Origin of the sequence: Streptosporangium sp. NPDC006007 (assembly GCF_040614315.1) — a bacterium.
In the GTDB taxonomy this organism is placed as follows: Bacteria; Actinomycetota; Actinomycetes; order Streptosporangiales; family Streptosporangiaceae; genus Streptosporangium.
In genome coordinates this window covers 1-111084 of sequence record NZ_JBEXUG010000005.1, presented here as the reverse complement: position 1 = coordinate 111084, position 111084 = coordinate 1, and the positions used below count along the sequence as shown (strand labels likewise).

Genomic DNA, 111084 nt, shown 5'->3' with positions numbered 1-111084 from the left:
GGCGTCGGTATCGGCGGACTCGGTCGCGGGCGTCACTCGGCACCGCCGGTCAGGTCGGCCGCCCGGATGAGCGCCTCGGCGTGCTCCCCGGGCGGCATGCCGATGTCGCCGTAGTGCTCGTGCAGGTTGCGCTGCCCGTCGGCCCACGCCCGGTACGCCTGCCGCGCTTCCTGCTCGCCCTGGCCGACGGCTTCGGCGATCTGGTACCAGCTCACCCCGTCCTGCAGCGCATGGTGGACGTCGGCGGGGTGGCGTACCGTGCGGGCGATGCACTCGCCCAGCGCGAGCAACTCGACCCACTCGGCAGGGGTGAGCGGCTCTCGGCAGGGGTTGCCGTGCACGGTGGGGTCGCAGGCGCCGCGGGCCATGGTGACCCGCATGTGCAGCTCCAGGTGACGCTCCAGGATCGTGCTGATCGGCACGGTGGCGGGGATGTCGTACCAGTTCGTGATGCGCTCGGGAAGGGCGGTCATCGCGCACCGCCGTGGGTGTGGGTGTGGGTGATCGGGGCCGACGACTGCGCGCCGCAGCCGGGGCAGGTGTAGATCGGCTTGGTGGGCGTGGTGTTGGCTCCCGCCGGCCACTGCTCACGGCTCATCGGTGCACCCCGCACTGGCCGGTGCCCTCGCAGACACCGCAGATCTGGGTGGAGGTCATCCACCCGCCACCGCCGCAGCAGTGACAGCCGTCCCGGCGCACCTTGGCCGGGATCAACAGGTAGGTCATGATGGCGGTACTCCTTCCGGAGTCTCATGGGGCGGCCCTGTGTCTTGGTCGATGGAGGGCCGCCCCGGTGTGAGGTTCAGCGCGCAGGCTCGTTGACCTGCGCAGACCGCCTTTTTCAGTGGGAGGCGGTGGCCCGAATTAAGTTGAAAAATGGCGAATGCTCAGCCCGTCGGCGCGCGACGAAGTCGCCTTCCCGGTTCTTCCGGCTGTGCAGGGGGAGTTCTTGGTTCTTCCAGCTCAAGTAACTGTGCTGGTACGAGCCAACATAGCTGGCACTGTGCTGGCACGCAACAGGCTGTGCCATAGAAGTTCTGTCTGATACGGGTACGCTGATCAGATGGCGATCAGTGACAACGACCCCCGCCCGCCGTACCTACAGCTTGCTGACCAGCTACGGCGAAAGATTCGGGTGGAGAAGCAGTACAAGCCGGGGCAGCGGCTGCCGTCGATTCGCGAACTGGCCGCAGAAGCCGGGATCTCTCCGCAGACGGTCCAGAACGCCCTGCGGGAGCTTCGCATTGAAGGACTCATAGTGGCCCAGCAAGGGCGTGCCCTCTTCGTACGAAGTGATGACGAGCCCATGGGGAGCGAGGGCGGCAGCGTCGTAGGTCGCCTCGCTGAGATGGAGAGACGTCTTCGCGAACTGACTGAACGTGTTGCCGCGCTGGAAGGCGGAAGCGAGTCCCGAGGCGACGGCCGCGGTTAGACGTCCACCTGTCCAGGTCGGCTCACCCGGACCGAAGCGGACCGTTGCCCGCGGGATGGCACTCCATCTCATGTCCTGCCTCGTCTCTCGCGTCGTTCTTTTCTGCTAAGACGAGAGTTCCACGCGGTCAGGGCCTTGAAGTGGGACAGTTTGGCCTACCGGTGCAGCGGATATGACTCGCTGTCATACGGCGGCCTGGACTATGACACGAGGGCGTGCCGGTGCTCCCAGGCCAGCTCTAGTACGGCCGCACCAGCTGCCTGCATCGGCTCGTCATGGACATACCGGGTCACCTGATCGGCCCGAAAGGAGATGCCGGCCACCCCGATGACCCGACCCTCCTCGTTGTCCTCGACGGCTTCCTTGAAGAGTGCGTCGAATGTCTCTGCCTCGATGACGGTCACTGCCAGGATGTCGGCCGCGAACGTCAGCGGGTCGATCCCCAGGCCGAGTACGAAGGATCGAAGCCGGTTGTCAGCGCGGGCCTGCTCCATCTGCCGATAGAAGGGCCAGGAATTGTAGGTGAACGCCTCGTCATACATCTCTGAGCGCCCAAGGAACTCCTCGCTGTACTCCCGTACGATGCCCTTCCAGAGATCGAAATCTCGGATCTCATCTGCCGGAGCATCACCTATCGGCTGGAAGACTCCCACCGGCATGACCTGGTAGAGACCACCTCCATGTGCGACCCGTGCGGGGTCGCGCCAATGCAGGACAAACGTCATCTCCCCGGTATGGCTATCGCGTCGCAGGGTCAGCATCGACACGGCGGGAAGGACGACACGCCCGCTCAGGTTGGTGGGGTCCCCTATGAGAGACCGGAACGGAAGCCTGTCCTCACGCCGCAGATGGGCCGTCGCCAGCTCGTGAGCCGCCGCCTCTCCGACGTTGACGCTGTCGAAGTAGGAGCCGCGGGTGAAGTTCAGCGTCGGCCACGCCACGTCGAGCAGCCGGTAGCACGGACGATTCTCGAACAGGCCCGGTTTACCGTGTTTTGCCATGGCTTCGGCATAGGTGGCGCTGCCCTCAGTGAGAGCCGATCGGACTTCCGGTTCCCCGCCGGTCACGACCGGTGCGGGGGCGCGATCGCTCCACTTCAGTGCGACCTGATCGAACGCAAGTGGCTCGCTCAGCCGCCAGTTATCACGGGTCAGCAGGCGCGTCGACCCTACCCGTTCGTATTCGGGATAGAGCCGGTCTGCGATGCGGGCGAGTTCGTGACGGTGACCGTTTAGGTAGTAGCGGGCCTGCTGCCACGTCGCGTGGAGGCCCTTCGGCTGCTCGTTCGCACTCATGACGCCCCCAGGGCAAGAGACAGCATTGCCTAGGACACTCTATGGCGACAGCAGAAGCCCTCGATATCTCCAGGCGAGGGCGAGACAGCCGGCACCCGGCGAGGCCATCGGCTCGGAGGTGAGCAGGCGGTTGACGTTGGGCTCGGTGAACGGGATGCCGTGCTGGCCTGCTTCTCCGAAGACCGTGATGCCTTCCGCATTGGCTGTGACCATGTCGGCCAGCAGGTCGTCAAATACATCATCGTCAATGACCAGGACGGTCATGATAGTCGCAGCCAGCGTCAGCGCGTCCAGGGCGACGCCGAGGCAGTAGATCGAGACTCGCCTCTCCTGAAGAGCACGGCCCAAGTCCCGGTAGAGCGGCCAACCGTCGTACTCGATTGGGGCGCTTCGGCTGCCGTCGTGCTCCGGCGTTCCGAGCACTTCCTCACTCAGTTCCCTCACGACGTTGCGCCACAGGTCGAAGTCGTTCGACAGGTCCCAGGGCGCCATGCTGGACGGCTGGAACTCCCCGGCGGGGATCACGTCGTACAGACCGGAGGCCGTGGCCACCTTGGCGGGATCGCGCCAGTGGAGCATGAACGTGGCCGTTCCATGTGTGCGTCGGCGGCGCAACGTCAGCGTTGTGATCGCTGGAATGACGGCCCGGCGACGGAATCCGAATGGATCGCTGAGTAACGTCCGGAAGGGCAGATCCGCCCAGGTGACATGCTGGTTCTTCATTCTCGCGGCGGCGAGTTCATGTCCTACGGCCTCGGAGATGTCCAGCTTGTCAAAGTAGTTGGCCAGACCGAACGACATCTGACCATTGCCGTTATGCCAGTTCAGATCCGTCAGTCGGTAGCTCGGCCGGTTCTCGAAGAGGGTTGGCGGGTCGAGGTAGCGAATCGCCGAGGTGTAGCGGTCGTACGCCCGTCCGGGAACACGAAGAGGCCGGGCCGCGAATGCCTCGGGTTCGGTGCCGTCTACGGCGACTCGCTGAGGGCCGTCGATCCAGGTGAGTTCGATCTCTTCCAGACGTACGGGTTCCTGAGGTAGCCATCCCTCACCCGCGATCAGCGGCACATCCCTCACTCGTACCTGCCGGGGGTAGAGTGCCACGGCCTCGGCGGCGAGGCTTGCGCGGTGCTGGTTGAGATAGCGGCGTTCTTCACGCCACCGCCGTTGGCTGGCCGTCGCGGGACTGTCCGGTGAGTCCGTCTCGGTGCTCTGGCTGTTCGCAAGACCAAGTTGGCCAGGCGAGATGTCCAGCAGCTGGGTGACGCGCAAGAGAAAGTCCACGTTCTTGATGACCCGCGCTCCACGCTCGATCTTCGAAACATACGTCTGATCGATGAGAAGGCGTTCGGCTAGCTCGGCCTGTGTCAGGCTGTTCGCGGTGCGGTAGGACTTCAACATCTCCCCGAGCAGGGGAAGCAACACCTGATCTTGCCCTGGTACTTCGCGGTTTAGCCAGCTTGGACGCCCATCAGCCATGCATGCATCATCGCTCAAGGTGATCTACTACATACGCTGATCTGAGAACCTCTCCTCGTTAAGTCGGTCTTCGTGGTCGCCACGAGGCGTTGTGGCAGCTCCGGCGGAATGCGGCCGTGCCGAATACGTGCCGAAGTGACTGTCGAGCGCGTATCGCTGGAAGTGTTATCCCAGCTAGGGGGCGTGATCCTCAGGACTTGTATCGGTGTCTCATAATCCCTGGGTCGCGGGTTCGAGTCCCGCCCGCCCTACCCCTCGTGATCACACGAAAAGCACCCCTGACCTGGACGTTCACGGTTAGGGGTGCTCTTTTTCCGGCTGGTTGTCATCGGAATGCGATCCCTGCCGGGTGAACGGGCGGCCCGTGATGTCGTGCGGATCGCCTGTGGCCGATCCTGGGGCGGGGGAGTCTGGCCGGTCGTTCTGTTCAAGATCCACGATTGGGGGGTGGCGTGGGGAGGGAAGGCTAGGTTGTGAGATGACGACTGAGCCCGAATTAAGGAGAGGTTTCCCCCTGTGGCAGATGGTTCGTTCCCTCCCGGTCAGGCCACGCCCCACATCGACACCTCTGTGCCGCACTCGGCGCGCATCTGGAATCACTGGCTGGGCGGCAAGGACAACTACCCCGTGGACCGGCAGGCCGGTGACGCCTACGCCGCGGTCTTCCCCGGCATCGTCGACATCGCCCGTCACTCCCGGGCGTTTCTGGCCCGCACCATCCGCCACCTGGCGGGGGAGGCCCGGGTCCGGCAGTTCCTCGACGTCGGCACCGGCCTGCCGACCGTCGACAACACCCACGAGATCGCGCAGCGCGTCGCCCCCGAGTCCCATGTCGTCTACGTCGACAACGACCCGCTGGTGCTCGTGCACGCCCGCGCCCTGCTCACCAGCAGTCCCGAAGGCGCCACCAGCTACGTCGACGCCGACCTGCACGACCCCGGGGCGATCCTGCGCCATGCCGCCGCCGCGCTCGACCTCACCCGGCCGGTCGCGCTCATCCTGAGCGGTGTCACCGGCCACATCGCCGACTACGCCGAGGCGCGCTCCATCGTGGCCCGGCTGCTGGCCGGCCTGCCGCCCGGCAGTTACCTGTCGCTCAACGACGGCATCAGCGTCCCTGTCGAAGTCGCCCCCGGGGGCGACGACGGCGCCTACGACGAGGCTCAGCAGACCTACAACGAGTCCGGTGCCATCCCCTATGTCCTGCGCGCCCATGACGAGGTCGCCGGTTTCTTCGACGGCCTGGAGCTGCTCGACCCCGGCGTCGTCTCGGTCCCGCTGTGGCGGCCGGACGCGGGCGCCTTCGGCGAGGTTCCGGTCATCGGCCAGGCCGGTGGCGTCGGCCGTAAGAACTGATCGCCCCGGCGCCTGAGGTGGGACGGGGAGGATGTGGCGTCGGTCGTGAGAGCCGACCGCGGGTGTCCGCCCGGTGCCGCATCCGCTCGTCCCGGTCCGTCCGGTGCGGGTCGTCCGCGGGGGGCGCCGTCCACCGGTCCGGGGGTGTCTGCGCGGCCGCCCGCTCCTCCCGGCGGCGGCGGGCCTGCTCACCGCGTAGCCGCTCGGCCATCCGGCGGGAGGCGACCTGGATGAGCCGGCCCCGAGGATTGTCGGGCAGGCCCTGTTCGGGCCACTGGGCCGTGGCGTCCAGCAGCGCCTCCTGAACCGCGTCCTCGGCGGCGTCGAAGTCTCCGAAACGCCGGGTGAGCACGCCGACGACCTGCGGAGCCAGTACGCGCAGCAGGTCGTCGGCGGCCGGGGTGTTCAGCGGTCACAGCTCCTCGGGTGGGCCCGACATCACCTGGCGCACCTCGATCGGCATGTTCAGCGGCCTGCCGCCGGGGCCGGGCGCGGCCGAGACGTACGCGGCGAGGTCGATCGCCCGCTCCGGGCTCTCGCAGTCGACGATCCAGTAGCCGACCAGGAACTCCTTGGTCTCGGGGTAGGGGCCGTCGGTGATGACGGGGGCGCCGCCGTCACCGGCCCGCACGATCCTGGCCTGTCCCGGATCGGCCAGCCCCTGCGCGTCCACGAACTCCCCCGCCTCGACGAGCCTGCCGTTCGCCTCGTGCATGAACGCGATGTGGGCCTTGAGGTCCTGCGGGGGCCAGGTGTCGATCGGCGGGAGGCCGCTCTGCGGACCGAACTGCATCAGCAGCATGTACTTCATGTTCGCACTCCTCAACCTTCATGCGCTCTTGTCAGCGCTTTCAGGTATAGGTCGAAGCAGACCCTTGTATTCTCGACATCCTCGCGAGGATACGAGAAAAAAGTCATTCGAACTCCGGTTGCCGTAGAATTCCGCCCCATGGCGACTGGTCCGTGTCTCTGTTCGGACAACCGGTCCTCGGTGGCCGGCGTCTACTCTCCGCCCCTTCCTCGTAGCCAGGAGCTATCTTGCGGAGAATCACTCCACTTGCCTTATTTACTGCCCTTATGGCGGGATGTTCCGGTTCGCAGGAGCCCTTGCCCATCACTCCCGGCACCGGTGTCAGCCCGCGCAACAGAGCGGCCTGTGTACAGTACGAGCGGGCGCTGTACGACCTCGACGAGACCATCGCCAGTGACCTCATCCCGATAGTCCTGCAGATTCATACCTACGACGGGGAGAAGGCCGTACGTGAGGCGGCCGAGTCGGCGGACGAGGAGGTCCGCCAGGCCATGGAGCACACCGCCTCGGCGCTCGCGGTGCTCGGCACGGCCGTCACCGAGACCTATGCCTCCTCCGGAGGGCTGGACATCGACCATGAGCTGGTCGCCCTGAGGGCGTCCGTCGACGCCGTGCGCCTGCTGTGCGCCGGGACCGGTTCGCCGGTGACCGTGGCGATCCCGTAATCCGGACGCGAGAGTCTCCGGCCCTTCTCCGCCGGTACTCCGGGGCCGTTCGAGATCACGGCTGGGATCCGCGCCGACAGTGACGTCGCCGGGCCCGGCCACGGGGGTGGCGACGCCGCCGTGGCCGGTACGGGATGCCCTCCGCGGAACGGGCTGGGGCGGACGTCTCACCAGCGTTCGTGATGAACCGCGGTGCGCAGCGCGACGCGGCGGCGCCACCCGTGGCGCTCCAGGTCGGGCACCGCCTCGACATGGAAGACCGGCCCCAGGCACAGCCAGGCCACCGGGCGGATCTCGGCGGGGATGCCGAGCAGCCGGCGTACGAACGGTTCGCGGTAGAACGACACCCAGCCGACCCCCATGTTCTCGGCGGTGGCGGCCAGCCACAGGTTCTGGATGGCCAGGCAGACCGAGTACAGGCCGGCGTCGGCGATGGCGTGCCGGCCAAGGACCGCGGTGCCGCCCCGCCCGGCGTCGTAGGTGACGACCACCGACAGGCTCGACTCCAGCACCCCGTCGATCTTTATCCGGGCGAACCGCTCCGTCTCGCTCCCGGTGAGGGAGGCCGCGAAGACGGCCCGCTCCCGCTGGACGTGATCGTGAAAGGCCTGACGGGTATCCCGGTCCCTTACCAGGACGAAGTCCCACGGCTGGGACAGTCCCACACTGGGGGCCGCGTGTGCGGCGCCCAGCACGCGCTCAAGGACGTCGTCGGGGACGGGCTCGCCGCTGAACTGGGCCCGTACGTCACGGCGGCGGTGGATGACGTGATAGATGTCGGTGTTCACAGGGCAGGCTCCCGCTGCGTCATGCCACCTCGGCGGGTGGCGGATGAGAGCGAGGCCGGTCTTCGGACTCTCGGATCTACGCCTTCACCGTCCGCCTTCCCAGCCCGAAGGCCAGTGGCCGCACGCGTGTGCATGGACGGCAGCTCCCCGATCACCGCGGCGGGCCCGTGCCGGAATCACACCGGCTTCCCGATTCTCCTCCCCAGGGAGGCACCTCGCGTCAGTTCGTGCCACCCGCGACTGTAGCGCAGCTCGCGGGCCGGGGACCGGGCCCGGTCCGGGCGTCGCCGGGCCGTACTCCATCCGGGGCCGGGCCGGCCGGGGGGCGTGGGGACACCCCGCCGGATCCGGCGGCCTTTCCCGGGCGACCCGCGGGGCCCGGTCGCCGCCGGCCGTCCACATCGAGGCGGCGAGGCGGTACTCGGTCGCGCTGTCGCGCACGATGACCTTCGCGTGCGGTGCCGCGTCCGCGGCGATCGCCTCGACGCGGCGCGCGTTCGCCATTGACGGCTCCGTGGTGCGGTCGGCGGGGACGCTCGATAAATCGTACGTATGCGTACGACGAGCCGGACTAATCGGACTTTCAGCCAGCTCCCGGCAGAGCCCAGCCGTATCCCTCACCGTCCCCAGGGCCGCGGCACCCGATCAGATCTGATCCGGGTGCCGCGGAACCCGGATCAGAACAGGGGCTCCGGTGAATTCGGCGCGGTACGCCGGCGGCCGGGCGCTGTGGTGGATCCGGCTGGAGAAAGGCGGGCAATCTGGAAGATGCGCGGGGCGGGGCACGGATGCGACGGTCGGAGCGTGAGCATCGCGGGACGTCGCCGGACGGAGGCCGACGGGGGTGGGCCCAGGCGGCGGTATGGCCTGGTGATCGCGTGGTGACAGCCGGTTGACCGGCGACGTCGCCGGCCCGGTGGTCTTTCCCTGAGGAGGCGGACATGCCCGACCGTTCCGATGTCGTCGTGGTGGGCGGCGGGGTGATGGGTGTCTCGCTCGCCCTTCACCTGCTTGAGGCCGGGGTCGAGAACGTGCGTCTCCTTGAGCGGGACGGTCTGTTCGAGGGCACCAGCGGCGCGGGCGGAGGCTTCCTGGCCCCGTGGACCACGATCTCCCCGCTGCACGGGGCCGAGTCGAAGGCGCTGCCCATCGAGCGCTACGGCATGGACTTCTACGCGGGCCTGCACGCGGCGGGCTACGACATCGACTACCGCCGCAACGGCGTGCTCTGGGTGGCGGCCAGCGAAGCCGCGTGGAACCAGGTCCAGCAGCTCACCTGGTACGCGGCCGACCCCGGCAGCTTCGAGGTGGAGCCCGGCCGGATGGCGGAGCTCACCGGCGGCGCGGTCTCCGGCGACGGGGTGTACGGCGGCCGGTACCTTCCCTGCGGGGCGCAGGTCACCACGGCCAAGGTCGCCGTCGCGATGGCCGACCGGATCACCGAACGGGGCGGCGTCATCGACACCCGGCGTCCGGTGAGCGAGATCCGCGTCCGGAACGGCCGGGTCACGGGGGTCGAGACGCCCGGCGGCGCGGTGGACTGCGAGACCGTGGTGGTGGCCGCCGGTGCCTGGAGCAACCGGCTGCTGGAGCCGCTGGGCGCCTTCCTGCCCGCCGTACCCCAGGTCACCTCGCGCATCATCACCGAACCTCTCGGCATCCCGGAGACCATGCCCGTGCTCATGCTCCAGGGCCTGATGCCCGGCGAACCCGGCGGGGGCACCGTGCTCTGGGTGCGAGGGCACCACGGCGGCCTGCTCTGGGGCGGCATGTACACGACCTACCCGAGGAACATCCTGGTGGACGCGCCGGTGCCGGACCGGCTGGACGAGTTGCCGACCGACGGCGTCCTGGAGAACCAGCGGGTTGCCAGGGCCGCGACCTTCATACCGGCCCTGTCCCGCCCGGCGAGCATCAGGGTCAAACACGGCGCGCCCTGTTACACCCCGGACGACATGGCGCTGGTTGGCCCGGTGCCGGGTGTCGAGGGCCTCTACGCCATGGGCGGGGACAACGAACTCGGCGTCACCCACGGTCCCGGCTTCGGAAAGGCGCTGGCCGACCGTGTAGCGCACGGAACGAGTGACCTGGCCGACCTGACGCCCTGGAGGATCGACCGCTTCGGCAATCGGTTCACCAACCAGGCCGAGACGTTCCAGGCGGTCGTGGAGTCGGTCGGGCAGCTGCTCGTGGGGGAGGACTTCGCCGCCGCCGGTGAACCCCGCTGACGGGCGGGGACTCACCGCCCATACGGCCCGCCGCCCACCGGCGGGGCACGGTCCCGACGGCCCGCGAGAGGGTCAGCCGCGTACCGCGACGAAGAGGCCCCGGGCGGTGAAGTGGGTGTCGTGCTCGACGTGTTCGGCGGCGCAGCCGGCGTTTTCGAGCGCGGCGAGGTACTGCGCCCGGGTGAACAGCGTCAGCGGCTGGGTGTGCGTGAAGTGCCGGATGCCGGTCGCGTCCGCCACGAGATAATGCGCCTCGTGCCGGACGGAGTCACCGTCGCGCCGGGAGTGCGACAGCCGTGCCACCGTCCGGGGGCCGGCGCGCACCACGTCGTGCGCGATGTGACCGTCCAGGAAGGCGCCGGGCGACCACCAGGGGTCGATGACGAGCACGCCGCCGGGGGCGAGGTGGCGCGCCATGGCGGCGACGGCGGCGTCGAGCTCGCCCACATCGGACATGTAGCCGAGCGAGCTCGTCAGGCAGCAGACCGCGTCGAAGGCGCGGCCCAGATCGAATCCGCGCATGTCGCCCTGGTGCACGGGCGTCCCGGGCCGCTTGCCCCGGGCCAGCGCGCGCATGGCGGGAGACATCTCCAGCCCGGCGACCTCGTCGAAGTGGGTGGCCAGCCACCGCAGGTGCTCACCCGTCCCGCAGGCCACGTCCAGCAGCGAGTTCGCGTCCGGCCTCCTGCTCCGTACGGCCTCGGCCACCACCGCGGCCTCCGCCGCGAAGTCCTGGCCACGTCCCCGGTAGAAGAGGTCGTACACCTCGCTGACGTCCTGCCCGTAGACCGCGGTGGCCGGGAGCGGCCTGCCGTTCCCTGCCACCGGCGTGTCCGTCATCCGGCGCTCCCCGCGGCGCTCGCCGAGCCCGGCGCCGCCGAGCGCCGGGTGACCACCTCGCGCAGCGCGGCGACCGTCGTGTCGACGTCGTCGTCGCTGAGCGCCTGGTGGAGGGGCAGGCAGAGGGTCCGGGCCACCGCGGCCTCCGCGCCGGGCAGCCGGGCGTCCGATCCGTACGCCTTGACGCGGTGCAGCGCCGCGTAACGGAAGGTGGTGTAGATGCCGCGCTCGTAGAGGTCGCGGGCGACGTCGTCGCGGATGCCCTCGTCCATCTGCACCCAGTACAGGTAGTGGGAGGAGGTGTGTCCCCTCGGCAGCGGAGGCGGCGTCACCACACCGGTCAGGTCGGCCAGCGCCCTGTCGTAACGGGAGACGATCTCGCCGCGGCGTTCGACGAACCCCTTGAGCCTGCCCATCTGCACCACACCGATGGCCGACTGGATGTCGTTCATGATCGAGCGCCGGGAGAACGACGAGATCTGAAAGTCCCACCAGCGGGTGTTGTTCTCCTTGGCCTGGGAGAAACCGCTGAACTGCTCCAGGCCGAAGTAGGCCAGTTTGGCCGCCTGCGCCACCAGCTCCGGGTCCCGGGCCGACAGCATCCCGCCGTCGCCGGTTGCCACGATCTTGGTGCTGCCGAAGCTCCACACCCCGAGGTCGCCGATCACGCCGCACGCCTGGCCGTCCACCCGGGACGCCACGGAGCAGGCGGCGTCCTCGATCAGGAGGATCCCCCGGTCGCGGCAGAGCGCCGCGATCTCCACCACCTCGCCCGGGTAGCCGCCGTAGTGCAGCAGGATGACGGCTTTCGTCTTCGGGGTCAGCGCCGCGGCCACGTCGTCGACGGTTGGGTTCAGCGTCCGGGGGTCCACGTCGCAGAAGACGGGCCGGGCGCCGTGCGCGGCCACCGCGTTGCCCGCGCCCACGAAGCTGACCGTCGGGAGCACCACCTCGCCGCCGGGGCCGGCGCCCGCCAGGCGGGTCGCGATGAAGAGCGCCTCCGTGCACGAGTTGACCGAGGTGACCCGGTTGTGGCCGACACCGAGGTGATCGGCGAAGGCCGCCTCGAAGTCCGCGGTCCGCCGCCCTCTGCCGATCCAGTTGCTTTTGAACACCTCCGCCACGGCGGCCAGTTCCTCGTCGGCGAGCGTCGGCTGAAAGACGTTGATCATCTCACCCTTCCTGGAGCTCTCAGGCGATGCGTGATGCGCGGCCCAATGTAACGTTTGTCGATTGCACTCGGTAGAAAGACCGAAACTCTGAGCAATCCAGGAGAAATATCGATTGTGGCGACATCCTGACGAGCCGAGTTGCCGACTAAGGCGATTTTATCGGGCAATTCATGAGAAGCCTAGATTTAGGGCGCCAGGATAAGATTGATGATGATGAGAAAGGATGCCGGGCGAATCCCGTTACTGGATTTTCCCGCACGTCCGAGAGGCTGCCGCGGAACGCCCCACCCTGAGAAGAGGTCGTCATGAGGGCTTTGGCGCTGGGCCCTGAGACCGTCAGGCACCGTCGAGGCGATGGAGAAGGAGGCGGAGATGAGTGATCGGAAGGCGCTGCTGCTGGACGAGGTCCGCAAATATCACCAGGACATCCAGGCCGACGCGGGGTTCGTGCCCGGGGTCACCGAGATCTGGCCGTCCGGCGCCGTGCTCGACGCCGACGACCGGGTGGCGCTGGTCGAGGCCGCACTGGACATGCGCATCGCCGCCGGGCGCAGCGCGCAGAGGTTCGAGTCCGCCTTCGCCCGTCGGCTGAGGCATCGCAAGGCGCATCTGACCAACTCGGGGTCCTCGGCGAACCTGCTGGCGGTCTCCGCCCTGACCTCGCCCCTGCTGGAGGAGCGGCGGCTGCGGCCGGGCGACGAGGTGATCACGGTCGCGGCGGGCTTCCCGACCACGGTCAACCCGATCCTGCAGAACGGCCTGATCCCGGTCTTCGTCGACGTGGAACTGGGCACGTACAACACCACGGCGGACCGGGTCGCGCAGGCGATCGGGCCGAGAACCCGCGCGATCAACCTCGCGCACACGCTCGGCAACCCCTACGAGGCCACGGAGATCGCCCAGCTCGCGACCGAGCACGACCTCTTCCTCATCGAGGACAACTGCGACGCCGTGGGATCCCGCTACGACGGCCGGCTCACCGGCACCTTCGGTGATCTCGCCACGGTGAGCTTCTACCCCGCCCACCACCTCGCCATGGGAGAGGGCGGGTGCGTCCTGACCTCGAACCTCGTCCTGGCCAGGATCGTGGAGTCGCTGCGCGACTGGGGCCGCGACTGCTGGTGCGCTCCGGGCGAGAGCAACACCTGCCTCAAGCGCTTCAAATATCGGCTGGGCACGCTGCCCGAGGGCTACGACCACAAGTACATCTACTCCCACGTCGGCTACAACCTGAAGGCGACCGACCTGCAGGCGGCCCTGGGCCTGACCCAGCTCGCCAAACTCGACGACTTCTGTACGGCCCGGCGGCGCAACTGGCGGCGGCTGCGCGACGGGCTGGACGGCGTGCCGTACCTGCTGCCGCCCGAGCCGACGCCGCGCAGTGACCCGAGCTGGTTCGGATTCGTGATCACCGTCGATCCGGGGGCGCCGTTCGGCCGGCGGGAGCTGGTGGAGTTCCTGGAGGACCGGAGGATCGGCACCCGCCAGATGTTCGCCGGCAACCTGACCCGGCACCCCGCCTATGCCGGCCAGCCGTTCAGGGTGATCGGGGAGCTGACCAACAGTGACATCGTCACCGACCAGACCTTCTGGGTCGGGGTCTACCCCGGGCTGACCGGCGAGATGCTCGACTACGTCATCTCCTCGATCAAGGAGTTCGTCGGGAGGCGCGGCGGTGCCGGGGGGTCGGGCCGTACCCTCGGCCGCCCGGAGAGCCCGGAGAAGCTGTGAGCCGTGCGGAGGGTTCGGACGGTCCGCAGGAGGAGAAACGGCGGCCGGACGTCCGGAGAAGTGGCCAGGGGAGAGAAGGCGCATGTTCGAGCAGCGGCTGGCCGGTGTGTGGGACCTGATCTACCGGGAGGGGCGGGGGAAGGACTACCGGGCCGAGGCCGATCTGGTGGCCAAGATCATCCGGGACCGCAGGCCGGACGCCGCCTCGCTGCTCGACGTGGGCTGCGGCACCGGCGAGCACCTGACCGCGCTGAGCGGGCTTTTCGACCACGTCGAGGGCGTGGACCTGTCCGAATCCATGATCTCGGTGGCCAGGGCCAAACTGCCGGGGGTGCCCCTCCACGTCGGGGACATGCGCGACTTCGACCTGCGCCGCACCTACGACGCGGTGGTCTCCCTGTACACGGTGGTCGGCTATCTCCCGTCGCTGGAGGCGCTGGGCGCGGCGGTCGGGCGGATGGTGGGGCATCTGGCGCCCGGCGGCGTGCTGATCGTCGAGCCGTGGTGGTTCGCCGAGAGGTTCATCGACGGCTACATCGCCGGTGACGTGGTGCGCGGGGAAGGGTGCACGGTGTCGCGCGTCTCGCGCACCCGGCGACGGGAGGACCGCGCTTACATGGACATCCACTACGTGGTCGCGGACCGGTACGGCGTCGAGCACTTCACCGAGACCCACGTCTTCGGCCTGTGGACGCGCGAGGAGTACGTCCGGGCGTTCGAGGAGGCGGGCTGCGCCGTGGAGTACGTCGAGGACACGCTTTACTGCGGCATGTTCGTCGGGCGGCACCGGTGAGAGGGGCTCATCCGGCGGTGGCGCTCGACGAGGTACGCGGGGCGGTGCGGGGGCCGGGTGTCCGGCGGGTGGCGTCGGCGGAGCGCCGCCGGTGAGAACCGGCCGGCACCGGACCGGCGGGCGCGCCGATCCGGTGCCGGTGATGGGCGGTCCCGCTCGGAGGCCCCGGAACTCCTCGCGGGCCGCTCCTACCCCTCCTGCCTGCCGAGAGGCGTCAGGTCGAGGTAGTTCAGGGTGAACAGGAGGATGTCGAGGCCCCGCAGGTAGGTGGAGTAGGTGTGGAAGACCCTGCCGCCCTCACCGCGCAGGAAGACGCTCACCCCCGGGATCTCACGACTCCCGGAGTCCCAGGGGCCGACGGCCTCCTCGTGCTCGGCCCTGGTCCTGAAGTTGATCAGAAGCGGCGCCTCCGCCTCGTCCAGGGTGATGTGGAAGTCGTAGTTGAAGTCACCGCCGAACGAGGAGTAGTACGGGACGGTCCAGCCCATCCGCCGCCGGTAGGCCTCGATCTTGTCCTGCGGCGCCCGGGAGACCAGGACCAGCGTGGTGTCCTTCTCGTGCAGGTGCGGCAGGTGGCCCAGGTCGCGGATGGCGTGCCGGCAGCTCGGGCAGCCCTCGTCCCAGGCGGGATCGAACATGACGTGCTGCACGATCAGCTGTCGGCGCCCGTCGAACAGGTCCGGCAGCGTGGCCTTGCCGTCCGGGCCCTCGAACACGTACTCCTTCTGGACCTCGACCATTGGCAGGGCGCGGCGCTCGGCGTTCAGCGCGTCGCGCGCCCGGGTGAACTCCTTCTCCCTGGCGAGGAACGCCCTGCGGGCGGTGAGCCACTCGTCCGGTGAAACGATCTTCGGGAGAGTTGTCCTCTCGCTGGTCATCGTGGTGTCCCCTAACTGATGATCATTGTTGCCGACGGTACTGCCCGGCCGCCGCTCAGTCCGCGGCCGGTACGGGCCGCACCTCCTCGGAGTCGTGGCCGGCCCGGTGGGGAGCCGCGGGGTCGCCGTCGCCCTGGGCGGGCTGCATCCGGCCGAAGGGGGGGACATGCCGGACCATGACCGCGATGAGGACGGCGAGGACGAGGAAGACGACGACGCTGATGCCGGAGACGACGTTCAGGCCGGTGGTGTACGCCTCACGGGCCGCGGCCACCACGTCGGGGAACCGCTCGGCGGCGGTCACCGCGCCGTTGACGCTGTCACGGGCGGCCTCCGCGATCTGGGCGGGGACGTCGGCGGGGATGGCGTCGCTCATCTGGTCCCGGTAGACGGCGGTGCCGATGCTTCCCACGGTGGCGATGCCCAGCGCGAGGCCGAACTCGGTGCTGGTCTGCTGGATCGCCGACGCCGATCCGGCCTTCTCCGGCGGGACGGACCCGATGACCAGGCCGATGCCGAGCCCGGCCGGCAGACCGTTGCCGCCCAGGGCGATGGCCCAGCCGGTCACCAGGATGGCCAGTCCGCCGACGCCGTCGACCTGGGTGAGCACCAGATAGCCCAGGGCCGCGATCGCCATGCCGGCCGCCATGACGTAGGCCGGGCGGACCTGCCGCGCGACGCCCGGGGCCAGCATGGCGCAGGTGGTCATCACGATGATCGACGGCACCAGCCAGAGACCCGCCTGCAACGGCGAGAGCCCCAGGACCAGCTGCAGGAATTGGGTGACCAGCAGGGTGGTCCCCCCAAGGAAGATCCCGCCGAACAGCATCATCGCCAGAACGGAGCTGAAGGAGCGGTTGCCGAACAGGCGCAGGTCAAGCAGCGGGTCGGCCAGGCCGCGCTGCCGTATGACGAACACCACGCCCACCAGCAGACCGGCCACCAGGGCGGTGATGTAGATCGGCTGCCAGCCGTACCTGGCGATCTCCTTGAGGCCGTAGATGGTCGCCAGGATCGCGACCAGGGACAGCGCGACGCTGGTCAGGTCGAGCCTGCCCGCCTGGGGGGCGCGGAACTCGGGCAGCAGCATCGGCCCGGCCACCAGCAGCAGCAGCATGATCGGCACGCCCAGCAGGAACACCGAGCCCCACCAGAAGTTCTCCAGCAGCACCCCGCCGACCACCGGGCCGACGGCGTTGCCGCCGACGAAGCAGCTCATCCACGCGGCCATGGCCGTCGCCCGCTGCCGGGGATCCTGGAACATGGTGCTGATCAACGCCAGGGTGGAGGGCGCCAGCGTCGCCCCGGCGATCCCCATCAGCGTCCGCGCCGCGATCAGCATCTGCGGGCTGGTGGACAGGGCGGCCAGCACCGAGGCGGCGCCGAACACGGCCGCCCCGATCATCAGCAGCCTGCGGCGGCCGATCCGGTCCCCCAGGGTGCCCATCGTGACCAGGAAACCCGCGACCATGAAGCCGTAGACGTCAGTGATCCACAGCTGCTGGACGCCACTGGCCCCCAGATCCGCGCTCAGGCTCGGCAGCGCCAGGTACAGCACGCTCAGATCCAGGGCCATCAGCAGGGTGGGCAGGGCCAGTACGGTCAGCCCGATCCACTCCCGCCGTCCCGCCTTGGGTGCATCGACAGTCACGATCTCGCTCTCCTCGTCGTCCGGAGCTGTGCCCTTATCGAAGTGCTCACCCACCTAAGACGGGGACCCGGCTCGAAACTCATCGCGCCCCGCTTGCTGGAGCCCCAGGTCATCCGGCGGCGGTCAGCTCGGCCCGGACCGGCGCGACGGCCCCGCGGCGGCGGGGAGCGGTCCCGGAACAGTCCTGAAACGCGGCGGAGCGGGGTGGGGAGCGGCGGAGCGCGGCGCGGCAACCTGGAAGATGCGCGGCCCCGGCCACGGGTGCGACGGTCGGGTGGTGGACGTCGGCGGACGGCCACCGCCGACAGGCTGCTACGGGAGAGAGGGCTCGGTGATCGTATGCTGATACTCGGCGTGAATGGGAACTTCTCCGCTGAGGACGTCGATCTGATCCCCGGCATGCCGGACTACTACTTCCACGACGCGTCGGCCTGCCTCATCAAGGACGGTGTGCTGGTCGCGGCCGTCGAGGAGGAGCGGCTCAACCGCATCAAGAAGACCACCAAGTTCCCGATCAACGCGATCAGGGCGTGCCTTGACAAGGCACGGGTCTCGCCCTCCGACATCGACGGCGTCGGCTACTACTTCCGCGAGGATTTCGCCGACCACGCGCTGAACCAGTGGTACATCGAGAACCCCCGGGTGGAAATCCGCTACTCCCGCCAGATCATCACCGAGAGGCTGCGGGAGGCGTTCGGCTGGGAGCTGCCCGGCGACCGTCTCGTCTACACCCCGCACCACGTCTCGCACGCCCTGTCGAGCGTGGCCAGGTCGGGTATGACGGAGGCGCTGGTGCTGGTGCTGGACGCCCGGGGGGAGGAGCACTCGGGAACGGTCTTCCGCGCCGACCACGGACGGCTGGAGACCCTGGCCACCTACTCCATCTCGAAGTCGCTGGGGACGTTCTACGAGAGCGCGATCCAGCTGATCGGATACCGGTTCGGCGACGAGTACAAGGTGATGGGGCTGGCTCCGTACGGTGACCCGGGCACCTACCGCGAGCTTTTCGACAGCCTGTACCACCTGGGGGAGAACGGGGACTACGAGCTCAACCCGGCAGCGCCGGAGATCAACCTGGTCGGCCCGACGTTCTTCGCCGAGGGGTTCCCGCCCCGCCGCGAGGGCGAGGCGCCGACCCGCCGGCACATGGACTTCGCCGCCGGTCTCCAGGAGATGCTGGAGAGGATCGTCCTGCACGTGCTGAGTCACTGGGCGGGGTCCACCGGGCTGCCGAAGCTCTGCTTCACCGGAGGCGTCGCCCACAACAGCAGTCTCAACGGCGTGATTTTGCGGTCCGGCCTGTTCGAGGAGGTGTTCGTCCACCCCTCGTCGCACGACGCGGGCGCGGCCGAGGGCGCGGCGATCTCCGCCGCCTACCGGCTCGGCGCGGCCCCCTACGACCTGCCGCGGCTGCGCAGCGCGAGCCTGGGGCCGTCACTGGGCGAGGCGGCCCAGATCAAGGAGACGCTGGAGTCGTGGCGGGCTCTGATCGACTTCGAGTACGCCGCGGACGTCGTGGAGAGCGCGGCCGGGCTTCTCGCGGCCGGTGCCGTACTGGGCTGGGCGCAGGGTGAGTCGGAGTTCGGTCCCCGGGCGCTGGGAAACCGCAGCATCGTCGCGGACGCACGCCCGAGTGAGAACCGGCAGAAGATCAACGCGATGGTCAAGAAGCGGGAGAGCTTCCGGCCGTTCGCCCCGGTGGTCACGCCCGAGGCGGCCCACGACTACTTCGACCTGCCCAAGACCTCGGCCGACTACGACTTCATGTCCTTCGTGGTGGACGTGCGCGAGGACCGCAGGGACGAGCTGGGCGCGGTGACGCACATCGACGGAACGGCGCGCCTGCAGATCGTCGACCCGGCGACGAACGAGAGGTTCCACCAGCTGATCGAGCGGTTCGGCGAACTCACCGGGACCCCGGTGCTGCTGAACACGTCGTTCAACAACAACGCCGAGCCGATCGTGCAGACCGTCGAGGACGTCCTGACGTGTTTCCTGACGACCGGCCTCGACGCCCTGGTGATCGAGGACTTCCTGATCCGCCGCCGTTCGGAACGTCCCCTGGCGTTCGACGACTTCGTCCTCCGGTTCCGGCCGGTGACCAGGCTGGCCAGGTCGTTCCGGCTGACGGCCGACGGGGAGCGCGAGGTCGTCCGGGAGATCTACCTGGACTACTCGACCGGCCCGCGGGCCGGGATCTCGCCCGAGGTCCACGCCCTGCTGGAGGCCGTCGACGGATCGTCCACGGTCTCCTCACTGGCGAGTCGCGCCGGTGTGATCCTGAACGACGACGTCAGGACGGAGATCCACGCCCTCTGGCAGACGAGGTTCTTCGCGCTCGGCCCGAACCCGGCCTAGGACGGCGTCCGCCCTCCGCCGGGAACGCGCGGAGCGGCCCGTCGCGAGAGCCGGAACACCCGGAGTGACCCAGACCTCGGGACACCCCTTTCCCCAGCGAGAGGACAGAACCGTGACCAACCCGCAGGACGTGCTCTCCGACCTGGCCGCGGAGGGCGACGAGGTCGACGGCCTGGTGGCCGGCCTCGCCCCCTCCCAGTGGGAGCTGCCCACCCCCGCGCCCGGATGGACGATCGCGCATCAGATCGCCCACCTGGCCGCGACCTTCCGGATGGCCGCGCTGGCGGCGTCCGATCAGGAGGCGTTCAACGCGCTGCTCGCCCGGCTCGGCGACGACTTCGAGGCGAACGTCCACGGCGCGCTCGCGCCGTTCCTGGCCGACCCGCCGGAGGTACTGTCGGCCCGCTGGCGGGCCGAGCGCGAAGCCGCGATCAAGGCGCTCGCCGCCGTGCCCCCCGACCGGACGGTGCCCTGGCTGGTCAGACCGCTGCCGCCCGCCGTTCTCGCGGCGGCCGGGCTGATGGAGCTGTTCGGACACGGCCAGGACATCGCCGACACGCTCGGAGTACGGCGGGAGCCGACCGACCGGATCCGGCACCTGGCCGGGTTCGCGGTGCTGACCAAGGACTTCGGCTATCTGGCCCGGAACCTGACACCGCCACAGGTGGGGTTCCGTTTCGAGCTCACCGCCCCCTCGGGGGAGCTGTGGGAGTTCGGCCCGGCCGACGCGCCCCAGAGGATCACCGGTCCCGCGTTCGACTTCTGCCTGCTCACCACCAGGCGCAGGCACCGTGACGATCTCGCGCTCACCGCCTCGGGGGCCGAGGCCGATCGATGGCTGGACATCGCCCAGGCCTATCGGGGGCCGGCCGGGCCGGGCCGTACCCCCGGAGAGTTCGCGCACCTGACCCGCTGACCTCCTCCCCGGCGGGAACGCCGGGGAGCCCGCCCGTCCCCGGCTCAGCCGGGCGGGTGGGCGAAGGCGCCCGCCGTCCGCTGTTCCCCCCACGCCGCCGGCCGGCGCCTCGAATTCCGCAGGACGCGGAGGACCCGGTCGGGCCGCATGAGCGACATCGGGGAGTCGATGAGGCCGAACGCCCGGATGAGCGCGGCGGTGAGGCTGGGGTCGTGCGCCGCGGCGTCCTGGAGCCGCGCCATGTAGGCGTTTATCAGGCGGACCTTCGGCGTGCGACGCCCCGCGACCTCGGGGTAGCTGAGGTCCGACGTGGCGGAGATCTCCCACGGCGCGTCAAGGGCGGCGGCGACCTCGTGGAAGAACCGGCGCGGCTGCGGCTGGGCCTCCTCCCGCAACCGCCGGCGCAATGTGGCCGCGCCGATGGCGGCGGCGGTCATCCCCTGGCCGTAGACCGGGTTGAAACTACACACCGCGTCGCCTATCGCGAGGAGACCGGTGGGGAGACGGGTCAGCCGTTCGTAGCGACGCCGGACGCTCACCGGGAAGCGGAACGTCACCGGGTCGTCGAGCGGTTCGGCGTCGCGGACCGCCTCGAAGATATCCGGGACCGGCAGGGACCTGACGTAGGCGAGGAAGCCGCCGGGGTCGGCCGGCGGATGGTCTCCGAGGATGCCGGTGAGGGAGAGCTCGGCCCGCGTCCGGTCGCCGGGCAGCGGATAGAAGAAGGCGCCACGCGGATACGCGGGTGTCGCGACCGGGATGATGCCCAGGTCAGTGCCGAAGGGGTCGTGCGACAGCCGGTAGTGGCGGGTCGTGTAGGCCAGGCCGATCTTGACCTTCTCCTCCCCGGGGCGGGAGTAGCCGAGCTCCTCCAGCCACGCGGGGGTCCGCGAGCCCCGGCCGGTGGCGTCGACCACCAGGTCGGCCTCCAAGATCTCCTCGGCCTCCTCGGCGCCGTCCCCGGCCTGCCGCCGTACCCGTACCCCGGTGATCCGGTCCCGGCCGGCGGTCGCCTCCAGGCCGAGCACGTCGCACCGCTCGGCGAACGTCACGTTGGGGATGGCCCGAACCCGCATCCGCACGTGGTGTTCCAGGACCGGACGGGTGGCCGGAACGCAGACGAGTCCAGTGTGGGACGGGCGCAGCCGCCGGCCGTTGAAGTACCAGCGGATGTCGCCGCCGAGATCCCCGATCCGCACCCCGGCCTCGACCAGATCCGCGGTGAGCCCCGGAAGCTCCTCCTCCAGGATCCGCTGGCCGAGGGCCAGCAGCCCATGGGCGTGGCGCCCGTGCGGGACGCCGCGCCGAGGGCTGGTCACCCCGGTCAGCTCGTCACGGTCGATCACCGTCACGTCCGTGTACGACTCGGCCAGCACCCGGGCGGCGAGCAGCCCCGCCATGCTTCCACCGAGCACCACCGCGTAGTCTCTTCGTTGCCTTTCCATCGCCACGGTTCCCCCTGGGAGTGCGAGTCCTAGACATACATGGTGTTGGGGCCCAGCCCGCAGAGGACCCTGCCGTACAGCTCGAAGTTGGTGTCCGGGTGCATCAGGGCGTGCAGGTTCAGGGTCTGCACGTCGCGCTCTATCCGCTGGATCGGCGCGCCGGTGTAGATCGACGTTCCGCCGCTCGCCGTCTTGAGGATCCCGGTGGCCTCCTTCGCGAGGTGGAACACCCGGCCCAGGGCGGCGCGGGCGCCCACCCGCTCCTCAAGCGTCCACGGCTCGCCGTTCGCGCCCTTGGCGTCCATCAGGTGCGCCAGGCGGTGGGCGTGGAACTCCGCCTCGTCGATCTTGAAAGTCGCCTCGGCCACCTGGAGGTGGGTGAGCGGCGCCTCGCGCTGACTGGCGTAGTCGGTGTAGGTGATCTTCCGGTCGGGGAGTCGTTCGAGGAAGGTGCTCCTGGCGGCCTTCGCCAGGCCGACGGCCGTCCCGATGAAGGAGGTGCAGCCGGTCGCCATCATCGGCAGCCGGTAGACGGACGTGTCGGCGTTCAGCTTCGAGGCGTACTGCTCCTGAAGCACCGCGACCATCGGGATGACGCGCTCGGCCGGGACGAACACGTCCTCGGCGACGGTGGTGACGCTGCCGGTGCCCTTGAGGCCCGCCGTGTACCAGTCGTCGACGATTTCGAGGTCCCGCATCGGGACCAACGCCATGATCGGCCACTGGCCGCCGTCCGGCGCGGGTCCCATCGCGATGATCACCTGCCAGTGGCTGTGCAGCGCGCCGCTCATGAAGCGCCACCGGCCGTTCACCACGAAGCCGTCGTTCCCCGGCACGGCCAGCGCGGTGGGACTCAGGACCCCGCAGACTCGGACGCCGGGGGTCGAGAACACCTCGTCCTGGACCTCGTCTGGGAACAGGCAGGCCAGCCAGCCGCTCATCGACCAGACCGAGGCGTTCCACGACGCCGAGCCGTCTCCCTGACCGAGCTGGGTGAGCACGTCGACAAGGGTCCGCCCGTCAACCTCGTATCCGCCGTAGCGGGCCGGGATCCTCATCCTGAAGATGCCGGCGTCGGTCATCGCCTCGATGGACTCCTCGTGCAGACGCCTGTTCTCCTCCGACCAGACCGCGTGCGACCGGAGAGTGGGGACCAGCTCCGACGCCCGGCGGACGAGTTCCGTCCGCGGTGGAATGTGCGTTCTCGTCACTGTGCACTCCTTGAGGAATTGCGGCGGGGAAATACGTCGCGCGCGTCGTGTACCGCCACTGCCGGTGAATGCCCGGCATCGTGACGGCCGGGACGCCGACAGGGTCGGCGAACCCGCGATCCCACCCATGACCCTCGCATCCCACGCGTTTCGGGGCATCTTCTGAGTTGCTGTGTTGACAGCCTGTACGGAGAGTGAAGTCCGCAATATCGAATAAATGGATGGGCGATCCCTTACATACGATTCTGTCGATCGTTAATCTACCCCGGCGCCCGGCGGACACCAGGCCGGCTGTGCCTTTCTGTGTGTTCCGAATTCCGGAGGGGCGATGTCTGGCTTACGGTTTCCCGTTTCCCCGCGTCGACGAACAGCCGTGGTTCTCGCCGCGCTGTCCGTCCTGGCCACCGGCATCGTCGCGAGCGCGCCCCTTGAGGCGGCGGCCGACGGCGGTGTCGTCAAGGTCGGCTCCGAGGTGGTGGGCTCAGACGGCAAGACCTACTCCGCGACCAATCACCTCACCGAGCGGGCGTTCGCGCCCACCCCCGGGAACCGCCCCCGGAAATGGCTGCTGACCTGGGCGGGCGACGCGGAACCCGGAACCGGGGGATCTCCCGACCCCGACTTCCTGGCCGTCGTCGACGCCACGCCCGGCACCCCCGGCTACGGCAGGGTCGTCAACACCCTCACCCTCGACTCGGCGTTCGGCAACGAGCCCCACCACATGCAGTACATGTGGCACAAGGGCGACAGGGTCTACGCCGGAGGGCTGCTGAGCGACACCACCTACGTCTTCGACATCGCCCGGCTGCCCCAGGTCCGCCTGGCCGGAGTCACCCTGCCCGCCGACACCCCCTGCGGCTCGGCCCCCGACGCCTACACGGTCCTGAAGGACGGAACCGCCTACGCGACGTACATGGGCGGCCCCGACGTCACCGGGCCGTGCCGCTACACCGACGGCCAAATCCGCGACGGCAACGGCTACGCGGGCTCCCCCGGCGAGGTCGTCCGCCTCGACCGGAGCGGCAAGGTCCTCGCCGAGGCGCCCGCGGCCACCAGCACCTCCGAGGACCCCGAACTGTGCGTCAACATCCCCGTGCTGCCCAAGGCCACCTGCGCCAACCCGCACGGCATCGCCGTACGCGAGGACCTCAACCGGCTGATCACCAGTGACTTCGCCGAGGTCCGCAACATGGTCACCCCGCCGGCGCCGCCGCCCGCGAACGTCGGGCGGAAGACCGTCAGGATCTTCGACATCGCCGACCGGGGCAGGCCCCGGCTGCTGTCGGTGTCGCGCCTGCCCGACGGGCCCCGCCAGGAGACCAACCCCATCGCCGAGGAACCCCACATGGTGATGGAGACCGCCGTCACCAACCAGCCGCACCACCGGGGGGCGTTCGCCTCGACGATGAGCGGCGGCGCCGTCTTCTACACCCCCGACATCACCGACCCGAACCCGAAGTGGCGCGAGGTCTTCGACGACAGCACCGCGTTCAAGGCGCTCTTCCCCACCGACACCCCTCAGGCGGGCACCGACGGCGGTAGCTGGCTGATGCCCAGCCCCGACGACCGATACCTGTTCCACGTCGTGCTGAGCGGCGGGCTCTCCTCGCCCGCGGCCAACAAGGAGGCCGGGATGGTGTACGTCCTGGACATCCAGCCCCTGCTCGCCGCCGGCAGGGGCACCCGGTGCAGCATCGACGACATGCGGGAGGTCTTCGCCGGTGGCCGCGAACGCGACTGCCCCCGGCTGGTGAGCGCCCTGCCGATCAAGGACCTGACCTCCGGTGGCCCGCACTGGGCCGCGATGGACACCTTCGGCCTCGACCGCCAGGCCTACCGGGAGACCCAGCAGGTCAGCAGGCTCGCCGTCTCCAACTACTTCGTCTCGTCCACCTACGTCGACGGCGACCACCGGGTCTGCCTGATCGACGTCGGCCCGCACGGCGAGCTGTCGCTGGACCAGACCTTCCGGGACGAGAACCAGGGCACCCCCTGTGTCGGCTTCGACCGCACCCGGTGGCCGCACGGCGACCACGGCGGCGCACGACCACACGGTGTGCTGTTCGCGGTCGCCGACGCCGACATCCGCTGACCGCCCACCCGGAGCGCCCATGTACGGTTCCCACGGTCGGCGGCATCGGGCGGTTGCCGCCGTCGCGGTCCTCGCCTGTCTCCAGGTCCTCGCGCTCTCCCTGCCCGCCTGGGCGGACACCCTCGCGGGACCGCACGGCCCGCACGGGCCGGTCTCGCCGCCCGAGGGCGCGGGCGCCGTCATCCGGGGCCTGGTCCTGGTCACCACGTCGATCGCCGCCGGTGTCGCGATGCTACAGCCCGTGGCGGGGCCGCCCGGCCGCCACGGGCGGACCCTCGCCCACGCCGCGGCGGTCACGGCCGCCGCGGGCCAGTTCACGGTGATCGTGGCCGGTGGGGCGTGGCTGGTGACGATGGCACTGGCGACGGCGACCCTGGCGTTGCCGACGATGCTGTCCCGCCCCCGGCCGGCGGCGGCCACCGCCGTGCTGATCACCATCGTCCTGGCGGCGTACGGTCTGTTCACCGCCGCGCGGGACGGTACCACGGGCGTATCCGGCGCGGTGCGCGGCGGCGCCGCGCCGGATACGGGGTTCCAGGCCGCGGTCACGCCCGGCGCCGCCGTCCACGGCGCCGACCTCGGGCTCGGCCTCGGTCTCGCGGTGGTCCACGGGCTGGCCGCCACGGTCTGGGCAGGCGCCGCGGTGTATCTGGCGACCGCCGCTCCCGCCGACCGCCGCGCACTGGCCCGGCGGCTGACACCGCCGGTTCTGGTGTCGGCCGCCGCCCTGGCCGTGAGCGGCGCCCTGTGGGCGTTCCTCGACGGGGTACGGCTGGACCGGGGCGTCTGGTCGGCGTTCGGCGCCCTGCTGATCGTCAAGACGGTCGCCGCCGCCGGGTGCGTGGTGGCGCTGTCGGTGTTCCTCGGGGGCGCCGGAAACCGGAGGGGGGCGGCGAGGTCACCAGCGATCCTCCTGGCCTGCGCGGTCGTGGCCGGGACCGCGCTCACCGTGGTCCCACGGCCCGCCCCGCCGCCGGTGCCCGGGGTGCCCCTGCTGGGCGACGTGACGGTCGCGGGCCACCGGCTACCGGTCCTCGTCGCGCCCGCGAGGCCCGGCTGGAACCTGGTGCACATCGGTGCGGACCAGGCGTCCGCCGGGACCGACCCGGCACGGCTCACCCCGGCGACCGCCCAGCCGGGCACCCGGTACACCTGGGCTCGGATCTGGCTGCCCGCAGGCCGCAGCCCGCTCTGGATCGGGCTCCGGGGAGCCGTCGCCGAACTGCCGGTCGACACCGGCGACGGCGGCGCGGGCGGTCCCGATCTGCGTGGCCCGGACGGACCCGAGTGCGCCCATGTCGCCCTGGGCCGGGCGGTCGCCGGAGTGGGCGCACCGCTGCGATCCTGCCCCGCCGACCGGCTCACCGCGGCGGACGCCGCCGATCTGCGGGCGATGGTCCGCTTCGTGGCGGCGAGAGGGGTCCGTGTCATCGGCCTGGCCGGCGACCCCTCGCCGCGAGGGACGCGGGCCGCCGCCGAGGTCCGGGCGGAGGCCGGGCGGCAGCGGCTCACCGTCGTGGCGCCCGGTGCCGCCCGCACCCCTGTGATCGTCGTCTCCGGCTGGGCGGTCGCCGACCGGGTGGTCCGCGACGTCGGCACCGGCCGCGTGGCCGCGCTGGGCACCTATCTCGCGCCCTGGCTGCTCAGCGCGCCGCTACTCGGCCCGTCCGCCGGGCAGCTGATCGCGCTGCGGTTCCACCCCGGTGACCCGCGGGGGCTGTCGTACGCCGCGGCCCTGAACCTCCGGTTCCCCGGCGAGCCCGCCACCGCCGCCGGATACCACGGCTGGTCGGGGGAGCCCGGCAGCCAGGCGCCGCCACGGTTGTACGCGGCGTCCACGCTCTCCGTACCGGGCCATGCTCAGCCCGGAGGGGCCTCGGGTGGACACGACGGACACGGCGGACACGGCGGGGGGCGCTGGCTGCCCGGTGGCACGATCACCCCGATCACCGGCCCCCTTGCCCCCGGCCCCTTGCCCCGGCACCCTTGAGCCCGTTCCCCGCCACCGGCCGCCGTGATCCCCGTCAGCCGGCGGTCTCCAGCAGCCGCGCGAGATACCGGCCCCTCTCGGACGAGGGCCCGGCGCGACGGATCAGCTCTTCGAGCCCGCGCGCGCCGATGTACCCCATCCGGTACGCCACCTCCTCCAGGCAGGCGATCTGCACCCCCTGTCGTTTCTCCAGCATCTGCACGAAGAGACCGGCTTCGAGCAGGCTGTCGGGTGTTCCGGTGTCCAGCCACGCCGTGCCGCGGCCCAGATAGACCAGACGTGCCCGGCCTTCGGCGAGGAAGCGCCGGTTGAGGTCGGTGATCTCCAATTCGCCCCTGGCCGAGGGGGTGAGTTCGGCGGCGTAGCGCAGTGCCTCGTTGTCGTAGAAGTAGAGACCGGTGATGGCGAGGTTGCTGTGCGGGCGGGTCGGCTTCTCCTCAAGCCCGATCAGCTGTTTGGCGCTGTCGAGGAGGGCCACGCCGTACCTCTCCGGGTCGGCGACCGGATAGCCGAAGACCGTGCAGCCGTCCAGTTTCGCGATCTCCTCCCGCAGGATCATCGGGAGCTCGTGACCGTAGAAGATGTTGTCGCCGAGGATCAGGCACACCTGCGCGCCGCCGACGAACTCCCGGCCGATGATCAGGGCGTCGGCCAGGCCGCGCGGCGTGGGCTGCGGGGCGTAGTGGAGACGGATCCCGAGGCCGGAGCCGTCGCCGAGCAGATTCCGGAAACCGGGCAGCTGGTCGGGGGCGCTGATCAGCAGGATGTCACGGATGCCCGCCAGCATCAGGACGGAGAGCGGATAGTAGACAAGCGGCTTGTTGTAGACGGGCAGCAGCTGCTTGGAAGTGGTCGTGGTGAGCGGCATGAGGCGTGTACCCGAGCCTCCGGCCAGGATTATGCCCTTCATCGGCTCTGTCCAAATCATCGTTGGTGGACACGTGAGGAAAGATCGTCATCTCGTGGTGGGGCACCGCCTCGACATGGTGAGGCCCCCTTCCGTGACATCGAGGCGGAAGGGGGAGGGACGGCCCGGCGGCGACCGAGGTGGCCGGGCCGCACGGGGGAGCACGGCCGTCAGAGGCCGCCCGGCCGCGACCGGGAGCCCCGGTGCCGGGCCGTCAGCCTCTCCAGCGTCGGGACGATGTCGTTCGGGGTCGGCATCCCCCTCACCTCCGTACCAAGTCGGGCGGCGTTCTCCCCGAACGACGGTTCCTCCAGCACCCGGACGAGGTTGTCGCGCAGCCTGTCGGCGGTCAGCCGATCGGAGTCGCACACGTATATGCCCGCGCCGCGCTCCTGAAGCCCGTTCGCCATCGCCACGGGGCCGTACCACTTCTCACTCCACCAGGTGCTGGGCACGATGAGCTGCGGAACCCCGTGCTCGACCGCGCCGGCGAACGTTCCGGCACCGCCGTGGTGGATGATCGCCGAACAGGACGGCAGCAGCACGTTCAGCGGGACGAAGCTGGTCGTACGCACGTTGTCCGGCAGGCTTGGCAGCGGATCGACCTGCTGGGCGCCGAAGGTGGCGATCACCTCGATGTCGAGGCCGTCCACCGCCTCGATGAGCGTGCCGACCGGGGCCTCGACCCGACCGGCGTCGCGGTGCGAGTTGCCGAGGGTGATGCAGACCCGCCGGCGGGCGGGCTTGTCGTACAGCCACCGCGGAGCCATGGCGGGGCCGTTGAACGGCAGATGCCGCATCGGGAGGTAGTGAATGCCCGCGGGGTGGTACGTCCACCAGGGCATGGGGTCGATGGTCCACTGGCCGACCGCCATGTCCTCGCCGAAGTCGCAGCCGAACCGCTCCAGCTTCGGCTCCAGCCAGTTGTACAGCGGGCCGCCGGAGCCCCTCAGTTTCTCCGGTATCGCCGACCACAGCTGCCCCACCCCGTCGGTGGCCAGCAGCAGGCGGGCGTGCGCCGCGCCGCCGGCGCGTGCCACCACCGGGCCGGCGTAGGTCAGCATGTCCCAGATCACCAGATCCGGCTCCCACGCGCGGGCGAAGTCCACCAGGTCGTCGAAGAGGGGGTCCGGGCACATGACCGGGAAAAGGTTCGTGACCAGCGACTCGAACTCGGCGCCCGGGTCGTCCCCGGCGTAGTCGCTCTGCCGCGGATTGCGCCGATGCCCATGCTCGGGGGCGTCGCCGACCGGCTGTTTCGAGGCATCCCCGGCCGCCGCTCGCACGTCCGGCTCCTGCCCCGGATCGCGCTCCCTCTCCGGTTCCTTCTCGTTCATCCGTGAGGTCAGCCGGACCTCCTCCGGTTCCCCCAGTTCCACGCCGGTGAGGCCAGTGGGGGTGATGACGTCTGCCAGGCCGGACTGGCCGACCACGCACACCTCGTGCCCCGCTGTCTGGAGCGCCCATGCCAGCGGGGCCGCTATGTGCAGGTGTGACTTGTCGGCGACGGTGAGAAAGAGGACGCGCATCGGGATCCTTCCATCTGCTGACGAGCGGTCAGGAACGGTCGCGTGCCGGTGGGGGCGGGGTCGCGTCCGGGGCCGGGACCGTGGCAGGGAGCGCGGCCGGGTGACACCGGCCGCCCTGAGCGATCGCGCGGCCTGTCATCGCAGCGTCCGGGAGAACGCCCGCACATCGCCGACCAGCAGTCCGGGCTGCTCCATGGCGGCGAAGTGACCGCCGCGATCGAACTCGGTCCAGCGGGTGATCGTGGGGACGGCCCGCTCGGCGAAGGCCCGGATGGGGCGAGTGGCGTCCGCCGGGAAGACCGCCACCCCGACCGGCACGGTGAGCGGCCACGGCCCACCCCACGTTCTCGCGAAGTCGAGGCTGAGGCGGGCGGACTCGTAGTACAGCTGGGCGCTCGATCCCGCGGTCGCGGTGAGCCAGTAGATCATGACGTTGGTCAGCAGCCTGTCGCGGTTCACCGCGTCCTCCGGCGCCTTCCCCGAATCCGTCCACTCCCTGAACTTCTCCACGATCCAGGCGAGTTGCCCGACCGGTGAGTCGGTCAGCGCGTAGGACAGGGTCTGCGGGCGGGTGGACTGGATCCGCTGCCAGCCCAGCCCGTCCTGTGCGAACTCTCCCGCGTGCTCCAGCCGTGCCCGATCGGCGTCGTCCAGGTCCGCCGGGCCGGTGAAGTCCTCGGGGGGAAACGTCACGAGCATGTTGACGTGCACACCGGCGACGTGCCCGGGGTCCGCGAGCCCGAGTTGCAGGGAGATCGGCGAACCCCAGTCTCCGCCCTGCGCGACGTACCGGCCGTAACCGAGACGACGCATGAGCGTCGCCCACGCGCGCGCGACCCGGGGGACGTCCCAGCCGGTCCGGCCGGTGGGGCCGGAGAGTCCGTACCCGGGAATCGATGGGATGACCAGGTGAAACGCGTCGGCGGGGTCGCCGCCGTGAGCGCCGGGGTCGGTCAGCGGCCCGATCACGTCGAGGAACTCGGCGACCGAGCCGGGCCAGCCGTGCGTCAGGATCAGAGGCAGGGCAGCCGGCTCCGGCGACCGGACGTGCAGGAAATGCACGTTCACCCCGTCGATCTCGGTGACGAACTGGGGGAACCGGTTCAGCTGCTCCTCGGCGGCCCGCCAGTCGTAGGTCGTCCGCCAATAGTCGGTGAGCTCCCTGAGATATCCCAGGGGCACGCCCCGCTCCCAGCCGACGTCCGGCATCTCACTCGGCCAGCGGGTCGCGGCGAGCCTCCGGTGCAGATCGTCGAGATCGGCCTGCGGGATTTCGATCCGGAAGGGACGCATGCGGGCACCTCTCAGGTTCGCTCGCCGGCCGTGCGGCCACGGTTTCCGGGGCGTGCGGGCGCGGTGGTGACGCCAGCTGTTCCTCATTTCCGCACCGTCTCATCCGGCCGTCCGGCGACGCATCTCCCGCCTTGCCCTACCGGAGGCGGGGCCGATGTGGTCCCCCCTCGCCGTGCGGGCGGCTCACCGGGCGGCCGGCGGCCCGGTCTGTCGCGCGGTGAACGATGAGTTTCACACCCGGCGTCCGTCATACGTGTCAGCCGGGCTGTGGTCCCAGGTCACCATCCACGGGGAGACGGAGAGGCGATTGGTGAACATGAACGACGATCCCGGCCGGCTCCCCTTTCTCGGCAAACAGCCGCCGAGCGCGTTCGAGCTCCGGCGGATCGTCCTGGCGCCCGGCTTCTCGGCCGACTACGACGAGTCCGAATGGCGGGACGCGATCGTCGTCGTGGAGCAGGGGGAGTTCGAGGCCGAGGGCCTGGACGGCGGGCGCCGGCGCTTCGGGCGGGGAGACGTGCTCTGGCTGGCCGACCTGCCGCTCCGCGTCCTGCGCAACCCGGGGCGGGCGGCCGCCGTGCTGGTCGCCGTGTCCCGGCGTCACCGTGATCCGGACGCGGGGCTCCCCGGGGCGCCGCCTCCCCGTCTCGCCGGAGAACATCAGGGCCTTCGCTGATCCCGGTGGGATTCGGCGTGGCGAGGTGTGCCGGGCACCACGCCGGATCCGGTGTGCCGGGGTCAGCGGGTGGGGTCGAAGTCCCGCAGGGCGGCGGGCTGCTTTCCGGTGGTGATCTGCTCGGCGAGCATCCGCCCGGTGACCGGGCCGTGGGTGAGCCCCCACATGCCGTGCCCGCCGGCGACGAACCGGCCCGGGGCGTTGGTGGCTCCGATCAGCGGCCGGCCGTCGGGGGTGACGGGGCGGGGGCCGACCCAGGTGTCGGTGCGCTCCTCCCACGAGACGCCGGTGAGCAGCGACCGGGCGGACTTGATGATCGCGTCGACGCGTCTCGGGAACAGCGGGGCGTCGGCGTCACGGAACTCCATCGTTCCGGCCACCCGCAGCTTGCCCTGGTACGGCGTGCAGGCCACCCGTACGGCGGGCAGGTAGATCGGCCCGGACACGGGTTCGTCGGTCGGTACGGTGAACGAGTAACCACGCCCGGCGCGCACGGGGACGCGGACGCCCCAGGACTCGCCGAGGCCGTTCAGCCAGGCGCCGGTGGCCAGGACGACGGCGTCGGCCGTGACGGAGTCTCCGGTGCTCGACCGGACGGTGAGGCTGGTGGAGTCGTCGTCCACCGCCGTCACCGGGAAGCCGGACCTGACCGTGCCGCCCCGGGCGATGACCGACTGGGCCAGCGAGTGGGTGAACCCTCCGGGGTCGACGTAGCGCTGCCCGTCCAGCCGGATCCCGGCCGTCGCGCCGGGGGAGAGCTGCGGCGCCTGCTTGCGGAGGTCGTCGCCCTCGAAGGCGGTGTAGTCGATGTGCAGCCCGGACCGGTTGATCCGCTGGAGCTCGTGCAGGAGGGCCACGGCCTGCCGGGGGGTCTTGAACGCGGCCATGATCGGGGCTTCGACCGTGGGTGCCTCGACGCCGTTGGACGTCAGCACGTCGAACGCCTCCAGGCACTCCTCGTTGAACGGGAGGTTGGCCTGTACGGCCCGGCCCCAGGACTTCCAGGTGCAGTTCACCGCGAACCGGGTGAGGAAGGACCAGAGCTTCAGATCGGGGGTGGCGGGCACGTGCAGCGGGGCGCTCGGGTCGAGGAGGGAGCGCAGGCCGTAACGGAGGATCCCGGGCTCGTTCAGCGGGATGGCCAGTCCCGGGGAGAGCCAGCCCGCGTTGCCCCACGACGCGCCCGAGGCCACGCCGTCCCGATCGACGACGGTGACGTCCACACCGCGCTCCTGCAGGAACCACGCGGTGGACAGCCCCACCACACCGGCGCCGATCACCACCGCCGTGCGCGGTCCACCGTCGATACCCATGACCACTTCTCCGCTCCGAAATCGCCGCCTGTGGCGGGCGTCGCCCGCGTGATACGAGCATCACCGGTAAGGGCGGCGAACGGTTTGTCCGCTTTGGACAAGCGACAGAGGGGGCTCTGTCCGGCCTCGACAGACGGCCCGACCGAATAGCCTGATAAATGCCGCCGAACGGCCTCGATGGACGGCCCGGACAGACCGTATCGACAGAGGGGCGCGGGTGAGGGGGCGGGGGTCAGGGCTGTCTGTCCTGGCCCGCGGCCAGTGCGATGATCATCGCCAGCCGTTTCTCCGGCAGTTCGAGCCGCAGGTCCGTGATCTCGGCCATCTTCCTGAGCCGGTAGCGGATGGTGTTCGGATGGACGCCGAGGCGGTCGGCGGCGACGGGCAGGTCCCCCTGGGCCTCCAGCCAGGCGCGCAGCGTCGCGATGTGGTGGGTGCCGTGCTCGGCGTCGTGCCGGCTCAGCTCGGCGACCGGCCCCCGGGTGGGGGCGCGTCCCGCCGAGGCGGCGGCCCGGAGACGTTGCAGCAGGATCTCGTCCCACGACTCGTCGTAGACGACCGCCAGGGGGCCGCCGGACCGTCCCGCCCGCAGGGCGAGACTCTCGTCGGCCTCCTGTCTGCTCGCCGGGAGCTGGACGGGGTCCGCGGCCCCGCCGACGCCGGCGAACACGGTGACCCGCCGGGGCAGGACGTTCACGATCGCGGCGAGCCAGTCGCGGGCCGGCGTGGCGTCGTTGTCGCAGGGCAGCAGCGTGTAGAGGGTGTTGCCGAACAGCGTGCTCCGTCCCGGCCGTGACCAGCCGAAGCCCGTGGTGGCGCGTTCGAAGGCCAGCAGGACCGCGGCGTGCCTCTCCGCGGCGATGTGCGCCTGGAGCGCGATCACCCGGAACCGTCCCCGGGGCAGGCCGAGCCTGCTGATCACCGACGGCGCGTCGGCCGTACCCTCCAGCAGCCGGATGACGAGGTCGGACTCCACCTGGCGTTCCAGATCCGCGCTGACCCGGGAGCGGAGCAGGTGCAGCGCCACCGCCCGTGCCCCGTCGCCCAGGACGATCCGCCGCGTGTCGGACAGCGGGCGTTCGCACTCGACCCAGATCGAGCCCAGCAGCTCGCGCCCGGCGCGCACGGCGACCACCATGCGGCCCCTGAGGCCGTGCTCGGGCGACGGGTCGACGAACAGCGGCTCGTCGGAGGTCGCCAGGTGAGCGAAGACGCCCTTGCGCTGGAGCAGCCGGCGCATGGCGTCCGGCACCCGCCTGCCCAGGATCGTCTCCAGCCGGACCGGGTCGGAGGTCTGCTGCGAGCCGGAGTAGGCCAGGACGCGCGACATCTGGTCCTCGATCGTCACCGCGGAGCCGATCTCGGCCGCGAGCATGTCCGCGAAGGCGAACAGATCGGTCGGCCCCCGCCCGGCCTCGGTCTCACGCCCTTCGAGCACCAGGCCGTACACCACGCCGAAGAGCTGGCTCCAGGACACCTCCGGTTCCACCAGCAGTACGGCGATCCCGCCGTCGCGGGCGTCCGCCAGGGCGTTCTCCTCCAGCGGCGGACTCCCGCGCACCAGCACCGTGGCGGCCCGCGCCGACCGGGCCAGGCGTACGGCGTCGGACGCCGAGTCCACGCCGACCGCGAGGAACACGTCACCGGTCGCCGGGCGGGGGTCGGTCGGATCGTGCACCACCACGCTGCGCAGCCCCACCTCCCGCGACGCCGGAGCGGAGCAGAGCCGGGCCCCGTACCCGCCGAGGACGTTCACCAGCCGGTCCAGTCTCAGCATCCCCGGCCCCCGTCCGCCGCCACGGCGATCCCGGCACCGGGCACCCCGCCGCGTCGGCGCTTCTCCGGCGGCATCGGCGCGCGGTCGAGGGGTTGCCGGCGACGCCCGCTCGGATTGATCCGTTCCACATCCCCGATTCTCCTCCGCCCTCCGGGTCTCCGATCCACCGCCCATGCCGGAGGATAACCGGGCCTGACCTGGCTTGACGGGTATCCGAGATCGGGCTGGAGTGCGCCGCCGTGGTCGAAGCGGACATGCTTGCGACCGCCCTGCGGGCGAGAGCCGTAGACGCGAACTTTACGGTGCCAGAGTGGGGAGCATCCGGTAAAACGGGAGAGACAGCTATGTCTCAGGAGGTCGTATGGCTGCTCAGGGGCACCCGGGCCTTTGCCGGTTCACCGATCGTTGCTGCCGTACGGGCTGGTGATCGGACGCGAGGAACTGTTGAGGCCGAGGCCGCCGAGGAGTCCAGATGAGCGATGACACTCATGTAGACGCTTCGTTCGGGTTGACCAATGATCCGATTTTCATGGCCGACCCGTATCCGTCATACGCTCTGTGGCGGCAGACGGGCCCCGTGCTGCGGACCACGACCCCTGACGGCTCGCCGGTGTGGTTGGTGACGCGTTACGCCGAGGTGAGGGCCGCACTGAGCGATCCGCGTCTATCGCTTGACAGGACTCACTCCCGGGGTGGTTACAGAGGGTTTCGGCTCCCGCCCGTTCTGGACGCCAACCTGCTTAATATGGACGGCCCAGACCACGCGCGGATCCGGCGGCTGGTCTCCGGCGCCTTCACTGCACGACGCGTCGAGGGGCTGAAACCCTATATCCAGCTGGCCACCGACCAGTTGCTCGATGCCGTCGCATCTCGTGGTCGGGCCGATCTGATGACTGCGCTTGCCGTACCCCTGCCGCTTATGGTGATCGGAAAGCTCTTGGGGGTGTCCGTCGAGGACGGGGACATGTTCCGGCGCTGGACGACGATGTTGATCGCACCGGATCCCGGCAGGCCGGCTCAGGCGAGAGAGGCGGTTGAGCGCATGAGTCGATTCCTGACGCGTCTGATCGCCGATAAGCGTGTCAAGCCCGCCGATGACCTCGTGTCGGCCATGATCGCCGCCCGGGATAAGGAGGGCCGTCTCAGTGAAAAGGAGATGACCTCTCTCGCCTTCTTGATTCTTTGGGCGGGGTATGAGGCCACCGTGCATCTCATCGGTAACGGTGCCTTCGCCCTGCTGTGTCAGCCCGAGTACCTGGACGCGCTAAGCGGTGATCCGGGCCTTGTGGGGCCTGTTGTGGAGGAGGTGTTGCGCTTCCTGACACCGACGCCGTATGCCATCCGCCGTTTTCCCGTCGAAGACATCGAGATCGCCGGCGTCACCATTTCGGCGGGTGACACCGTGCTGTTGTCCCTCGCCTGTGCCGGGCGAGACGAGACGGCCTTTGTCAATCCAGACGACTTTATCCTCCGGAATCCGGGTAATCAGCACCTGGCGTTCGGGTTCGGTGTTCACTACTGCCTTGGTGCCTCATTGGCGCGTGCCGAGGCGCAGATTGCGATCAGTACTTTAGTGCGCCGTTTCCCGGGCCTGGCGGCGTCCGTGCCCATCGAAGAACTCTCCTGGCAGCGGTCCTTCCGTAGTCACGGGCTGCTTCAACTGCCGGTTACCCTCTCGGGTGGTCGGCCTTCCTGAGAACTACTTCGGGAGTGGTGGCGGATCCCTGGAGGGGATTTCCTCGATCACACGCACCAGGTGATCCAGGCCTGCCGCGGCGAGGTTGGCCGGCCCGCCACGGTTCAACAGTGACCAGATGCCCTCCACCGGATTGAGGTCGGGAGCGTCCGACGGCAACCGAAAGACCCGCAGCCCGTCACCGTTGTCGGCGATGAACCGTCGCATCTCCGGGCATATGTGCCGGTTCAGATTGTCCCAGGCGAGCACGATCGGCGCGCCGGGCTGCACATGGGCCATGACGATCAGGTCCCGGTAGTCGCGCCAGGTGAAGCTCGCCGCTTCGCCCCTGCGCCGCCGGTGGCGATGAATCCGGTAGATCAGCCGGGACCGCTGCCCGGGCCGCTGGCAGGCCAGGGCGGCGACCGAGGCCCTGCCCTCACGGGTGACCTCCGGCTGCTCGATGGAGGCACCGGCCGGCTCCGAGATGCGATGGTTGACACCGTGGGTCCGGTCCCGGGGGAGCTCGTGAGAGTGGGGACTGTACGTGTGACGGCTTACCGTGAGGGCATGCGCCTGACCGTTTTCACCGACATCTCGCTCCGGATCGTGATGAGGCTCGCCGTGGCGGACGACAGCGAGCTGCTGACGACGCGCTCGGTGGCCGAGGCGCTCGCGGTGCCGTACACGCACGCGGCGAAGGCGGTGGCGCGGCTGAGCGAGCTGGGGCTGGTGGAGGCCAGGCGGGGGCGCGGGGGCGGGCTGCGGCTCACCGGGGCGGGGCACCGCGCGTCGGTCGGCGGGATCGTCCGCGAGCTTGAGGGCATGGGCGACGTGGTCGGCTGCGAGGACGCCCCGCCGTGCCCGCTGCGGGCCGCCTGCCGGCTCCGGGCGGTGCTGGCCGAGGCGCGGGAGGCGTTCTGCGCCTCGCTCGACCCGGTCACGGTCGACTCCCTGGTGGTGTCGCCCACCGGTCCGGCACTTGTCTCACTCCTGTTGCGTTAAATGACTTTCGGCCCTAAAGGAGGCGACTTTGGGCCCTCCGGGAAGATCGCCACGGGGACTTTAATATGCATGTGAGATGCAAATTATCCTCACGCCTCTCCTTCCACCCCGTCTCTGGAGGTCACATGCTGTCCGCGGAATCCGCCGGGATCATCCGCGCCACGCTGCCTGTCATCGGCGCGTCGCTCGACACCATCACCGAGAGGTTCTACTCCACGATGTTCGCCGAGCGCCCGGAACTGCTCGACGGCATGTTCAACCGGGGTAACCAGGCCAGTGGTGAACAGCGCAGGGCCCTCGCCGGTTCCATCGCCTCGTTCGCCGTCGCCCTGCTGGAGCGGCCCGACGAGCGCCCCGACCGGCTGCTCGCCCGCATCGCCCACAAGCACACCGCCGTCGGCGTCACCGACGACCAGTACGTCATCGTGCACAAGTATCTCTTCGGGGCGATCGCCGAGGTGCTCGGCGACGCGGCCACCCCGCAGGTCACCGCGGCCTGGGACGAGGTGTACTGGCTGATGGCCGGCGCGCTGATCGCCCTGGAGGCCCGCATCTACGCCGAGGCCGGCGCCGAGGGCGGGCGCACCTGGCGGCGGTGGCGGGTCGTTGAGCGCCGTGAGGAGACGCCCGACGTGGTCTCCTTCCTGCTGAGCCCGACCGGCGCCGGCCCGGTCCCGTCCGCCAAACCGGGCCAGTACGTCAGCGTCCGGGTGCGGATGCCCGACGGCGTGCACCAGCTCCGCCAGTACACGCTGTCCGGTACGGGCTGGGACGGACTGCGCAAGATCACCGTCAAGCGGGTGCGCGGCGGGGACACGCCCGACGGCGAGGTGTCCACCCTGCTGCACGAGACCGTACGGGCGGGGGACGAGCTGACCCTGTCGGCGCCCTTCGGCGACGTCGCCCTCTCCGACGGTGACGCGCCGCTCGTGCTCGTCTCCGCGGGCATCGGCTGCACCCCGATCGCCGCGATCCTGGAGCATCTGGCCGCCACCGGCTCCCCCCGCCGCGTACTGCTGCTGCACGCCGACCGCTCCCCGGCCGACCATCCGCTCCGCCGGGACATGGAGCGGCTCGTCGACGCGCTGCCCGAGGCCGGACGGGTCTTCTGGTACGAGGACGGAGCCCGGGGGGACGCCCTGCCCGGACGCATGGCCCTGGCCGACGTCGAGCTTCCCCAGGGAGCGATCGCCTACCTCTGCGGCCCGCTGCCCTTCATGCGCGAGGCGCGTGCCCAACTGGTCGGGGCGGGCGTGGCGGCCCGCGACATCCACTACGAGGTCTTCGGCCCCGACCTCTGGCTGGGCGCCGACGCCTGACCCGGAGACGAGTGCCCGGCGCGCGGGTTACTCGAACAGTGAGTGGTGGCCGCCTCGCCGGTGACGCCGTACCGCCACCACGACCGCGTTGGCCAGGGCGACGGCGGCCAGTGCGCAGTTCAGGTGGAACAGTGGCCAGAGCCTCATGGTGAACGCGAGGACGGCCAGGGCCGTGAACGCCACGAATCCGTAGGAGGCCAGCAGAAGCCGCAGGTTGAGGGCGCTGTAGGGCCGGTCGAGCGAACCCGGTTCCGCCCCCCTGCGGCCGCGCCGATGCCCGGCCGGCGGCCCGCTGGGCCGAGGCGGCGTACCGGGCACGCGGGCGCCGCCGGTCCTGGCGACCTCCCCCGGGGCTCTCCCAGAGGCAGCCCCCGAGGTGTCCGAGGAGGTGTCCGGGGACGGCGGAGGGCCCGGGACGCCGGGCGTCGGCTCGTCCCGCGGATCCTCCGGCTCGGGGGTGAGACCCCGCGAACGGTTCACACCCGGTTTCCTACCCCGTCCACCAGGGATGTCTCCACGGGCCGGAGCGCGGACTCCGGGTAACGGCGCCCCCGCGGGATGTGTGATCGATCCCACCCTAAGCATCTGTGAAATTTGGTGAACAAGCCGCTGGCGTGCGATGTAAGGGGTGTCTTTTCTCCCTTCTGATCAGCGATTTTACGAGTGAACAAGAGGTTGTCTCTTGTTCACAAAACTCATGTCTGATAGAACAAGCGACATATGTGGGTGCGGGTGGGGCGCGGACGGAAGCGAACCGCTCACCGCGCGGCCCAACTCTTCGCGGCCTCTGGAGGACTGCCATGCCCGCCTTCTCCCGCCCGGACGGTTCGGGGTCCCCGGCGCTGTCCCGCCGTTCCGTGCTCCAGCTCGGCGGCGGCGTCGCCCTGCTGTTCGCGAGTGGATGCGCGGCCGGCACCGGCACCGGCGGCTCGGGCGGCTCCTCGCAGGGCCCCGCCGCCTCGACGCTCCGGATCGCGGTGAGCGGCTATCCCAGCAGCTGGGACCAGGACTTCGTCGGGTTCGACCTGACCGCACTGATGCTCCACAAGAACGTCTTCCCCTACATGATCGACTACGGTGTCACCGCGGTGGACGGCGGTCAGATCCTCGACACCTCGGCCATCGCCCCCACCTTCGCCGAGTCCTTCGAGCCCGACGCCGACAACAAGGTGTGGACCCTCAAGCTGCGCAGGGGCGTCAAATTCGCCGGCGGCAACGAGATGACCGCCAAGGACGTCAAGTGGTCCAAGGACCGGGCCTTCGCCGCGCAGGCCAACGTCGCCGGCGTCTACCGGCTGATCGGGCTCACCGAGGCCGACCAGGTCGAGGTGGTGGACGACTACACCGTGCGGTTCCGGCAGGCGTTCCCCAGCGCGCTGACCCGCCAGATCCAGGCCATCTCGCTGTACGTCTTCGACTCCGAGGAGGCGAAGAGGCACGCCACCGCCGACGACCCCTGGGCCAAGGAGTGGTTCGCCAAGAACGCCCCGAACGGGGGCTACTTCAACGTGGAGAAGGCCACCCAGGGACAGGAGATCGTGCTGGCGGCCAACCCGGCCTACCCGGGCCCGGACGGCGCCAAGGCCCCCAGGATCCGGCTCACCGTGGTGCCCGCGGCCGCCAACCAGCGTCTCCAGCTGCAGAACGGCGACATCGACATCGCCTTCGGCATCGGCCGCCGCGACATCAAGGACCTCAAGACCACCAAGGGCGTCAAGGTCATCTCCGCGCCGAGCAACAGCCAGGTCACCATCCAGATGTCGATGACCACCGCCCCCTTCGACGACCCCGCGGTGCGCAGGGCGCTCGCCTACGCCGTGCCGTACGAGCAGATCATCGCCAACGTCTACGGCGGCGACGCCAGGCCGTCCAGGAGCGTCGTCCCGCTGGACATGCCCGGCTACTCCGAGACCGGCTACCCCTACACCCACGACCTGGCCAAGGCCAAGCAGACCCTGGCGGACGCGGGCAAGGGCCAGGTCGGCTCCGAGCTGGTCTTCCAGGCCGACAACGAGGAGGAGCAGCAGCTCGCGGTGCTTGTGCAGAGCGAGGCCGGGAAGGCCGGCATCGAGTTGAGACTGAGCCCGCTCGACCCCGCCACGCTGGCCGGCCGCCGGGAGAAGAGGAACATCCCGCTGCAGATCACGGTGGGTGAGCTCTGGGTCAACGACGTGGAGTACATGCTCGGTACGAGCCTCACCAAGGGCGCCAACCTGAACTACTCCAACTACGGCAACCCCGAGATCGAGAAGATCTTCAAGCGGTCGCACACCGTCGTCGACGAGGCCGAGCGCGCCAAGCTGTGGCTGCGCGTGCAGGAGATCCTGGCCGAGGACATACCGTGGATCATGATCTGCCAGCCCAACTTCACCCTCCCGGTGCGTGAGGAGGTGGCCGGCTGGGTCCAGCCGATGGACGGGCTCGCCCGGCTGCGCCACCTGAACATCGCCACGTGAGTCATGCGTATCCTCCGCTTCCTCCTCACCCGGCTGCTCCAGCTCGTCCCGGTGCTCGCCGGGGTGGCCGTCCTGACCTTCCTGCTCGTCAGGGTTCTGCCGGGTGACCCGATCCGGACCATCCTCGGGCCCAACGCCACCGAGGCCGACGCGGCGGCCGCCCGGGCGCGGTTCGGGCTCGACCAGCCCCTGTGGCGGCAGTTCCTCGACTATCTGGGGGGACTGTTCACCGGCGACTTCGGCACCTCGATCCAGAGCGGTGCCCCGGTGGGCTCCGAGATGGCCGTGCGGATCGGGCCGACCATGGAACTCGTGGTCATCTCGCTGGCCGTCGCGCTCGTCGTGGCCACCGTGCTCGGCATCTGGTCGGCGCGGCACGCCGGGCGGTTCGGCGACCACACCGTCCGCGTCGCGGCCCTGATCGGCAACTCCGTCCCGGAGTTCTGGCTCGGCCTGGTGCTGGTCCTGGTCGTCTACAACGGCCTCGGCTGGGCCCCCGCGCCCAGCGGACGCGTCGACCCCGACACCGAGCTGAGCCTGCTCACCGGCGCCGACCTGCTCGACGCGGCCCTGACGGCCAACGGTCCGGCGTTCGTCTCCGCGCTGGAACACCTCATGCTGCCGGTGGCCACGCTGGTGATCGTCATCGTCGCGCCGCTGCTGCGGAGCGTCCGGGCCTCGGCGCTGGAGGTGCTGGGCTCCGAGGCGTACACCGCCGCCGCCGCGCACGGGCTGCGAGACCGGCTGCTGCTCCGCGGCTACCTGCTGCGCGCCGCCCTGGTACGGCTGCCCGCCCTGGCGGCCCTGGTGTTCGGCTTCGCCATCGGCTCGACCGTGCTCGTGGAGTACGTCTTCTCCTGGCAGGGCTTCGGCCAGTGGGCGCTGAGGGGCCTGCTCTACCGGGACTACCCGGTCGTGCAGGCGTCGGTGCTCGTGATCGCGCTGTTCTACGTGGTGGTCTTCCTGATCGCCGACGTGGTCCACGCGATCCTCGACCCGAGAGTGAGGATCTGATGGCCGAGGTGGCACGAGTCCGGGAGACCGGCGGGGGCGGCCGGTTCGCGTCGTCCCTGATCACGGCCGGTTCGGCCGTACTGATCCTGGTCGTGCTGGCGGCCCTGTTCGCGCCGCTGCTCAGCTCCTGGGGTCCTGAGCAGATCGACCCCGCCGCGTCTCTCGCCCCGCCGGGCGGCGCCCACCCGCTGGGCACCGACCTCAACGGGATGGACGTCTGGAGCCGGGCCCTGCACGCCGCCCGGCTCGACCTCGGCATCGCGGTCGCGGCCGTCGCCGTGGCCGTCGTCGCGGGCAGCCTGGTCGGCCTGGTCGCCGGCTACCGGGGTGGCTGGGCCGACGACGTGCTGATGCGGGTGCTCGACGTCTTCCAGGCGTTTCCCACCTTCATCCTGGCCCTCGCGGTGGCCGCGCTGCTCGGCGGCGGCACGGCCAACCTGGTCGCGGTCATCGCCCTGGTGAACGCGCCCGCCTACGCCCGGCTGGTCCGGGCCGAGGTGCGCTCGGTCAGGGAGCTGCCCTTCGTGGAGGCGTCCCGCACCTCGGGCTCGTCGTCCTGGGTCGTGCTCTGGCGGCACGTGCTGCCCAACAGCCTCACCCCCGTGCGCGTCATCGCACCGCTGAACTGCGGCTGGGCGATGCTCACGCTGGCGGGCCTCTCCTTCCTCGGACTCGGGGTGCCGGTCCCCACCGCCGAGTGGGGCGCGATGATCAGCCTCGGCACCGGCGACGTCGTCGCCGGCCGATGGTGGACCTCGGTGCCGCCCGGCCTCTTCCTGCTCATCTGCGTCCTGGGCTTCAGCCTCCTCGGTGAGGGCCTGCAGGAACGCGCCGACTCCACCGGAAGGTGACGGACGATGACGCTTCTGTCCATCGAGGACCTGTTTGTGGTGATCCGCCGGCCGGGCCGGGAGGTGGCCGCGCTGAGCGGGGTCGACCTGCGGGTCGACGCCGGCGAGGTCGTCGGCCTGGTCGGGGAGAGCGGCGGCGGCAAGAGCATGGTGGCCCGCTCCGTCGTCGGCCTGCTGCCCGGCGGCTCTCAGGCGACCGGACGGGTGCTCTTCGAGGGCGCCGACGTGCTGAGGATGGACCGTTCCGAGCTGGAGGCGTTCCGGGGGAAGGGCGCCGCGATCTGCTTCCAGAACCCGCGCGGCGCGCTCAGCCCGACCCGTACCGTCGGCCGCCAGCTGGTCGACCGGCTGGTCACCCACCGGGCCATGACCTCCGGTGAGGCGGGGGAGACCGCGGCCGAGCTGTTGGAGTCGGTCGGCATCCGGAGCCCGAGGCGGCGCCTGGCCGCGTACCCGCACGAGCTCTCCGGCGGGATGGCGCAGCGGGTCATGATCTCGCTCGCCACGGGGTGCGCCCCCGGTCTGCTGATCGCCGACGAGCCCACCACAGGGCTGGACGTGACCCTCACCAGGGAGATCCTGGGCCGGTTCCGGCTCGCCGCGAACGCCGAGGGACGCGGGGTCCTGCTGATCTCCCACGACCTCGCCTCGATCGCCGAGATCTGCGACCGGGTCGTGGTGCTGTACGCGGGCACCGTGGTGGAGACCGGGCCCGCGGCCCAGGTGCTGAACGAGCCCGCGCATCCCTACACGCGGGCGCTGCTGCGGTCGGTGCCCGACATCGACGGGCGGCCGGTGGCCGTCACCCGGGGTTCGATGCCGCTGCTCCGGCGGGCGCCGTCCTCCTGCCCGTTCGCGCCGCGCTGCGCGCACGCGACCGAACCGTGCACGCGGGAACGCCCGGTGACCGGCGATCTCGCGCACGACTGGCGGGTCGCCTGCCTCCACCCCCGCTCCGGCCCGGTCGTCGAGCCCGCCGCCCCGGCCTCGCCTTCCCGGACGTCCGCCGGGGAAGGCGGGGACGGCGGGGACGCCGGGGACGGCGGGGAGGTCCTGCGGGTGGAGGACGCGCACGTCGTCTACCGCAGCCGGTTCGGCGGCGGCGGTCACCACGCGCTGCGCGGGGTCAGCCTCAGCGTCGCCGCGGGGGAGACCCTCGGCGTCGTCGGGGAGAGCGGGTGCGGCAAGAGCACCCTGGCCCGGCTGATGCTCGGCCTGGTGGCCCCCTCGCGGGGCCACGTCGAGGTGGCCGGCCGTACGCTCTCCCGGGTGCGGGGCAGAAAGCTGCGCCGGCTGCGCACCCGCGCCCAGATGGTCTTCCAGGACCCCGTCGGGTCGCTCAGCCCGCGCCGTACCGTGGAGGACGCGATCGGGGAGCCGCTGCGCGCCGCCGGGGTGCCCGCCGGGGAGGTGGCCGTCCGCGTCGCCCGGGTGCTGGAGCGCATGGAGCTGGACCCGTCGATCCTGCGGCGGCGCCCGCACGAGCTCTCCGGCGGCCAGGCGCAGCGGATCGGCATCGCCCGCGCGCTCGTGGGCGACCCCGACCTCATCGTCTTCGACGAGCCGACCTCCGCGCTCGACGTCACCGTGCAGGCGCAGATCCTGAAGGTGATCGCCGAGGTGAGCGGCGACCGCTCGCGCGGATCGGTTCTCATCTCCCACGACCTGGCCACCGTGCGCGGGTTCTGCGACCGGATCGTGGTGCTCTACCTGGGGCGGATCGTCGAGGAGGGCCCGGTCGACGAGGTCTTCGGCAACCCGCGCCACCCCTACACCCGGGCGCTGCTGTCCGGCGCCCCCAGTCTGGGCGCCGGTTTCACCGGACCCCGGGTCGAGCTGACCAAGGACCTGGAGGAGGCGGACGCCGCCGATGGGTGCGCCCTCGCGCCGCGCTGCCCCTTCGCGACCGCCGAATGCCGGGAGCGGGAGCAGGAGCTCCGCCCTCACGGCGCGAGCCGGGTCGCCTGCCACCGCGCCGCCGAGATCCCCGCGCTGATCGAAAGGTGACACCAGACATGCCCGACCCGAAGCACATCCGGCTGGCCGTCGACATCGGCGGCACCTTCGTCGACGCGATGGAGCTGGACACCCGTACCCACGAGGTGCGCTTCAGGAAAGCCTCGACGACCCCCGCCCACCCCTGGGAGGGGGTGCTCAACGCGGTCACCGCCCTCGGCACCGACCTGTCCGAGGTGGAGCTCTTCATCCACGGCACCACCCTCGGCCTCAACGCGGTCCTGGAGCGGCGGGGTGAGCCGACGGGGATCATCACCAACGAGGGCTTCCGCGACGTGTTCCTGGTCGGCCGGGGCAACGTGCCCGCCGACCACATGTACGACTTCCAGTACGAGCGCCCCGAGAGCCTGGTACGGCGCCGCCACACCGCCGGGGTCCGGGGGCGGCTCGACCACCGGGGCCGGGTGGTGGAGGAACTGGACGTCGAGGGGGTCCGGGAGGCCGCCCGCGTTCTGGTGGAGGAGCGGGGCGTGGTCTCCATCGCCCTCTGCTTCCTGCACTCCTTCCTCGACCCCTCCCACGAGCGCGAGGCCGCCCGCGTCATCCGCGAGACCTGCCCCGGCGTGACCGTGTCGGTCTCCACCGACATCGTCCGGGAGTACCGCGAGTACGAGCGGACCAGCACGACCGTCCTCGACGCCTACATCCGGCCGATCTTCGAAAGGTACGTGGACCGGCTGGAGAAGGGGCTCGCCGAGCGGGGCTTCGACGGGCGGTTCCTGATCATGCGGTCCGGCGGCGGCTCCATGACGTCGGCGGTGGCCAAGACCTCCCCGACGCACACGGTGCTGTCGGGCCCGGCGGGCGGAATCGTCGGCGCCGCGCACATCGCCGCCGCCCTCGGCCGCCGCGACCTGCTCACCTTCGACATCGGCGGCACCTCGCTGGACGCCTGCGTGATCGAGAACGGCTCCGCGGTGGCCGCCTACGAGGCGCAGCTCGAACACTTCCCGCTGCTGATCCCCACCTACGACATCCGCACGATCGGGGCCGGAGGGGGCTCGATCGCGTGGCTGGAGCGCGGACTGCTCAAGGTGGGCCCGCAGAGCGCGGGCGCCGACCCCGGCCCGGTCTGCTACGGCCGGGGCGGGACACGCCCCACCGTCACCGACGCGGCGGTCGTCCTCGGCTACGTGGATCCCGGCCGGTTCCTGGCCGGGACCATGGAGCTGCGGGCCGACGCCGCCCGCGCGGCACTCGACGAGCAGGTGGCCGGCCCGCTCGGGCTGAGCCTGGAGGCCGCAGCGGCCGGGGTCTTCGACGTGCTGCTGGCCAAGACGGTCGGCGCGGTACGGCAGATCACGGTCGAGCGGGGACACGACCCCCGGGGCTTCTCGCTGCTCGCCTTCGGCGGGGCCGGGCCGCTACTCGCGCCGCTGCTGGCCGCGGAGATGGGGATCGGCGAGGTCATCGTGCCCTTCGCGCCGTCCGGCTTCTCCGCCTGGGGCATGCTCACCGCCGACATCGTCGACGACTTCTCCCGCACGGTGACGGCCACCCTCGACGACGCCGACCTCGACGGGCTGGAGGCGGTCTTCAGGAGCGTCGAGGCCGAGGCCGTCGCCTCCCTGACCGCGCAGCAGGTGCCCGCCGCGCGCATGGTCCTGGAGCGTCAGTTCGAGCTGCGCTACCTGGGCCAGGAGCACTCGCTCATCGTCACCGCGGGCCGCGACCTCGACAGGGACGCGATCAGGCGGGCGTTCGAGGAGACCCACACGGCCCGGTACGGCCACGCCATGGACAACCGGCTGCAGATCCTCAACCTGCGGGTACGCGGCATCGGCCGTACCGACCGGCCCGAGCTGCCGGTGCGCCCGAGAGGCGACGGCGACGCGGCGCGGGCCCTGCTCTCGCACAGGGACGCCTACGACTTCGGCACGCGCGGCACGGCGTCGTTCGCCGTCTACGACCGGGCCCTTCTGGAGCCCGGTGACGTTTTCGACGGCCCGGCCCTGGTGGACGAGGGAACCTCGACCACCGTGGTGCCCTCCGGGCAGCGGGCCGAGGTCGACGAGCACGGCTATCTCCTGGTGAAACTGACGGAGGCGTCATGACCGAGCGACTGGACGGGGCCACGGCCGAGGTCGTCCGCAGCTATCTGCTGGCGGCGGCCGAGGAGATGCGGGCCACGCTGATCCGCACCTCGTTCAACCCGGTGATCTACGAGGTTCACGACTTCGGCATGTCGATGTACGACGCCGACCTGCGGCTGATCGCCGAGGCCACCGGGCTCACCTTCTTCCTCGGTGCCAACGACTTCTCCCTGCGCAAGGGGGTGGAGTACGTCGGCAGGGAGAACCTGCGCCCGGGGGACGTGGTGCTGCTGAACTACCCCTACTGGAACGCCGCGCACGCCTACGACGCGACGCTGTTCGCCCCGGTGTTCACGGGTGCCGAGCTGGTGGGGTTCCTCTGCGTGCGGGCGCACTGGATGGACCTCGGGGCCAAGGATCCGGGATACGTGCTGGACTCCACCGACATGCACCAGGAGGGGATGATCTTCCCCGGCACCAAGGTGTTCTCGGAGGGCAGGCCGAACCGGGAGATCATCGAGCTGATCAGGTTCAACTCGCGGATGCCGGACCTGGTGATCGGAGACCTGAACGCGCAGGTCGCCGCGTTGCGCACCGGTGAACGCCGGTTCCTGGAGATCCTGGAGAAGTTCGGCCGCCCGACCGTGGAGGCCGCCGTCCAGCGGATGGTCGAGGACGGCGAGGCGCGCACCCGCGCCGCCCTCGCGGAGCTGCCGCAGGGGTCGTGGACGGCCTCCGACTGGCTGGACGACGACGGCATCACCGACGAACCGGTCCTCATGCGGGTCACGGTCACCATCGCGGACGGCACGTTCACGGTGGACTTCGACGGCTCGGCGCCCGCCACGCGCGGCCCGATCAACATGCCGTTCGGCGCCACCGAGGCGATCTGCAAGGTCATCCTCAAGTCGCTCACCTCGCCGGACGAGCCGTCCAACTTCGGCACCACGGTCCCCCTGCGGGTGCGGGCCGAACCCGGCACGCTCTTCCACGCCGTCTACCCGCAGCCGACCTTCACCCTCTGGACCGGCATCGTCGCGGTCGAGCTGATCCTGAAGGCGCTGGCGCAGGGGATGCCGGACCGGCTGCCCGCCTCCTCCGGCGGGGACGTCCCGGGCTTCATGATGGTCGGCGTCCATCCCGAGACCGGGCAGATGTTCGCGGTCAGCAACAACGACCCGGTCGGCTGGGGCGCGACCCCCTCCCACGACGGGATGAACGCCGCCACCCACGTCTCGGGCAGCACCGGCCGGATCACCCCGATCGAGGTGCTGGAGGCGCGGACCGGGATGTTCTTCGAGCGGATGGAGATGCGCGAGGACTCCGGCGGCGCCGGGCGGTTCCGCGGCGGTGTCGGCCTGCGGCGCGACATCCGGTTCGTCACCCCCGGCGAGTTCCTGTCGGTGATCAAGAAGACCAGGGCGAGGCCCTGGGCGCTGGAGGGCGGCCTGGAGCCCGACCCCAACCAGGTGATCGTTTTTCCCGGCACCGACCGTGAGCAGCGGGTCAGCACCCGGCGGACCAGGGTCGAGGCCGGCGACAGGGTGAGGCTGCTCACCGCCGGCGGCGGCGGGCACGGCGCCCCCCGGCTCCGTGACCCCGAGCTGGTCAGGCAGGACGTCGCCGAGGGATACGTCTCCCCGGCCGCCGCCCGGGAGATCTACGGCGTCGAGGTGCCCGATGAGTGACGTCGTCATCGTCAACTGCACCGTGGCCGACGGCCGGGTGGCCGACGGCGCGGAACCGGTCGCCGACGCGGCGGTTCTGGTCAGGGGCGAGCGGATCCTGCTCGCAGGACCTCGCGAGGAGGTCCTGCGGCAGGCGGACGGCGCCACCGAGCTGGACATGGAGGGCGCCTACCTCACACCGGGGCTGGTCAACATGCACACCCACCTGTCGCTGTCGCTGCCCGGTCAGGGCGGGGAGAACGTCAAGGGGTTCACCCCGCACGAGCTCGCCCTCTACATGGCGGACGGGGCCCGGCGCACCCTGCACTGCGGCGTCACCGCCGTCCGGTGCGTCGCCGAGAAGGACCACGCCGACTTCGCCCTGCGCCGCGCCATCGAGGCGGGCCGGGCGAGTGGCCCGCGTATCTTCACCGCCGGGCAGGCGCTGGTCTGCACCGGAGGCCACGGCCACGAGTCGTCGGACACCCTGGAGTGCGACGGCGCCGACGCCTTCCGGCGCGGCGTCCGCACCCAGATCAGGGCGGGCGCCGACCTCGTCAAGGTGATGATCTCCGGCGGGATCGCCGGAGAGCACGAACGCATCGAGACCCCGCAGCTGTTCACCGAGGAGATGATCGCGGTGCTCAACACCGCGCACGCCTGGGGACGCAAGGTCACCGCGCACGCCGGGCCGGCCGCGGTGATCGCCGAGGCCGTCGAGCTCGGCCTCGACTGCGTCGAGCACGGCTACCAGCTCACCCCCGAGGTCGCGGCGAAGATGGCCGAACGGGGCACAGCCCTGGTGCCGACCCTGCTGGTCACCCGGTGCAAGGAGTTCTTCGACGAGCTCGGCGTGCCCGAGTGGATGCAGTGCCGCTCGCTCGGCGCCGGCCCCCGGCACCTTGAGAGCTACGCCATGGCCCTCGCCGCGGGGGTGGAGGTGCTGCTGGGCAGCGACATGCCGCCGTTCTGGCGCTTCGAGGGGACCAGCGCCACGGTGCGGGAGCTGGAGTACATGTCGCAGGGCGGTCTCGGCCCCGCCCGCGCGCTGTACGCGGGCACCCTCGGCCCGGCGCGCTGGCTCGGCGCCGAGCGGGACATCGGCACCGTCGAGGCCGGGCGGTACGCCGACCTGGTCGCCATGGACGCCGACCCGCTGGCCGCCACGTCGGCCTTCCGCACGATCCGCTGGGTGATGAAGGGGGGCCGGGTCGTCCGCGACGACCGGGCCGGAGGGGGGAGACCGTGACCGACACCGTGACCGGCACAGCGAACGGAACCGCGGCCGGGGACGACACCGACACCGACACCGGGAGTGGGATCGACGCCGTGACCGAGACGACCACCGGAGCCGGGAACGCGACCGGGGCGGCGGGGGCCGATGCCGAGGCGATCGCCGCGGGCATCGACGACATGTACGACGCGTTCCTCGCGGCGGACCGCGACCGCTTCGACGGTCACCTGCACACCGAGGTCACCACCTGGGAGACGCACCTGCCGGGCCCGCTGCGCACCCGCGCCGAGCTGGACGCCTACCGTGAGGGCCGCGACCGCTCCGGCGCCCGCCCGGCCCTCACCCGGCTGTCCGCGGAGGACAAGCGGATCGACGTGTGGGACGACGCAGGGGTCGCCCGCTACCTGCTCGTCGCGGAACCTCCGGAAGGCCCGGTCCAGCGGAGCCGGGTGACCGACGTGCTGCGGCGGGTGGGCGGCGACTGGCTCATCGTTCACCACCACTCCGAACTGCTCGGGCGGTAGGCGGGGCGGGGGCGGCAGACGGGTGGGACCGCCGGCGGGGCTCGGGGGAGGGATACCGGGTGTGATGCCGGGCGGGGCGGCGGGTGGGACGCCCCGCCGGGGCCCGGCGGGCTCCGCCGTACGGCAGGACGTACGACAGGAAAGATCATGGTCCGGACGGGGCCGAAGGAGGCGTCACCGTGGAAGACGGCGACATGGAGCTGTACGACCTGCGGGTCGTGGTCGACCGCATCGAGGGCCGGTCCGTCTGCGGCATGGAGGTAGGCGACTGGTTCGAACTGGAGCGGAGCGCCCACCTGCGGCTGCCCGACGGCAAGCACTTCTGCGTGTACGCGCTCGCCGCGGTCCTGCCGTTCCTGGCGGCCAAGCAGCGTGACCTCGCCGAGGGCGACTGGCTGGCGCGAGACTCCCTGTTCTGCTGCCCCGACCCGGAGGAGAGGCTGGTGATGCGGGTCGAGCGGACCCGCCGCCGCCGGATGAACTCCGCCAACCTGACCTGAGAGGGGGTCTCCGATGACCGCTGCCGAGATCGGCCTCGGCCTGCAGAGCGACAAGCGGGCCGGCGACTACGCGCGCCTCGCCCGCCGCGCCGAGGGACACGGCTTCGACGTGCTGAGCGTGTTCGGCGACCTGATGTACCAGCCGCCGATCTTCCCGCTGCTGGAGATGGCCGCCGCCACCGAGCGGGTACGGCTCGGCGCCGCCTGCCTCAACCCCTACTCGGCGGCGCCGTACGAGATCGCCGGGCAGCTGGCGGCCCTTGACCTGGCCTCGCGCGGCAGGGCCTATCTCGGCCTGGCGCGGGGCACCTGGCTCGGCGCCGTCGGCATCGCCCAGCCCCGGCCGCTGACCGCGCTGGCGGAGGCGGCCGAGGTGGTCTACCGGCTGCTGGGCGGAGATCCGGACGGGTTCGAGGGGCGGATGTTCCGGCTCGCCCCCGGCACCCGGCTGCGCTACCCGGCGCACCGGCCGCGTCCGCCGCTGCTGCTCGGCGCCTGGGGGCCGAAGGGCGCGGCGCTGGCCGGGCGGATCGCCGACGAGATCAAGGTGGGCGGCAGCGCCAACCCCGCCATGGTCGCGGTGATCCGCGAGCGGCTCGGGCACGGCGCGGCGGCGGCCGGGCGCGACCCCGCCGAGGTCGGCGTGGTGCTCGGCGCGGTGACCGTGGTCGACACCGACGGGGCCGCGGCCAGGGCGAGAGCACGGACCGAGGTCGCCATGTACCTCGCGGTGGTCGCCGGCCTCGACCCCACCGTGGAGATCCCCGCCGACCTGCTGGCCCGGGTCAAGGAGCGGGTCGACTCCGGACGGCACGAGGCCGCCGGACGGCTGATCCCCGACGACCTGCTCGACCTGTTCGCCTTCTCCGGCGACCCCGAGCAGGTCGCCGCGCAGGCCCAGGCCCTCATCGACGCGGGCGTGCGGCGGGTGGAGTTCGGCACGCCGCACGGCCTCACCGACGACGGAGGCGTGGAGTTGCTGGGCACCGCCGTACTGCCGCTGCTGAACCGCGCACCGGGCGGAGGCGCCCCGGCGGGCGCCGGGTGAGCGGGGCGGGGTGACGGTCGGTCACATCGAAACCCGAACCGGCCAGAACCTTCCGGATGAAAAGTCAAGGGCCCGAATCGCCTCACGTTCCTGATTTCACAAAAATTCTGTATGGGTGAACATGGAACCGGACGAAGGAGGCGACATGACGAGCAGGCGTGCCAGGGGCCCGGTGGCCGACAGGGTCAAAACGGTCGGCGGGCGGGAACGGGCCGACCGGGCGGTCGCCAACCGGGGGCTGCCCACCCTGGAGTTCGAGACCGGCACCCCGTACGACGAATACGTCGGCACCGCGGTGCTGCACGGCCTTCAGCGGCCGGTCACCGACGCCCCCGAGGAGCTGGCCTTCCTGGTGACCACCCAGGTCATGGAGCTCTACTTCGGGCTGATCCGGTCGGAGTGGACGCTGACCCAGCGGCTGCTGGACGCCGACCAGGTGACCGCGGCCACCACGGCGATCGGCCGCAGCGTGCGCCACTTCGAGGCGCTCAACGCGGCCTGGGGGGCGCTCGGCTGGCTGACCCCCGCCCAGTTCAACTCCTTCCGCGACGAGCTGGGCGAGGCGTCCGGGTTCCAGTCGTCGATGTACCGGCACCTGGAGTTCCTGCTGGGGAACAAGTCGGAGGCGCTGACGCGCCCGCACCGCCGGACCCCGAAGGTCTACCAGGAGCTGGTCGAGGCGCTGAACCGGCCGAGCCTGTACGACAGCGTGCTGTCCCTGCTGGCCAGGAGGGGATTTGAGATCCCCCGCGGGCAGGATCCGGCGGCCGAGTACGCTCCCAGCCCGCTGGTCGAGGCGGCCTGGGTCAGGATCTACGCCGAGCAGGGGCCGGGGGAGGAGCTGTGGATCCTCGGCGAGGCCCTCACCGACCTGTCGGAGCGGTTCTCCGACTGGCGCTACCGGCACCTCATGGCGGTGCGCAGATCCATGGGCGCCAAGCCGGGGTCCGGTGGATCCAGCGGGGTGAGCTGGCTCGAACGCAGCCTGCGCCGCGAGGTCTTCCCCGAGCTCTGGTCCGCCAGGACGGCGATGTGACCGCCACGGCCTCCGCCCGCCCCGTCCTCCCCCCGCCCCTCACCCGTTCCACGACTGCCGGCGGGCGGTCCACGCCCCCCGCCGGGGAGATGAGCCGGCCATGAGAGCCCCCCAAGAGGTCGCGGTGGTCGGCGCCGGCCTGGTCGGCTGCCTGACGGCCTGTTTCCTGGCCCGCCGCGGATACCAGGTCACCCTGTACGAGCGCAGGTCCGACCCTCGGTCGGCCACCGCCGAACGGGGACGTTCGATCAACCTGGCGCTCTCCGAACGGGGACTCGACGCGCTGCGCCGGGTCGGACTGGACGAGGCCGTCATGAAGGCCGCGCTGCCGATGCCCGGGCGGATGATGCACGCCCCCGACGGCACGCTGAGCTTCCAGCCGTACAGCGCCGACGGGCAGCGGGCGATCAACTCCATCAGCCGTTCCGAGCTGAACCGCACCATGCTGGAGGGGGCACTCGCCCTGCCCGGTGTGCGGGCCCGCTTCGAGCACCGGCTCACCGGCCTCGACGTGGACTCGGGCCTGATGGACTTCGACACGCCGGACGGCCCCGTTCAGCGGAGCGCCCAGATCGTGCTCGCCGCCGACGGCGCCTACAGCGCGGTCCGCGGCCGGCTGCAGTTCCTGCCCGGCTTCGACTTCAGCCAGGACTTCCTCGACTACGGCTACAAGGAACTCACCATCCCGGCCCGCGACGGCGAGTTCGCCCTCGACCCCGGCGCCCTGCACATCTGGCCGCGCGGCCAGGCCATGATGATCGCCCTGCCCAACCCGGACCGCTCCTTCACCTGCACGCTTTTCTGGCCCAAGTCCGGGCCGGGCAGCTTCGACGAGCTGGACACCGCCGAGCGGTTCGAGGAGTTCTTCGCCGCCAACTACGCCGACGCCCGCGCGCTCATGCCCGACCTCGCCGACGACTACACCCACAACCCGATCGGCCACCTGGTCACGATGCGGGCCTACCCCTGGCACGCGCGCGGCGCCGACGCGGTGGTCGGCCTGCTCGGCGACGCGGCCCACGCCGTCGTCCCCTTCTACGGCCAGGGCGCCAACTGCGGCTTCGAGGACTGCGTGGAGCTCGACCGGTGCCTGGAGGAGACCGGGGACGACTTCCCCGAGGCCCTGGCCCTGTACGGCTCCCGCAGAAAGGAGCACGCCGACACCATCGCCGAGCTGGCGCTGGAGAACTTCGTCGAGATGCGGGACAAGGTCGCCTCCCGGTCGTTCCTGCTGCAGAAGCGGATCGAGCACGGCCTGGAGCGACTGCTGCCCGGCCGCTACGTGTCCCGCTACGAGCTGGTGTCGTTCAGCACCGTGCCGTACGCCGAGGTCCAGCGGCGGATCACCCGCCAGCGCCGGGCGGTCGTCGCGGTCGCGCTGGGCGCGCTGGCGGCCGTCGGGGTGACGGCCGGGCTGCTGCGCAGGCGGTGAGGCCGGGCCGGTGATGAGGGCGAGGTCAGAACAGCCGGGGGGTCACCACCGACACGACCGTGGTGACCCGGTCGGTGTCGTTGAACATGCTGTGCGGCACGGTCGACCTCAGGTGCACGCTGTCGCCCGGGTACAGCCGGTGCTCGACGCCGTCGACCTCGTAGAGCAGCTCGCCCTCCAGCACGAAGGCGAACTCCTCGCCCGCGTGGCCGTAGGCGTCCTCGCGCCTGCCTCCGGGGGCGATGCGCACCAGCAGCGGTTCCAGGACGAGGTTCGGCCCCCGGGCCGAGAGCATGCGGTAGGTCTGCTGACCCGACATGTACTCGGTGGCCGCGGTCGCCGAGCGGGTGAGGGTGAAGTGGCTCGGCAGCGGGGAGACCGTGGCCGGTCTCTCCGCCCCCTCGGCGGGCTCGTCGCTGAAGAACTCGGCCACGCTCCGGTCGAGTGCCGCGGCCACGCTGTTCAGGGCGGTCAGGCCGATTGAGGAGATGCCCCGCTCGACCTGGGACAGGAAGCCGATCGAGAGCCCCGAATGGGTGGCGAGGCCGCGCAGGGTCAGGCCGCGCTCCTTGCGGAACCGCCGCATCCGGGCGCCGACGGCACCGTGGTGGTCCGGCCCCTCGGCGTTCCGGTGCTCCGACATGCTCACCCGCGGTCCTCCTCCATCGAGCGGCACGGCCGCACTGTTCGCTCTAGCTAAACATATTTCACACCAAGAATCCTCCAGACGCCACCCGGTCTCCAGCGGCCGCCCCGGCTCGCCGAGGTCCCGCCCGGGGCCGGGGGGCGTACGGCCGGGATCCGGGCCGTCCGGCCGGATCCATTCCCACGTCCCCGGATCCGCCACGAGGCCTCTCGGCACCCGTTCCTCGCGGGGGCCGCGGGGTACCGGTGATGGCATGGCACCATCACCGAGACCGCCGAGGGATCCGCTGCCGGACCTCGACCCCTTCGACATCTTCGACACCGAGGCGGCCCGCCGTACGCGGCCGAGGTCGCGGAGCCGGACGGGACTGGGAGCCGGACGGAACGGAACCGGGGGCGGGGGAGCCGGCGGGGTGCCCCGCCGGCCTCTGGAACTCGCCCTGTCAGGCCGGGCCTTACCGAGCGGAGCCGCCGGACAGGAGGTGGAGGTTCGGCTCCCGGGCGGCTTCCGCCAGCTCCGGGATCTCCACCACGGTGACCCCCGCCGCCGCGAGATCCTCGGCGCCGTGACAGTCGGCGAAGAGCAGGGGCTCCCGCCAGGCCAGCACGACCCGCCGGACGCCGCTGTCCACGATCAGCCGGCTGCAGGGCCGGGGGCGGGAGGCGCGACGGCTACAGGGCTCCAGGCTGCTGTAGACGGTGGCGCCGGGCAGCCGGGGATCACCCGGCAGGATCTTGGCGAGCGCGGCCTCCTCGGCGTGCACGCGGGGGTCGTCTTCCCGCGAGTGTCCGCGAGCGATCTCCCGCCCGTCGGCGCCGACCACCACGGCGCCCACCGAGAAGGCCGCCGGGGACGGCGGGCAGAGCAGGGCCAGCTCACACGCGAGCCGCAGCCAGTCGTGGTCGTTCAACGGTTCTCCCCGGGTCTCCTTGAGCCTGTGCATACCCTGCCTTCCGGTGTCTCCCGGGGGAGGCGCGGCACACTGCCCCGCGTCGACCGGATCCCTCCGGCGTGAGCGTTCCCGTCCCCGAGGGGTCAGGACAGCAGGTATCGCAGGAGGACGACGTCGCCCATGCGCCGGACGTCCGCCAGCCTCATGGGCCGCCGGGAGCTCCGCGGGAAGGCGCCGCCCCGGACGAAGCGCGGCGCGGCGGGATCTCCCACGAAGAACGGCGCGACGACGAGGTGGAGCTCGTCGGCCAGCCCCCCCAGCAGGAACTGGGTGTGGACCGATCCGCCACCTTCGACCATCAGCCGGCCCACCCCGCGGCCGGCCAGATCGGACAGCACCCGGCCGAGAGCCGGAGGGTCGCCGGCGTCGACCACCGTACAGCTCTCGCCGAGCCGGGAGACGAGCCCGTCCACCGCCGCCGACGCGGCGTAAACGATCTTCGCGGTCTCGCCCGTGGTGAAGAAACGGCTCGCCGGGTCGAGCTCCCCCGACGTGCTCAGCGTCACCTTGGCGGGGGAGGGCGGAAGGCCGCGCGCGACCCGCTCCCGCTGCCTGATCGGGGACCGGACCAGGAGTCTTGGATCGTCGCGGCGGATGGTGGCCGCCCCGACCAGGATCGCGTCGCAGCCGGCCCGCACCGCGTCGACGCGGTCGAAGTCCTCGTCGTTGGAGAGCAGCAGCCGGTCCGGGGTGCCGTCGTCGAGGTATCCGTCCACGGACATCGCACAGCTGAGCAGCACATAGGGACGTTCGCCCATGTCTCGTCCTTCCCGGGTCCTCCCCGGTCCGTCACTCGGCGTGCGCCCGGCGGCGCGCACGCGATCGGGAAGACCGGCCCCCGGCCGTCGAGCGGTTCCGTAACCCTATGTCCCCCGGGCACGTCCCGCCGGGCCGCCCCCGCTGTGACGGACCTGGAGATCAGGCCCCGGACCTGCGCGGGGACGTGAGAATCCCCGCCTGTCCGGTGGCCCCCACCGCCCCCGGAACATTCTTCGCCGTAGGGGATACTGGTCACCAAGGGGGTCATCATGAAACGGATCATTGCCGTCGCGGCGCTGTTCACCGTCACCGCGGCCGGGTTGGCCGCCACCGGAACCATGGTGCAGGCCATGAGCAAGGTGGACAAGGTGACCAAGAAGACAACGGTCAGCGAATCGCAGTACGAAACACTCCTCGACCAGTGCAAGTACGCCAATACCGCACAGCGCCGCGCCGACTGCCGGGCCACGGTCAGGCTCCACTACCGGGTAGGGGCGGAGAATCCGAACCTGGACTGCCGTGAATACTCCGGCGTCGCGGTATGCGGCCTTCTGGAACTCGGCCCGAGAGAGCAGCGGTGCGTGAAGGAGTCGGTGGCGGACGGCCTGACTCACAGGCGCGCCGAGGTGGAGTGCTACGCCTTCTCCTAGCCGGGCCGGGCTGAGGTGGGATCCGGCCGGGCGACGGCGGACGGCGGCCCGTCCGGAGCTCACGGCCTCCACTCCTCCCGCCAGCCGGGACGGAGGCGGTAGCCGTACGCGGTCTCCACGACCGCCTCCGACAGCACCTCGTCCCGTATGGCGGCGACGGCCAGGGCCTGGGCGTCGCCGCCGGTCAGACTCGCCCCCGCCCGGATGCGAGCCTCCAACTCGTCGATGACCGCACGGTTCCTGTCGAACATCTGGACGATCCGGATCTTCGCCTCGCTGTTGGAGCGGATGTGCTCGATGAACCTCTCACCCCCTCCGGGGCCAAGGGTCCTCTCACCGAGGACGGTGACGAGGTCGGTCTCCGCGGCGAGGGCCTCGGCGCCGGCGACTTCGCGCTTGATGGTGCCGAGTAGCCAGACGGCGATCTCGCGGGTCTCGATGGTCACGTGATCTCCTCGAACGGGGCGACGCCACGGCGGCGGTCGCGTTATCAGCGATCATTGATCGCCATCCCGATCCTGTCGATAGGCATGAGCCCCTGCTCACTCGCCCTTTTCCTCCCCGCGAACCGGTGGAACCGGCCGAACCGGTGTGAGGGGTGGTGCGGGAGGGCTGTGCCTTTCCACGGCCGGGAGGACAGCGGGCGGTCGCCGAGGTGTCCGGCACCGGGTGGAACTCCTCCGGCATACTGTTCGTCACTCCTTGTGCGACCCCTCCAACCGGTAATTTCTCTGACATCGAAAGGCATCTCCCCGTGCGTAGCTCGTTCTTCGGAAACCTGGACCAGGGCCGGCTTCCCGGCCATTTCGCCCTGCAGAACGCCAAGATGCTCCGGGTGCAGCTGAACGGAGAGGTGCTCGCGCGTCAGGGATCGATGGTCGCCTTCCAGGGGCAGATGGAGTTCGACTACCAGGGGGCCGGCGGCGTCGGGCGGTTCCTGAAGAAGATGGTCACCGGTGAGGGCGCGCCCCTGATGCGGGTCCGCGGGCAGGGCATGCTCTTCCTCGCGGACAACGCCGACGACGTGCACCTGTTCTACCTTGAGGACGAGGCGATCACCGTCAACGGGACCAACCTTCTGGCCTTCGACCCGCAGCTGACCTGGGACATCCAGCGGGTGCAGGGCGCGGGCATCGCCACCGGCGGGCTGTTCAACACCACGGTCCGGGGCACGGGCTGGGTGGCGGTCACCGCGCACGGCGCGCCGGTGCTGCTCGACACCTCCCGCATGCCGACCTTCGCCGACAGTCAGTCCGCGGTCTGCTGGAGTGCCGGGCTTCAGGTGGGCGTCAACCGCACCTTCAAGGCCGGGGCGCTCATCGGGCGCGGGAGCGGCGAGGCCGCGCAGCTCGCCTTCCAGGGCCAGGGCTTCGTGCTGGTCCAGGCGAGTGAGGGGCCGATCGTCCCGCAGAGCAACGGCTGAGCGCCTCAGACGTCGGCGGCGGTGGGCGCTCAAACGGCGCGGAACCGGTCGGAAGGCGTCCACGCGTATGGCGAAGGGCTCAAACGTGGTCGTGCCTTTTGTTCTGCACCGCTGTGCTGGATGGTGCTTTACGTCGTCTCCACGGGGGTGACCACGGGCGTTCGGCGAGAAGATGTAGCCGAATGTAAGAAAGCGACTCCCCTCCGTGCCTGTCGTGCGCCGGAGAGTTAATCCCGTTGAATTGATGCCTTTGGCCTGCCTGGAAAGACCGTCGAAGCCCCTCCGGTTACCGTGGAAAACAGGTTAGAGGCCGTTCCGGTTCCGTTCGAGGCGCCGATTCGGCCTTTCGTCGGCCCGGGTATCGCCCGGGGCACAACCAATTCGACATGGAGTGATCTCTCATGATCGAGCTCAGAAACGCTCTCGCCGCCGGTGCGATGGTGGCCGCCGCTCTCATCGTCCCGGCGACGATGTCCGCCCAGTCCGCCGCGGCCGGCACCGTGCCGGAAGGCACCGTCGTGTCCACCCACACCTTCGCCCAGAAACCCTGCTGGAAGTACAACGACCCGGCCAAAAGGGCGGCCTGCTACAGGTGGCGCTACTAAGGGCGGCCGGCTACGCGATCGTCTTGTCACGGCCCGGCCGTCTTGATCGCGCACAGACACGCACAGACGCGTGCGGGCGACCGTGAGCGGATGGCCGGGCACGGATGACCGCGCACAGCCGAATCTATGAGGTCGCCTCAGTGTCCTCGCCACCCGTCGCGCCGGGCGGTCGCCCGGCGCGACGGAAGAAGGCGGCCACCGCGTAGGGGTCGACGGGGTCGGTGAGCAGGTCGAGCATCTCCTGCCGGCGTGCCGGGTCCACCTTGAACGGGTGACCGAACACGTGGGGGCCGGTCCCGTCGTCCAGCAGCCTGGTCAGCATCAGATCGCCTGGCCGGGCCTGCCGGGGGAGCAGGTCGTCGGTCAGCGTCACCGGCTCCGCCCCGCCCGGGGCCGCGTCACGCAGGGTGATCTCGTCTCCGGCGACGTCGAGGACCTCCCACAGGCGCATCGGCGTGCCGCGCCACGACTCCAGCAGCGCCACCTCGTCGTCGCGGAGCCATTCGCCCCGCGCCTGGAGGAACTCACCGACGACGTCGTTCTCGAACAGCGCCAGGTCGGCCAGGGCCGGCTCGGCCACCCGGACGCTCAACGCGACCAGGTCGTCGATCAGGCGGCGGCGGGCCGGGCGGTAGCCGTAGGCGAGCAGCTGCCGGAACAGATGTGCCGCCCGCGCGGGGAGCGGATCGTCGGGATTCGTACGGCACGCGGCGTATTCGGCCGCGTCCCGCTCGGCGGGGCCCAGCCCCGGTGCGGCGGAGAGCACCTCGGTGACGAACCCGGCCGCCTCGAACGACCGGCCCTCCCCCTCGGCGGATCTGGCGATCAGCAGCAGTGCGGCCGGTTCGGTGCGGGGCAGCGCCTCGACCAGGGCCGGCGTGAGCGGTTCGCGCTCCACCTCGTCGGCGATCCTGGCGAGCACCGTCTCCGACCTGGACAGGTAGGTGATCGCCCTGGACAGGTCGGCGCCCTCGTCGTAGGCGCGCAGCGTGCTGCGGACCAGGGCCAGTCTGATGATGTCCAGCGGGTCCAGGCCGGCGACCGACGCGGTGTCCCACGGCGCGCCCACGATGCCGACCCGGCCGCGCCGCACCTCCAGCGAGGCCCCGCGCAGCAGTGGGGCCAGCGGAGGCAGCGGGTCGCTGAAGGCGTCGGGGACCTTCGTCAGCAGCTCCAGGATCACCGCGTCGATCGGGACGCCGGGGCTGGGCTCCAGCCCTTCGGCGAAGGCGCGCAGCGCGTCCAGCGCCTGCTCGGCGAACTCCTGGGTGATCCGGATCGCCCGCTCGGCGGGGAAGGCGGTCAGCGTCGTGGTGGACAGCTCCAGTCTGCCGTCGCGCAGGCGCAGCGCGACCATGTCCTCCGGCTCCACCCCCGCCAGCCAGCCGTCGGGTCCGGTCAGGCTCGGCTCGCCCCTGTCGACCACGGTGCGGACCAGGCCGCCACCGGCCGACGGTACCCCGTCGCCGTCGGCCAGCCGTGCCCAGAGCCGCAGGTCGTCGCCGGCCGCCAGCGCGCCGGCCGCCAGCTCGGCCCGGGTGACCAGGTGGGTCAGCACCGTGCCCTCGGTCAGGATCAGAAGCTCGCTCATTCCCTCATTGTTCTCGACGCGCCGGCCTGACCGCGCCATTTCCCGGCACGACGCCGCCGCCCCTTCCGGAAGGGGCGGCGGCGTCCGGAGCCCTGTTCTGTCACGGCGCCTCGCGCCCGGCCACTACGGCTTGACCACACCGAGGGTGTAGGAGCCCGAGCCGCTGTAGGCGAGCACCCGGACACGGTAGGTGCCCGCGCTGCCGTTGTAGACGATCGTCTCATCGGAGCTGGCGGTGGTCCCGCTGGCCACGTCGGTCCAGGTGGAACCGTTCCGCTTCTGCAGGTAGATGTCGTAGTCGGCGCCGCTCGGCCCCTGCAGGCAGATCCGCTGCTCGCCGGCGGCGGCGGTGTAGCCCGCGCTGCTCGGCTGGTAGGCGCTCTGGCTGGAGGTCAGCGAGCCGCTGTAGGCGCTCTGGCATGCGGTGGACGGCGGGTTGCCGCCTCCGGTGACCAGGGTGAGCCCGTAGACCTGCAGGATCTCGTTGATCGGCTGGAAGTAGGTCGTCCCGCCGTAGGTGCAGTCGCCCGAGCCGCCGGAGGTGACGCCCTGGGCCTGGCTGCCGGAGATGTAGGAGCCGCCGGAGTCACCGGGCTCGGCGCACACGGTGGTGCGGCCCAGGCCGGTGATGGTGCCCTCGGGATAGGTGACGCTGGCGTTGCGGGCCTGGAGGGTGCCGCAGTGCCAGCCGGTGGTCGAGCCGGCCCGGCAGATCGACGAGCCGACCGGTGTGTCGGCGGAACCGTCGACCGGGACGATGCCGTTGCTGTAGCCGTTCACCACCCCGGTCGGGGTCCAGTTGGAGTCGACCGCGACCCAGGAGTAGTCGTTACCCGGGAAGGACGAGCCCTGGAAGGTGCCCTGCGCGACCCCGTTGGAGCCGCTGGTGGGGTCTCCGGGGTTGCCACAGTGGCCCGCGCTCGCGAAGCCTCCCTCGTAGCCGCGGGTGACCGAGAAGCCGACCGAGCAGCGGGCACGGTTCGCGATGTAGTAGGCGTCACCACCGCGGACGTCGTAGAGCGGTCGCGGATGTTCCGTCGAGGCCTCGACCCGGATGAGGGACCTGTCGGCGCCGCTCGCCTTCAGGAACGCCTCGGCGGCCGCGGGCTCGCCGGCCTGTACCACGACGGTGTTGTTCTTCACGTCGACATACCAGGAGGGCACGCCCTTGGGGGTACCGGTGACGGCGTCGAGCTTGGCCCTGACCGCCTCCAGCGAGGCCAGTGAGTGTTTGACCAGTTTGGCCTCCACTCCCGCCTTGGCGATGGTGGTGATCTTCTTCGAGTCGCTGGTCGCGACCACGAAGTCCGAGGTCGGTCCGGTCACCCAGCCACCGCCCCAGCCATCGCCGAGCTGCCTGCGCAGGAGTGGCTCGACCTTGGCCGCGGCGGCCTCGTTGATCAGGCGGGCCGTGGCCTGCTCGCCGGTGATTTTGAGGTCGCGCTTCATGGCGTCGATCAGGGCGGGCGCGGGCTTGCCGGCCGCCGCCGCCTGGGCCTTGGCCGTGGCGAACGCCGAGGGGGTGGGTTCGCCGCCGGTGGCGGCTTGGGCGACGGCGGGCGCGGACAGCGCCAGTGCCAGCGCCAGACCCGCCGTCATGGTTCTTCTGCGGAGCATTTGCATCTCCTCGTGTGGTGGGTGCCGCCAAGGTAAGGCCCCCACACGAGGTGCGGTTCTATCAAATACTCCCTATCGCCGCGTTATGGGGAGGTTCCATAACGGGGGTTTTCTGCGAGCCAGGCGGCATAGCGCGTGCTCCGCCGTATCGCGTCGGCGTGCGCCGCCTTCGCGTGCTCGACGATCGTCGTCGCGGCGCCTGAACAGGGTCCTTCCGGGTGCCAGCCGAGCAGTTGCCGCCAGCGCAGCGGCGCTCCGGCGAGCGGCACCATCGTCACTCCCGGCGCCGGTTGGAACGTTGCCTGGCAGAGTACCGCCGCACGGCCGACCTTGGCCAGATGCATGCATGTGGCCACATCCGTCTCGTAGATGGTCTGGGGTGTGAAGCCGGCGCGGGCGCACGCCGTGGCGAAGCAGTCGCCGAAACAGCTGTCGCCGGGGGTGACCGCCCATCGTTCGCCGGACAGCTCCGCGAGGGTCACCTCCTTCCGCGAGGCCAGGGGGTGCTCCGTGTTGAGCAGCACGAAGACCGGGTCCATCCCCACGGTCAGCCACACCACCGGTCCGTCCACCGGCGGCGAGCTCTCCCCGCAGGCGCCGATGAGCGCGAAGTCGATCCTGCCCAGCATGACCATCGTGGTGAGTTCCTTGGCGGACCAGGAGGTGTAGGTGCTCACCGGGGTCGACGGCCACTCCGTGGCGAGCCGGTCGACCAGTCCGCCCAGGATGGGCCCGTTGGTGGCACCCAGCCGGTATCGGGGGACGTCACCGCTGGCGTTGGCGAACCGGACCGCCTCCTCCTGCAACTCCCGGGCCGCGGGCAGCAGCACCATCGCCCTGGACAGCACCAGGTCTCCGAGGGGTGTGGGCCGTGCTCCATTGTGGTCGCGGTCGAAAAGCGCACCTCCGAGCACTCGCTCTATCCGTTTGAGCTGCGCGGTCAACGCGGGCTGGGCCAGCCCGAGATGGCTGGCAGCCTTGGTGACGCTCCCGGCCTCGGCGACCGCACGCACGATCCTGAGGTGTCGGAGCTCTAGATCCATACCGGGAACGTAAGGCTATGAAGGTATGCCCGCAATCCAAACAAGTCATGAAATATGACTCATTTTTGTGAAATCGTTCCAATCGGACACTGGGCGGCAGATTAAAGGGGTGAAATAGAGCTGTAACGGGGTAGGCGAGCCTCTATGACAATGGGAATCGATCCGAAGGACCTGGCCGAGGTCGATCTGCTCCGCGAGTTGCGGCACCTGCACGCGACCCGGACCGAGACGCTCCTGCACGGTTCCGCCGAGGCGCTCGTCAACCACACCACGCGGACCGAGGAACTGGAGCGGGAGTACCTGCGCCGCCATCCGGAGCGGGACGTCGACCCCGGAAGGCTCCGCGACGGCGCACGCCGCCGCTAGGGTGTGTCCTCCGCGCGTGATCCCGGCCGACCTGGAGCGACGACGCGCGGCGCCGGAGGCGACCTCAGCCTTTGTCGAGGTCAGGCTAGGGTGAGAACGTGCTCAAGGATTCGGAGATGACCGTCGGCCAGCTTGCCGCGCGGAGCGGGGTCGCCGTCTCCGCCCTGCACTTCTACGAGGCCAAGGGCCTGATCCGCAGCCGCCGTACGGCGGGCAACCAGCGCCGCTTCACCCGGGACATGCTCCGCAGGATCGCCTTCATCCGGGTCGCCCAGCGGGTGGGAATCCCGCTCAAGACGATCCGGGACGCGCTGTCCGCGCTGCCCGACGGGCGCACCCCCACCCGTGAGGACTGGGCCAGGCTCTCGGCGATGTGGCGGAGTGAGATGGACGACCGGATCAGGCAGCTCCAGCGGCTCCGTGACGGCCTGACCGACTGCATCGCCTGCGGCTGTCTCTCCCTGGACCGCTGCGCGCTGGCCAACCCCGACGACGCGGCGGCGGCCAGGGGGCCAGGCTCGCGGCTGATGGTCTCCTCGCACGACCATGTCTCCGGCGTCTCCGGCGTCTCCGGCAGGGAAGGCGCGGGGCCGGAGACCGCGGGCCTGTAGCCGCGCCGCCCCGGCCGTGCCGGGCCGGACCGTCCCTGAGGCGCCTCGGGCGGCGTCAGACCTGGCCGGTGCCCTGGTCGGCCAGGACGCGCCCGGCGTCCGGGGCGGCGGGGGGAACGTACCGCTCGGCGCAGGTCAGCCAGCGGAGGGGGTTGTCGTGGACGATCGTATGGATGGTCCCCTCACTCACCCCGGCCTCGCGCAGCCTGGGCAGGAAGGTGCGGAACAGGTGGCTGTAACCGCCCCCGCCGTACCGCTCGATCTCGGAGACCCTGGACAGGCCGCTGCTGAGCAGCAGCCGGTGCGCGTATCCGGCCTCGATGAGGTCGAGCGCGTCGCGGAGCCGGTCGGTGCCCAGCGAGGTGAGGCAGACGTAACCGCCCAGCTCGACGATCTTGCGTGGGGTCACCGGGTCGGTCCCGGCGTCGGCGACGCTGATCCGGTGGGCGGGCAGGCCCTCGCCGAGCAGGATCTCCATTAGGGGCAGGCCGCCGCGGTGGTGGGTGGCCACGGGCAGTCCCGAGGAGAGGGCGGCCCTGGCGGCGGCGGTCGCGCAGCGTTCCTCCGCCGAGGTCGGCTCCTCGCCCCACGCGCCGATCTCGCCGATCACGCCGGGGCGGGAGCCGGTGCCGTCGAGGCCGTCGTTGATCTCGGTCAGCAGGTAGCGGGTGAGCGTCTCCACATCGGCGTCCAGCGCCCAGGAGGGGGTGAAGGGCCCGGCGAAGAATCCGGTACCCGCGACCACGGCCACCCGGCTGCACGCCGCGATCCTGGACATCGTCGTGGCGTCCCGGCCCATGCCGATGCAGCTCAGCTCGACGACCAGGCCGAGCCCGTCGGACCGTCGCAACTCGCGCAGCTCTCCGGCGACCGCCTGCTCCTCGTCCAGCCAGCGGTGGGGGTCGGAGGGGACGCCGATCGCCCAGCGCAGATCGCTGCGGAGGTGCTCGCGGGGCAGGACCGCGCCGTGGACGGCGGACGCGGCGCAGGGGCCGTTGACGGTACTGATGCTGACGGTCTTGACAAGGGGAGCCTCAGACATGAACGGACATTAACTCATTTTTGGTCCTAAAATAACCCAATTTCTTAGGGTTTTACCTTGGGTTTAGGCGCACTGTCCCGGCATTGGAGATCGTCCCACCCTGCCGTCGCCGAGCGGGCTCGCCGTGCCCGGCGGCGGGGCCGAACCTGCCGCCGCGGACGGCCGGAGAGAGCCGTACCGGGGCCTCCGGGACGCCTTGGGCCAGGGTGGGCGCCGGGGTTGCGGGGAGGCGGCCGGACGCCTCCCGGGAACAGGTCACCATCCGGCTCCCGCGCACGCGGCGGCTTCGGCGCGTCGAGACCAATCCGACCACCTTCGACATCCGGCTCCCGCGCACGCGGCGGATTTCTGGGTACGCCACAAGCCGCGGAATACCAAACGACGGGGCAGGCGGCCCTATTCTTAGTCGAAACCGACAGGCCGAGGGGAGTGCGTGGCCATCTCAGATGCGATGCGGAGCGCGCGTGACGAGTCCGAGCGCCCGTCCGAGACCGGTGACGCCGACGAGCTGAAGGACGAGGCCGCGCGGCGGTCCGGCATCCACGGCTGGCTCGACGGTGTCAGATCGACCCGTACGGGCCGTCTCACCCTGAAGATCGTCATCGGCGCCGTCGGCGCCGTGCTGGTCGTCGGCGGGCTCATCATGGTCCCCTTCCCCGGCCCCGGCTGGCTGGTGGTCTTCGCCGGTCTCGCGGTCCTGGCCACCGAGTTCCACTGGGCCCACCGCCTCCTGGAATTCGGCAAGCGGACGCTCTCGGCCTGGACGGCCTGGCTCGGCCGCCGGGGCTGGACCGTCAAGATCCTGGTGATCCTCACCGCCGCCGCCGCGGCCACGGCCATCGTCTACTACGGCCTCAAGTTCAGCCTCCACCTCGACCTGATCGTTGAGGCCCGCAAACTCCTCGGCCCCTGACCACGCCGCGGATCCTTTACCCGGCGCCGACGGTCACATGGCCATTCCGATGCGTCACCCTCCGTAATGTCCTCTGCGTCTCATCCCCAAGGACATGCAAGGAGAGTGACGTTCGATGCGCATCCTGTCCTCGACGCTCGCGCTGGTGGCCGGTGGAATGGTCGCCCTGGCCGGCACCGCCCACGCCGACGCGGTGAACCTGAGCGCGACGGTGAACCCCGGCGCCGAGGTGTTCCTCAGCCGCACGCTCGCCCCCACCGCCCCCTACAAGGGCCACGTGCTGGTCAAGCTGGAGAACAACACCGAGCCGACGGAGGTGAAGGTCGCCAACTGCCGCGGACGGTCCGTCGGCACGGTCTCGATCCCCGCCAACGACCACGCCGCCCACGTCGCGGCCGGAGACTCCCCGGCTCCGCACTGCATCCGGTTCAGGGTGAAGAACACCGGTGACCAGCCGGCCACGATCACGGGCGCCGGCTACTTCTAGGCCGTTCCCCGAGGACCAGCGTCTTCGAGGCCGTACCTCCAGGCCGGTGCCCGAAAACCGGTCCGACCCGACGGGCCGGGCCGGGCGGGGCGGGGCGGGGCGGTGACGACCGCCCCGCCCCGCCCGGCCCGTCCGTCGTCCCCTGTCTCTGTTCTTGTGGTCACCCGGTGATCAAGGAAGCCAGAGGCCGGGGCCGAGACGTTTCAGCTGCTCGCGGCGGGTTCGATAATCCGGCAGGGCGCGCTCGACGATCCGCCGGAACTCCGGAGGGTGATCGGCGTGCTTCACATGAGCCGGCTCGTGGACAAGCACGTAGTCCACCAGGAGTGGGGCGACCTGCATGGTGGCCCAGTGAATGTTGACGTGCCCGCTGGGAGAGCAGGACCCCCAGCGATAGCCGAGGGGAAGCACCCGCAGGTCGGTGAGTGTGACACCGAGCCGCTCCGCCCACGGCGCGATGCGGTTGATCAGCCATGGTCTCCCCCCGTCGGCGATACCATCGCACGATGTGACCGGCAGGATCCCCCACGCAGTCACGCCGGAGCTCCAGGCGCCCACGGATCAGCCGGACCGGGGCGGGGGCCGAGTCGACGAGAAGCAGACGGTGGCTCCGGCCCAGATAGAGGAAGCCCTCACCGGTCAGATAGGCGTGAGATGGGCGAGGCGGGTCCAGCGCGCTGTGCTCGGCGAGCTTGCCGTACAGCCAGCGCCGCCGGGAGACCACGATCCGGGTGAGTTCGTCTCGCCCGACCCGTGGCGGCACCGTCGCGATCACCGAGGCGTCGCGGTCCACGGTGAGCCGCACGCTCGTGCGTCGCGCGCTGATCTCGACGGTGACATCGAGGACCGTGGAGACCAGCTCGCCGAGTGCCAGGATCTGCTGCTCCCCGTTCTCCCGATGCTCGGTGAGGATCTCCTCCAGACGCTCACTGAGCCGTTTTTGACTTCCTCTCGGCCCTAAAGGACCGGGATTCCCTGTGCCGCGGGCGCGGCATGCTGCCGCGCTGGTAGCCGGGGTGGTTGACGTTTCACAGACCGGGTTGCCCCGAGGTCTCCGCGTCCTGACACGGGCTGCCCGCCCGCGTATCGGTGCTTGATGTTGAGGGCGGCGTTCACGTCGGCGTGCGCGACCATCCCGCAGGAGGTGCAGGCGAATCGTGCTTGGCTCTCACGCGATGCCGCATTCACCGCCTTGCAGGCCGAGCACGTCTGCGATGTGTACGCGGGGTTGACCTTCACGATTTTCGTGCCGGTGTACCGGGCCGCGCCCGTGAGGGCGAGTTCGAGTCCGTGCCAGCCCTTGTCGAGGATGGCCCGGTTCAGGCCCGCTTTCTGGGCGACGTTCCTGCCGGGGGCCTCCACGGTTCCGGCGGCCGAGCGGGTCATGTTCGCCGTCTTGAGGTCTTCCAGGACGACCGTCCCGTACCGGGAGGTGAGCACGCTCGCGGTGCGGGCGTTGAAGTCGGCCCGCCGGGCGCGGACCCCGCCCATGAGCTTCCCGATCTCCGCGAGGACCTTCTTGCGCCGCGCGGAGCCTTTCTTCGTGCGGGTGAGTCGCTGCCGAAGACGTCGCAGGCGTTTAGCCTGGCCGGGGGTGGCGAACGTCCGGTCGTGGAAATCGCCGTCGGAGGTGACGGCCGCGACCTTCACCCCCCGGTCCACGCCGACTATGGGACCGGGGTGCGCAGCGGGAGTGGTCTTCCCGTCGTCGATGAGGAAGCTGAAGTACCAGTGCGCGCCGTCCCTGCTCACGGTGGCCGAGCGGATCGTGCCGCCGAGCGCGCGCGACCAGCGGAACCGCACCCACCCGAGCTTGGGGAGTTTCGCCCGCCCCCACGTGCGGCCCAGCCGCTCCACCGTGATGAGGTTGCCTGCGGGGAACCGGAACGACGGCTTCCACCTGCGGTGGGACCGCCAGTGGACTTTCCACGTCCCGTGGGTTTTCACCGCCCGGTCGAGGTCCTTGAGCGTCTGCTGGACGACCTGTGACGGCGCCTGGCCCAGCCACGGGAAGTCGGCCTTCGCGTCGGCGAGTTCCTTGCATTGCCCGGCGTACCCGATGAACGCCCCACGCCGCCGGTACTCCCTGCGCTGCTCCAGGCCGGTGTTCCACACCGACCGGCAGATCCCCGCGATGCCTTCAGCGAAGGCGGCCTGCTCGGGAGTGAGGTCCAAGCGGTACCTGCGACCTGCCAGCATGAACCCCGCCCCCTCTCCGGCCCGCCCTTCACTCGAACAAATTATCATCTGGTCTATGAGTGATCCAGCCGAATACCGGCGCGGACGACACGTGGTTTCCGCGCTCCACGTCCATCTGGTCTTCGTCACCAAATACCGGCGGGACGTGTTCGACGACGCGATGCTGCGCCGCTGTGAGGACATCATGGTCGAGGTGTGTGACAGTTTCGAGGCCGAGCTACGGGAGTTCAACGGCGAACACGACCACGTCCGTCTCCTGGTGCACTATCCGCCCAAGGTCGCGATCTCCAAGCTCGTCAACTCACTGAAGGGCGTCTCCTCGCACTACCTGCGCAAAGAGTTCACCGGCCGGGTCAACCGCGCCCACATAGGCGGGGTGTTCTGGTCCCCGTCCTATTTCGCCGCCTCCTGCGGCGGAGCGCCACGGTCGATCATCAAGGCGTATATCGAGCGACAGCGCCGACCCGCCTGACGCCCGGAGCGAACCTGCCGGGTTCTGGGTCCGCGCTCCGCGCTCCGGTCTGCCCCGGCTCCGCCGGGCCATCCCCTACCGGGGACCGAATTCATCCCCGGCCTGAAGGCCGAGGCTCTCTCCGGACCTTCGGTAACGGACGGGGTTCTCGGAGAAGTGCACGGTGACATGGTGACGGACGGCGTGCTCCATCTCCGAGGCCTTCGCCCGCGACCTTCTGCCCGAAGTCGGCCGCCGTCGGGGAGACGGGAGGCAGGATCTCCTCGGCACCGAGGGACTCCAGGTGCCTGTCGATCAGCTCCCGGACCTTCGCGCCGTACAGGCCGGGGTCGAACGCGCCGTCGATCCGGTAGCGACGGCGGGCCCACACCTCTCCTCCGGATCGCCGGTCCGGATTAGCCAGGTCCATCGGCCTTTCGGGAAGTATCGCCACCGTTCCCGATCACACCGGGTGTGCCGGCGGGATGCCGCGTTCCGGCTGCCGGGTCCGCAGGCTTTCGCGGACCCGGGCGATGTCGTGGGCGGCGGCGATGGGGAGATCGGCCGGGCAGTACGCGTAGACGCGGTTACCGGCCCGGTTGAGCTCGCCCGTCCACCAGCGGAAGCACCGGCCGTCGGTGAGGACGAGCAGGTCGGTCCAGACGCTGACCAGCGCGACTCCGAAACCAAGGTGTACGTCTGTGGTCACCCAGAGGTCGGCCAGAGCGTGCCGGAGACGTTCCGCGGCTCCTACGGCGGGGATGCTCCAGGGGTTGTCGGGCGCCGACGGCGCCTCGAATCCGGGAGAGGGGGAGTAGGGGCGCAGGCGGCCCAGGCCGCGTGGTGGCGGGTTCATGTCGTACAGGGTGACGACGGGCGAACACGGTGGGTAGCGACCGGATCACGACGCTCCGGCTGTGGAAGGCGGGCCCGGGGCTGTGTGACCCTGTGGAATCCACGATCGTCGTCGGCCGTGACGCGGCCGGTCAGGTCTTTGCCCCAGGGGGGTCGTATGACGGGATGCCGGAATCCCCCTTCACATTGTGAACATGTGACGCTACAGTGAGTGAGCGTCCGAACATGGAGTCGCATGTGAGGCTTCCAGTGGTTCTGGAGTTCGGATCCGCTTCCCCCGAGCGAGCAGCCGAAGGAGAACGCGATGCCCGCGGCGCGTGATCTTGACCCAAGCGCGAGCCCCCTGGCGTTCTTCGGCGCCGAGGTGCGACGCTACCGGACCGAGAAGGGCTGGTCCCAGGAGAAACTGGGCGAGCAGATCTGCTATTCGCTTGCCATGGTTGGGATGATCGAGACCGCCAGACGCGTCCCGTCCCGCGACTTCACCGCCCGGTGCGACGAAGTCCTGGAGACCGGTGGCGCCCTGTCCCGGCTGTGGCCACTACTGAGCCGCGAGGCCTACCCCACGTGGTATCGCCCGTTCGTCGAACTGGAACGCGAGGCGACCAGCCTGAAAACCTTTCAGCCATTGGTGCTTCCTGGGCTGCTTCAAACCGAGGCCTACGCTCGTGCGATGCTGATCGGCGGACGTCCTGGCGACTCTCCTGAGCAGGTCGACGAGATGGTGGCAGCTCGCCTAGAACGGCAGGAGGTTCTTGATCGAAGGGATTCGCCTGCCTTCTGGGTGGTGCTGGATGAAGGAGTTCTTCATCGGGCCATCGGCGGTTCTCAAGTGATGCAAGAGCAGCTTGCGCGACTGGTCGAGGCCGCTCAGCGGCCCCGAATTACGGTCCAAGTCATCCCTAGAGAGACGGTAGCCCATCCAGGCCTCGCAGGCGCGTTCGTCATTGCGGGTTTCAAATCGGGGCTGGATACCGTCTACTTGGAGACGGCGGCCCACGGCCACATCGTCCAGCGCCGTGAGGACGTTGAGACGGTCACATACGTGTTCGATGCCCTCCGCGCGGAGGCGCTTCCGCAGAGGGCGTCGTTGGAGCTCATAGCGAGGATGGTCGAGTGATGGATCTGACCGGGGCTAAATGGCGTAAGTCCAGCCTGAGCAGCACCAACGGGGGAGACTGCGTCGAGGTGGCCGGCAATTTGCCTGGTGTCATCGCTGTCCGTGACAGTAAGAACCCTGACGGTTCAGTCCTCCTCTTCGCTCGCTCTGAGTGGAAGGCATTCCTCGACAGCGTCAAGGTGGGTGAGTTGAAAGCTTGATCCACGTGACTTGATTGATTTCGATCTGGGTGCGAACTTACCCAGTCGGTAAATCGCTCATCAATCCTTGCTTCGGTAGCTTTTGCCTCTCCAATTCATCGAATGTCGAGCGCTTTCGCGAGAGATGACATGGAGAACCGGTGACGCCGTTGGTTCGGTACGGTGGCGACCGGAAAAGGCGGCTGTCGGAACAGCCCCGACCCGGTACGGGCGCGGGTGCCGTACCGGGCCGCCCTTGTCAGGCGGACCGATCCGTTATAGATCACCAACTATGAGGAACTCCCGTCCTAAGCTGCGGCCGTGCCTATGACTTCCGGGTTTCACCGACTGATCGGTTGTGCCGTCATCACGGCCTTGGCGGCCGTACTGGCCCCGACCACCGCCCACGCCGCGCTGCCCGCGGACGTCACGTTGCCCGACACCCGGGTGACCGTCAGGGAGAGTCCGGGAGACCCGCTCACGGTGACCTCCTACACCCTGGGCGATCTGGCCTACCTGCGCAGGGGGGAGGCGTTCGCCAAGCAGGGCGGCTATCAGGAGATCACGGTGGCTCCCCGGGGGGCCAAGGCCCTGGCGGTCCCCAGCTCCTACAACGCCGGCCACGACTCGGTGCTGCTGGCCGATCTGGCGGGAGAGAGCGCCACCAGGATCCAGACCGTTCAGAAGCCGCTCGTCGCCCACTTCGCCCACTGGTCCCGCGACGGCCGCAAGGCGGTCCTGACCGTTCAGCGGAAGGCCGGGACCGGCTGGGAGACCACCGGCTTCGTGATCGTCGACGCGGTGGCGAAGACCGCCAGGACGGTGCCCGTGCCCGAGGTGGACGGGGCCGCGCGGTTCCGGTGGACCCCCGACAACGCCCAGCTGGTGGCCGAGTACCGGGGCGGTACCCGCTTCTACGGCCAGGACGGCGAGGCCAGGCGCACCCTGGCGAGGACCGGCGCCCCCGCCGGGGGTGAGGACGCCTTCTCACCCTCGGGGCGCGGGCTGATGACCTGGTGCCCGGCGACCTACACCGAGTACGTCTGCGTCTGGGACCGCGTCTCCGGCCGTCTCGCAGCCAAGGTGAACGTCAGGCCGAAGGCGCTGCTGGGCTGGTGGGACGAGAAGAGCTTCGTCGCGGTCATCCCCAGCGCGGGCGCCTACCGGGCCGTGCTGCTCAACCTCAAGGGCAGGGGAATGCGGGTGCTGGCCGACATCTCCGCCGACGACTGGGACCGGAAGGTCTATCTCAGCTACACCCGCGGGGAGGGGGCGGGTCAGAGGTAGAGGCCGGTGCCGTTGTCGGTCTGCGGGGTGGCGATGGCGTGCAGGTCGCGCTCGCGCATGACGATGTAGAGCTGGCCGTGGACCTCGACCTCGTACTGGTCCTCCGGATTGAACAGGACCTTGTCGCCGACCTTCACGGTCCGGGCGCTCGCGCCGGCGCCGCAGACCTCACCCCAGACGAGCCGGTTGGCCATCTTCACCGTCGCCGGGATGACGATCCCCGCGGTGCTGCGCCGTTCCTCGGACTCCTGCTCGATCTTGACCATGACACGGTCGTGGAGCATCTGGATCTCGAACTTCGGGTCACCCACAGCAGAAGCTTATGGGAAGGACGGCGCCGTACCGGTGGGAAAGGTGACGCCGTACCCGCCGACGTACCCGCCGATCTCGTCGGCCGGTCCGGTACGGGCCGCCCGGCGGGTTCCGGCGAACCCGGTCGTCACGCCGTCGATCGCGTCCTTCCGCGTCACCGCGCGACGGCCTCCGAGGGCGTCGCCCACTGATGGTTTCGCTCGGTTTGACGCTCAATAATCGTTATGACATGCCAAGTAAGATCTCCCGTTATGACCTCTTCTGAACTCGTGAATGACTTCCTCGGCTGGTACCTGGACGCCAATCCGGTTCAGGCCGCCCTGGCCGGGGCGGAGGGCCGTGACCGGACCCTCGGCGACTTCACCGAGGCGGGCATCCTGGCCAGGGAGCGGGAGTCGCGGGACTGGCTGGAGCGGTTCCAGGCGGCCGGGGCCCCTCAGGGGCCCGGAGTCCCCGGAGTCCCCGGAGCCCCCGGGGACTTCGCGGACGAGATCGACCGCGAGCTCGTCATGTCCACGCTGCGCGGCGCCCTCGCCTACGAGACCTGGCCCACCTGGCGGCGTGACCCCTCCGTCTACCTGGGGACGATCTTCGCCTCGATGTTCGGCCCCTTCCTGCACCGGCTCTCCTCCGAGGCCGACCTGGTCGCCTCGGCCGTCGCCCGGCTGGCCGAGGTGCCGGACGTGCTCGCGGCCTGCCGAAGGAACCTGGACCCGGCTCTGGCGGCGGCGCTGCTGGTCGAGCGGGGGCTGGGCCAGGCACGGACCGGACGGCGCTTCCTCACCGAGACGGTGCCCGGTCAGGTCGCCGACGAGCGGCTGCGCGCCCGGCTGATCGAGGCGGCGGAGCCCGCGGCGGCGGCCTTCGACGAGCTGGTCGACTTCCTGGAGGGCTTCCGGGCCACGGGTACGTGGCGGATGGGGGAGGAGCTCTACTCCAGGCTGCTGCGGGAGCGGGAGATGCTCGGCTACGGCGCCGACGAGTTGCTCGGGCTCGGCCGGGCGGCCTACGACGAGCTGGACGCGCAGATGCGCGAGGTCGCCCGGCGGCTGCCCGGCGGTTCCGACGACTGGCACGCGGCCGTCACCGCGCTCCAGGACGACCACGCGCCGACCCTGGAGGACATGCGGGCCGAGTACGAGGCCGAGACCGGGCGGGCCAGGGAGTTCGTACGCGAACGCGGCCTGGTGACGTTCGCCGACGGTGAGGAGTGCCGTGTGGTGCCGTCGCCGGAGTTTCAGCGGCCCATCCTCTCGGTGGCCTCCTACATGCAGCCCCCGCCCCTGTCCGCCTCCCGGATCGGGCACTTCTTCGTGCCGTTCACCCCCGGCTCCTTCACCGAGGAGCAGGTACGGCAGCGGCTGCGCACCAACGCCAGGGCGCAGATGCCCTCCATCGCCGTCCACGAGGCCTACCCCGGTCACCACTGGCACCTGTCCTGGATGGCGGGCAGTCCGCGCCGGGTCCGCAAGCTGCTGCGCACGCCGTACTTCTCCGAGGGGTGGGCCCTGTACGTGGAGAAGGTCATGCGGGAGCAGGGCTACTTCGCCACGCCCGCCCAGGAGCTCGCCCACCTGGACTTCCGCCTCTTCCGGGCGGCCCGCATCGTGGTGGACACCTCGCTGCACTGCGGTGACATGAGCGTCGAGGAGGCGGAGGAGTTCATGACCACCTCCTCGTCGCTCACCCCCGGCACCTCCAGGGGAGAGGTCAACCGCTACTGCGCCTGGCCGACCCAGGCCCCCTCCTACCTGACGGGCGCTCTGGAGATCGACCGCATCCGTGACGACTATCTGGCCGCGGGCCGGGGTGACCTGCGCGCCTTCCACGACACCCTCGCGGGCTCCGGCGGACTGCCTCTGGGGCTGGCCCGCCGGGTGGCACTGGAGGGTCAGGCGTAGGCGCCCCGGACCTCCACGATGTCGGCCAGCGGGAACTCCAGGTAGTCTCCGGCCTCCTCACACCAGGCGTCGAGCGCACCGCCGCGCAGCTCGCCGTGGCTGATGGTGGCGGTCAGGCCGTCGGTCAGCGTGATCGCCGCCCGCACCCCCCGGTCCACCACGAAACCGAGCAGCGACTGCTGGGCCGTCGGCAACCGCGAGGCCATGCGGCCGATGATCGCCCACGTCCTGCCGTTTTGCCGGGAGACGTCGTTCTCGGCGGTGAGCAGCCGGCCGGCGTGTTCACGCGGGTCCGGAGGCGGCTCGAACAGCGGATACGGAGGCTGCTCCAGCTCGGCCACCTGCCCGCCGGGCAGCAGGATCAGCCGCCCGCCTCGCGGCTCATCGACCCGGGCCCGGCGGACGGTGATCTCCCCGGTGTCCTCGACCGGGACCGGGGCGTAGCCGTTCTCCCGCAGCACGGCCAGGGTCTTGTCGGCGGGCAGCGCGCTGGCGAGCACGGTCGGCGCGAGCAGCCGCAGGCCCAGCCTGGTCAGCCGCCGATGTCCGGCGATCTCGGCCAGCAGCACCGGGTCGGAGGCCTGCACGATGCAGGCGACCGTGGTCACGGTGACCTCGCCGTGCCGCCTGGCGACGTCGCGCACCAGATAGTCCAGCGGCTGCGGAACCGTGCCCACCTCGGCGAGGTCGGCGAGCAGGTCGTCGGCGGTGTAGCCGGTGTCCATCGCGCGGCGCACGCTCGCCGGGGTGAACCGCCACACCGAGGCGGCGCCCCGCGACTCGCGTTCGGCGGTCCGGTCGAGCAGCTCGGCCAGTTCGCCGGCGGGCGGTCCGGTCACCACGGCGGTGAGGTCGGCGCCGAACAGCGCGCTCCGCCGCACACTGGCCAGCGCCCGGGTCGAACACTCCACCAGCTGCGGGTCGTTCTCCACGAGCGGCGCGCAGTCGTCGTTCTCGTCCCCGGCGACGTCCAGGGCGGCCAGCGCGCGCCCCAGGTCGGTGATCGTGTCGTAGGAGACCAGCCCGAGCATCCTGGCCTCCTCCAGCACGGCCGGGGCGCACTCGGCCAGCAGCGCCCGATCCAGCAGCGGAGCGTGCCAATGCGCGGACTCGACCAGCCCGGTCCGGTCGGCGCACGCCGTACTGGCGGGGAGACGGGCCAGCACGCCGAGCACCGCCCGGCGGGCCCGGCCGACCGAGGTCCCGGCCGGATCGTCGCCGAGCACGGTGCCGTACTTGCCGCCGGCCCGGCGGAGCGACGAACGCTCCATCCGCCACCAGGCGGACAGCAGCACCCGGAGCCTGGCCGCCGCGTCGTCCAGCCGCCAGCGGTCGAACTTCTCGGTGGGCACCAGTCCCGCGGCCGAGTCGTCCCAGGCCAGCAATCTGGCCACCGCGCAGATCTCCAGCAGCAGCCGGGTCTCGTCCTCGTCGCAGCCGGTCTCCCTGGCCAGCCGCCGCACCTCCCGCACACCGACTCCGCCCGCCTTCAGCAGCGGCAGCGGGGTCTTCGCGGTGTTCTCCAGCATCGCGGCGCAGCGCTCCACCATGTGCGGGGCCGCCAGCGTCATCAGGTGGTCCACAGACTCGGGATCCACCGGGACGGTCGCCAGATCGGGCGGGCAGGGGGTGAACGGCGGGTGGTAGTCGGGGCCGCGCAGCGCGAGCGCCACCTCCCGGGGCATCTCGGCGGTGTTCCAGCTCGGCCGGAAGAGCACCCCGTGGTCGCCGGCCCACTTCTCCGCCGAGCCCGGAGCCACGAACCGGCCGCCGTCGATGTCGCGGATCGGGCCGTCCCAGGCGAACTCCTCCAGCAGTCTCCTGGTCCCCTCCGGAGCCCGCTCGATGAGGGCGCTCAGCCGCCCGGGGTCGGAGAGCGTCTCGGCGACCCTGTCGACCGTCTGGCGTTTGGGGCCCTGCGGCAGGCCGAGGGCTCTGGCGAGGGCGCGCAGGGCGTCGGCGCTGACCGTCCAGGAGTTCAGATAGTGGGTGAGCGGTTCGCCGAGCCCGCACGGGGTCGTCCACCACCGGGCGACCCCGTCGGCGATCCAGATCCGCCCGTCGGCGTCGGGCCAGGCCAGGGCGTGGTCGAAGAGCCTGCCGACCCAGGGGGCCACCTCGGCCTCCGGCACGCCCATGAACCGGGCCAGCGACTCCACCTCGACCCGGTTGCCCAGGGCCAGCGCCGCCTGGGCGACCTCCAGGGTGGGCAGCGGAAGGCCGCGCATCACCGCCATGACCGCGAACCCGTTGCCCAGCCGTTGCGCCAGGGTGTCGAGGCGACGCGGCCACGGCGGGGCTATGGCGTCCGGCCGGTTGGCCAGAACCCGGGTGAGCCGTTCTTCGTCGAGGGTTTTCAACCAGCCGAGCAGATGATCGTCCATCTCGCAGCTCTCTGCAGGAATCACGCGCGGGACTCTCCGTGAGCCATAGGCATCCACGGTAATGCAGAGGGCATCCCCGACGGGATGCACCGCGCAGAATGCAACCGGTTCCAATGTGGTTCGCGGGCCGGGCCCTAACGGAGGACGGCCCAGACGATCTTTCCGTAGGGGGCCAGCGGAGCCCAGCCCCAGCGGGCGCTCAGCGACTCGACGATGTGCAGTCCGAGGCCGCCGATGTCCAGGGGTGAGGGATCGCGCAGCGTGGGGAAGCCCGATCCCGGGTCGTTGAGCGCGCAGGTGACGACGGCCCCGCGGCGTAACAGGGAGAGCCTGATCGGCTCCTTGGAGCGTGCCTCGGCAAGCCGGAGGCCGTGTTTGAAGGCGTTGGTGGCCAGTTCCGAGACGATCAACTCCATGTTCTCGCTCAGCTCGGCGAGTTTCCAGCCGGTGAGCGTCCCCGTCGCGAAGCTGCGGGCCGAGTGGACGCACTCGGGCTGTGGGGGGAGCACGAAGGTGGCACTGGCCATGGCCGGCGATCCGGACACGAGGTCGCGGGCCGTGTCGGGCCACCAGCCGATGGGGGGCCACCAGTCGAGCGCCGTCCAGGGGGTTCGAGAGGGCGCGGTTTGGGCGGACTGCACAGAGATCATCATGCTGCAAACTCCCGTGCAGGTGCAAGAGCGAATGCACGTGCATAAGGTGTGTGCAACCGCTACGGTTACCCATGAATTCGGCAATCAGGATGGAAAGGGGATCTTGGCCGCGGCTTGGGAAACTTGGGCCGCGAAGTGACAGACTGTCGATCAGGAAAGCGAGCGAGGAGCAACCACGTGTCCATGGACCCGCCCGGTACCGGTTCCACCGTTCGGCGCATCATGCTCGGCGCAAGCCTGCGTCGCCTGCGTGAGGAGAAGGGGCTCCCCCGTGAGGTGGCCGGATTCCACATCCGGGCCTCGGAGTCCAAGATCAGCCGAATGGAACTGGGTCGTGTCGGTTTCAAGACGCGAGACGTGGAGGATCTGCTCACCCTGTACGGCGTGCTCGACGACGCAGAACGGCGCGGCCTGCTGGAAATGGTCCGCGAGGCGAACACCCCTGGTTGGTGGCACAAGTACGGCGATTTTCTGCCGACCTGGTTCACCACCTATGTGGGTCTGGAGGAGGCGGCGAACGTTATCCGCACCTACGAGGTGCAGTTCGTTCCCGGCCTGCTGCAGACCGCCGCCTACGCGCGCACCGTGATCCGGTTGGGCTACCCGGACGTGCCGGAGGCGGATATCGAGCGCCGTGTGCACATGCGCATGCAGCGGCAGGAACGCCTGACGAAGAAGAACGGCCCGCGACTGTGGGCGGTCATCGACGAGGCGGCCCTGAAGCGTCCCATCGGAGGAGAGGGCATCATGCGTGAACAGCTCCAGCATCTGCTGGAGGTGGCCACGCTGCCCAACATCACCATCCAGGTGATGCCCTTCCGGTTCGGCATGCACGCGGCCGAGGGTGGTGCGTTCAGCATCTTACGGTTTCCCGAGTCCGACCTGTCGGACGTCGTCTATGTCGAGCAGCTCTGGGGTGCCCTCTACCTGGACAAACGTGAGGACATTGATCCATACCTCACAGCCATGGAGCAGCTGTGCGTGGAAAGCACCACGCCTGGGGGCACCGCCGAGATACTCGGCGACCTTCTCAGAGAGATCTAAATGAAGCACACCTACAACGGCATGCCCGCCACGGACCTGGCCGGGGCGAGCTGGCGGAAGAGTCGTCACAGCAACTCGACGGGCAACTGCGTCGAGCTGGCCGAACTGCCGGACGGCAGTATCGCGGTGCGGAACTCTCGTTTTCCCGGGGGTCCGGCACTGATCTACACCCGCGACGAGATCCGTGCGCTGGTGCTCGGGGTGAAAGACGGGGAGTTCGACAGCCTTACGGTGTAACACCGTTTTTACCTCGGGCGCGCTTGGTTAACCTCGGCGCGCCCGTTACGTAATCCGGGGAGCGGTCCGGTGGATGAGAGTTTGAGCCAGCAGCGATTGGGGGCTCAGACCATGCTCGACCGAATGACCTTGTATCCCGTGGCCGACGATGTGCTGTTCGCACCGGGCGGTCGCGTCGTTATCCGCACCTATGGCGTCGCCTCGCAGGCCACGGGCGACGGTGCGGACACTCCGGTTTCCTATCGCACCTGGGTCACCGGAGTACGCGACCAGCCTCGCTACTGGCGATGGCGCCACTTCGAGGAGGCCCGCCGAGGTCACCGTGACGTCCTGGAATGGCTGACCGGCCGGGGGCCGCAACCCGGTGTGACGGCGGCCTGACCGGCCCGGCCGCGCTGTCGGCCCGACCGGCCGGTCAGGTCGCGGTGGCAGCCGCCTCTTTGCCCCGGCGCGGTCTCAGACGGGAGCGTTCCAGCTCAGCACGACCGGTTCGGCGTGTTCGAAGCCGAGCCGCGAGTGGGTGCCGGTGTCCAGGCGGAAGAGGCGGCCGTCCCGGGCGGGCAGGCCGAGCCAGCGGGCACAGAGCACCCGCAGGAGGTGCCCGTGGGCGACCACGACCACGTCGCCGCCGACGGAGCTCGCCCGCCCTATCACCCGGTCGGCGCGTGCGCCGACCTCCGCCGCGCTCTCACCGGGGTGTCCGGCGTCGCCCGGCACGACCCCGTCACGCCACAGATACCAGCCGGGGCGCGCCTCGCGGATCGCCGAGGTGGTGACGCCCTCGTAGCCGCCGTAGTCCCACTCCCACAGGTCGGGGTCGATCTCATAGCCCGTGTGGCCGGCGAGCTCGGTAAGCCCGGCGAGTTCCGCCGTGCGGCGGGCCCGCAGCGCGGGACTGACCAGGACCAGGCCGAAGGGCCGGTCCTTGACCAGCGCCGCGAGCGCCCGCGCCTGCTCCTCGCCCCTGGCGGTCAGAGGCAGGTCGGTGCGCCCGGTGTGACGCCCGTTCCGGCTCCACTCGGTCTCGCCGTGCCGCAGCAGAATCATCTCGTCCATACGCCGCCCATCATGCCCGTACGGTCGGCGTCGGCCGGCCGGCGCCCCGCGGCCTTCCCTCCGGCCGGGGTGGGCAAACCCGGAAGCGGAGACATGTCGATCGATGTTCATCGGCGCGTCAAGAGATCGTGAGAAGCTGAGGCGGTGACGATATCTGTGGGCTTGGTGGGCGCGGGGCCGTGGGCGGAGATGGTGCACGCGCCGATCCTGGCAGCCGGGCCCGACACGCGCCTGGTGGGTGTGTGGGCGCGGCGCCCCGAGGTCGCCGCCAGATTCGGGGTCCCCGTCTTCGAGCGGATCGAGGAGCTGTTCGACAACTGCGAGGCGGTCGCGTTCTCGGTGCCGCCCGCCGTACAGGCCGAGCTCGGCGTGCTGGCGGCCAAGGCGGGCAAGGCGCTGCTGCTGGAGAAGCCACTCGCGGCAGACCTGGACGGAGCCAGGCGGCTGGCCGAGGCGATCGGCGAGGCCGGGGTGCCCTCCCAGATGGTTCTCACCTGGCGCTACTCGGAGGCCACCCGGGCGTTCCTGGCCAGGGTGTCGGCCGTCGAGCCGTTCGGCGGGCACGCGGCCAACATCTCCGGCTCCATGCTCGGCGGTGACTTCGCCACCCCCTGGCGGCTGGAGCGCGGCGCGATCCTCGACGTCGGCCCGCACATGATCGACATGCTGGACGCCGCGCTCGGCCGGGTCGCCTCGGTCCGCGCCCACGGCAACCCGAGGGGCTGGGTCGGCCTGCTGCTGGAGCACGAGACCGGCGCGGTCAGCGAGGCGTCGCTGTGCATGAGCGTGCCGGGTGAGACACCCCCCTCCCACGTGGAGGTCTACGGCCGGCTCGGCCGGGAGTCGATCAACAGTGACCGGCTCGGTCCCGACGTCTTCACCGTGATGCTCGCCGAGTTCGCCGAGACCGTGGAGCGCGGTGGCGGTCACCCCCTCGACGCCGCGCACGGCCTGCGCCTGCAGGAGATCATCGCCACCGCGGAGCGGCAACTCGGTTAGGGCCGCGGAGGGGAACGCGCACCGGCCCGTGCGGGGAACGCCCACCGGCCCGTGCTCCGCTCATCGGCGCCGGCCACATCTTCGCGCTGGGTTGGTCAATCGCCCCCGAGTGGAGGCGGGGCCGGGAGAAATCCGGAGGCAAACCCTTGACGTCCGGCTGTTCTGGGGGATTGATAACGTTTGTCTGACGCGCAGCGTGTAGCGAAGTCCGGTGTGAGTCCGGCGCTGTCCCGCAACTGTCATGATCCTTTGGATCGAGCCAGGTCGCCTGCCGCCGCGCCGACGTCGTCAACCCTCGTGGAAAAGGGTGATCCGTCCCTTTCGCGGGTCCCCTGCTCCGGTGACTGAAAGGACCTCGCGTGAGGCCCGTACGTACCGTCTTCGCCGGCGCGCTCCTCGGCCTGCTGGCCCTGGCCGGGTGCGGTCAGAACTCCACCGCGTCCGTGAGCTCGGCCACCCCCGCCGCCACCGTCGCGCCGGGTTTCCCCGTCACGGTCCAGGCGGGCAACGGCCCGGTCGTGATCCCGAGCAGGCCCGAACGGATCGTCTCCCTGTCCCCCTCCGCCACCGAGAGCCTCTTCGCCGTGGGCGCGGGCCCCCAGGTCGTCGCGGTGGACGACCAGTCCAACCATCCGGCTGAGGCCCCCAGGAGCGACCTGTCCGGCTTCCAGCCGAACGTGGAGGCGATCATCGCCAGGAAGCCCGACTTGATCGTGCTCTCCAACGACACCGACGGTGTCGTCGCCAAGCTGGGCAAGCTCAACGTCCCGGTGCTACTGGAGCCCGCGGCCGGCAGGCTCGACGAGGCCTACGACCAGATCGCCGACCTCGGGGCGGCCACCGGCAACAAGGCCAGGTCCACCGAGCTCGTCGCCGGGATGAGGAAGCAGATCGAGGAACTCGCCGCCGCCGCGCCCAAGGGCAAGAACCTCACCTACTATCATGAGCTGGACAAAACCCCGTATTCGGCTACGTCTACCACTTTCATCGGCCAGATCTACGGGCTGTTCGGCCTGACCAACATCGCCGACAAGGCTCCCGAGGCGGCCGGCGGCTATCCCAAGCTCTCCGCCGAGTTCGTCGCCAAGGCCGACCCCGACCTCGTCTTCCTGGCCGACACCAAGTGCTGCGGCCAGTCCAGGGAGACCCTCGCCAAGCGCCCCGGCTGGTCCAGGCTTTCCGCGATCAAGAACGACCGGGTCGTCGCCCTTGACGACGACGTCGCCTCCCGCTGGGGCCCGCGCGTCGTGGACCTCGCCAAGCAGGTCGGCGACGCCGTCCAGAAGGCCACGAACAGCTAAGTGACCGACCTCCCCCGCGCCCCCGCCCCCTCCGCCGCCGCGGGCGGCACCTCACCCGAGACGTCCCCGTCGAACATCTCGGGCGACGGCTGGGGGCCGGGCGCCTCCCCCGGCGTCACGGTCCGGAGGGCGCCACGCCTCCGCCTGCCGGCGGCACTGGCGGCGTGCGGCGTCCTGCTGGCGAGCATGCTCGCAGCCCTGCTGATCGGCGCGGCGGACCTGGCGCCGCGGAAGGTCGCGCTGCAACTGCTCGACTGGCTGCCGTTCGTCTCGGTGGACTCGGGGCTGTTCCCGATCGAGCAGGGACTGCTCTGGGAGCTCCGGCTGCCCCGGGTCCTGCTCGCCGTGATCGTCGGAGGGCTGCTCGCCGCCGCCGGCGCGGCCTACCAGGGGGTGTTCCGCAACCCGCTGGCAGACCCCTACCTGCTGGGAGCCGCCGCCGGGGCCGGTCTCACGACCACGGCGGTGATCGTGCTCATGAAGGGCGACGACAACGCCCTGCTCATCCCGGTCGCCGCGTTCGCCGGGGCCATCGGCGGTGTGCTGCTCGCCTACGCGCTGGGCAACGTGGCCGGCCGGGGCGGCGGGACCGCCACGCTGGTCCTCGCGGGTGTGGCCGTGTCGTCCTTCCTCACCGCGATCCAGACCTTCCTGCAGCAGCTCAGAGTGGAGGAACTCCGGCGCGTCTACGCGTGGATCCTCGGCGACGTCGGCGGTGACTGGAGCCACATCAGGCTGGTCATCCCCTACGCCCTGGTCTCGGTGGTGACCATGTTGCTGCACGGCAGACTGCTCGACGTCCTCTCGGTCGGCGACGACGAGGCGGCCAGCCTCGGCCTCAACGTCGTCCGGGTCAGGCTCGTCGTGCTGCTGGCCGCCTCCCTGGCCACCGCCTCGGCCGTCGCGGTCAGCGGACTGATCGGCTTCGTCGGCATCGTGGTCCCGCACGTGGTCCGCCGTCTGGCCGGAGGGTCGTACCGGACCGTGCTTCCGCTCTCACTGCTCGGCGGTGCCGCCTTCCTGGTCCTGGCCGACCTGATCGCCCGGACCGTGCTCGCCCCCGCCGAACTGCCCATCGGCGTGGTCACCGCCTTCGTCGGCGCGCCGTTCTTCGTGGCCGTGCTGCGCATGACCAGGGGGGTGGAGACGTGAGCGGACGGTGCCGTCCGGTCCGGCGAGCCCGGCCACCCGACCTGCGGAACGCGGCCGGCCACGGGATAGGGGCGATCGCATGAGTCACGTCCGGGTGAAGGGACTCTCCGTCGTCCTGGAGACGCGGGCCGTACTGTCCGGGGTTGAGTTCGAGGTGCGCGGCGGTGACTGGCTCGCCGTCATCGGCGCCAACGGCGCGGGCAAGTCCACGCTGCTCAAGGCGGTGGCCGGGGTGCTGCCGTACTCGGGCGAGGTGCTCGTCGACGGCCTGCCCGCCCGCCGGCTCAGATCCAGGGACCGGGCCCGGCTGATCGCCTACGCCCCGCAGGCACCGGCGCTCCCGGTCGACATGACCGTCTTCGACTACGCCCTGCTGGGCCGCACGCCGTACATCGCCTACCTGGGCCGGGAGAGCCGGGGGGACCGGGAGGTGACCGGGTCGGTGCTGGAGCGGCTCGACCTGTCCTCGTTCGCCTCTCGCGCGCTCGGCCGCCTGTCGGGTGGCGAGCGCCAGCGGGTCGTGCTCGCCAGGGCGCTGACGCAGCAGGCCCCGGTGCTCCTGCTCGACGAGCCCACCACGGCCCTGGACCTCGGACACCAGCAGCAGGTCCTGGAACTCGTCGACCGGCTCCGGCTGGCCGACGGGCTGACCGTGGTCACGACCCTGCACGATCTGAGTCTCGCCGGGCAGTACGCCGACTCGATGATGCTCATCGCGCGCGGTAGGGTGGCGGCCTCCGGCGCCCCGGCCGAGGTGCTGACCGAAGAACTGATCGGCCGGCATTTCGACGCCCGCGTCCGGGTCGCCGTCGGCGTGGGCGGCCGGCCCGAGGTCCACCTGGAGCGCCCTTGACCCCCGACCGTCACGACGAGGGTGCGGCCGAGCCCCACCCGGTACGGGCGGTGAACCCGAGCCCCCATCCCGGACACCCGGGTTCACCGGGGAACCCGACCTCCCATCCCGGGAACCCGAGCCCCCACGTGGAGGACGCGGTCCCCTACCGGGCCCCTCAGCGGGAGGGCGTGGTCGGGAGCGGACCGGCGTGGACGCTCGGGCTGAGCCGTCGCCAGGAGGACGGGGCCCGGCTGGCCTCGCTGCTGTGGGAGTTCGGCCCCGGCTGGCGGGCCGTCTCCTCGGCGATGGTCGGCGGCGGCATCGGCCCCCTGCGATGGGTGCTCAACGCCCAGGTGATCGGCGGCTACTCGCGGATGGACCCGGTGAACCATTTGCTGGAGATGGCCCCGCGGGGACCCGGCGTCGGCATGCTGACCGCGGCCTCGGTGGACCGGTTCACCCGGGCGGAGGACGGGGGAGTGGAGGCGGTGGCCACCGTCGGCCTGCGCGTTCCCACCTGGGCCGCGGCCCCGGACGGCGTCCCCGATCCCGAGCTCGCGCCGATGTATCTCCCGGGGACGATCAACATCATCGTCGCCGTCCCGGTCGCGATGAGCGACGCCGCCCTGGTCAACGCCGTCATGACGGTCACCGAGGCCAAGACCCAGGCGCTGGCCGAGGAGGGTTTTCCCGGTACGGGCACCGCCTCGGACGCGGTCTGCGTGGCCGTACGCGACGCCGGCCCGCAGGAGCTGTTCGGCGGTCCCCGCTCGCTCTGGGGCGCCCGGGTGGCCCGAGCGGTCCACGACGCCGTACGGCAGGGCGCCCGGGACTGGTTCGATCGTGACAGGCTGGCTACTTTGGGTTAGGAAATTGCGGGAAGTAGCATGTGCGCAGAGGCGAGATTCCCGATACTGAGTGGGTGACCGCGATGGCAACGACGGAGCCGACGGCCAGGCGGACTGTTCTTCCAGGAGAGCCGCCGTTCACCGTCAACGACCTGCTCAAGTTTCCCGACGACGGAAACCGCTACGAGCTCTTCAACGGGAGCCTGCTGGTGAGCCCCTCACCCACGCCTATGCATCAGTATGCAAGCCTGCGCCTTGTGCGGATCCTCGAAGACGCCGCACCACCGGAGTTTCAGCCGCTGCAGGAGGTCAACCTCGGGGTGGGTCCCCGTGACTTCTTCATCCCCGATCTCGTCGTGGTGCGGACGGAGACCGTCCCCGCGACGGAGCTGATGTTCGCGCCGGACGACATCCTGCTGGCGGTCGAGGTGGTCAGCCCGAGCACCCGGTCGAGGGACCGGCACATGAAGAAGGCCGCCTACGCGGCCGCGGGCATCCCTCTGTACTGGCGGGTCGAGCTGTCCGAGGGGCCCTCGCTGTACGTCCACGAGCTCGCGGGGGACGAGTACAAGCCGGCCGAGAAGCACGAGGCGGGCAGGACGGCCGGCCTGTTCGCGCCGTTCGAGGTCGGCTTCGACCCCGCCGTGCTTCTGCGTCCGCGAGCCTGATCGGGCGTCCTCCCGCGCGGTGCCTCCGCGTCCGCGCGCCTGATGGGATCTCCTCCCCGCCCGAGCGGGCCTTCCCACTCTCCGGCCCTTTTCCCCGCGCTCATGCCGTTGCCTCCGCCGACGCCCGCACCATGGACCCGCGGCGGCCTTTTCCCCGCGCTCATGCCGTCGCTCCCAGGCATCTCCCTCCGGCTCCCCCCGGCTCCCGCGGTGCTCACGCGCCCTCGCCTCTCTCCCTCCACGTGGCTCCGTGGTCGGCGAGTGCGAGCCGATTAAAGATCACATGCCGAGGCTTGTCCGATATGGCGTTCTTTGTTCCGTAATGCGGGTGCTGTGGCTGCTGTGCCGGTGGGCTCACCCACCATGCTTGCTTGCGAAACGCGGGTTATTTCCTTATCAAGCGCTTGTCTATGCACCGTTCTATTGACTTCTGCACTACGGTTGCCAGGCTTGTCCTTATCCCCCACTGGGAGTGGCTATGCGGCGGTTCGGTGTTGCTCTGGCGTCCCTCGGTGGCCTCGTTGTGGTGGCCGCCGCGGCGATCCCTGCCCTGGCTCACGAACACCCCAGCGGGATCACCGACCTGGTGACCCCGGCGGTGGTCAGGATCGAGGCCAAGGCCCGCGTCGACATCACTCTGTTGGATCACATCGGCGAACTCGTCCACGTGGAACGTAGCTACCAGGTGCCGATCGGCACCGGCACCGGCACCGTGATCAACCCCGACGGGGGCATCGTCACCCTCACCGGCGTGGTCAAGACCGACCGGGACATGGCGGTGTACGCCGCAAACAAGATCTTCGCCGAGCACCACAAGGTCAAGATCCCCGAGGACTTCGAGCAGCACACGATCAAGGACGACCGGCTCAACCACCACCTGCAGGAGTGCTACCCGCCCAAGCAGCCCACGGCGACCTGCATCGTCGACGTCACCACCGAGATCCACGTCTTCCCCAACATCTCCCCGCCGGACAAGGAGGGGTTCAAGGCCGAGATCGTCCGCGCCGGCGACAGATCCGACAGCCCCGCCGTGCTGACGCCCGTCGGGCGCGCCGACGGCGGCGCCGGGCTTCCCACGGCGCCGCTCGCCGCCTCGGTGCCCGACAAGGACGGTTCACCGGTGGCGGTCGCCGGGTTCGTCGCGCGGCCCGCGGCGAACCTGCCGGAGACCGTGGACATCGCCCATCTGCGTGCCGGAGGGGCCGGCGAGGGCGGCCGGCGGTTCAAGGACCCGCAGGACAAGGTCAACGAGCCGGAGAAGCTGGGGGCGCTGATCGACAGGGGCCTGCTCGGCGGGCCGGTGATCGAGGACAAGAAGGGCGAGGTCGTCGGGCTGCTGATCGGCGGGGGCAAGGACGGCCGGATGATCGGGGTGCGGGAGATCACCAAGGCGCTGGCCGAGGCCAAGGTCGCGCCCGGGCGAGGCCCCATCGACGCGGCCTTCGAGCAGGCGCTGACCCGCTTCCACACCAAGTACTACGGCGACGCCGTCCCCGCCTTCCAGCGTGTCCTGGACCTCTACCCCGGACACACCGTGGCCGCGGCGCACCTGAAGACGGCCCAGGACAAGCGCGGTACCGCCGAGGACGAGGGGGCCAGGAGGGCGGACGCCGCCGCGGGGGGCGGATCCACGCCTCCCCTGTGGCCGTTCATCGTCGGCGGTACCCTGCTGGTGCTGGTCGTGGCGGCCGTCGCGTTCCTGCTCTGGAGGCGCGACAGGCCTGAGGAGGCCACAGGGGGGGATCCCGAGCCGGGGCGTCCCACCGAGCCGAGTCGTTCCGCCGGGACCGGTTCGCTTTCCCTGAGCCCGTCGTCTCCGCCTCGGCGGCCGTTTCCCGAGGAGGTGGCCGATTCCACGGTGGTGGTCAGCCGATCCTTCCCCGCGCTGCCCAAGGTGACGTCCACCTCGCCCGGTCTGCCGGTGCTGGTCGCACGGGACCCCGGGGCCGAGCCGGGCGCGCGGGACACGGGAACCCGGCCGATGGACACCGCCGCCCAGAAGTACTGCACCGCGTGCGGGATGCGGCTGGGGCCCGCCCACCGCTTCTGCGGCTACTGCGGTCACCCGTCTGAGACGTGACGACCGTGAACGACAGATCCCTGATCGGCCAGGAGGTGGCCGGGTACCACATCGAGGACCTCATCGGCAAAGGCGGCATGGCCGTGGTCTACCTGGCGGTGGACCCCCGGCTCAACCGCCGGGTGGCGCTGAAGATCCTCAATCCACTGCTCGGCGAGGACGACCGGTTCCGCCAGCGCTTCGTCCTGGAGTCGCGGACGGTCGCGAGCATGGACCACCCCAACATCATCCCGATCTACGAGGCCGACTCCGCCGAGGATGGCACGCTCTACATCGCGATGCGCTACGTCGACGGCCCCGACCTGCGCCGCCTCTTCTTCGACCGGGGGCCGATGCCGATCAGCCAGGTCAACCGGATCTTCGCCCAGGTGGCCGCCGGGCTGGACACCGCCCACGCGCACGATCTCATCCACCGGGACGTCAAGCCCGCCAACATCCTGGTCGCCGGCCACACCGAGGGCGACCACGCCTACCTCACCGACTTCGGCATCACCAAGCACCGCACCTCGATCTCCGGGCTGACCCAGACCGACCAGTTCATCGGGACCCCCCGCTACATGTCCCCCGAGCAGATCAACAAGGAGCACATCGACGGCCGCTGTGACCAGTACGGCCTGGCCTGTGTGGTCTACGAGGCGCTGGCCGGTCGGCTGCCGTTCCAGCGTGACAACGAGATCGCGCTGCTCTGGGCGCACCTGGCCGAGGCCCCCACTCCGCTCACCACGCTCCGGCCCGAGTTGCCCCTGGAGGTGGACGGCGTCATGGCGCGGGCACTGGCCAAGTCGCCCGAGCAGCGCTACGACACCTGCACGGAGTTCGTCGCCGAACTCCGTGACGCGATCAGCGGCCAGTCCTACCAGCTCACCTCAGGCCCCTCGACGGCGGAAAATCGGACGAGGGGCCGGGCCGGGCAGGGGGCGGGGAGGAAAGGCGGGGAGAGATCCGGCCGGGGCGGCCGGAACATCGTCATCGGCGCGGGGGTGGCGATCGCGACGGTCGTCGCGCTGGTGGCGGTGCTCGCCACGGTCCTGCGGGGCGGCGGGGCGTGGACGCCCCACCCGGGTTCGGCCGCCGTGCCGATCGCGTTCGAGCACCCCGGCGGCTGGACCCTGCGCCCGCACGCCGACGTGTTCGTGATGGCCTCGCCGAGAGGGGAGGAGTTCGAGGCGCTGTTCGGCACGCCGGTCACCGCCGACTGGGCGGCCGTGAACGAGATCATCAAGGACTCTCCGGGGGAGGCCGCCGGGATCTACGCGCAGACCCTGGACACGCTCGCTCCCAACGGCGGGGTCCAGCAGCTTCAGGAGACCCTGCAGTCCTCGCTGCCCGGCACGGTCAACGTGTTCTCCGAGGCGGTGCAGGTGCGGGTGGGCGGGGCCTCTGCGGTACGGCTGGAGGGGTCGATCGCCGATCCGCAGCGTGGCGGCAAGCTCGACTTCACCGGATGGGCGGTGGAGCGGCCGGACGAACCGGCTCTCATGATCTACTTCTGCGCGCCCGGTACCTGTGACAGCGCGCTCGCCAACCGGTTCGTCCGGAGTGTGACCTTCCCGAGGTTCTGACTTGCGGACCACTTGTAAGCGGCTTGTCTGAAGGTTTTGTCCTATATGCAAGGAGGACGCGAAGGCTTAGTCTCCCCGCATGGCGGTTCCCTTCCCCCCTGCCCGACACCTCCGCACGGCACTGTTCGTCCGGCATCTCCGTACGGTGCCGACAGCCGACCTCCTGATCGGTCTCGCGGTCATCGCCCTCGGCACGCTGGAGGCGTTCACCGTCGCCGTCGAGTACGGCGCGACCGAGACACCCGAACTGTGGTGGATCGGCCAGGCACTTGTCACCGGCGTGCTGATCTGGTTCCGGCGCGGGGCTCCGGTCGCGGTCTTCATCCTGATGATCCTCGCCCAGTACCTCTGGCACCGGCAGGGCTACGAGCACTGCCAGACCTGGCAGCTGGCCTCCCTGCTGATCGTCTTTCACACGGTCGGCGCCGAACTGACCGTCAGACGGAGCCTCGCCTGGGCCCTGACCGGTGTCCTGGTCTTCGACTCGGGCGCCGTCGACCACCGCTGGCTCCCCTTCGAAGAGGTCATCTTCCTGACGGTCGTCTTCGGCGCCGCCTACCTCACCGGCCTGGCCGTGCACGCCTACGCCACCAGGGCCCGCCACCTGGCCGACCACGCCGCCCGGTTGGAACGCGACAGGGAGCGCCAGGCCGCCGAGGCCGTCGCCCAGGAGCGGATCCGCATCGCCCGCGAACTGCACGACGTGGTCGCCCACAGCGTCAGCATGATGGTCATGCAGGCCGGGGTGCTCCGCCGTACCGGCCACGGGAACGACGAGATGCTTCTCGGCATCGAACGGATGGGACGTGAGGCGGTCGACGAGCTGCGCGTCATGCTCGGCGCGCTGCGCATGCCGCTCGACGAGGCCATCCCGCAACCCGGCCTGGACCTGCTGCCCGGCACGGTGAGCACACTCGTCTCCTCCGGCCTGCGGATCACGCTCGCCGTCGGGGGGGAGCCGGTACGGCTCGCGCCGGGCCTGGACCTGTCGGCCTACCGCATCGCGCAGGAGGCCCTCACCAACGCGGTCAAGCACGCGAGCGACTCCGAGATCCAGATCATCGTCTCCTACCGCGGGAACTCGGTGGAACTGGAGATCCTGGACGGCGGCGGTGGCGCCCCGTCCGAGCTGTCGACGGGCAACGGTCTCGTCGGCATGCGTGAACGCGCCGCGCTCTTCGGCGGCACGTTCGAGGCGGGCCCCCGTCCCGAGGGCGGTTTCCGGGTCCGCGCCTCCCTGCCGATCTCCCACCAGGAGGTGCTCGCCGATGAGCGGATCAGCTAGGCCGACGACGAGGCGGACCGGCGCACGGCCGGGCGAGGAGGAGAGATGAACGTCCGCATAGTGATCGCCGACGACCAGGCGATGGTCCGCGCCGGGCTGAAGCTCGTCGTGGAGAGCGAGCCGGGCATGGAGGTGGTGGGGGAGGCGGCCGACGGGATGGAGGCCGTCGTGGTGGCCCGCCGTACCCGTCCGGACATCGTGCTGATGGACATCTCCATGCCGCGCATGGACGGCCTCACCGCGGCCAGGCAGCTCCTCGACCGGCCGGACCCGCCGAAGATCGTCATGCTGACCACCTTCGACACCGACGAGAACCTCTACGCCGCGCTCCGCGCCGGAACCAGCGGATTCCTGCTCAAGGTCTCGCCGCCCGAGCAGCTCGTCGAGGCCATCCGCGTCGTCGTGGGCGGTGACGCCCTGCTCGACCCGGCCGTCACCACCCGGGTCATCGCCTCCTTCGCCGGTCGCCACGACCCCGCGCCGCCGCCGCAGCTCGCCCAGCTGACCCCGCGTGAGCTGGAGGTGCTGCGGTCCCTGGCCCGCGGCCTGACCAACGCCGAGATCGCGGGCGAGCTCTTCGTCGGCGAGGCCACGGTCAAGACCCATGTGGCGCGGGTGCTGATGAAGCTCCATCTGCGGGACCGGGCTCAGGCGGTGGTGTTCGCGTACGAGTCGGGGGTGGTGCGGCCCGGGGCGGCGGTCGGATAGTAGGAGATCCACTCCTCCCGGCTCATCCTGAGCATCGCGACGCCGAGCCGGCCCAGCGCGACCGCCGGGACGGCCCACGCCACGACCGTCGCCGGGCCGTACGGGATCACCAGGGAGGTCCCGTATCCGAGCGCCACGGCGAGCGGCACCCACCAGTGCGCGAACCCGGCCCGCCAGACGCCGACCAGCAGGATGGGCAGCCCGAAGATGGCGAAGAAGAGCCAGGGCATCTGGAAGCCGAACACGACGCCGGGCAGGTTCAGCATCTCGTCGAGGATCCTGGCGCTCTCCTCGGGGCTGTGGTGCCGCCCCAGCCACCACTCCACCGGGTCGGTCAGCAGCATGCCCGACAGGTTGACGTAGCCGAGCACGGTGAGCGGGCCCACGATGTGCCCGAAGACCACCGCCCGGCGGCGCATCACGTGCAGCAGCCCGAGGGCCGCCAGGGCCATCAGCAGATAGGCCCAGTGGTACATGGCCGACTGGACCTGCGCCAGGGCCGGATTGTCGCCGTAGCTGACCGCCTCCCGGTCGTCGCCCCAGGTGCCGGGGTCGAGGACGACGGCGATCGCCTGGAGGAGTGGGGCGACGATCAGCAGTGTGCCGGAGGCCACCCGCCTGAAGTCGGCTGAGTCCTTGAACATGGGAGTTTCCTCGCTGTGCGGAACTGTCGCACAGGACGCTAGGCCGCCACCCCCGCCGGGGCATCCGTCCCCAGGCTGATCCGCCCTCCTCCTGGCGGGGTAAGCCGCCCAGAGGGTGCGACGCCGCGAGAACGGCGGAAGGATCACCGGGCGGTGTTCGGGGCGCCCGGTGACCTCCGGTACCCCGCCGGATCATGACCTCGCTGGTTGCCGGAAGACCTCACGGGTTTCTGGAGGAAGGGCTCTGGCGGGTGCTCGCGCCGCGGACCTCAGAAACAGGTCAGACTGGTATGGGGCTGGGGACCGCAGGGGCCCTGGTTGCCGCCTCCGTCGGCCACCTGCGGCCCCATTCCCCAGATGAGGTGGCCCGCGTTACCCGAACCGATGTTGCGGGTCAGGGTGATCGGGGGATAGTCCGGGCCATCCGTGTTGCTGGAGTTGAAGACGTGTAGGCCGCCTTGGATGGATTGATGCCACAGGTCGGTGATCCCGCTGGGCGTGTGCCCGTTGTGGCTGAAGACGTTGCCGGAGACCGGATAAAGCTGACGGGGTAGCACCGTGTTGTTGATGAACAGGCCGACCGTTCCGTTGTGGCTGAAGACGTTGTCCCGCACGATCACACGGTCGAAGTTCGGGGAGGCGCGCATGCCGATGGCGTTGTCGCTGAAGACGTTGTGCTCGACCGTGGTGTCCCATGTCCCTCCCAGGATTCCGTCCGTGCTGAGGGCTGTGTCGGCGTTCTTGAAGGCGTTGCCGCGGAACGTGAAGTTGCGTGAGTCCCACTTCATCTCCACCGGGAATTTGTCGAAGACGTTTTCCGTGAACACGCCGCCGAAGCTTTCGTTGAAAGTCAGCCGGCCGTTGCTCAGTATGCTCGACCTCACCGCCGGCTGCCGGGCTTGGTTGAAGCTGCCGCTCCCATGGACGGTGCAGTGGTCAATCGTCAGGTAGGCCAGGTAGACCCTGATGGAATTTATCACGCAGGTGCTTGGCGTCCCCTCGGCGATCACGGTCGACAGGCGTTCGACCGTTAGCGACACGCCCGCCACCTTGGAGAGGGTCACGGCGGCGCTGCGGAGGGCGCTGAGACCTGAGAGCCGCCCGTTCTTCACGGTTACTCGCGAGTGGGTGTCCACCACCATGTCACCCGACACGGTATGGCCCGCGAGGTCGATGGTTATGTTGTCCGCGTCGACGGTCAGGCCGTTGCCCGGGGCGCAGGTCAGGTCAACGGTGAGGGCGACGCTGGAGGTCAGCGTGTCACCGCAGCCCACCGCGCTCATGCTCGCCCCGGCCGGTACGGAGGGTATCAGGACGGCCATCAGCATGAGCGCGAGGATTCCCGCCGCCGCGTGAAGGCGTCGCCGCACTGCTTTCCCCGTACGGTTTACGGTCATTTCTCTCCCGAATTTTCGGTGCATCTTTTCCGACTTTTCTGCCGAGTCGCCCCGAAATTTCGTCCGGCAGGACGGATCATCGTCCAGAGTGCATGGAAAACCATGTCCGGAAAAGTCAGTAAACCGGCCCGTGAGGTCCATGAAAGAGGCCGTTTCGGTAGTTGCGCCACGTGAGATGCGATAAGCATAAACGTGAGACGGCCTGAAGGGGGCGAGGTGAGAGGGATTGGCGGGTGCAAAAGGATTTCGTCGACGTTCCAAATCGTTGAGTGGCCGGGTGGGAAAAAAATTTAAATCGAGATCGACCTGTACTTGCGTTCTTAACGCAAGTACGCACTCTTTTTCATGTGAGGGGCCGTCCGGTGGCCCTGGAGGCCGGTTCTCAGGAGGTGAGGGGGCGGGGTGACGCCGTTCTGACGGTGGTGACCGATTCGTCGACGAAGCCGGGCGGAGCCTTGGCCGGAAGCTGCCCGGAGCTCTGTAGCGGGCGGGGGAGTGCCGCTTCGTTGCGGGTGCCGATCAATATTGCCGAGGGAGTCGTCGAGCGAATCGGCCGTCTGCGCATCCGCCCTTCCCCGAGACGGTGCGCGGAATTACGACAGGACAAGGTTCGTCCTGATGTCGAGGCCCCCCTCCGGGGAATTTCATTGCGGCGGTCCCGGCGGCGGTGACAGACCGAACCAGCCTTTCTCGGCCCGGCGGATGAACGCCTCCCAGGCGTCGAATCCGAACAGCACGCCTTTCTGCTCGGGGGCGCCGACCCTGACCCCCTCACGGCTGATGCTCACGATCACCCGCATGACCACTCCACCGAGGTGGGAGCCCAGTCGAGGGCGCACCACACGGTGCGGCCCCTCTCCCCGTGGTCACGGACTCCCCAGCGCCGCCGGGAGATCTCGTCGACGATGGCCAGACCGCGCCCGCACTCCTCGTCGTCCCCCACGGCCTCTGGCGCGTGTGGCTCCCAGGGGACGCCACCCGGGTCGAGGACCTCCACGTAGAGGAGGTCCGCCCTCCGGACGAGCGCGAGCGACACCAGCTCGTGGGGGCATCTCCGGAGAGTGTGCAGAACAGCGTTTGTCACCAACTCCGAAGTCGCCAGCCTGACGTTCTCATATGCCGGATGGTCTGCGCCGATCCATACACGCACATGGTCGCGTGCCTTCGAGACCGATGTTGGATCGAGTCTCAGGTACGCCTCCCCGAGAACCTCGGATTCGTTGTTCACGTCGTTCTGCCAAAAGCCAATCACGGGATTCATGTTCACCTGATCCGACTGTCGGGTCCCCGATATGCCTTTGCAGCATCGCATCGTTCGGATACAGTCAGTAGCGGAACGATTACGGTTCTTGTTTAACGGTTTCGGTGAAACCGTCCGTGAAACCGAGGTGCCCCCCATGCCACACGCCGGGGAACTCGACCCCACCACGTCCCCGATCGCCTTCTTCGGCTATGAGCTTCGCCGCTATCGCCAGGGGGCCGGTCTCACCCAGGAGACCCTCGCCAGGCGCACCGGCTTCGCGCTGGGCACGATCTCCATGGCGGAGACCGGCCGCAGGCGTCCGGCCGACGACTTCGTCAGGAGGTGCGACAAGGCGCTGGGAGTGGACGGGGCGCTCATCCGCATCAAGGAGATGATGGACAACGTCTCGGCACAGTTGCCCGCGTGGTTCCGCCCCTGGGCCGACATCGAGCAGGCCGCCGACCACCTACGCACCTGGGAGCCACTCCTCGTCCCGGGGTTGCTCCAGACGCCGGACTACGCGCGAGTGCTTTTCAGCGGGGAGCCTCGTGCCTCGATGGAGAGAACGGAGATGGATGTGGCTGCCCGGCTGGAACGACAGCGCATCCTGGAGCGGGAGAATCCGCCCATGCTGTGGGTCGTCATCGACGAAGGCGTGCTCAGCGGTCGGATCGGTGATGAAACGATCATGGCTAGGCAACTGGACCACCTCGTTGAGGCCGGGTGTCTCCCGTGCATCACCATCCAGGTGCTGCCTTTCGGGGCAGGCAGCACCGTCGGTTTGCTGGGAGGCTTCGTCATTGCGCAGGCTCGGGGGCTCGCCAATACTGTTTACATGGAGTCGGCTGGCCGGGGCCAGGTCACCGACCGACCCGACGATGTGGCGGACATCACGATCAAATACGAGGCGATCCGAGCTAAGGCACTTCCTCAGCGAGTGTCGCTGGAGCTGATCAGGGAGATGAGGGGTCGATGGATCGGGAACTGAGTGAGGCCGTATGGGTCAAGTCCCCGTTCTCAGGTGGTAACGGCGGCAACTGTGTGGAGGTCGCGTGGTTGTCGGGTGGGCGGGTTGGGGTTCGGGACAGTAAGGATCAGGCGGGTCCGGCGTTGGTGTTCACGCCGGGTGAGTGGGCCGCGTTCACCCGCTGGGTCCGCACCGACGACACCGTCTAGTGCGGTGACCACATAGGTTCGCCGGGTCCTGGCATGCCGTACGGCTTGCGTCGTTTGATGACCTGCCCCACTGTCGGTACCGGCCCAATCGGCACCGACAGCTGGAGGAGTGCATGGCTGAACCCGTCAGAGCACGGCGATTAACCGACGCCGAAGGCCAGCTGCTGCAACGCCTGGTACGGCGAGGCAAACACGGCTCGATCCGGATACGCAGAGCGTTGATCATCATGGCGTCCGCCAGCGGAACCACGGCTCCGGCGATCGCGCAGCTGGTCGCCGCCGATGAAGACACCGTCCGTGATGTCATCCACGCCTTCAACGCCCGGGGGCTGGAGGCGCTGGACCCTAAATGGGCGGGTGGCCGTCCCCGCCTGATCAGCATCGATGACGTGGAGTTCATCACTCAGACGGCCCTGACGCGCCCAGAGAAACTGGGGCGTCCGTTCACCCACTGGAGTATCCGCAAGCCGGCCGCCTACCTGGCCGGCAACCCGGAGCGCATCATCAGGATCGGTCGGGAACGGCTGCGGCAACTCCTGCGCGCACGCAAGATCTCCTTTCAAAGGACCCGCACCTGGAAGGAGTCCACCGATCCGGCCCGGGAGGCCAAACTGGACCGGATCGAGGAGGTCACCAGCCGATTCCCGATGCGGTGTTTCGCCTTCGACCAGTTCGGGCCACTGTCGATCCGGCCCTGCCACGGCAGCGGCTGGGCACAAGAGGGCAGGCCGGATCGTCTGCCGGCGACCTATTCACGCACGCATGGCATCCGCTACTTCCACGGTTGCTACAGCCTGGGCGATGACCGGCTGTGGGGCATCGCCCGGCGGCGCAAGGGCGCAGATCACAGCCTGGCCGCGCTGAAGTCGATTCGGGCCGCCCGTCCGGACGGCGCCCCGATCTACGTGATCATGGACAACCTGTCGGCCAACAAGACTCCCGCGATCCGCGCCTGGGCCGCCAGGAACAAGGTCGAACGGTGTCTCACCCCGACCAGCGCTTCCTGGGCCAACCCGATTGAGGCACAGTTCGGCCCCTTGCGCAGCTTCGTGATGGGCGGCTCTGACCATCCCAACCACACCGTGCTGGCCCGCAAGCTCCAGTCTTACCTGCGCTGGCGCAACGCCAACGCCCGCCATCCCGACGTGCTGGCCGCACAACGACGAGAACGCGCCCGGGTCCGAAGCGAGAAACAACGCCGATGGGGACGCCCCAAGACCCGAGCCGCGTGATCAGCCGACCCGGTGAACGTTCATGGTCACCGCACTAGCCCCACCACAACCGGAGTACGGCAGGCCCCCGGCAACCTCGCGGGGGCCTGTTCGCTTCGGCGGCCTCCAGCCGGCGGATGACACCACAGATGTGGGCCGCCCTCAAGTTGTGGGGCGAGTCCGACGTCTATAACGGCCTCCCATCGGAAGCGGCCAGGACCTCGATGTTCATGCCGTACCCCTTCCCGTGGGACGGCCCCTTTCGCAATTGGGCGATCGGGCTGGAATCAGCTCACCACGTCGGGAAGTTGTTGATTATGAAACTGGCCCTTAAAGAGGGAGTTGTCTCGACCTAAATCCCCGCTTCCGTTTAACGTGTTGAGAGAACATGTATGTCGGGTCAACAGTCTCTGTAGGGGGAAGTGCGAAGCGTACTATCGGGTCGGCTCTCGCGCTGTCAGCGGTCACCGCGGCATTGCTGGGTGGCATAACGCAACCCCCTGTCTTCGCGGTGAGCCCCAATGATCTCATCCCTCACCCCTGGTCCGATCGGGGAGGGCCCGTCCCCATCGACCCCGGGGGCGAAATCGCTGACACGCCGACTGATCCATCTATCCCGCTGTCCGAATCCGAATTCGCTGTCAAGGTGGGCGGGACGTCTGGACCGCACACCGTCACTGTGACTAATCCAGATGCAGGGGATCACACTCCGTCGCGTAGGGCGAATGCGAGCGTACAGATGTGCTACAACGCGAGCGATGACGATGCCGCCTACGGCTACCGTTGGTGGCGCTCGCTGGTCATTGGTCGCCTTCTGTGATGAAAGAGAGAAGAGTCCCCCTTTAAGTCTGAAGGGCCGATAAAGTCGACTAGCTGACTATTGGTCGCTTTTATGTGGATGGTGAGATGAAAAAGGCGCTGAAGGTGACGGCTGTGGTGGTTATCGCCGCCGTGGTGGTCGCCGGGTGCACGTCCGGCGATTTCAGGCCGCCGATTTCGGTGGATTCCGCAGTCGCCGATCTACTGAAGCGGCCACTGGCAGGTCCCGAGGTCGCGCGTGGCGCCGCGTGCCCGGTCACCAAGGTCGTGACGCGTCCCACGCCATTGGTCGGGGATCTGCTGGGGGAGGGGCCGGTGCGCCCGGTGATGGGTTCCACCCTGCGGTACGACGGTGAGGATCGGGGAACCCTGTTTGAAGACAGCGGGTGGGGCGGGCGGAAAGTGCTGTGGACCGCCGTTCCCGACCTGGCGGGTCCCGCTGTGATCAGGGGGCGGCGACTGGACGGCGACGACCCCGTGGGGTTCGACGGTACGGAGGGTCAACCACTGGACAGCGAGATCGTCATGCTCCCGGATCCTTCGGCGGAGGGTTGGCGAGATCGCCCCGGTTATGTCCGGCTGAAGGCGCCCGGCTGTTACGCCTTCCAGGTCGACACGGTCAAGGGCTCCTCGGTCATCGTGTTCCGCGCGGTCGGACCTACCGTCACCTGACCCTCCGTCTCGGGTCGCCCGGCCCTTCACGGTGAATTCCCCCTGTTTGGAGGTTCACGCCGTTCTCCGCAGGGCTTCGGCCAGCTTGGTGACGCGCTGATCGTAGGTTGCCTCCGAGACGTCGCGTAGATCGCTGTAGAAGCGGGTCCTGGCGAACTCCGGCAGGTCCACGTCCTTGACGAGGACCGGGATGAAGAGCCGGCCGGTCTCGAAGGATCTCTGCATCAGCAGGTAGTACTCGTTCCGCACCCAGCCGCTGGCCATCGAGGCGGGGCTGAAGACGAGCATGCCGTGCGACGAGTTCCTGATGGCCTCCTCCACGCCGTGGACCAGGGGCATGCCCGGGGTGAGCGCCACCTCGTCCAGGGCGATGTTCAGTCCCCGTCGCCTGAGCCGTTCGGCCAGGTCCCTCACCAGGTCGCCGTCCTCGTGGGCGTAGGAGATGAACACGTCGTAGCCGGTCGTCGCGGGAGGCGCCGCCGGGTCCGGTGGCGCCGGGGTGTGGGCCATACGTCTCCTGGAGAGCCGATCGCGGACCGGCACCCAGGCGAAATAGGCGCCCGCGATGCCCGCCACGGCACTGATCACGGCGATGGTCAGTCCCGCGATGTCCATGCCGTCAGGCTATGAGGTGAGACGTTCCCATAGCTGGAAGTCGCGGTAAGTGGTCAACCGTCCGCAGGTGAACGGCTTGGCATCGAGTCCGTAAACACCGTTATCGGTTGGCTGGACCGGCCCCCTGAGTGACCCTCGCCCGTGGTTCCGGCCCGGGAAGATCCTCGACCTGCTGCCGGGGTGGACCGTAAGGGATGTGTCAATACCTGGACATACTGTGTATATTTTCCGTCATAAGATCTCATTTGAGGGAGGATTTACCGTGCGTGCTTTCCCGCGGGTGCTGTTCGACGAGGCACACAACGAGTCGTGGACCATCCGCAGGGACATGGCCGAAACGATGAATCCGGGCCACCCGGACGACAGCAGCTACGCCCGCGCCGCGCAGCTGCTCCGCCGCCTGGGCCACACCGTGGCCGCGCACACCGAGGGACCGGTCACCCCGGCCCTGCTGAGCGCGCAGGACGTCTTCGTCATCGCGCACCCCTCCGCGGAGCGCTGGGAACGTACCATCGGACTGGGCAGCCCCGTCCTCCCCGTCGAGGAGCTCGACGCGATCGAGGACTACGTGAGCGGCGGCGGCGGGCTGGTCGTCCTGGCCGAATGCGAGCAGGAGAAGTACGGCAGCAACCTGGAGGAACTGCTCGCCCGGTTCGGTGTCGGCGTCGAGCACACCACCGTCCAGGACCCGCGCAACGCCCACAACGGCGTGGCCGCCTGGGTGCTGGGCGTCCCCGGCCGCCCCGCGGAGCACGACCTGCTGGCCGGGGCCCGCCGGGCGTGCTTCTACCGGGCCGGCGCCCTGACCGGTCCCGAGCACGCGACCGTGCTGTTCTCGACGTCCCCCACCGCCGACCCGGCGGGGGCGCCGCTGGCGCTGGCCGTACGGCACGGCGAGGGCAGGGTCGTGGTCGTCGCCGACTCCGACCTGTTCGGCGACGACTCGATCGGCGACTACGACCACGCCGCGCTCTGGGGCAACCTCGTCACCTGGGTCGCCCGCGTCCCCGTCCCCGCGGCGACGAGGGAGCCGGAGGCCCGGGCCGCCTTCCGGGAGCTCAAGGAGGTCGTCGAGGCGCTCAAGCCACTCCAGGCCAAGGACGGCTCCATCGAGGGCGACCGCGACCGGGCGGCCGGGCTGATCGCCGAGATCGCCGACCACGTGGTACGGCTCGCCCCCCGCTTCCCCCACGACGAGACCTACCTCGCCGCGGTGGTCGCCGACCTCCGCGGGTGGGTGGAGCGGGGTCTGGGCGTGCCCGACTTCCTGGACTCCCTCAACGCCTTCCACCCCGACGCCCAGCGGGTGGACGGGCTGGAGCACCTGGTCGTCTTCCCGATGTACACCCAGAACGGCACCACCTTCCGCTATATCGAGGCCGTCTGGATCCGCACCGTCTGGCCCGAGTGGCTGGCCGAGCTGGAGCGCGGGCGCTACGACAACCCGCTCTTCGTGCCGATCGCCTTCGAGGACTTCACCTCCGGCTACGACACCAACTCCGCGGTGCTCTTCCCCGAGACCGTCGCCGTCCGCGAGACCCCGGCCCGCTTCACCTGGGGCGGCATCTTCTGCGACCGCGAGGCCGCCAGGTTCCGCGCGGTGAGCAGGGCCGCCGCGATCACGCTCAAGCTGGCGCTGCCGCCGGACGCGGCCAGGCTGATCGAGTCGCAGGAGCTGGCCCAGGACACCTTCGTGCTCTGGGACCTGATCCACGACCGCACCCACAGCCACGGCGACCTGCCGTTCGACCCGTTCATGATCAAGCAGCGCATGCCGTACTGGCTGTACTCCCTGGAGGAGCTCCGCTGCGACCTGACCGCGTTCGGTGAGGCCGTGCGACTGGAGCGGGAGGGCGTGCCGCACGCCCGCTACGTCCAGCTCGCCATCCTGTTCGACCGGCTGTTCCGTTTCCCCATCACCGGCGAGCGGGTCCGTAACTACGACGGCCTCGGAGGTCAGCTCCTCTTCGCCTACCTGCACCGCAACGACGTCGTCCGCTGGACCGACAACCGGCTGAGCGTCGACTGGGCCCGGCTCGCCGACGGCGTCGCGGATCTGCGCGGCGAGGTGGAGAAGCTCTACCGCGACGGGATCGACCGCGCCAAGCTCGCTCACTGGCTGGCCGCGCACCAGCTCGTCGCGGCCTACGTGGAGCCGCATCCGGCCTCGGTCTGGCACCGCGGCGTGGACGCGCTGCCGGTCGAGGGTTTCCCGAAGACCGTGGTGGACGCGGTGCTCCCCGACGAGTTCCCCCTGAGCATGTTCTACGAGGCCCTGCGCCGTAAGCTCGGCGATGTCGTCGAATCCACGAAGGGGATCCGAGCATGATCATCCTTGTTGCCGGCGCGGCCGGTCCCGCGGGCCAGGCCGTCGTACGACGCTTCACGGACAAGGGTCACACGGTCATCGGCGTCGACAGGTCCGGCGCCGCCGGGACGCTCCCGGTCGACCTGCTCGACCTCGACGCCGTGAAGCGGCTCGCGGCGGACATCGAGGCCGAGCACGGCGAGGTGGACGGCATCGTGCACCTGGTGGGCGGCTGGCGCGGCTCGGCGACCTTCGCCGAGACCAGGCTGGAGGACTGGGACCTGCTGCACGACCTGCTGGTCCGCACCCTCCAGCACGTCACGCTCGCCTTCGAGCCGCTGCTCAAGGCGAGCGGGCGCGGCCGGTTCGCCATCGTCTCGGCCAAGGCGGCCGAGCGCCCCACCCAGGGCAACGCCGCCTACGGCGCCGCCAAGGCGGCCTCCGAGGCCTGGACCATGGCCTTCGCCGACGCCTTGGAGGGCACCGGCTCCACGGCGAACATCCTGGTCGTCAAGGCACTGGTGAACCAGGCCATGCGCGAGGCGAACCCGGAGCGGAGCTTCCCCGGGTACACCGACGTCGACGACGTCGCCGAGGCCGTCGACGCCCTCTGGGACACCGACGCCAACGGCACCAGGATCGACCTCACCCGCTGAGGGCGAGAGGCGCGACAGCGGCCGGCCACCAGCCGCCGGCCGCTCCGCTGAGAGGAAGAATTGACATCCTCCCCCGCCTGAAGGTGGGGGATTCCACCCCGAATCCCTACGCGATGAGGAGTTCGGATTGAGGTTCGCGGTTCACCGGCCGGGCAGGCGCCCCGCCTCCCCGCGCAGCGACCGCGTGCCCCGCGGCCGTATCCCGGAGGTTGCGGGCCGCGTTGACGTCGGCGTTGTCCCGGTGCCCGCAGGCCACGCAGAGGAAGAGGGCTTGGCCCTCGCGGCTCTCCCCGGCGACGTGCCCGCAGGCGTTGCAGGTCCGCGACGTGTAACGCGGATTGATCTTCCGGACCCGGCCCGGAGCCTTGTGTTCCAGCCGGGTCACGAGCCGGCCCCACCCGGCGGCGAGGATGCCCCGGTTCAGCCCGGCCTTCTGCCGGACGTTGCGCCCCGGCGCGGCGAGGGTACCGCGTGCGGAGCGGATCATGTTGCGGACCTTCAGGTCCTCGACCGCCATGACGTCGAAACGGCGGGCCAGACCGGTGCTGGTCTTCTCCACCCAGTCCTTGCGCCGGTCACTCTCGCGGGCCTTCAACCGGGCGATCGCGGCCTTGACCTTGGCGCGCCGGTTGGAGCCCCGCCGGGCGCGGGCGAGCCTGCGCTGCAATCGCAGCAGGCGTTTGCGCTCGGCGTCGCGCAGGGCGGGCGCGTTCAGCAGCTCGCCGGTGGACAACGCCGCCGACACGGTCACCCCCCGGTCCACGCCGACCACCTCACCGGTGCCCGGCGCGGGGATCGGATCGGGGATCGCGGCGAACGCGACATGCCAACGCCCGGCCGCGTCCCGGGTGATCCGGTAGGACCTCACACCGTCGCCGACGGCGCGCGACCAGCGAAACCGCACCCAGCCGACCTTGGGAACCCTCACCTCACCGACATGGCGCGACAGGCGGCGCACATCGCCGGGCTTGACCGCGACGATACGGAACCCCTCGCCCCGGCCACGTTTGCGGAAGGCCGGGCGGCGGTGGGTGCCGCCGAAGAAGTTCGCCATGGCCTGGGCGAAGTCCTTGAGCGCCTGCTGCTGCACGATGATCGACCCGCCGCGCAGCCACCCAAACTCCGCCCGCGCCTCGGTGAGCTGACGGCACTGCTCGGCGAAACCGGGCGCGCCCTTGCGGCCCGGCTTCCAATGCGCGTGCTGCTCGACGGCGAGATTCCACACATATCGGGCGTGCCCGCAGTGCCCGGCCAACGCCGCCTCCTGGGCGGGGGTGGGCCGAAGCCGGAAGCGGGACACGCCGATCAACCTACCGAGCCCTGCCGACAAAACCAGGAGACCACCGTGCCTGACCGTGCCGCGTTTCCTGCCCGCCCTGAAGAACTGGGCATCCACGCTGGAGGTAGCTGGTGACGGACGCGATCCGCAGGCACGACCCCCGGGTGAAGGGCTTCGCCAGCGACAACTACGCCGGGGTCCACCCGGAGATCCTCCAGGCGATCGCCCTCGCCAACGAGGGACACCAGACCGCCTACGGCGACGACGTCTACACCGAGGCGCTCCAGAAGATCTTCAAGGGGCACTTCGGCCCGGCGGCCGAGGTCTGGCCGGTGTTCAACGGCACCGGCGCCAACGTGGTTGCGCTCCGCGCGATGACCGCGCACTGGGAGGCGGTGGTCTGCGCCGAGTCGGCGCACGTCCACACCGACGAGGGCGGGGCGCCGGAACGGTCGGCGGGGCTCAAACTGCTCACCGTCCCCACCCCGGACGGCAGGCTCACCCCCGAGCTGATCGACACCCAGGCGTGGGGGTTCGGCGACGAGCACCGCGCGCAGCCCAAGGTCGTCTCGATCACGCAGGCCACCGAGCTGGGCACCCTCTACACCCCCGAGGAGATCGCGGCCATATCCGAGCACGCCCACGGGCTGGGCATGCTCGTCCACCTCGACGGGGCCCGCATCACCAACGCCGCCGCCGCGCTGGACGTGCCGCTGCGCGCGTTCACCACGGACGCCGGGGTGGACGTGCTCTCCTTCGGCGGCACCAAGGCCGGGATGATGTTCGGTGAGGCCGTCGTGGTGCTCAACCCCGACGCCGTGCGCGGCCTGCGTTACCTGCGCAAGACCGCGATGCAGCTCGCCTCCAAGATGCGGTTCGTCTCTGTGCAGTTCGAGGCGCTGCTCGCGGGCGACCTGTGGCTGCGCAACGCCCGCAACGCCAACGCCATGGCCAGGCGGCTGGCCGGCGCCGTACGGGAGATCCCCGGCGTCCAGGTGCCGCGCCCGGTGCAGGCCAACGCGGTCTTCGCGATCCTGCCACCCGAGGTGACCCGGCGCCTGCAGAAACGCTTCCGCTTCTACACCTGGAACGAGGCCCTGGGCGAGGTGCGGTGGATGACCGCGTTCGACACCACGGAGGCCGACGTGGACGCCTTTGCCGCCGCGGTGGCGGAGGAGATAGGATCCCTGCCATGAACACGCACAGTCTGGGTCTGTGGCGGGCCGCCCAACGGCGGGCCCGCTAGCCAGTCCAGACTGCGCAACCAGACGGCCGCCGTGAACCGGCGGCCGTTTCTCGTTGTCACGCCCCCGGTGCGCGGCGGTCCTTCCACCAAGGGAGCGACCATGACCAAGCGGGCCTTCTCCGCGTTCAAACCGACCGGACACCTGACGCTCGGCAACCTCCTCGGCGCGATCATGCCCGCCGTACGGCTCCAGGACGAGGCGGACTGCGTCTACGCGGTGGCCGACCTGCACGCCCTGACCGTCAGACACGATCCCGACCGGCTGCGCGCCCGCACCCTGGAGGCGGCGACCCTGCTGCTCGCCTGCGGCCTGGACCGGTCGCTGGTCTACATCCAGTCACGGGTGCCCGCCCACACCGAGCTGGCCTATCTGCTGGAGAGCACCGCCTATTTCGGGGAGATGCGGCGGATGATCCAGTTCAAGGAGAAGTCCGCGGGTCAGGAGGAGGTACGGCTGTCGCTGCTCACCTACCCCGCGTTGATGGCCGCCGACATCCTGCTGCACCGGGTGGACCTGGTGCCCGTGGGGGAGGACCAGCGCCAGCACGTCGAGCTGACCCGGGACCTGGCCCTGCGGTTCAACCGCCTGTACGGCCAGACCTTCACCGTGCCCGAGGCCGTCCACCCCCGGCTCGCGGCCCGGGTCATGGACCTGACCATGCCCACGGCCAAGATGGGCAAGTCCGACGGCTCGGTCGCCGGGACGATCTACCTGCTCGACCCGCCCGCCGACGTTCGCCACAAGATCATGCGAGCGGTGACCGACTCCGGCACCGAGGTCCGCCACGACCCGCGAGACAAGCCCGGCGTCTCCAACCTGCTCACCCTGCTCGCGGCCTGCTCGGGGCGGCCGATCGACTCCTTCGCCCACCAGACGTACGGCGCGCTCAAGCGGGAGACCGCCGATGCGGTGGTGGAGACGTTGCGACCCGTCCAGGAACGCTACGCGGAGCTGTCGGCCGACCCGGCCGAGCTGGCGCGGACCCTCGCCGCCGGGGCGGCCGGGGCCGTCGAGCGCACAGCGGACCTGATGGTCGCGGCCCGCCGGGCCATCGGCGTGCTCTGAGAGGCCGGTGGACGTCGTGTGCCCCGGACCCGGTGGACCTCGTGGACCCGGTGGGCGACCTCGCGGGCCGGTTCTCCGGGCGGGGCCGTCAGCCCTTGTGACCGGTCTCGTGCTCGTAGGCGGTGAGCTGCTGTTCGAGGGCCTTCATCAGCTCGAACACCTGACTCGGCGGAATGCGGATCCGGCTGACGATCCGGGTCGGCACGCTGACGAAGGGCTGCCCTGACGAGGGGTCGTTGGCGAGCTGAGGCGGTCTGGTGATCACTGCGAAGTCCAGGACGAAACCATCCTGGGTGTGCCACACCGAAGCGAAGTTGGCGTACTGCCCGGATTCCACCTCGGCGGAGATGCTCACCTCCAGGCGGTTCTCCGGTTCGTCGTTCACCATGCTGTTCTGTCTCCTCCGGCCAGGTTGGCTCCATGCTGCCCTGGCCGGGAACCGGCCGCGCAGGGACGCGCCGACGTCATCAAAGGGCCGACGTCGTCAAAGGATGGAGGGCAGCGGCTGGGCACCGCGCTGCCGCAGCATCTCGGTCATCAGTTTGATCTCTCCGGTCTGGCCGTCGACGATGTGCCGTGCCGTGCCGGCCACCTCGTCGCGGTCCGACAGTCTCAGCAGGCCCCGGCTCATCTGCACGCCGCCCTCGTGATGGCGGATCATGAGCTGGAGGAAGAGGACCTCCTGCTCCTTGCCGGTGGCCTCGCGGAGCCTCGTGAGCTCCTCCTCGCCGGCCATGCCGGGCATGGCGGCGGACGCCGACGCCGACGCGCCGTGGCCGTGACCGGCCATCCACGCCATCGACGGCCGCTCGCCGGACTGGTCGAGCCCCCACTGCTGCAGCCAGCCGCTGAACATCCCCCGCTGGGCGGTCTGGGTGACGATGATGTCGTAGGCCAGCCGCCGCAGTGTCACGTCCTCACTGCCGTCCCTGACGATGAAGGACATCTCGACGGCCTGGGCGTGGTGGACGGCCATGTCGCGGGCGAACCCCGCCTCCGGCGAGGCGTCGGTCGGGGCCGTGCCTCTCCCGGTCACCAGCAGCAGGACGGCGGCCGTGACCAGACAGGCGAACAGCACCACGAGCGCCGTGCGCCCTCCGGGCCTCGTAGTGTTTTCAACGGGGGTTTCCATCGCCTGCCCAGAGTACCCACTATGGCGAATCGTCGCTGTATCACGCATTGTGATTCCTTTATTCTTCACATACCTGGTTAGGGCATAGTGTGACCCGAAGTTGGTTGCCGCCTGGAGGGTCGATGTCGAAGGAAAAAGCGCAGGCGAGGCGGGAGAGTCTCGCCCGGATGCGTGAGGAGCACAGGCGCAAGGAGCGCCGGGCCGCGTTTCTGATGTGGGGCGGTGGCGGTCTCGTCATCGTCCTGCTCGTCGGTCTGGTCGGCTTCTACCTGGTCAACGAGCGGGCGACGACCTCGCTGGACGGCGTCGTCAGCGCCAAGTACCCGGGCGGCGTGCACGTCCAGACCAAGGTGGCCTACAAGGAGAACCCGCCGATGGGCGGTGAGCACAACCCGGCCTGGCAGAACTGCGGGATCTACGACCAGCCGGTCAACAGCGAGAACGCCGTCCACTCGATGGAGCACGGTGCCGCGTGGATCACCTACCGCCCGGACCTGCCCAAGGACCAGGTGGCCAAGCTCAAGGAGATGGCCGCCAAGGACTACATGCTGCTGAGCCCGTACCCCGGGCTGCCCGCCAAGATCGTGGTCAGCTCCTGGAACAAGCAGCTCAGTCTGGAGAGCGCGGACGACCCCCGGCTGCCCAAGTACATCGCCAAGTACCGGAACAACAGCGCCGAGACGCCCGAGTTCGGCGCGTCGTGCAGCAGCGGCGTGGGCACCACCACCGCCGAGGCCCCGATCCCGACGGTGGCCCCGACGACCAGCCCGTCCCCGCACGACCCGTCCAAGGCCCCCGTGCCGACCTCGTCGCCCGGCACCACGCCGTCCTCCTGACCCGCCGGCGTCCCGGGCCGCCCCGCCGGCGCCCCGCCGGGCACCTCGGTCAGCTGAGCACCCGCGCCAGGGGCACGGCCTCCAGGCCGTGGGCCTGGGCCACCGGCAGGTTGGTCAGGTGGCCCTCGTGCGTGTTCAGGCCGAGGGCCAGCGCGGGGTCGCCGCGCAGCGCCTCGCGCCAGCCCAGGCCGGCGACGGCCATCGCGTAGGGCAGGGTCACGTTGGTCAGCGCGTACGTCGAGGTGTGCGGGACCGCGCCCGGCATGTTGGCCACGCAGTAGAAGATCGAGTCGTGTACGCGGTAGGTCGGCTTGGCGTGGGTGGTCGGACGGGAGTCCTCGAAGCAGCCGCCCTGGTCGATGGAGATGTCTACCAGGACCGATCCGGGCCTCATCCGCGACACCAGATCGTTGCCGACCAGTTTGGGCGCCTTGGCGCCGGGCACCAGGATCGCGCCGATGACCAGGTCCGCGGCCAGGACCGCGCGCTCCACCTCGTAGCTGTTCGAGGCGACCGTCTGACAGTGCCCCTGATAGATGGTGTCGGCCTGACGGAGCCGGTCGATGTTCTTGTCCAGCAGCACCACCTCGGCCTGCATGCCGAGCGCGATGACCGCGGCGTTCATCCCCGACACCCCGGCGCCGATCACGACCACGTTGGCCGCGTGCACGCCCGACACCCCGCCCATGAGCACGCCGCGCCCACCCCCGGACCGCATCAGATGGTAGGCGCCCACCTGCGGGGCGAGCCGCCCGGCGACCTCCGACATCGGGGCCAGCAGCGGCAGGGAGCCGTTCGCGGTCTGCACGGTCTCGTAGGCGATGCCGGTGACGCCCGCTTCGAGCATGGCGCGGGTGCACGCCTCCGACGCCGCCAGGTGCAGGTAGGTGAAGAGCACCTGTCCCTTGCGCATCCGGTGGTACTCCTCGGCGACCGGCTCCTTCACCTTCAGCACCAGATCGCCCTCGGCCCACACGTCGTCCGCCGACTCCAGGATGACGGCGCCCACGCCCTGGAAGTCGGAGTCGGGGATCGACGATCCGGCACCCGCGTCCGTTTCGACGAAGACCTGATGGCCGTGCCGGACGAACTCATGTGCTCCGGCGGGGGTGAGAGCCACGCGGTACTCGTGGTTCTTGACCTCGCGGGGAACTGCGATCTTCACGGCTTCTCCAGGGTTCGCGCCTCTGTCACCTTCACTGTGCGTTCCCAGGGGAGGGACCACTATCCACAAGATGGAAGGAATCGACAGCCATTGCTGACAGTCTGCCGACCACTGGAGATTGTCATGTTTTCGAACCCAGCTTGACTTTCCGGTTACCGGGTCCTTTGAGTGATCGATAGGCTCGCCGCGAGCCGATGTGAGAAATACGGGGACATGACGATGGGGATGCACGCGGGGCCGGGTGACTCACCCGTGCCGCAGAGACCTCGGGGTGGCCGCCACAGTCGTTCCCGGCGGGCGCCGAAACCTTCGCCGGGACCTCCGGCCGGGTCTCCGTCCGAGCCTCCGTCCGGCCCCTCCCCCGGATCTCCGCCGGGGCCTCCGCCCGGCCTCCCCGGCGGCCCCGGTGTCCCACCCGGCGGGGCGGGGCACCCCCGGGCGAGCCGGGTCACCACGATCCTCCTGATCGTCGCACTGATCGTCGTCGTGCTGACCGCCGGTGTGCTCGGCACGCTCGCGGTGCTCATGACCCGCGACCCCGACATGCCGCTCGGGGCCGCGCCTCCCCGGCGCCTGGCGGTCCCCATCCACTTCGCCCCGGTGACGGGCAGTCAGGCCGGTCCCTGCACGGCTCCCGACGCCCTGCCCGACGACCCGGGGCAGACCTGCTACACGCTCGCCGCCGGGGTCAGCGTGAACGCCGTACGGAAGATCGAGGCGGTCCGGGAGCAGAACGGCGCCTACTCGGTCAGGATCGCGTTCGCGCCCGCGTTCCGCGACCAGATCAACGACCTCACCCAGGAGGCGGTCCGGCAACAGATCGCGATCGTGGTGGGGGAGAAGGTGGTGGCGGCCCCCAGGGTCGCCCAGGTGATCACCGAGGACAGTCTGAGCATCGCGGGCTCCTTCACCAGGGAGCAGGCGGACGCGATGGTCGCCCGGCTGCTCGGCGCCGCCGGCACGGCGGGTTCCGGGACTTCTCCGAGCACACAGCCCAGCACCCCGGGAGGTACGGAGCCGACCGGCGCGCTGACCCCGCCCGCGGTCACACCCGTCACGGGTACCCCGGCGACGGACACCACCCGCGGGGCGTCCCAGCCGGCCGCCACCTCCACGGCACGCGGCGACGGCGGTGAGCGGAGATACCCGGACTGCGCGACCGCGGTCAAGAACGGCTACGGCCCGTATTTCAAGGAGATTCACAAGCAGTACAAGTGGTATGTCGACCGGGACGGGGACGGCGTCGCCTGCGACCCCGGCGACCTCTAGGACCAACGCCGTTCAGTTAGGGCAGGGCCGTAGGTGTCAAGGGCTGTTCATGAGCATATCGATGCTGATGGTGGCTTTGTAGGTGGTCCGGTCGAT

The 111084-nt window shown here is 70.1% G+C and carries 109 protein-coding genes, 1 pseudogene and 2 riboswitches; of the genes and pseudogenes, 63 read left to right on the top strand and 47 right to left on the bottom strand.

The annotated features are described in order from the left end of the window. Positions 1 to 32 precede the first annotated feature (32 nt). Genes ABZ194_RS06110 through ABZ194_RS06100 form a run of 3 tightly spaced genes read right to left on the bottom strand, consistent with a single transcriptional unit; the run spans position 33 to position 726 of the window. A complete protein-coding gene (locus tag ABZ194_RS06110; RefSeq protein WP_355592870.1) occupies positions 33 to 473 on the bottom strand; it encodes a hypothetical protein in 441 nt (146 codons plus the stop codon). Next, positions 470 to 598, bottom strand: a complete 129-nt coding sequence (locus ABZ194_RS06105) for a hypothetical protein (RefSeq protein ID WP_355592868.1) — start codon at positions 596 to 598, stop codon at positions 470 to 472. The genes ABZ194_RS06110 and ABZ194_RS06105 overlap by 4 nt, the downstream gene beginning before the upstream one ends. Next, complete coding sequence (locus ABZ194_RS06100; RefSeq protein ID WP_355592866.1) at positions 595 to 726, bottom strand: hypothetical protein; 132 nt, start codon at positions 724 to 726, stop codon at positions 595 to 597. The genes ABZ194_RS06105 and ABZ194_RS06100 overlap by 4 nt, the downstream gene beginning before the upstream one ends. Before the next feature lie 337 nt (positions 727 to 1063). Here ABZ194_RS06100 and ABZ194_RS06095 point away from each other — a divergent pair, with 337 nt between their 5' ends. Further along, positions 1064 to 1432, top strand: coding sequence for a GntR family transcriptional regulator (locus ABZ194_RS06095; RefSeq protein ID WP_355592864.1), 369 nt, complete (start codon positions 1064 to 1066; stop codon positions 1430 to 1432). A 200-nt stretch (positions 1433 to 1632) separates the two neighbouring features. Here the strand turns inward: ABZ194_RS06095 and ABZ194_RS06090 are convergent, their stop codons facing one another. Both ABZ194_RS06090 and ABZ194_RS06085 read right to left on the bottom strand, forming a co-directional pair. Beyond that, positions 1633 to 2727 carry a hypothetical protein gene (locus ABZ194_RS06090; RefSeq protein WP_355592862.1) on the bottom strand — a complete coding sequence of 365 codons (1095 nt, stop codon included), beginning with the start codon at positions 2725 to 2727 and terminating at the stop codon, positions 1633 to 1635. A 39-nt stretch (positions 2728 to 2766) separates the two neighbouring features. Next, a complete protein-coding gene (locus ABZ194_RS06085) occupies positions 2767 to 4203 on the bottom strand; it encodes a helix-turn-helix domain-containing protein (RefSeq protein WP_355592860.1) in 1437 nt (478 codons plus the stop codon). A gap of 516 nt (positions 4204 to 4719) precedes the next feature. Here ABZ194_RS06085 and ABZ194_RS06080 point away from each other — a divergent pair. Beyond that, positions 4720 to 5559 carry an SAM-dependent methyltransferase gene (locus ABZ194_RS06080; RefSeq protein ID WP_355592858.1) on the top strand — a complete coding sequence of 280 codons (840 nt, stop codon included), beginning with the start codon at positions 4720 to 4722 and terminating at the stop codon, positions 5557 to 5559. Here ABZ194_RS06080 and ABZ194_RS06075 read toward each other — a convergent pair. Then, on the bottom strand, positions 5522 to 5932 hold the full coding sequence (locus ABZ194_RS06075) for a sigma factor (protein ID WP_355593149.1): 411 nt from the start codon (positions 5930 to 5932) through the stop codon (positions 5522 to 5524). The two genes, ABZ194_RS06080 and ABZ194_RS06075, sit on opposite strands and share 38 nt — an antisense overlap. 39 nt (positions 5933 to 5971) lie before the next feature. Then, complete coding sequence (locus tag ABZ194_RS06070; RefSeq protein ID WP_355592856.1) at positions 5972 to 6370, bottom strand: YciI family protein; 399 nt, start codon at positions 6368 to 6370, stop codon at positions 5972 to 5974. Positions 6371 to 6666: 296 nt separating this feature from the next. Here ABZ194_RS06070 and ABZ194_RS06065 point away from each other — a divergent pair, with 296 nt between their 5' ends. Further along, a complete protein-coding gene (locus ABZ194_RS06065; protein WP_355592854.1) occupies positions 6667 to 7035 on the top strand; it encodes a hypothetical protein in 369 nt (122 codons plus the stop codon). Between the two features lie 167 nt (positions 7036 to 7202). Here ABZ194_RS06065 and bluB read toward each other — a convergent pair whose 3' ends face one another. Continuing rightward, positions 7203 to 7823: a 5,6-dimethylbenzimidazole synthase gene (gene bluB, locus ABZ194_RS06060; protein ID WP_355592851.1), complete on the bottom strand. Its 621-nt coding sequence runs from the start codon at positions 7821 to 7823 to the stop codon at positions 7203 to 7205. 35 nt (positions 7824 to 7858) lie between these two features. Next, positions 7859 to 8056: riboswitch (cobalamin riboswitch) on the bottom strand. Between the two features lie 708 nt (positions 8057 to 8764). On the opposite strand from bluB, the gene ABZ194_RS06055 reads away from it, so the two are divergent. Next, positions 8765 to 10051, top strand: a complete 1287-nt coding sequence (locus ABZ194_RS06055; RefSeq protein WP_355592849.1) for an FAD-binding oxidoreductase — start codon at positions 8765 to 8767, stop codon at positions 10049 to 10051. Positions 10052 to 10123: 72 nt separating this feature from the next. Here the strand turns inward: ABZ194_RS06055 and ABZ194_RS06050 are convergent, their stop codons facing one another. Both ABZ194_RS06050 and ABZ194_RS06045 read right to left on the bottom strand, forming a co-directional pair. Then, positions 10124 to 10891, bottom strand: a complete 768-nt coding sequence (locus ABZ194_RS06050) for a class I SAM-dependent methyltransferase (protein ID WP_355592847.1) — start codon at positions 10889 to 10891, stop codon at positions 10124 to 10126. Further along, positions 10888 to 12063: a DegT/DnrJ/EryC1/StrS family aminotransferase gene (locus ABZ194_RS06045; RefSeq protein WP_355592844.1), complete on the bottom strand. Its 1176-nt coding sequence runs from the start codon at positions 12061 to 12063 to the stop codon at positions 10888 to 10890. The genes ABZ194_RS06050 and ABZ194_RS06045 overlap by 4 nt, the downstream gene beginning before the upstream one ends. A 372-nt stretch (positions 12064 to 12435) precedes the next feature. Between ABZ194_RS06045 and rfbH the strand changes: the two genes are divergently transcribed. Further along, complete coding sequence (gene rfbH, locus ABZ194_RS06040; protein ID WP_355592842.1) at positions 12436 to 13794, top strand: lipopolysaccharide biosynthesis protein RfbH; 1359 nt, start codon at positions 12436 to 12438, stop codon at positions 13792 to 13794. A gap of 82 nt (positions 13795 to 13876) precedes the next feature. Continuing rightward, the gene (locus ABZ194_RS06035) at positions 13877 to 14587 is read left to right on the top strand and encodes a class I SAM-dependent methyltransferase (RefSeq protein WP_355592840.1); all 711 of its coding nucleotides are present in this window, start codon (positions 13877 to 13879) and stop codon (positions 14585 to 14587) included. Positions 14588 to 14775: 188 nt separating this feature from the next. Here ABZ194_RS06035 and ABZ194_RS06030 read toward each other — a convergent pair whose 3' ends face one another. Both ABZ194_RS06030 and ABZ194_RS06025 read right to left on the bottom strand, forming a co-directional pair. Further along, positions 14776 to 15465: a DUF899 domain-containing protein gene (locus ABZ194_RS06030; RefSeq protein ID WP_355592838.1), complete on the bottom strand. Its 690-nt coding sequence runs from the start codon at positions 15463 to 15465 to the stop codon at positions 14776 to 14778. Positions 15466 to 15520: 55 nt separating this feature from the next. Beyond that, complete coding sequence (locus tag ABZ194_RS06025) at positions 15521 to 17116, bottom strand: MFS transporter (RefSeq protein WP_355592836.1); 1596 nt, start codon at positions 17114 to 17116, stop codon at positions 15521 to 15523. Between the two features lie 339 nt (positions 17117 to 17455). Here ABZ194_RS06025 and ABZ194_RS06020 point away from each other — a divergent pair, with 339 nt between their 5' ends. Beyond that, entirely contained in the window at positions 17456 to 19474 is a 2019-nt protein-coding gene (locus tag ABZ194_RS06020; protein WP_355592834.1) for a carbamoyltransferase C-terminal domain-containing protein, read from the top strand. A gap of 112 nt (positions 19475 to 19586) precedes the next feature. After that, complete coding sequence (locus ABZ194_RS06015) at positions 19587 to 20390, top strand: TIGR03084 family metal-binding protein (RefSeq protein ID WP_355592832.1); 804 nt, start codon at positions 19587 to 19589, stop codon at positions 20388 to 20390. Between the two features lie 44 nt (positions 20391 to 20434). On the opposite strand, the gene ABZ194_RS06010 is transcribed toward ABZ194_RS06015, so the two are convergent. Continuing rightward, a complete protein-coding gene (locus tag ABZ194_RS06010) occupies positions 20435 to 21835 on the bottom strand; it encodes an FAD-binding monooxygenase (protein WP_355592830.1) in 1401 nt (466 codons plus the stop codon). 29 nt (positions 21836 to 21864) lie between these two features. After that, entirely contained in the window at positions 21865 to 23046 is a 1182-nt protein-coding gene (locus tag ABZ194_RS06005) for an acyl-CoA dehydrogenase family protein (protein ID WP_355592828.1), read from the bottom strand. 373 nt (positions 23047 to 23419) lie between these two features. Here ABZ194_RS06005 and ABZ194_RS06000 point away from each other — a divergent pair, with 373 nt between their 5' ends. After that, complete coding sequence (locus ABZ194_RS06000) at positions 23420 to 25138, top strand: hypothetical protein (protein ID WP_355592826.1); 1719 nt, start codon at positions 23420 to 23422, stop codon at positions 25136 to 25138. Positions 25139 to 25157: 19 nt separating this feature from the next. Beyond that, positions 25158 to 27128 (top strand): hypothetical protein, encoded by a 1971-nt coding sequence (locus ABZ194_RS05995; protein WP_355592824.1) that lies wholly within the window; start codon positions 25158 to 25160, stop codon positions 27126 to 27128. 34 nt (positions 27129 to 27162) lie between these two features. Here the strand turns inward: ABZ194_RS05995 and rfbA are convergent, their stop codons facing one another. The 3 genes from rfbA to ABZ194_RS05980 form a co-directional block, all read right to left on the bottom strand. Further along, positions 27163 to 28038: a glucose-1-phosphate thymidylyltransferase RfbA gene (gene rfbA, locus ABZ194_RS05990; protein ID WP_355592822.1), complete on the bottom strand. Its 876-nt coding sequence runs from the start codon at positions 28036 to 28038 to the stop codon at positions 27163 to 27165. A gap of 167 nt (positions 28039 to 28205) precedes the next feature. Continuing rightward, positions 28206 to 29564, bottom strand: coding sequence for an activator-dependent family glycosyltransferase (locus ABZ194_RS05985; protein ID WP_355592820.1), 1359 nt, complete (start codon positions 29562 to 29564; stop codon positions 28206 to 28208). A 135-nt stretch (positions 29565 to 29699) separates the two neighbouring features. Then, positions 29700 to 30857: an epoxide hydrolase family protein gene (locus ABZ194_RS05980; RefSeq protein ID WP_355592818.1), complete on the bottom strand. Its 1158-nt coding sequence runs from the start codon at positions 30855 to 30857 to the stop codon at positions 29700 to 29702. Positions 30858 to 31173: 316 nt separating this feature from the next. On the opposite strand from ABZ194_RS05980, the gene ABZ194_RS05975 reads away from it, so the two are divergent. Then, positions 31174 to 31533, top strand: a complete 360-nt coding sequence (locus ABZ194_RS05975) for a hypothetical protein (protein ID WP_355592816.1) — start codon at positions 31174 to 31176, stop codon at positions 31531 to 31533. A 62-nt stretch (positions 31534 to 31595) separates the two neighbouring features. On the opposite strand, the gene ABZ194_RS05970 is transcribed toward ABZ194_RS05975, so the two are convergent. Next, complete coding sequence (locus ABZ194_RS05970) at positions 31596 to 32846, bottom strand: FAD-dependent oxidoreductase (protein WP_355592814.1); 1251 nt, start codon at positions 32844 to 32846, stop codon at positions 31596 to 31598. A gap of 232 nt (positions 32847 to 33078) precedes the next feature. Beyond that, entirely contained in the window at positions 33079 to 34623 is a 1545-nt protein-coding gene (locus ABZ194_RS05965; RefSeq protein ID WP_355592812.1) for a helix-turn-helix domain-containing protein, read from the bottom strand. Between the two features lie 239 nt (positions 34624 to 34862). On the opposite strand from ABZ194_RS05965, the gene ABZ194_RS05960 reads away from it, so the two are divergent. Both ABZ194_RS05960 and ABZ194_RS05955 read left to right on the top strand, forming a co-directional pair. After that, positions 34863 to 35099: a hypothetical protein gene (locus ABZ194_RS05960; RefSeq protein ID WP_355592810.1), complete on the top strand. Its 237-nt coding sequence runs from the start codon at positions 34863 to 34865 to the stop codon at positions 35097 to 35099. Beyond that, the gene (locus ABZ194_RS05955; RefSeq protein ID WP_355592808.1) at positions 35096 to 36319 is read left to right on the top strand and encodes a cytochrome P450; all 1224 of its coding nucleotides are present in this window, start codon (positions 35096 to 35098) and stop codon (positions 36317 to 36319) included. The genes ABZ194_RS05960 and ABZ194_RS05955 overlap by 4 nt, the downstream gene beginning before the upstream one ends. 3 nt (positions 36320 to 36322) lie before the next feature. Here ABZ194_RS05955 and ABZ194_RS05950 read toward each other — a convergent pair whose 3' ends face one another. Then, positions 36323 to 36598: a transposase gene (locus ABZ194_RS05950; protein ID WP_355592806.1), complete on the bottom strand. Its 276-nt coding sequence runs from the start codon at positions 36596 to 36598 to the stop codon at positions 36323 to 36325. Between the two features lie 270 nt (positions 36599 to 36868). Here ABZ194_RS05950 and ABZ194_RS05945 point away from each other — a divergent pair, with 270 nt between their 5' ends. Together ABZ194_RS05945 and ABZ194_RS05940 are read left to right on the top strand one after the other, a co-directional pair. Beyond that, positions 36869 to 37303 (top strand): Rrf2 family transcriptional regulator, encoded by a 435-nt coding sequence (locus tag ABZ194_RS05945; protein ID WP_355592804.1) that lies wholly within the window; start codon positions 36869 to 36871, stop codon positions 37301 to 37303. 125 nt (positions 37304 to 37428) lie between these two features. Continuing rightward, positions 37429 to 38622 (top strand): globin domain-containing protein, encoded by a 1194-nt coding sequence (locus ABZ194_RS05940; protein WP_355592802.1) that lies wholly within the window; start codon positions 37429 to 37431, stop codon positions 38620 to 38622. Between the two features lie 27 nt (positions 38623 to 38649). Here ABZ194_RS05940 and ABZ194_RS05935 read toward each other — a convergent pair whose 3' ends face one another. Then, positions 38650 to 39102, bottom strand: a complete 453-nt coding sequence (locus ABZ194_RS05935; protein WP_355592800.1) for a hypothetical protein — start codon at positions 39100 to 39102, stop codon at positions 38650 to 38652. Between the two features lie 320 nt (positions 39103 to 39422). On the opposite strand from ABZ194_RS05935, the gene ABZ194_RS05930 reads away from it, so the two are divergent. From ABZ194_RS05930 to ABZ194_RS05875, 12 genes are all read left to right on the top strand, one after another. Further along, positions 39423 to 41078, top strand: a complete 1656-nt coding sequence (locus tag ABZ194_RS05930; RefSeq protein WP_355592798.1) for an ABC transporter substrate-binding protein — start codon at positions 39423 to 39425, stop codon at positions 41076 to 41078. A 3-nt stretch (positions 41079 to 41081) separates the two neighbouring features. Continuing rightward, positions 41082 to 42092 carry an ABC transporter permease gene (locus ABZ194_RS05925; RefSeq protein ID WP_355592796.1) on the top strand — a complete coding sequence of 337 codons (1011 nt, stop codon included), beginning with the start codon at positions 41082 to 41084 and terminating at the stop codon, positions 42090 to 42092. Beyond that, complete coding sequence (locus ABZ194_RS05920; protein WP_355592794.1) at positions 42092 to 42943, top strand: ABC transporter permease; 852 nt, start codon at positions 42092 to 42094, stop codon at positions 42941 to 42943. Before ABZ194_RS05925 ends, ABZ194_RS05920 begins: the two co-directional genes overlap by 1 nt. A 6-nt stretch (positions 42944 to 42949) precedes the next feature. Beyond that, complete coding sequence (locus ABZ194_RS05915; RefSeq protein ID WP_355592792.1) at positions 42950 to 44950, top strand: ABC transporter ATP-binding protein; 2001 nt, start codon at positions 42950 to 42952, stop codon at positions 44948 to 44950. Positions 44951 to 44958: 8 nt separating this feature from the next. Continuing rightward, the gene (locus tag ABZ194_RS05910) at positions 44959 to 47013 is read left to right on the top strand and encodes a hydantoinase/oxoprolinase family protein (protein WP_355592790.1); all 2055 of its coding nucleotides are present in this window, start codon (positions 44959 to 44961) and stop codon (positions 47011 to 47013) included. Beyond that, positions 47010 to 48680: a hydantoinase B/oxoprolinase family protein gene (locus tag ABZ194_RS05905; RefSeq protein ID WP_355592788.1), complete on the top strand. Its 1671-nt coding sequence runs from the start codon at positions 47010 to 47012 to the stop codon at positions 48678 to 48680. The genes ABZ194_RS05910 and ABZ194_RS05905 overlap by 4 nt, the downstream gene beginning before the upstream one ends. Then, complete coding sequence (locus ABZ194_RS05900) at positions 48673 to 49908, top strand: amidohydrolase family protein (RefSeq protein ID WP_355592786.1); 1236 nt, start codon at positions 48673 to 48675, stop codon at positions 49906 to 49908. The genes ABZ194_RS05905 and ABZ194_RS05900 overlap by 8 nt, the downstream gene beginning before the upstream one ends. After that, positions 49905 to 50417, top strand: coding sequence for a DUF4440 domain-containing protein (locus tag ABZ194_RS05895; RefSeq protein WP_355592784.1), 513 nt, complete (start codon positions 49905 to 49907; stop codon positions 50415 to 50417). Before ABZ194_RS05900 ends, ABZ194_RS05895 begins: the two co-directional genes overlap by 4 nt. A 179-nt stretch (positions 50418 to 50596) precedes the next feature. After that, entirely contained in the window at positions 50597 to 50917 is a 321-nt protein-coding gene (locus ABZ194_RS05890) for a TIGR04076 family protein (protein WP_355592782.1), read from the top strand. A 13-nt stretch (positions 50918 to 50930) separates the two neighbouring features. Next, positions 50931 to 51965 (top strand): LLM class flavin-dependent oxidoreductase, encoded by a 1035-nt coding sequence (locus ABZ194_RS05885; protein WP_355592780.1) that lies wholly within the window; start codon positions 50931 to 50933, stop codon positions 51963 to 51965. Between the two features lie 145 nt (positions 51966 to 52110). Beyond that, entirely contained in the window at positions 52111 to 53001 is an 891-nt protein-coding gene (locus ABZ194_RS05880) for a tryptophan 2,3-dioxygenase family protein (protein ID WP_355592778.1), read from the top strand. A 100-nt stretch (positions 53002 to 53101) separates the two neighbouring features. Then, the gene (locus ABZ194_RS05875) at positions 53102 to 54433 is read left to right on the top strand and encodes an NAD(P)/FAD-dependent oxidoreductase (RefSeq protein ID WP_355592776.1); all 1332 of its coding nucleotides are present in this window, start codon (positions 53102 to 53104) and stop codon (positions 54431 to 54433) included. 25 nt (positions 54434 to 54458) lie between these two features. Here ABZ194_RS05875 and ABZ194_RS05870 read toward each other — a convergent pair whose 3' ends face one another. From ABZ194_RS05870 to ABZ194_RS05860, 3 genes are all read right to left on the bottom strand, one after another. Beyond that, the gene (locus tag ABZ194_RS05870) at positions 54459 to 55076 is read right to left on the bottom strand and encodes a cupin domain-containing protein (protein WP_355592774.1); all 618 of its coding nucleotides are present in this window, start codon (positions 55074 to 55076) and stop codon (positions 54459 to 54461) included. 457 nt (positions 55077 to 55533) lie between these two features. Then, positions 55534 to 56022, bottom strand: coding sequence for a deaminase (locus ABZ194_RS05865; protein WP_355592772.1), 489 nt, complete (start codon positions 56020 to 56022; stop codon positions 55534 to 55536). Positions 56023 to 56114: 92 nt separating this feature from the next. Continuing rightward, positions 56115 to 56789, bottom strand: a complete 675-nt coding sequence (locus ABZ194_RS05860) for a dihydrofolate reductase family protein (RefSeq protein WP_355592770.1) — start codon at positions 56787 to 56789, stop codon at positions 56115 to 56117. 270 nt (positions 56790 to 57059) lie between these two features. Between ABZ194_RS05860 and ABZ194_RS05855 the strand changes: the two genes are divergently transcribed. Next, positions 57060 to 57440 carry a hypothetical protein gene (locus tag ABZ194_RS05855; protein WP_355592768.1) on the top strand — a complete coding sequence of 127 codons (381 nt, stop codon included), beginning with the start codon at positions 57060 to 57062 and terminating at the stop codon, positions 57438 to 57440. A 59-nt stretch (positions 57441 to 57499) separates the two neighbouring features. On the opposite strand, the gene ABZ194_RS05850 is transcribed toward ABZ194_RS05855, so the two are convergent. Beyond that, a complete protein-coding gene (locus ABZ194_RS05850) occupies positions 57500 to 57886 on the bottom strand; it encodes a hypothetical protein (protein WP_355592766.1) in 387 nt (128 codons plus the stop codon). Between the two features lie 308 nt (positions 57887 to 58194). Here ABZ194_RS05850 and ABZ194_RS05845 point away from each other — a divergent pair, with 308 nt between their 5' ends. Beyond that, positions 58195 to 58863, top strand: a complete 669-nt coding sequence (locus tag ABZ194_RS05845; RefSeq protein ID WP_355592764.1) for an AIM24 family protein — start codon at positions 58195 to 58197, stop codon at positions 58861 to 58863. Between the two features lie 401 nt (positions 58864 to 59264). After that, on the top strand, positions 59265 to 59468 hold the full coding sequence (locus ABZ194_RS05840; protein WP_355592762.1) for a hypothetical protein: 204 nt from the start codon (positions 59265 to 59267) through the stop codon (positions 59466 to 59468). 124 nt (positions 59469 to 59592) lie between these two features. On the opposite strand, the gene ABZ194_RS05835 is transcribed toward ABZ194_RS05840, so the two are convergent. The 3 genes from ABZ194_RS05835 to ABZ194_RS05825 all read right to left on the bottom strand — a co-directional run bounded on the left by ABZ194_RS05835 (position 59593) and on the right by ABZ194_RS05825 (position 63719). Next, a complete protein-coding gene (locus ABZ194_RS05835) occupies positions 59593 to 61059 on the bottom strand; it encodes a hypothetical protein (protein WP_355592760.1) in 1467 nt (488 codons plus the stop codon). 123 nt (positions 61060 to 61182) lie between these two features. Next, positions 61183 to 62676: a S1 family peptidase gene (locus tag ABZ194_RS05830; RefSeq protein WP_355592758.1), complete on the bottom strand. Its 1494-nt coding sequence runs from the start codon at positions 62674 to 62676 to the stop codon at positions 61183 to 61185. A gap of 83 nt (positions 62677 to 62759) precedes the next feature. Then, a complete protein-coding gene (locus ABZ194_RS05825) occupies positions 62760 to 63719 on the bottom strand; it encodes a LysR family transcriptional regulator (protein ID WP_355592756.1) in 960 nt (319 codons plus the stop codon). A 144-nt stretch (positions 63720 to 63863) separates the two neighbouring features. Here ABZ194_RS05825 and ABZ194_RS05820 point away from each other — a divergent pair, with 144 nt between their 5' ends. After that, positions 63864 to 64085 carry a DUF6158 family protein gene (locus ABZ194_RS05820; protein WP_355592754.1) on the top strand — a complete coding sequence of 74 codons (222 nt, stop codon included), beginning with the start codon at positions 63864 to 63866 and terminating at the stop codon, positions 64083 to 64085. A gap of 116 nt (positions 64086 to 64201) precedes the next feature. After that, a complete protein-coding gene (gene soxR, locus ABZ194_RS05815) occupies positions 64202 to 64696 on the top strand; it encodes a redox-sensitive transcriptional activator SoxR (RefSeq protein ID WP_355593147.1) in 495 nt (164 codons plus the stop codon). 55 nt (positions 64697 to 64751) lie between these two features. Here the strand turns inward: soxR and ABZ194_RS05810 are convergent, their stop codons facing one another. Then, positions 64752 to 65738 (bottom strand): aryldialkylphosphatase, encoded by a 987-nt coding sequence (locus ABZ194_RS05810; protein ID WP_355592752.1) that lies wholly within the window; start codon positions 65736 to 65738, stop codon positions 64752 to 64754. Between the two features lie 433 nt (positions 65739 to 66171). On the opposite strand from ABZ194_RS05810, the gene ABZ194_RS05805 reads away from it, so the two are divergent. Further along, entirely contained in the window at positions 66172 to 66651 is a 480-nt protein-coding gene (locus tag ABZ194_RS05805) for a TIGR02611 family protein (RefSeq protein WP_355592750.1), read from the top strand. Positions 66652 to 66766: 115 nt separating this feature from the next. Continuing rightward, a complete protein-coding gene (locus ABZ194_RS05800; RefSeq protein WP_355592748.1) occupies positions 66767 to 67138 on the top strand; it encodes a hypothetical protein in 372 nt (123 codons plus the stop codon). Positions 67139 to 67309: 171 nt separating this feature from the next. Here the strand turns inward: ABZ194_RS05800 and ABZ194_RS05795 are convergent, their stop codons facing one another. Both ABZ194_RS05795 and ABZ194_RS05790 read right to left on the bottom strand, forming a co-directional pair. Continuing rightward, positions 67310 to 67675: a M48 family metallopeptidase gene (locus tag ABZ194_RS05795; RefSeq protein WP_355592746.1), complete on the bottom strand. Its 366-nt coding sequence runs from the start codon at positions 67673 to 67675 to the stop codon at positions 67310 to 67312. A gap of 64 nt (positions 67676 to 67739) precedes the next feature. Then, a pseudogene (locus ABZ194_RS05790) lies at positions 67740 to 67901 on the bottom strand (hypothetical protein); the annotation flags it as partial. On the opposite strand from ABZ194_RS05790, the gene ABZ194_RS05785 reads away from it, so the two are divergent. Next, on the top strand, positions 67870 to 68082 hold the full coding sequence (locus ABZ194_RS05785) for a hypothetical protein (protein ID WP_355592744.1): 213 nt from the start codon (positions 67870 to 67872) through the stop codon (positions 68080 to 68082). The pseudogene ABZ194_RS05790 and the gene ABZ194_RS05785 overlap by 32 nt on opposite strands. 13 nt (positions 68083 to 68095) lie before the next feature. Here the strand turns inward: ABZ194_RS05785 and ABZ194_RS05780 are convergent, their stop codons facing one another. Beyond that, complete coding sequence (locus ABZ194_RS05780) at positions 68096 to 69337, bottom strand: transposase (protein ID WP_355592742.1); 1242 nt, start codon at positions 69335 to 69337, stop codon at positions 68096 to 68098. A 55-nt stretch (positions 69338 to 69392) separates the two neighbouring features. Here ABZ194_RS05780 and tnpA point away from each other — a divergent pair, with 55 nt between their 5' ends. Beyond that, entirely contained in the window at positions 69393 to 69809 is a 417-nt protein-coding gene (tnpA, locus tag ABZ194_RS05775) for an IS200/IS605 family transposase (protein WP_355592740.1), read from the top strand. A 442-nt stretch (positions 69810 to 70251) separates the two neighbouring features. Here the strand turns inward: tnpA and ABZ194_RS05770 are convergent, their stop codons facing one another. After that, positions 70252 to 70644, bottom strand: a complete 393-nt coding sequence (locus ABZ194_RS05770; RefSeq protein ID WP_355592739.1) for a hypothetical protein — start codon at positions 70642 to 70644, stop codon at positions 70252 to 70254. Positions 70645 to 70947: 303 nt separating this feature from the next. Between ABZ194_RS05770 and ABZ194_RS05765 the strand changes: the two genes are divergently transcribed. From ABZ194_RS05765 to ABZ194_RS05755, 3 genes are all read left to right on the top strand, one after another. After that, a complete protein-coding gene (locus tag ABZ194_RS05765) occupies positions 70948 to 71763 on the top strand; it encodes a helix-turn-helix transcriptional regulator (protein WP_355592737.1) in 816 nt (271 codons plus the stop codon). Beyond that, complete coding sequence (locus tag ABZ194_RS05760; protein ID WP_355593145.1) at positions 71763 to 71963, top strand: DUF397 domain-containing protein; 201 nt, start codon at positions 71763 to 71765, stop codon at positions 71961 to 71963. The genes ABZ194_RS05765 and ABZ194_RS05760 overlap by 1 nt, the downstream gene beginning before the upstream one ends. Before the next feature lie 354 nt (positions 71964 to 72317). Then, positions 72318 to 73229 carry a hypothetical protein gene (locus ABZ194_RS05755; RefSeq protein ID WP_355592735.1) on the top strand — a complete coding sequence of 304 codons (912 nt, stop codon included), beginning with the start codon at positions 72318 to 72320 and terminating at the stop codon, positions 73227 to 73229. Here the strand turns inward: ABZ194_RS05755 and ABZ194_RS05750 are convergent. Together ABZ194_RS05750 and ABZ194_RS05745 are read right to left on the bottom strand one after the other, a co-directional pair. Beyond that, positions 73220 to 73540: a co-chaperone GroES gene (locus ABZ194_RS05750; protein WP_355592733.1), complete on the bottom strand. Its 321-nt coding sequence runs from the start codon at positions 73538 to 73540 to the stop codon at positions 73220 to 73222. The genes ABZ194_RS05755 and ABZ194_RS05750 overlap by 10 nt on opposite strands. A gap of 9 nt (positions 73541 to 73549) precedes the next feature. After that, entirely contained in the window at positions 73550 to 73699 is a 150-nt protein-coding gene (locus tag ABZ194_RS05745) for a hypothetical protein (RefSeq protein ID WP_355592731.1), read from the bottom strand. A 93-nt stretch (positions 73700 to 73792) separates the two neighbouring features. On the opposite strand from ABZ194_RS05745, the gene ABZ194_RS05740 reads away from it, so the two are divergent. After that, positions 73793 to 75442 carry a DUF885 domain-containing protein gene (locus ABZ194_RS05740; protein WP_355592729.1) on the top strand — a complete coding sequence of 550 codons (1650 nt, stop codon included), beginning with the start codon at positions 73793 to 73795 and terminating at the stop codon, positions 75440 to 75442. On the opposite strand, the gene ABZ194_RS05735 is transcribed toward ABZ194_RS05740, so the two are convergent. Both ABZ194_RS05735 and ABZ194_RS05730 read right to left on the bottom strand, forming a co-directional pair. Beyond that, entirely contained in the window at positions 75433 to 77850 is a 2418-nt protein-coding gene (locus ABZ194_RS05735; RefSeq protein ID WP_355592727.1) for a helicase-associated domain-containing protein, read from the bottom strand. The two genes, ABZ194_RS05740 and ABZ194_RS05735, sit on opposite strands and share 10 nt — an antisense overlap. Positions 77851 to 77960: 110 nt before the next feature. Further along, the gene (locus ABZ194_RS05730; RefSeq protein ID WP_355592725.1) at positions 77961 to 78479 is read right to left on the bottom strand and encodes an ATP-binding protein; all 519 of its coding nucleotides are present in this window, start codon (positions 78477 to 78479) and stop codon (positions 77961 to 77963) included. Positions 78480 to 78701: 222 nt separating this feature from the next. Here ABZ194_RS05730 and ABZ194_RS05725 point away from each other — a divergent pair, with 222 nt between their 5' ends. The 3 genes from ABZ194_RS05725 to ABZ194_RS05715 all read left to right on the top strand — a co-directional run bounded on the left by ABZ194_RS05725 (position 78702) and on the right by ABZ194_RS05715 (position 80141). Then, positions 78702 to 79523: a helix-turn-helix transcriptional regulator gene (locus ABZ194_RS05725; RefSeq protein ID WP_355593143.1), complete on the top strand. Its 822-nt coding sequence runs from the start codon at positions 78702 to 78704 to the stop codon at positions 79521 to 79523. After that, positions 79524 to 79760 (top strand): DUF397 domain-containing protein, encoded by a 237-nt coding sequence (locus tag ABZ194_RS05720; RefSeq protein WP_271218725.1) that lies wholly within the window; start codon positions 79524 to 79526, stop codon positions 79758 to 79760. A 123-nt stretch (positions 79761 to 79883) separates the two neighbouring features. Continuing rightward, complete coding sequence (locus ABZ194_RS05715) at positions 79884 to 80141, top strand: hypothetical protein (protein WP_355592722.1); 258 nt, start codon at positions 79884 to 79886, stop codon at positions 80139 to 80141. Positions 80142 to 80216: 75 nt separating this feature from the next. On the opposite strand, the gene ABZ194_RS05710 is transcribed toward ABZ194_RS05715, so the two are convergent. After that, positions 80217 to 80816, bottom strand: coding sequence for a histidine phosphatase family protein (locus tag ABZ194_RS05710; RefSeq protein ID WP_355592720.1), 600 nt, complete (start codon positions 80814 to 80816; stop codon positions 80217 to 80219). A gap of 144 nt (positions 80817 to 80960) precedes the next feature. On the opposite strand from ABZ194_RS05710, the gene ABZ194_RS05705 reads away from it, so the two are divergent. The 10 genes from ABZ194_RS05705 to ABZ194_RS05660 all read left to right on the top strand — a co-directional run bounded on the left by ABZ194_RS05705 (position 80961) and on the right by ABZ194_RS05660 (position 92254). Continuing rightward, positions 80961 to 81815, top strand: a complete 855-nt coding sequence (locus tag ABZ194_RS05705; RefSeq protein ID WP_355592718.1) for a Gfo/Idh/MocA family oxidoreductase — start codon at positions 80961 to 80963, stop codon at positions 81813 to 81815. A gap of 163 nt (positions 81816 to 81978) precedes the next feature. After that, positions 81979 to 82106, top strand: a riboswitch (cobalamin riboswitch). A 68-nt stretch (positions 82107 to 82174) separates the two neighbouring features. Continuing rightward, on the top strand, positions 82175 to 83116 hold the full coding sequence (locus tag ABZ194_RS05700; protein ID WP_355592716.1) for an ABC transporter substrate-binding protein: 942 nt from the start codon (positions 82175 to 82177) through the stop codon (positions 83114 to 83116). A gap of 186 nt (positions 83117 to 83302) precedes the next feature. Further along, on the top strand, positions 83303 to 84268 hold the full coding sequence (locus ABZ194_RS05695) for an iron ABC transporter permease (RefSeq protein WP_355593141.1): 966 nt from the start codon (positions 83303 to 83305) through the stop codon (positions 84266 to 84268). A 79-nt stretch (positions 84269 to 84347) separates the two neighbouring features. Next, the gene (locus ABZ194_RS05690; protein WP_355592714.1) at positions 84348 to 85121 is read left to right on the top strand and encodes an ABC transporter ATP-binding protein; all 774 of its coding nucleotides are present in this window, start codon (positions 84348 to 84350) and stop codon (positions 85119 to 85121) included. Next, positions 85118 to 85972: an adenosylcobinamide amidohydrolase gene (locus ABZ194_RS05685; protein ID WP_355592712.1), complete on the top strand. Its 855-nt coding sequence runs from the start codon at positions 85118 to 85120 to the stop codon at positions 85970 to 85972. Before ABZ194_RS05690 ends, ABZ194_RS05685 begins: the two co-directional genes overlap by 4 nt. Positions 85973 to 86034: 62 nt before the next feature. Further along, complete coding sequence (locus ABZ194_RS05680; RefSeq protein ID WP_355593139.1) at positions 86035 to 86619, top strand: Uma2 family endonuclease; 585 nt, start codon at positions 86035 to 86037, stop codon at positions 86617 to 86619. A gap of 478 nt (positions 86620 to 87097) precedes the next feature. Next, the gene (locus ABZ194_RS05675; protein ID WP_355592710.1) at positions 87098 to 88699 is read left to right on the top strand and encodes a hypothetical protein; all 1602 of its coding nucleotides are present in this window, start codon (positions 87098 to 87100) and stop codon (positions 88697 to 88699) included. A gap of 5 nt (positions 88700 to 88704) precedes the next feature. Beyond that, the gene (locus tag ABZ194_RS05670; protein ID WP_355592708.1) at positions 88705 to 90261 is read left to right on the top strand and encodes a serine/threonine-protein kinase; all 1557 of its coding nucleotides are present in this window, start codon (positions 88705 to 88707) and stop codon (positions 90259 to 90261) included. 79 nt (positions 90262 to 90340) lie between these two features. Continuing rightward, on the top strand, positions 90341 to 91546 hold the full coding sequence (locus ABZ194_RS05665) for a sensor histidine kinase (protein WP_355592706.1): 1206 nt from the start codon (positions 90341 to 90343) through the stop codon (positions 91544 to 91546). Between the two features lie 45 nt (positions 91547 to 91591). Further along, complete coding sequence (locus ABZ194_RS05660; protein ID WP_355592704.1) at positions 91592 to 92254, top strand: response regulator transcription factor; 663 nt, start codon at positions 91592 to 91594, stop codon at positions 92252 to 92254. Here ABZ194_RS05660 and ABZ194_RS05655 read toward each other — a convergent pair. The 4 genes from ABZ194_RS05655 to ABZ194_RS05640 form a co-directional block, all read right to left on the bottom strand. Then, positions 92194 to 92898: a hypothetical protein gene (locus tag ABZ194_RS05655; protein WP_355592702.1), complete on the bottom strand. Its 705-nt coding sequence runs from the start codon at positions 92896 to 92898 to the stop codon at positions 92194 to 92196. The two genes, ABZ194_RS05660 and ABZ194_RS05655, sit on opposite strands and share 61 nt — an antisense overlap. A 269-nt stretch (positions 92899 to 93167) precedes the next feature. Continuing rightward, positions 93168 to 94226: a right-handed parallel beta-helix repeat-containing protein gene (locus ABZ194_RS05650; RefSeq protein ID WP_355592700.1), complete on the bottom strand. Its 1059-nt coding sequence runs from the start codon at positions 94224 to 94226 to the stop codon at positions 93168 to 93170. Between the two features lie 713 nt (positions 94227 to 94939). Beyond that, positions 94940 to 95095 carry a hypothetical protein gene (locus ABZ194_RS05645; protein WP_355592698.1) on the bottom strand — a complete coding sequence of 52 codons (156 nt, stop codon included), beginning with the start codon at positions 95093 to 95095 and terminating at the stop codon, positions 94940 to 94942. Beyond that, a complete protein-coding gene (locus tag ABZ194_RS05640) occupies positions 95086 to 95556 on the bottom strand; it encodes an ATP-binding protein (protein ID WP_355593137.1) in 471 nt (156 codons plus the stop codon). Before ABZ194_RS05640 ends, ABZ194_RS05645 begins: the two co-directional genes overlap by 10 nt. 136 nt (positions 95557 to 95692) lie before the next feature. Between ABZ194_RS05640 and ABZ194_RS05635 the strand changes: the two genes are divergently transcribed. From ABZ194_RS05635 to ABZ194_RS05620, 4 genes are all read left to right on the top strand, one after another. Continuing rightward, a complete protein-coding gene (locus ABZ194_RS05635; RefSeq protein WP_355592696.1) occupies positions 95693 to 96526 on the top strand; it encodes a helix-turn-helix transcriptional regulator in 834 nt (277 codons plus the stop codon). Beyond that, positions 96511 to 96714, top strand: a complete 204-nt coding sequence (locus ABZ194_RS05630) for a DUF397 domain-containing protein (protein ID WP_355592694.1) — start codon at positions 96511 to 96513, stop codon at positions 96712 to 96714. The genes ABZ194_RS05635 and ABZ194_RS05630 overlap by 16 nt, the downstream gene beginning before the upstream one ends. Before the next feature lie 113 nt (positions 96715 to 96827). Then, positions 96828 to 97946 carry an IS630 family transposase gene (locus tag ABZ194_RS05625; protein ID WP_355592692.1) on the top strand — a complete coding sequence of 373 codons (1119 nt, stop codon included), beginning with the start codon at positions 96828 to 96830 and terminating at the stop codon, positions 97944 to 97946. A gap of 885 nt (positions 97947 to 98831) precedes the next feature. Continuing rightward, entirely contained in the window at positions 98832 to 99416 is a 585-nt protein-coding gene (locus tag ABZ194_RS05620; RefSeq protein WP_355592690.1) for a hypothetical protein, read from the top strand. 54 nt (positions 99417 to 99470) lie between these two features. On the opposite strand, the gene ABZ194_RS05615 is transcribed toward ABZ194_RS05620, so the two are convergent. Continuing rightward, entirely contained in the window at positions 99471 to 100031 is a 561-nt protein-coding gene (locus ABZ194_RS05615; RefSeq protein ID WP_355592688.1) for a toll/interleukin-1 receptor domain-containing protein, read from the bottom strand. Positions 100032 to 100293: 262 nt separating this feature from the next. On the opposite strand from ABZ194_RS05615, the gene ABZ194_RS05610 reads away from it, so the two are divergent. Next, positions 100294 to 102360, top strand: coding sequence for a DUF6421 family protein (locus tag ABZ194_RS05610; RefSeq protein ID WP_355592686.1), 2067 nt, complete (start codon positions 100294 to 100296; stop codon positions 102358 to 102360). Then, a complete protein-coding gene (locus ABZ194_RS05605; protein ID WP_355592683.1) occupies positions 102357 to 102995 on the top strand; it encodes an SDR family NAD(P)-dependent oxidoreductase in 639 nt (212 codons plus the stop codon). Before ABZ194_RS05610 ends, ABZ194_RS05605 begins: the two co-directional genes overlap by 4 nt. Before the next feature lie 106 nt (positions 102996 to 103101). Here ABZ194_RS05605 and ABZ194_RS05600 read toward each other — a convergent pair whose 3' ends face one another. Then, a complete protein-coding gene (locus ABZ194_RS05600) occupies positions 103102 to 104295 on the bottom strand; it encodes a transposase (RefSeq protein ID WP_355592681.1) in 1194 nt (397 codons plus the stop codon). Between the two features lie 110 nt (positions 104296 to 104405). On the opposite strand from ABZ194_RS05600, the gene ABZ194_RS05595 reads away from it, so the two are divergent. Both ABZ194_RS05595 and trpS read left to right on the top strand, forming a co-directional pair. Further along, entirely contained in the window at positions 104406 to 105470 is a 1065-nt protein-coding gene (locus ABZ194_RS05595; RefSeq protein WP_355592679.1) for a low specificity L-threonine aldolase, read from the top strand. A 150-nt stretch (positions 105471 to 105620) separates the two neighbouring features. Continuing rightward, positions 105621 to 106586: a tryptophan--tRNA ligase gene (gene trpS / locus ABZ194_RS05590; protein WP_355592677.1), complete on the top strand. Its 966-nt coding sequence runs from the start codon at positions 105621 to 105623 to the stop codon at positions 106584 to 106586. A gap of 88 nt (positions 106587 to 106674) precedes the next feature. Here the strand turns inward: trpS and ABZ194_RS05585 are convergent, their stop codons facing one another. Then, a complete protein-coding gene (locus tag ABZ194_RS05585; protein ID WP_355592675.1) occupies positions 106675 to 106974 on the bottom strand; it encodes a DUF3467 domain-containing protein in 300 nt (99 codons plus the stop codon). Between the two features lie 96 nt (positions 106975 to 107070). After that, on the bottom strand, positions 107071 to 107664 hold the full coding sequence (locus ABZ194_RS05580; RefSeq protein ID WP_355592673.1) for a DUF305 domain-containing protein: 594 nt from the start codon (positions 107662 to 107664) through the stop codon (positions 107071 to 107073). Positions 107665 to 107840: 176 nt separating this feature from the next. Between ABZ194_RS05580 and ABZ194_RS05575 the strand changes: the two genes are divergently transcribed. Then, on the top strand, positions 107841 to 108554 hold the full coding sequence (locus ABZ194_RS05575; protein WP_355592671.1) for a DUF3105 domain-containing protein: 714 nt from the start codon (positions 107841 to 107843) through the stop codon (positions 108552 to 108554). A gap of 49 nt (positions 108555 to 108603) precedes the next feature. Here the strand turns inward: ABZ194_RS05575 and ald are convergent, their stop codons facing one another. Beyond that, positions 108604 to 109719 (bottom strand): alanine dehydrogenase, encoded by a 1116-nt coding sequence (gene ald, locus ABZ194_RS05570; protein WP_355592669.1) that lies wholly within the window; start codon positions 109717 to 109719, stop codon positions 108604 to 108606. A gap of 486 nt (positions 109720 to 110205) precedes the next feature. Here ald and ABZ194_RS05565 point away from each other — a divergent pair, with 486 nt between their 5' ends. Then, complete coding sequence (locus tag ABZ194_RS05565) at positions 110206 to 110988, top strand: excalibur calcium-binding domain-containing protein (RefSeq protein ID WP_355592667.1); 783 nt, start codon at positions 110206 to 110208, stop codon at positions 110986 to 110988. Positions 110989 to 111084: the final 96 nt, after the last annotated feature.

Coding starts and splice junctions, on each gene's coding strand:
- ABZ194_RS05645 (WP_355592698.1), bottom strand. CDS start 95,095: ATGCGGGTGATCGTGAGCATCAGCCGTGAGGGGGTCAGGGTCGGCGCC.
- ABZ194_RS05975 (WP_355592816.1), top strand. CDS start 31,174: ATGAACGACGATCCCGGCCGGCTCCCCTTTCTCGGCAAACAGCCGCCG.
- ABZ194_RS05585 (WP_355592675.1), bottom strand. CDS start 106,974: ATGGTGAACGACGAACCGGAGAACCGCCTGGAGGTGAGCATCTCCGCC.
- ABZ194_RS05900 (WP_355592786.1), top strand. CDS start 48,673: ATGAGTGACGTCGTCATCGTCAACTGCACCGTGGCCGACGGCCGGGTG.
- ABZ194_RS05615 (WP_355592688.1), bottom strand. CDS start 100,031: ATGGACATCGCGGGACTGACCATCGCCGTGATCAGTGCCGTGGCGGGC.
- ABZ194_RS05625 (WP_355592692.1), top strand. CDS start 96,828: ATGGCTGAACCCGTCAGAGCACGGCGATTAACCGACGCCGAAGGCCAG.
- ABZ194_RS05980 (WP_355592818.1), bottom strand. CDS start 30,857: ATGCGTCCCTTCCGGATCGAAATCCCGCAGGCCGATCTCGACGATCTG.
- ABZ194_RS06055 (WP_355592849.1), top strand. CDS start 8,765: ATGCCCGACCGTTCCGATGTCGTCGTGGTGGGCGGCGGGGTGATGGGT.
- ABZ194_RS05970 (WP_355592814.1), bottom strand. CDS start 32,846: ATGGGTATCGACGGTGGACCGCGCACGGCGGTGGTGATCGGCGCCGGT.
- ABZ194_RS05630 (WP_355592694.1), top strand. CDS start 96,511: ATGGATCGGGAACTGAGTGAGGCCGTATGGGTCAAGTCCCCGTTCTCA.
- ABZ194_RS05820 (WP_355592754.1), top strand. CDS start 63,864: ATGACAATGGGAATCGATCCGAAGGACCTGGCCGAGGTCGATCTGCTC.
- ABZ194_RS05810 (WP_355592752.1), bottom strand. CDS start 65,738: ATGTCTGAGGCTCCCCTTGTCAAGACCGTCAGCATCAGTACCGTCAAC.
- ABZ194_RS06010 (WP_355592830.1), bottom strand. CDS start 21,835: ATGGAAAGGCAACGAAGAGACTACGCGGTGGTGCTCGGTGGAAGCATG.
- ABZ194_RS05725 (WP_355593143.1), top strand. CDS start 78,702: ATGCTCGGCGCAAGCCTGCGTCGCCTGCGTGAGGAGAAGGGGCTCCCC.
- ABZ194_RS05945 (WP_355592804.1), top strand. CDS start 36,869: ATGCGCCTGACCGTTTTCACCGACATCTCGCTCCGGATCGTGATGAGG.
- ABZ194_RS05825 (WP_355592756.1), bottom strand. CDS start 63,719: ATGGATCTAGAGCTCCGACACCTCAGGATCGTGCGTGCGGTCGCCGAG.
- ABZ194_RS05710 (WP_355592720.1), bottom strand. CDS start 80,816: ATGGACGAGATGATTCTGCTGCGGCACGGCGAGACCGAGTGGAGCCGG.
- ABZ194_RS05730 (WP_355592725.1), bottom strand. CDS start 78,479: ATGATGATCTCTGTGCAGTCCGCCCAAACCGCGCCCTCTCGAACCCCC.
- ABZ194_RS05715 (WP_355592722.1), top strand. CDS start 79,884: ATGACCTTGTATCCCGTGGCCGACGATGTGCTGTTCGCACCGGGCGGT.
- ABZ194_RS06050 (WP_355592847.1), bottom strand. CDS start 10,891: ATGACGGACACGCCGGTGGCAGGGAACGGCAGGCCGCTCCCGGCCACC.
- ABZ194_RS05635 (WP_355592696.1), top strand. CDS start 95,693: ATGCCACACGCCGGGGAACTCGACCCCACCACGTCCCCGATCGCCTTC.
- ABZ194_RS05860 (WP_355592770.1), bottom strand. CDS start 56,789: ATGGGCGAACGTCCCTATGTGCTGCTCAGCTGTGCGATGTCCGTGGAC.
- ABZ194_RS05575 (WP_355592671.1), top strand. CDS start 107,841: ATGTCGAAGGAAAAAGCGCAGGCGAGGCGGGAGAGTCTCGCCCGGATG.
- ABZ194_RS05605 (WP_355592683.1), top strand. CDS start 102,357: ATGATCATCCTTGTTGCCGGCGCGGCCGGTCCCGCGGGCCAGGCCGTC.
- ABZ194_RS05660 (WP_355592704.1), top strand. CDS start 91,592: ATGAACGTCCGCATAGTGATCGCCGACGACCAGGCGATGGTCCGCGCC.
- ABZ194_RS06070 (WP_355592856.1), bottom strand. CDS start 6,370: ATGAAGTACATGCTGCTGATGCAGTTCGGTCCGCAGAGCGGCCTCCCG.
- rfbH (WP_355592842.1), top strand. CDS start 12,436: ATGAGTGATCGGAAGGCGCTGCTGCTGGACGAGGTCCGCAAATATCAC.
- ABZ194_RS05855 (WP_355592768.1), top strand. CDS start 57,060: ATGAAACGGATCATTGCCGTCGCGGCGCTGTTCACCGTCACCGCGGCC.
- tnpA (WP_355592740.1), top strand. CDS start 69,393: ATGAGTGATCCAGCCGAATACCGGCGCGGACGACACGTGGTTTCCGCG.
- trpS (WP_355592677.1), top strand. CDS start 105,621: ATGACCAAGCGGGCCTTCTCCGCGTTCAAACCGACCGGACACCTGACG.
- ABZ194_RS05720 (WP_271218725.1), top strand. CDS start 79,524: ATGAAGCACACCTACAACGGCATGCCCGCCACGGACCTGGCCGGGGCG.
- ABZ194_RS05675 (WP_355592710.1), top strand. CDS start 87,098: ATGCGGCGGTTCGGTGTTGCTCTGGCGTCCCTCGGTGGCCTCGTTGTG.
- rfbA (WP_355592822.1), bottom strand. CDS start 28,038: ATGAAGGGCATAATCCTGGCCGGAGGCTCGGGTACACGCCTCATGCCG.
- ABZ194_RS06100 (WP_355592866.1), bottom strand. CDS start 726: ATGACCTACCTGTTGATCCCGGCCAAGGTGCGCCGGGACGGCTGTCAC.
- ABZ194_RS05875 (WP_355592776.1), top strand. CDS start 53,102: ATGAGAGCCCCCCAAGAGGTCGCGGTGGTCGGCGCCGGCCTGGTCGGC.
- ABZ194_RS05865 (WP_355592772.1), bottom strand. CDS start 56,022: ATGCACAGGCTCAAGGAGACCCGGGGAGAACCGTTGAACGACCACGAC.
- ABZ194_RS05770 (WP_355592739.1), bottom strand. CDS start 70,644: ATGAACCCGCCACCACGCGGCCTGGGCCGCCTGCGCCCCTACTCCCCC.
- ABZ194_RS05930 (WP_355592798.1), top strand. CDS start 39,423: ATGCCCGCCTTCTCCCGCCCGGACGGTTCGGGGTCCCCGGCGCTGTCC.
- ABZ194_RS05835 (WP_355592760.1), bottom strand. CDS start 61,059: ATGAGCGAGCTTCTGATCCTGACCGAGGGCACGGTGCTGACCCACCTG.
- ABZ194_RS06035 (WP_355592840.1), top strand. CDS start 13,877: ATGTTCGAGCAGCGGCTGGCCGGTGTGTGGGACCTGATCTACCGGGAG.
- ABZ194_RS05620 (WP_355592690.1), top strand. CDS start 98,832: ATGAAAAAGGCGCTGAAGGTGACGGCTGTGGTGGTTATCGCCGCCGTG.
- ABZ194_RS06090 (WP_355592862.1), bottom strand. CDS start 2,727: ATGAGTGCGAACGAGCAGCCGAAGGGCCTCCACGCGACGTGGCAGCAG.
- ABZ194_RS05925 (WP_355592796.1), top strand. CDS start 41,082: ATGCGTATCCTCCGCTTCCTCCTCACCCGGCTGCTCCAGCTCGTCCCG.
- ABZ194_RS05800 (WP_355592748.1), top strand. CDS start 66,767: ATGCGCATCCTGTCCTCGACGCTCGCGCTGGTGGCCGGTGGAATGGTC.
- ABZ194_RS05655 (WP_355592702.1), bottom strand. CDS start 92,898: ATGTTCAAGGACTCAGCCGACTTCAGGCGGGTGGCCTCCGGCACACTG.
- ABZ194_RS05995 (WP_355592824.1), top strand. CDS start 25,158: ATGTACGGTTCCCACGGTCGGCGGCATCGGGCGGTTGCCGCCGTCGCG.
- ABZ194_RS05760 (WP_355593145.1), top strand. CDS start 71,763: ATGGATCTGACCGGGGCTAAATGGCGTAAGTCCAGCCTGAGCAGCACC.
- ABZ194_RS05910 (WP_355592790.1), top strand. CDS start 44,959: ATGCCCGACCCGAAGCACATCCGGCTGGCCGTCGACATCGGCGGCACC.
- ABZ194_RS05665 (WP_355592706.1), top strand. CDS start 90,341: ATGGCGGTTCCCTTCCCCCCTGCCCGACACCTCCGCACGGCACTGTTC.
- ABZ194_RS05985 (WP_355592820.1), bottom strand. CDS start 29,564: ATGCGCGTCCTCTTTCTCACCGTCGCCGACAAGTCACACCTGCACATA.
- ABZ194_RS06085 (WP_355592860.1), bottom strand. CDS start 4,203: ATGGCTGATGGGCGTCCAAGCTGGCTAAACCGCGAAGTACCAGGGCAA.
- ABZ194_RS05650 (WP_355592700.1), bottom strand. CDS start 94,226: ATGCTGATGGCCGTCCTGATACCCTCCGTACCGGCCGGGGCGAGCATG.
- ABZ194_RS05920 (WP_355592794.1), top strand. CDS start 42,092: ATGGCCGAGGTGGCACGAGTCCGGGAGACCGGCGGGGGCGGCCGGTTC.
- ABZ194_RS06030 (WP_355592838.1), bottom strand. CDS start 15,465: ATGACCAGCGAGAGGACAACTCTCCCGAAGATCGTTTCACCGGACGAG.
- ABZ194_RS05955 (WP_355592808.1), top strand. CDS start 35,096: ATGAGCGATGACACTCATGTAGACGCTTCGTTCGGGTTGACCAATGAT.
- ABZ194_RS06110 (WP_355592870.1), bottom strand. CDS start 473: ATGACCGCCCTTCCCGAGCGCATCACGAACTGGTACGACATCCCCGCC.
- soxR (WP_355593147.1), top strand. CDS start 64,202: ATGACCGTCGGCCAGCTTGCCGCGCGGAGCGGGGTCGCCGTCTCCGCC.
- ABZ194_RS05830 (WP_355592758.1), bottom strand. CDS start 62,676: ATGCTCCGCAGAAGAACCATGACGGCGGGTCTGGCGCTGGCACTGGCG.
- ABZ194_RS06105 (WP_355592868.1), bottom strand. CDS start 598: ATGAGCCGTGAGCAGTGGCCGGCGGGAGCCAACACCACGCCCACCAAG.
- ABZ194_RS05740 (WP_355592729.1), top strand. CDS start 73,793: ATGACCTCTTCTGAACTCGTGAATGACTTCCTCGGCTGGTACCTGGAC.
- ABZ194_RS05885 (WP_355592780.1), top strand. CDS start 50,931: ATGACCGCTGCCGAGATCGGCCTCGGCCTGCAGAGCGACAAGCGGGCC.
- ABZ194_RS06045 (WP_355592844.1), bottom strand. CDS start 12,063: ATGATCAACGTCTTTCAGCCGACGCTCGCCGACGAGGAACTGGCCGCC.
- ABZ194_RS05765 (WP_355592737.1), top strand. CDS start 70,948: ATGCCCGCGGCGCGTGATCTTGACCCAAGCGCGAGCCCCCTGGCGTTC.
- ABZ194_RS05695 (WP_355593141.1), top strand. CDS start 83,303: ATGCTCGCAGCCCTGCTGATCGGCGCGGCGGACCTGGCGCCGCGGAAG.
- ABZ194_RS05915 (WP_355592792.1), top strand. CDS start 42,950: ATGACGCTTCTGTCCATCGAGGACCTGTTTGTGGTGATCCGCCGGCCG.
- ABZ194_RS05690 (WP_355592714.1), top strand. CDS start 84,348: ATGAGTCACGTCCGGGTGAAGGGACTCTCCGTCGTCCTGGAGACGCGG.
- ABZ194_RS06095 (WP_355592864.1), top strand. CDS start 1,064: ATGGCGATCAGTGACAACGACCCCCGCCCGCCGTACCTACAGCTTGCT.
- ABZ194_RS05640 (WP_355593137.1), bottom strand. CDS start 95,556: ATGAATCCCGTGATTGGCTTTTGGCAGAACGACGTGAACAACGAATCC.
- ABZ194_RS05840 (WP_355592762.1), top strand. CDS start 59,265: ATGATCGAGCTCAGAAACGCTCTCGCCGCCGGTGCGATGGTGGCCGCC.
- ABZ194_RS05965 (WP_355592812.1), bottom strand. CDS start 34,623: ATGCTGAGACTGGACCGGCTGGTGAACGTCCTCGGCGGGTACGGGGCC.
- ABZ194_RS06020 (WP_355592834.1), top strand. CDS start 17,456: ATGCTGATACTCGGCGTGAATGGGAACTTCTCCGCTGAGGACGTCGAT.
- ABZ194_RS05940 (WP_355592802.1), top strand. CDS start 37,429: ATGCTGTCCGCGGAATCCGCCGGGATCATCCGCGCCACGCTGCCTGTC.
- ABZ194_RS05680 (WP_355593139.1), top strand. CDS start 86,035: ATGGCAACGACGGAGCCGACGGCCAGGCGGACTGTTCTTCCAGGAGAG.
- ABZ194_RS05905 (WP_355592788.1), top strand. CDS start 47,010: ATGACCGAGCGACTGGACGGGGCCACGGCCGAGGTCGTCCGCAGCTAT.
- ABZ194_RS05950 (WP_355592806.1), bottom strand. CDS start 36,598: ATGGCCCATGTGCAGCCCGGCGCGCCGATCGTGCTCGCCTGGGACAAT.
- ABZ194_RS05780 (WP_355592742.1), bottom strand. CDS start 69,337: ATGCTGGCAGGTCGCAGGTACCGCTTGGACCTCACTCCCGAGCAGGCC.
- ABZ194_RS05880 (WP_355592778.1), top strand. CDS start 52,111: ATGACGAGCAGGCGTGCCAGGGGCCCGGTGGCCGACAGGGTCAAAACG.
- ABZ194_RS05870 (WP_355592774.1), bottom strand. CDS start 55,076: ATGTCGGAGCACCGGAACGCCGAGGGGCCGGACCACCACGGTGCCGTC.